78 protein-coding genes, 1 tRNA gene and 1 pseudogene (1 of these 80 only partly in view) are annotated in these 89,100 nt (G+C 49.2%); 35 read left to right on the top strand and 45 right to left on the bottom strand.

What is annotated here, in order from left to right:
- The 9 genes and pseudogenes from BTA51_RS30655 to BTA51_RS12500 form a co-directional block, all read right to left on the bottom strand.
- Positions 1–238: pseudogene (locus tag BTA51_RS30655) on the bottom strand (sugar ABC transporter permease); the annotation flags it as partial.
- A gap of 172 nt (positions 239–410) precedes the next feature.
- A complete protein-coding gene (locus BTA51_RS12535; RefSeq protein ID WP_094707794.1) occupies positions 411–1,727 on the bottom strand; it encodes a sugar ABC transporter substrate-binding protein in 1,317 nt (438 codons plus the stop codon).
- Positions 1,728–1,878: 151 nt separating this feature from the next.
- Positions 1,879–2,919, bottom strand: coding sequence for an NAD(P)-dependent alcohol dehydrogenase (locus BTA51_RS12530; RefSeq protein ID WP_094707793.1), 1,041 nt, complete (start codon positions 2,917–2,919; stop codon positions 1,879–1,881).
- Positions 2,920–3,094: 175 nt separating this feature from the next.
- Entirely contained in the window at positions 3,095–3,991 is an 897-nt protein-coding gene (locus tag BTA51_RS12525; protein WP_094707792.1) for an AraC family transcriptional regulator, read from the bottom strand.
- A 123-nt stretch (positions 3,992–4,114) separates the two neighbouring features.
- Positions 4,115–5,518, bottom strand: coding sequence for a serine/threonine-protein kinase (locus tag BTA51_RS12520; RefSeq protein WP_094707791.1), 1,404 nt, complete (start codon positions 5,516–5,518; stop codon positions 4,115–4,117).
- A gap of 507 nt (positions 5,519–6,025) precedes the next feature.
- Positions 6,026–6,904, bottom strand: coding sequence for a DUF3365 domain-containing protein (locus BTA51_RS12515; RefSeq protein ID WP_094707790.1), 879 nt, complete (start codon positions 6,902–6,904; stop codon positions 6,026–6,028).
- Between the two features lie 24 nt (positions 6,905–6,928).
- Entirely contained in the window at positions 6,929–8,005 is a 1,077-nt protein-coding gene (locus BTA51_RS12510; RefSeq protein ID WP_094707789.1) for a hypothetical protein, read from the bottom strand.
- A gap of 93 nt (positions 8,006–8,098) precedes the next feature.
- A complete protein-coding gene (locus BTA51_RS12505; protein WP_094707788.1) occupies positions 8,099–9,517 on the bottom strand; it encodes an aspartate ammonia-lyase in 1,419 nt (472 codons plus the stop codon).
- Positions 9,518–9,629: 112 nt separating this feature from the next.
- The gene (locus BTA51_RS12500; protein WP_094707787.1) at positions 9,630–10,397 is read right to left on the bottom strand and encodes a glutathione S-transferase N-terminal domain-containing protein; all 768 of its coding nucleotides are present in this window, start codon (positions 10,395–10,397) and stop codon (positions 9,630–9,632) included.
- Between the two features lie 348 nt (positions 10,398–10,745).
- Here BTA51_RS12500 and BTA51_RS12495 point away from each other — a divergent pair, with 348 nt between their 5' ends.
- From BTA51_RS12495 to lpdA, 4 genes are all read left to right on the top strand, one after another.
- Positions 10,746–11,435: an NAD-dependent deacylase gene (locus BTA51_RS12495; protein WP_094707786.1), complete on the top strand. Its 690-nt coding sequence runs from the start codon at positions 10,746–10,748 to the stop codon at positions 11,433–11,435.
- 249 nt (positions 11,436–11,684) lie between these two features.
- The gene (locus BTA51_RS12490; RefSeq protein ID WP_094707785.1) at positions 11,685–13,460 is read left to right on the top strand and encodes a sensor histidine kinase; all 1,776 of its coding nucleotides are present in this window, start codon (positions 11,685–11,687) and stop codon (positions 13,458–13,460) included.
- Between the two features lie 108 nt (positions 13,461–13,568).
- Positions 13,569–13,952, top strand: coding sequence for an MmcQ/YjbR family DNA-binding protein (locus tag BTA51_RS12485; RefSeq protein ID WP_094707784.1), 384 nt, complete (start codon positions 13,569–13,571; stop codon positions 13,950–13,952).
- A 313-nt stretch (positions 13,953–14,265) separates the two neighbouring features.
- A complete protein-coding gene (gene lpdA / locus BTA51_RS12480; RefSeq protein WP_094707783.1) occupies positions 14,266–15,693 on the top strand; it encodes a dihydrolipoyl dehydrogenase in 1,428 nt (475 codons plus the stop codon).
- Between the two features lie 43 nt (positions 15,694–15,736).
- On the opposite strand, the gene BTA51_RS12475 is transcribed toward lpdA, so the two are convergent.
- Positions 15,737–16,729 (bottom strand): glutathione S-transferase family protein, encoded by a 993-nt coding sequence (locus BTA51_RS12475; protein ID WP_094707782.1) that lies wholly within the window; start codon positions 16,727–16,729, stop codon positions 15,737–15,739.
- An 801-nt stretch (positions 16,730–17,530) separates the two neighbouring features.
- Here BTA51_RS12475 and BTA51_RS12470 point away from each other — a divergent pair.
- The 3 genes from BTA51_RS12470 (at position 17,531) to BTA51_RS12460 (ending at position 20,018) form a co-directional block, all read left to right on the top strand.
- A complete protein-coding gene (locus tag BTA51_RS12470) occupies positions 17,531–18,913 on the top strand; it encodes an ATP-binding protein (protein ID WP_094707781.1) in 1,383 nt (460 codons plus the stop codon).
- Positions 18,913–19,602 (top strand): response regulator, encoded by a 690-nt coding sequence (locus BTA51_RS12465; protein ID WP_094707817.1) that lies wholly within the window; start codon positions 18,913–18,915, stop codon positions 19,600–19,602. The genes BTA51_RS12470 and BTA51_RS12465 overlap by 1 nt, the downstream gene beginning before the upstream one ends.
- Before the next feature lie 98 nt (positions 19,603–19,700).
- The gene (locus BTA51_RS12460) at positions 19,701–20,018 is read left to right on the top strand and encodes a periplasmic heavy metal sensor (protein WP_094707780.1); all 318 of its coding nucleotides are present in this window, start codon (positions 19,701–19,703) and stop codon (positions 20,016–20,018) included.
- Positions 20,019–20,021: 3 nt separating this feature from the next.
- Here the strand turns inward: BTA51_RS12460 and BTA51_RS12455 are convergent, their stop codons facing one another.
- Together BTA51_RS12455 and BTA51_RS12450 are read right to left on the bottom strand one after the other, a co-directional pair.
- A complete protein-coding gene (locus tag BTA51_RS12455; RefSeq protein ID WP_094707779.1) occupies positions 20,022–21,572 on the bottom strand; it encodes an FAD-binding domain-containing protein in 1,551 nt (516 codons plus the stop codon).
- Between the two features lie 155 nt (positions 21,573–21,727).
- Positions 21,728–22,858 carry a succinylglutamate desuccinylase/aspartoacylase family protein gene (locus BTA51_RS12450; RefSeq protein WP_094707778.1) on the bottom strand — a complete coding sequence of 377 codons (1,131 nt, stop codon included), beginning with the start codon at positions 22,856–22,858 and terminating at the stop codon, positions 21,728–21,730.
- Between the two features lie 188 nt (positions 22,859–23,046).
- Between BTA51_RS12450 and BTA51_RS12445 the strand changes: the two genes are divergently transcribed.
- Positions 23,047–23,700 carry a hypothetical protein gene (locus BTA51_RS12445; RefSeq protein WP_094707777.1) on the top strand — a complete coding sequence of 218 codons (654 nt, stop codon included), beginning with the start codon at positions 23,047–23,049 and terminating at the stop codon, positions 23,698–23,700.
- A 386-nt stretch (positions 23,701–24,086) separates the two neighbouring features.
- On the opposite strand, the gene BTA51_RS12440 is transcribed toward BTA51_RS12445, so the two are convergent.
- Positions 24,087–25,226, bottom strand: a complete 1,140-nt coding sequence (locus BTA51_RS12440) for a DUF1570 domain-containing protein (protein WP_094707776.1) — start codon at positions 25,224–25,226, stop codon at positions 24,087–24,089.
- A 261-nt stretch (positions 25,227–25,487) separates the two neighbouring features.
- Here BTA51_RS12440 and BTA51_RS12435 point away from each other — a divergent pair, with 261 nt between their 5' ends.
- Both BTA51_RS12435 and BTA51_RS12430 read left to right on the top strand, forming a co-directional pair.
- A complete protein-coding gene (locus BTA51_RS12435; RefSeq protein ID WP_094707775.1) occupies positions 25,488–27,455 on the top strand; it encodes a hypothetical protein in 1,968 nt (655 codons plus the stop codon).
- 42 nt (positions 27,456–27,497) lie between these two features.
- Positions 27,498–28,586, top strand: a complete 1,089-nt coding sequence (locus BTA51_RS12430) for an SMP-30/gluconolactonase/LRE family protein (protein ID WP_246841024.1) — start codon at positions 27,498–27,500, stop codon at positions 28,584–28,586.
- A gap of 5 nt (positions 28,587–28,591) precedes the next feature.
- On the opposite strand, the gene BTA51_RS12425 is transcribed toward BTA51_RS12430, so the two are convergent.
- A complete protein-coding gene (locus BTA51_RS12425; protein WP_094707774.1) occupies positions 28,592–28,819 on the bottom strand; it encodes a hypothetical protein in 228 nt (75 codons plus the stop codon).
- A gap of 407 nt (positions 28,820–29,226) precedes the next feature.
- Between BTA51_RS12425 and BTA51_RS12420 the strand changes: the two genes are divergently transcribed.
- The gene (locus tag BTA51_RS12420) at positions 29,227–29,583 is read left to right on the top strand and encodes a hypothetical protein (RefSeq protein WP_094707773.1); all 357 of its coding nucleotides are present in this window, start codon (positions 29,227–29,229) and stop codon (positions 29,581–29,583) included.
- Between the two features lie 88 nt (positions 29,584–29,671).
- On the opposite strand, the gene BTA51_RS12415 is transcribed toward BTA51_RS12420, so the two are convergent.
- The 5 genes from BTA51_RS12415 to BTA51_RS12395 all read right to left on the bottom strand — a co-directional run bounded on the left by BTA51_RS12415 (position 29,672) and on the right by BTA51_RS12395 (position 34,727).
- Positions 29,672–30,943 carry a serine hydrolase gene (locus tag BTA51_RS12415; protein WP_094707772.1) on the bottom strand — a complete coding sequence of 424 codons (1,272 nt, stop codon included), beginning with the start codon at positions 30,941–30,943 and terminating at the stop codon, positions 29,672–29,674.
- 223 nt (positions 30,944–31,166) lie between these two features.
- Positions 31,167–32,063 carry a heme o synthase gene (gene cyoE, locus BTA51_RS12410; protein ID WP_094707771.1) on the bottom strand — a complete coding sequence of 299 codons (897 nt, stop codon included), beginning with the start codon at positions 32,061–32,063 and terminating at the stop codon, positions 31,167–31,169.
- Positions 32,064–32,081: 18 nt separating this feature from the next.
- Positions 32,082–33,182, bottom strand: a complete 1,101-nt coding sequence (locus BTA51_RS12405) for a heme A synthase (RefSeq protein WP_094707770.1) — start codon at positions 33,180–33,182, stop codon at positions 32,082–32,084.
- Positions 33,183–33,295: 113 nt separating this feature from the next.
- A complete protein-coding gene (locus BTA51_RS12400; RefSeq protein WP_094707769.1) occupies positions 33,296–33,919 on the bottom strand; it encodes a hypothetical protein in 624 nt (207 codons plus the stop codon).
- A gap of 58 nt (positions 33,920–33,977) precedes the next feature.
- Positions 33,978–34,727 carry an SURF1 family protein gene (locus tag BTA51_RS12395; RefSeq protein WP_094707768.1) on the bottom strand — a complete coding sequence of 250 codons (750 nt, stop codon included), beginning with the start codon at positions 34,725–34,727 and terminating at the stop codon, positions 33,978–33,980.
- Positions 34,728–34,853: 126 nt separating this feature from the next.
- Here BTA51_RS12395 and BTA51_RS12390 point away from each other — a divergent pair, with 126 nt between their 5' ends.
- Positions 34,854–35,057, top strand: a complete 204-nt coding sequence (locus tag BTA51_RS12390) for a twin transmembrane helix small protein (protein WP_094707767.1) — start codon at positions 34,854–34,856, stop codon at positions 35,055–35,057.
- A gap of 100 nt (positions 35,058–35,157) precedes the next feature.
- Here the strand turns inward: BTA51_RS12390 and BTA51_RS12385 are convergent, their stop codons facing one another.
- The 4 genes from BTA51_RS12385 to coxB form a co-directional block, all read right to left on the bottom strand.
- Positions 35,158–36,045, bottom strand: coding sequence for a cytochrome c oxidase subunit 3 (locus tag BTA51_RS12385; protein WP_094707766.1), 888 nt, complete (start codon positions 36,043–36,045; stop codon positions 35,158–35,160).
- 17 nt (positions 36,046–36,062) lie between these two features.
- The gene (locus tag BTA51_RS12380; protein WP_094707765.1) at positions 36,063–36,626 is read right to left on the bottom strand and encodes a cytochrome c oxidase assembly protein; all 564 of its coding nucleotides are present in this window, start codon (positions 36,624–36,626) and stop codon (positions 36,063–36,065) included.
- Positions 36,627–36,666: 40 nt separating this feature from the next.
- Positions 36,667–38,250, bottom strand: a complete 1,584-nt coding sequence (gene ctaD / locus BTA51_RS12375; protein WP_094707764.1) for a cytochrome c oxidase subunit I — start codon at positions 38,248–38,250, stop codon at positions 36,667–36,669.
- An 83-nt stretch (positions 38,251–38,333) separates the two neighbouring features.
- Positions 38,334–39,449: a cytochrome c oxidase subunit II gene (coxB, locus tag BTA51_RS12370; RefSeq protein ID WP_210404823.1), complete on the bottom strand. Its 1,116-nt coding sequence runs from the start codon at positions 39,447–39,449 to the stop codon at positions 38,334–38,336.
- A 233-nt stretch (positions 39,450–39,682) separates the two neighbouring features.
- Here coxB and BTA51_RS12365 point away from each other — a divergent pair, with 233 nt between their 5' ends.
- Both BTA51_RS12365 and BTA51_RS12360 read left to right on the top strand, forming a co-directional pair.
- Complete coding sequence (locus BTA51_RS12365; protein ID WP_094707762.1) at positions 39,683–41,002, top strand: MATE family efflux transporter; 1,320 nt, start codon at positions 39,683–39,685, stop codon at positions 41,000–41,002.
- A gap of 309 nt (positions 41,003–41,311) precedes the next feature.
- Positions 41,312–41,962: a hypothetical protein gene (locus tag BTA51_RS12360; protein WP_246841023.1), complete on the top strand. Its 651-nt coding sequence runs from the start codon at positions 41,312–41,314 to the stop codon at positions 41,960–41,962.
- 40 nt (positions 41,963–42,002) lie between these two features.
- Here BTA51_RS12360 and BTA51_RS12355 read toward each other — a convergent pair whose 3' ends face one another.
- Both BTA51_RS12355 and prlC read right to left on the bottom strand, forming a co-directional pair.
- Entirely contained in the window at positions 42,003–42,299 is a 297-nt protein-coding gene (locus BTA51_RS12355; RefSeq protein WP_094707760.1) for a YheV family putative zinc ribbon protein, read from the bottom strand.
- A complete protein-coding gene (gene prlC / locus BTA51_RS12350; RefSeq protein WP_094707759.1) occupies positions 42,296–44,344 on the bottom strand; it encodes an oligopeptidase A in 2,049 nt (682 codons plus the stop codon). Before prlC ends, BTA51_RS12355 begins: the two co-directional genes overlap by 4 nt.
- 160 nt (positions 44,345–44,504) lie before the next feature.
- Between prlC and BTA51_RS12345 the strand changes: the two genes are divergently transcribed.
- Together BTA51_RS12345 and BTA51_RS12340 are read left to right on the top strand one after the other, a co-directional pair.
- Entirely contained in the window at positions 44,505–45,053 is a 549-nt protein-coding gene (locus BTA51_RS12345) for a gamma carbonic anhydrase family protein (protein WP_094707758.1), read from the top strand.
- A gap of 182 nt (positions 45,054–45,235) precedes the next feature.
- Entirely contained in the window at positions 45,236–45,682 is a 447-nt protein-coding gene (locus tag BTA51_RS12340) for an Hsp20/alpha crystallin family protein (protein WP_094707757.1), read from the top strand.
- 125 nt (positions 45,683–45,807) lie between these two features.
- Here BTA51_RS12340 and BTA51_RS12335 read toward each other — a convergent pair whose 3' ends face one another.
- The 8 genes from BTA51_RS12335 to BTA51_RS12300 all read right to left on the bottom strand — a co-directional run bounded on the left by BTA51_RS12335 (position 45,808) and on the right by BTA51_RS12300 (position 52,857).
- Positions 45,808–46,116 (bottom strand): PA4642 family protein, encoded by a 309-nt coding sequence (locus tag BTA51_RS12335; protein ID WP_094707756.1) that lies wholly within the window; start codon positions 46,114–46,116, stop codon positions 45,808–45,810.
- A gap of 165 nt (positions 46,117–46,281) precedes the next feature.
- On the bottom strand, positions 46,282–47,088 hold the full coding sequence (locus BTA51_RS12330) for a flagellar motor protein MotB (RefSeq protein ID WP_246841022.1): 807 nt from the start codon (positions 47,086–47,088) through the stop codon (positions 46,282–46,284).
- Between the two features lie 23 nt (positions 47,089–47,111).
- Positions 47,112–47,906 (bottom strand): motility protein A, encoded by a 795-nt coding sequence (locus BTA51_RS12325; RefSeq protein ID WP_094707754.1) that lies wholly within the window; start codon positions 47,904–47,906, stop codon positions 47,112–47,114.
- Between the two features lie 133 nt (positions 47,907–48,039).
- The gene (aroE, locus tag BTA51_RS12320) at positions 48,040–48,852 is read right to left on the bottom strand and encodes a shikimate dehydrogenase (protein WP_168188152.1); all 813 of its coding nucleotides are present in this window, start codon (positions 48,850–48,852) and stop codon (positions 48,040–48,042) included.
- Positions 48,853–48,867: 15 nt separating this feature from the next.
- Complete coding sequence (gene hemF / locus BTA51_RS12315) at positions 48,868–49,773, bottom strand: oxygen-dependent coproporphyrinogen oxidase (RefSeq protein ID WP_094707753.1); 906 nt, start codon at positions 49,771–49,773, stop codon at positions 48,868–48,870.
- Positions 49,774–49,806: 33 nt separating this feature from the next.
- Positions 49,807–50,361 (bottom strand): L-threonylcarbamoyladenylate synthase, encoded by a 555-nt coding sequence (locus BTA51_RS12310; RefSeq protein ID WP_094707752.1) that lies wholly within the window; start codon positions 50,359–50,361, stop codon positions 49,807–49,809.
- Positions 50,362–50,484: 123 nt separating this feature from the next.
- Positions 50,485–51,720, bottom strand: coding sequence for a DNA-processing protein DprA (gene dprA / locus BTA51_RS12305; RefSeq protein ID WP_094707751.1), 1,236 nt, complete (start codon positions 51,718–51,720; stop codon positions 50,485–50,487).
- A gap of 108 nt (positions 51,721–51,828) precedes the next feature.
- On the bottom strand, positions 51,829–52,857 hold the full coding sequence (locus BTA51_RS12300; protein WP_094707750.1) for a LysM peptidoglycan-binding domain-containing protein: 1,029 nt from the start codon (positions 52,855–52,857) through the stop codon (positions 51,829–51,831).
- 151 nt (positions 52,858–53,008) lie between these two features.
- On the opposite strand from BTA51_RS12300, the gene def reads away from it, so the two are divergent.
- From def to BTA51_RS12275, 5 genes are all read left to right on the top strand, one after another.
- A complete protein-coding gene (def, locus tag BTA51_RS12295; protein ID WP_094707749.1) occupies positions 53,009–53,515 on the top strand; it encodes a peptide deformylase in 507 nt (168 codons plus the stop codon).
- Between the two features lie 92 nt (positions 53,516–53,607).
- Positions 53,608–54,582, top strand: a complete 975-nt coding sequence (gene fmt, locus BTA51_RS12290) for a methionyl-tRNA formyltransferase (RefSeq protein ID WP_094707815.1) — start codon at positions 53,608–53,610, stop codon at positions 54,580–54,582.
- Between the two features lie 5 nt (positions 54,583–54,587).
- Entirely contained in the window at positions 54,588–55,916 is a 1,329-nt protein-coding gene (gene rsmB / locus BTA51_RS12285; RefSeq protein WP_094707748.1) for a 16S rRNA (cytosine(967)-C(5))-methyltransferase RsmB, read from the top strand.
- Between the two features lie 36 nt (positions 55,917–55,952).
- A complete protein-coding gene (gene trkA / locus BTA51_RS12280; protein ID WP_094707747.1) occupies positions 55,953–57,326 on the top strand; it encodes a Trk system potassium transporter TrkA in 1,374 nt (457 codons plus the stop codon).
- A 45-nt stretch (positions 57,327–57,371) separates the two neighbouring features.
- On the top strand, positions 57,372–58,820 hold the full coding sequence (locus BTA51_RS12275; protein ID WP_094707746.1) for a TrkH family potassium uptake protein: 1,449 nt from the start codon (positions 57,372–57,374) through the stop codon (positions 58,818–58,820).
- Here the strand turns inward: BTA51_RS12275 and BTA51_RS12270 are convergent.
- Complete coding sequence (locus BTA51_RS12270; RefSeq protein WP_094707745.1) at positions 58,785–59,741, bottom strand: alpha/beta fold hydrolase; 957 nt, start codon at positions 59,739–59,741, stop codon at positions 58,785–58,787. The genes BTA51_RS12275 and BTA51_RS12270 overlap by 36 nt on opposite strands.
- Positions 59,742–60,132: 391 nt before the next feature.
- Between BTA51_RS12270 and BTA51_RS12265 the strand changes: the two genes are divergently transcribed.
- Positions 60,133–61,812: a hypothetical protein gene (locus BTA51_RS12265; protein WP_094707744.1), complete on the top strand. Its 1,680-nt coding sequence runs from the start codon at positions 60,133–60,135 to the stop codon at positions 61,810–61,812.
- A 51-nt stretch (positions 61,813–61,863) separates the two neighbouring features.
- On the opposite strand, the gene BTA51_RS12260 is transcribed toward BTA51_RS12265, so the two are convergent.
- Entirely contained in the window at positions 61,864–62,760 is an 897-nt protein-coding gene (locus BTA51_RS12260) for a lysophospholipid acyltransferase family protein (protein ID WP_094707743.1), read from the bottom strand.
- Positions 62,761–63,047: 287 nt separating this feature from the next.
- On the opposite strand from BTA51_RS12260, the gene glyQ reads away from it, so the two are divergent.
- The 6 genes from glyQ to BTA51_RS12230 all read left to right on the top strand — a co-directional run bounded on the left by glyQ (position 63,048) and on the right by BTA51_RS12230 (position 71,355).
- Positions 63,048–63,998, top strand: a complete 951-nt coding sequence (glyQ, locus tag BTA51_RS12255) for a glycine--tRNA ligase subunit alpha (protein WP_094707814.1) — start codon at positions 63,048–63,050, stop codon at positions 63,996–63,998.
- Entirely contained in the window at positions 63,998–66,076 is a 2,079-nt protein-coding gene (gene glyS / locus BTA51_RS12250; protein WP_094707742.1) for a glycine--tRNA ligase subunit beta, read from the top strand. Before glyQ ends, glyS begins: the two co-directional genes overlap by 1 nt.
- Before the next feature lie 18 nt (positions 66,077–66,094).
- Positions 66,095–66,643, top strand: a complete 549-nt coding sequence (gene gmhB, locus BTA51_RS12245) for a D-glycero-beta-D-manno-heptose 1,7-bisphosphate 7-phosphatase (protein ID WP_094707741.1) — start codon at positions 66,095–66,097, stop codon at positions 66,641–66,643.
- Between the two features lie 59 nt (positions 66,644–66,702).
- Positions 66,703–66,779: transfer RNA gene (locus tag BTA51_RS12240), tRNA-Pro, on the top strand.
- 645 nt (positions 66,780–67,424) lie between these two features.
- Positions 67,425–70,949, top strand: coding sequence for a mechanosensitive ion channel domain-containing protein (locus BTA51_RS12235; protein ID WP_168188151.1), 3,525 nt, complete (start codon positions 67,425–67,427; stop codon positions 70,947–70,949).
- Positions 70,950–71,037: 88 nt separating this feature from the next.
- Complete coding sequence (locus BTA51_RS12230; RefSeq protein ID WP_094707739.1) at positions 71,038–71,355, top strand: ribbon-helix-helix domain-containing protein; 318 nt, start codon at positions 71,038–71,040, stop codon at positions 71,353–71,355.
- Positions 71,356–71,442: 87 nt separating this feature from the next.
- Here the strand turns inward: BTA51_RS12230 and BTA51_RS12225 are convergent, their stop codons facing one another.
- Positions 71,443–72,006 (bottom strand): DJ-1/PfpI family protein, encoded by a 564-nt coding sequence (locus BTA51_RS12225; protein ID WP_094707738.1) that lies wholly within the window; start codon positions 72,004–72,006, stop codon positions 71,443–71,445.
- Positions 72,007–72,304: 298 nt separating this feature from the next.
- Here BTA51_RS12225 and BTA51_RS12220 point away from each other — a divergent pair, with 298 nt between their 5' ends.
- Positions 72,305–72,706, top strand: coding sequence for a GNAT family N-acetyltransferase (locus BTA51_RS12220; protein WP_246841021.1), 402 nt, complete (start codon positions 72,305–72,307; stop codon positions 72,704–72,706).
- 55 nt (positions 72,707–72,761) lie between these two features.
- Here BTA51_RS12220 and gyrB read toward each other — a convergent pair whose 3' ends face one another.
- The 6 genes from gyrB to dnaA form a co-directional block, all read right to left on the bottom strand.
- Complete coding sequence (gene gyrB / locus BTA51_RS12215; RefSeq protein WP_094707736.1) at positions 72,762–75,179, bottom strand: DNA topoisomerase (ATP-hydrolyzing) subunit B; 2,418 nt, start codon at positions 75,177–75,179, stop codon at positions 72,762–72,764.
- A 16-nt stretch (positions 75,180–75,195) separates the two neighbouring features.
- Complete coding sequence (recF, locus tag BTA51_RS12210; RefSeq protein ID WP_094707735.1) at positions 75,196–76,311, bottom strand: DNA replication/repair protein RecF; 1,116 nt, start codon at positions 76,309–76,311, stop codon at positions 75,196–75,198.
- Positions 76,308–76,910 (bottom strand): MarC family protein, encoded by a 603-nt coding sequence (locus tag BTA51_RS12205; RefSeq protein ID WP_094707734.1) that lies wholly within the window; start codon positions 76,908–76,910, stop codon positions 76,308–76,310. The genes recF and BTA51_RS12205 overlap by 4 nt, the downstream gene beginning before the upstream one ends.
- A gap of 103 nt (positions 76,911–77,013) precedes the next feature.
- The gene (locus BTA51_RS12200) at positions 77,014–78,288 is read right to left on the bottom strand and encodes an AarF/ABC1/UbiB kinase family protein (protein ID WP_094707733.1); all 1,275 of its coding nucleotides are present in this window, start codon (positions 78,286–78,288) and stop codon (positions 77,014–77,016) included.
- 144 nt (positions 78,289–78,432) lie between these two features.
- Positions 78,433–79,536, bottom strand: a complete 1,104-nt coding sequence (gene dnaN / locus BTA51_RS12195) for a DNA polymerase III subunit beta (RefSeq protein ID WP_094707732.1) — start codon at positions 79,534–79,536, stop codon at positions 78,433–78,435.
- Positions 79,537–79,669: 133 nt separating this feature from the next.
- Positions 79,670–81,079, bottom strand: a complete 1,410-nt coding sequence (dnaA, locus tag BTA51_RS12190; RefSeq protein WP_094707731.1) for a chromosomal replication initiator protein DnaA — start codon at positions 81,077–81,079, stop codon at positions 79,670–79,672.
- A gap of 819 nt (positions 81,080–81,898) precedes the next feature.
- Here dnaA and rpmH point away from each other — a divergent pair.
- From rpmH to mnmE, 5 genes are all read left to right on the top strand, one after another.
- On the top strand, positions 81,899–82,033 hold the full coding sequence (rpmH, locus tag BTA51_RS12185) for a 50S ribosomal protein L34 (protein WP_083921155.1): 135 nt from the start codon (positions 81,899–81,901) through the stop codon (positions 82,031–82,033).
- 33 nt (positions 82,034–82,066) lie between these two features.
- Positions 82,067–82,459 (top strand): ribonuclease P protein component, encoded by a 393-nt coding sequence (gene rnpA, locus BTA51_RS12180; RefSeq protein ID WP_094707730.1) that lies wholly within the window; start codon positions 82,067–82,069, stop codon positions 82,457–82,459.
- On the top strand, positions 82,416–82,709 hold the full coding sequence (gene yidD / locus BTA51_RS12175; RefSeq protein WP_094707729.1) for a membrane protein insertion efficiency factor YidD: 294 nt from the start codon (positions 82,416–82,418) through the stop codon (positions 82,707–82,709). Before rnpA ends, yidD begins: the two co-directional genes overlap by 44 nt.
- 11 nt (positions 82,710–82,720) lie before the next feature.
- The gene (yidC, locus tag BTA51_RS12170; RefSeq protein WP_094707728.1) at positions 82,721–84,409 is read left to right on the top strand and encodes a membrane protein insertase YidC; all 1,689 of its coding nucleotides are present in this window, start codon (positions 82,721–82,723) and stop codon (positions 84,407–84,409) included.
- Positions 84,410–84,521: 112 nt separating this feature from the next.
- Positions 84,522–85,880 carry a tRNA uridine-5-carboxymethylaminomethyl(34) synthesis GTPase MnmE gene (gene mnmE / locus BTA51_RS12165; RefSeq protein WP_094707727.1) on the top strand — a complete coding sequence of 453 codons (1,359 nt, stop codon included), beginning with the start codon at positions 84,522–84,524 and terminating at the stop codon, positions 85,878–85,880.
- A gap of 2 nt (positions 85,881–85,882) precedes the next feature.
- On the opposite strand, the gene fetB is transcribed toward mnmE, so the two are convergent.
- From fetB to BTA51_RS12150, 3 genes are all read right to left on the bottom strand, one after another.
- On the bottom strand, positions 85,883–86,692 hold the full coding sequence (gene fetB / locus BTA51_RS12160; RefSeq protein ID WP_246841020.1) for an iron export ABC transporter permease subunit FetB: 810 nt from the start codon (positions 86,690–86,692) through the stop codon (positions 85,883–85,885).
- On the bottom strand, positions 86,689–87,300 hold the full coding sequence (locus BTA51_RS12155; RefSeq protein ID WP_094707726.1) for an ATP-binding cassette domain-containing protein: 612 nt from the start codon (positions 87,298–87,300) through the stop codon (positions 86,689–86,691). The genes fetB and BTA51_RS12155 overlap by 4 nt, the downstream gene beginning before the upstream one ends.
- A gap of 84 nt (positions 87,301–87,384) precedes the next feature.
- A complete protein-coding gene (locus tag BTA51_RS12150; RefSeq protein WP_094707725.1) occupies positions 87,385–87,972 on the bottom strand; it encodes a cytochrome b/b6 domain-containing protein in 588 nt (195 codons plus the stop codon).
- Positions 87,973–88,500: 528 nt separating this feature from the next.
- Between BTA51_RS12150 and mnmG the strand changes: the two genes are divergently transcribed.
- Positions 88,501–89,100, top strand: partial view of a tRNA uridine-5-carboxymethylaminomethyl(34) synthesis enzyme MnmG gene (gene mnmG / locus BTA51_RS12145; RefSeq protein ID WP_094707724.1) — the start only. Its footprint extends 1,290 nt past the window's final position; the window shows 600 of its 1,890 coding nt (coding positions 1–600); its start codon is at positions 88,501–88,503; its stop codon lies off the right edge, out of view.

Genomic DNA, 89,100 nt, shown 5'->3' with positions numbered 1-89,100 from the left:
ACAGCAGGTTGTACCGGATCAGGGAGAAGTAGATGGTCATGGCCAGGGGCACCGCCATCCAGACCAGCAGGACCAGGACGGATGGAGACAGCATGGCCAGACCGATGCGGTTCTTACGGCGATGTTCTGCCTCAACCGGCAGGGAATCCTCATCCGTTGCCTGATAGCTCCCGGTAGAACTATCGGAAGGCACTCTACTGCTGGTTGTACTCAGGTGTTTAGTTTTTTCGCTTTCCATTACCGGAGCTCTGGTCTCAATCACTGTATTCGTCATCCAGGGAACGACACAGGACACTCCCCGTAACGACAGGAAAATCAGATAAGCTTCGCAGACAGGCTAACTTGCGGTCAGTTGCCGGCAATAGATGTTTCGCCGACTATAACCTTTATAGTCGGCATAGAGGACGAACTCAAAAATAGCGGGCACGTTTCATTTCCCGCTCAGTCACAGCCTGAGCATTCTTCAGTGCCTGATCAATCGACATCTGTCCGGTCAATGCTCCGGAGACGAACTTACCCACTTGGGTGGCAATGGACTGAAACTCGGGAATCGCCGCAAATTGGACGCCCACATAGGGAGATGGTTTGAGAGTGGAATCCTGAGGATTGGCATTATCCATGGACTGCAGCGTTTTTTCCGCAAACGGCGCTGCCTTCATGTACTCCTGATTGGCATAGGTAGAGGCACGACTGCCGGGAGGCACATTGGCAATGCCGTATTCTTTCGCAACCAGATCGCTATACTCTTTGGATGTTGCCCAGGTGACAAAGGTCATAGCCGCATCTTTAGCGTCAGAACTCACCGGAATCGCCAGCGCCCACGACCATAGCCAACCGGCACCTTTATCGGTGACCTGTTTCGGAAACAGAGCAAAACCCACTTTGTCTGCCACATGACTCTGGGATTTGTCCGTCACAAAAGAACCCGCCACTGTCGCATCCATCCACATGGCACATTTACCGGAATTGAACAACGCCAGGTTCTCATTGAAACCATTGGAAGAGGCACCTGGAGGTCCATATTTCCTGACCAGATCCACGTAGAAACTAAGGGTGTTATGCCATTCAGGGCCATCAAATTCAGGATGCCATTTTTCATTGAACCAGCGGGCTCCGAACGTATTGGACATGGTGGTCACCAAGGCCATGTTTTCGCCCCAGCCAGCTTTACCTCGCAGACAGATACCATACTGTTCCTGCTCAGGTTTATGCAGAGTCTTGGCAAACTCACGAACCTGGTCCCAGGTGGGACGTTCCGGCATGGACAATCCGGCCGCCTTGAACAGGTCAGTGCGGTAATAGGTCATGGAGCTTTCAGAATAGAAAGGTAACGCGTACAAAGTACCTTTCGCAGAAAGCCCATGGCGCACCGACGGAAAAATATCGTCCACATCGTAACTGGCGGGCAGATTGTCCATCGCGGTCAACCAACCCCGGTCTCCCCATATCGGCGCTTCGTACATACCAATAGTCATCACATCGAACTGACCGCCTTTGGTGGCAATATCAGTGGTCAGGCGTTGGCGAAGAACGTTTTCCTCCAATACCACCCATTCGAGATCAATCTCAGGGTGAGTTTTTTCAAACTGTCTCGACAATTCCTGCATGCGGATCATATCGCCGTTATTGACGGTACCAATGGTGACTTTGGTATCTGCCAGGGCAGGCAGAGAGGCAATGATCAGAGTTGATGACAGTATCGCTGGCAGAATGTTATTTGTGTTCATGAAGACCTCTATTGTTATTTTCCACAGCTGATATTTTTGCCACAGCAATCCCGTTAGGCAGGGAATCAGCGAGTGTTTTAGTCATTCCATATGCATTCAAATTAGATCCTTCTAATTCCGGATTCAAAGCAAAGTTTTTATCCCTTTTGCTTTACTGGGATTCGAAACTGATCTGAATCTTCACATCCCCCGGCTGGCCACTTGCGGCCCGTTCAAATGCCTCAATCCCCTGTTTAAAAGGGAAAACACCTGAAATCAACGGTTTGATATTGAGCTGCCCGGAACCTAAAAGGGCCAGTGCACGGGGAAATTGGTTGGCATAACGGAAGACCGACTCCATTCGTATTTCTTTCGCCTGTATCGCCACAACATCCATCGTTACCGGCTTCGGTGGCATACCGACCAACACAATACAGCCACCCGGGCCGGCCAGTTCACAGATATTTTCAAAGGCTTTTGGACTGCCTGACGCTTCAAATATAATGTGCGCCCCCCAGCTGTCAGTTTGCTGGGCAACGATTTCGACCAGGCTTTCCCGGGCGACATTGACCGGAACAATGGCGTCATAGCCAGCAGCAATATCCAGTTTTTCCTGCACAAGGTCCGCGATGATGACCTTACTACATCCTCCAGCGAGAGCCGCCAGAGCCGTCAGGATGCCAATAGTTCCGGCTCCAATGACAACCGCAACATCACCGGGGCGTATGCGCGCTTTATCAGCAGCTTGCATCCCCGTCGCCAGGGGCTCGATCAGTGCGCCTTCAGCAAAACTCACATTGTCAGGAAGCTTAAATGTAAAGCTGGCAGGGTGGACAACCTCCGGTACCAGACAGCCATGAATCGGTGGAGTCGCCCAGAAGCGGACTGCCGGATCCAGATTATATTTGCCTTCAAGAACCGCCCGCGACGTCATATCCGGAATTCCGGGCTCCATACATACCCGGTCACCCGGTTGGAGATGAGAAACTTTGCTACCACAGGCTACGATAATCCCAGAGGCTTCATGCCCGAGGACCATAGGATCTCGCACCACAAAAGGACCTATAGCGCCATGTTTGTAGTAATGAACATCACTGCCACAAACCCCGACATTCCTAATGGCGATCAGAACATCGTGATCACCCACGGACTGATTCAGTTCAATGTCCCGAATGGCCAGTACACCGGCTTTTTCCAATACGAGTGCTTGCATAAATTTCTGTGCTTCTTGTCTTGTTGTTCAGTAAAAAGAGGGCTTTGAATTCCATCGCCAAGCAGATAATACGTGACGGGAACTGATGGTATTTATTAGAAGCTGTGGGGGAAAAACCGACAAATACCCGATGGACAGGGTTATGTATTTTTTTGTCGTATGACGATCAGAGGATTCAACCGCGCCCGAGGTCGTAGATGAAGGACTTACGATAATCGCTGGGTGTGATGCCTTTTATTTCAAGAAAACGACGATTGAAATTGGCGATGTTGTTATAGCCGACTTCAAAACAGATATCCGTAATCGGCAGATGGCTGTGGGTGAGCAGCTCTGCTGCCTTGTTGACTCTCAAACGATTGACGAAATCCACAAAGCGATGACCTGAGGCGCGTTTGAACTGTTTGGAAAAATAGGTCGGACTGACCTCCATATGGGAGGCAACTTCTTCCAGGGAAATCTCACCCTCATAATGCTCCAGAATATAGTCGACCGCCTTGTTGAGCCAATCCAGGTTGGATTTATCGATCAGCGGCTGGTGCAGTTCACTGGAAAGCGTTCGGTATTCATCGGTGGAAGCCAGCAGTTCCATCAGGGTCATGAAATGCAGCAGACGCTTCAATCCCCGGGTGGAGGAAAGCTGATCGAACAACGTCTGGGCCTGTTTAATGATGCGGGGCCCATAAAATTCAACGCCGAGCCTAGCCCGCTCCAACATGGGCTCCAGGGTTCTCAATTCAGGAAGCTGGGACTGTAACCCCTGCAGGAAGTCGACGGAGAAGTGCACCACCTGATCCCGCATATCAATGGATTCTCCCGGGCCCAGATCACTGATCCAGTTATGGGGCAGGTCAGGGGCCACCAATACCAGATTACCCGGCCTGAAGGTTCCTATATGGTCACCCACAAAGTATTTGCCGGTGGTATGGCGGACCAGGTGCAGTTCATATTCTTTGTGATGATGCCAGCGAATGAGGGGACTGGGGACGCCATGCTCAATGTAATGAATAGATTCGTCGAGAGGTTGTTCTACCCATTCATATTCGGGCTTAAGTAACTGGGGACTGTTTTCCACGACTTTACCTGATAACACAGCATCACATTTTTTTATTCTATGCCCCTGAGGCAGAATTTTCTAATGTGAAGTTCAGAACCCCACTTTGTCCAAAATGGGGAGCAGAATACTTACCCCGGCGCTTTACAACGACTTTCTGGCTTTGACGATAAACTGCGTACGCTCTGATTCATCCGGGATGCTTTTTGCCAAAAGCTGATACAGCTCTTCCAGTGTAGCGGCCTGCCCCAGCGATTTTTTCACAATCCGTGAAGCCAGAGGCCCCACATGGTGGGCCAGTAACTGCGTCAGCTTATGGACGGTTTCACCGCTGAGCGTCATAGAGCTGATCGCTCCCTGACGACGGCTGTCCAGAGATCCAATCGTCGTGATTCTGGAAGCCCCTGAGCCGGTAGTTTCCTGTGGCATGGAACGTATGCCGGACTGATTCAGGGTATTAATGAATGCGCGACGCTCTTTTTCATGTGGAATATGCCGGGACAATCGATCAATCATTTCCTGCAACGAGCCGGAGCTGGAAGCGGCATTGCGAATCATATGATTGGCCACCGGCCCGAGGAAAGGGGCCAGCGTCTGGCTGAGGATCTGTGACACTTCCGGCGAGAGGGCAATCTGCGAGCCACTCTGGGCAGAAGCTGAATGGCTCTCGGTACCAGGATGATGAGCCCGACGGTCGGCAAAGGTGATTTTGCTCTGTATCACCGTGGCGGCCAGATCATTCAACTCCGGCACATAAACCTGATCCGGCGAAATAAGCGCCTTCAGGCGGGCAGCAAACTCCTGGCAGGTGCTGAAGCGGTCCTTTGGCTCGGCGGCGACCACCTTGTTCAACAAGGCGCAGAAATCCTGATCCAGCTGTGGGGGCAGTACATTGCTTTTCGCCACCACCCGGCTGATTTCTTCTGTCGTCCAGTAGCTGCCGGCTTTCTGCGGACGGCTGCCGGAAATCAGCTCCATCAGTACCACACCGGTGGAATATAGATCGCTGCGGCCATCCACAATATCGCCACGCAGGGCCTCAGGCGACATGTAGCTGGGTGTACCGATCACATCGCCCACATTGGTCAAATCGGAAGTATCCAGCTTGGCCACACCGAAATCGGTCACTTTGACATGGCCAGATTCCAACAGAAGCACATTGGCTGGTTTGATATCCCGATGCACCACGCCCTTCATATGAGCGTAATCCAATGCTTCGAGTACCTGGATAATCAGATCGCCAATCTGCTTGATCGTCAGTGGAGACCCTTCTTTCAGGAAGGAACGCAGATCAATACCATCCACATACTCCATGACCATATAGGGAGATTTCTTGATCACCCCATAGTCAAAGACGGTAACGATATTGGTATGCAGACAGCGCGCTGCCGCCTGGGCTTCCTGACGAAAACGCGCCAGCAACCCCCCGTCATCCTGATCCATAATCAGATGAGCATGCAGCATCTTAATCGCAACAGGCCGCTCGATGTCCGGATCAAATCCCTTATATACGACCCCCATGGCTCCCTGACCAATGGTGGACTCCACTTTATATTTTCCTATCGTTTCAAACGGCGGTCGGCTACTCATAATAATCGTTTAGATGTTTTCAGTGCACAAACAGAAGATTATGGGAATTAGTGTAGTCCTTCCCATAGTGTAAGAGTGTAAGAATTCGTAATTGCATGCCTTCAGCAGAAACACACTGGTACCGCATTTGAGTAACACTCCTTCCCATTTCCCTGAATTTTTTACTGCTTTCCGGGCATGGAGCAATGGAATGCCGGAGAACTCATCCTTACTACTTTTCGAATAGTCCTATGATACGGCATGTATAAGCCATCGGCACTACACCTTGCAAAGACTATAAAGTGACACCTTTAGGCCGGTAATAAATTACTGCTGAGAGAAAGATAAGCAGCTGCCGAGAAAAGGATAAATTGTTGGAGGTAAAAGGATAATTTGTTGAAAAGAGAAGGATCGCTGGCTGCCGGTAGGTGCGCAGCAGAAGGAGAGGACAACACCAGAGAACATCTGGTGTTGTCCTGATGCTATTTAGACGGTTTCATCCAACATCTGGACGGCATTCGCCAGACTACGGTGCATACGGTTGAATGACTGGGTCAGGGAAGAGATCTCATCATTGCCCTTCACTGGCATTTCTTCCGCTTCCAGCGCACCCAGGCTGACCTCATTGGCCTTCTCAGAGAGCTTTTTCACTGGTTTGATGACCACAAAGTCCAACATGACGTTGAGCAGAATTGCGATCAATACGAATACGCCAATCAACAACGACATGAATACCTTAAAGGTATTGTCTGCCCGTTCCAGCGGCAGAGACATAGGCACAGAAACGATCTGAGCGCCTACCACTTCATTCAGATTCCATCCAAAGCCGTTGGAAGGACCATACTTATCAATCATAGTCTGCGGGGCGGCCGAAGGCTGGCTATGGCAGGCCAGACAACCCGGATCGGTAATCTTGATCGGGCGACTCATGTACAGGGAGGGGCCGGTTGGCGTATGGCGGGTGCCGATCAGTTCTTTCTCGTCATTGTGGTTACGGAAATAATTGATGACATCGGCTTCCCAGTCAGCCGCACGATCCGAAGGATTGGTTGGATTCAGTGCCGCTTCACGATAACTGTAATCTTCATATTCCTTTTGCAGTTGCTTGATGTACTGGTGAGCAGCATAGGCAGGAACGGTTTGCGGCAGGAACTGACGCTTTTGCTGAAGGGCCAGCAGAGGCTTGATTTCGCCTACGGTGTAACCACGTACGGCCAACGCACTCTGCATCATGATCCGAGCACTGTCGAGCACCTCCTCACGCGCATTCTTTTGCAGCAGTTCGTATACCAGAACCGCTGCCAGCGCAATCCCGGCCAGGGAAGCCAGGCCCAGCACCAGGTTGAATTTTATACGTAACGTCATTCTCTGGGTTTCCTGTGATATTCGTTATAGGTTTTTACAATTAAGCATTGCCGGAATTGCCAGACGCATGTCTTCAAGGGGCAGAACCAACTGCTGGGTTTCGGTTTTCGGCCAGGTGGGCCAGAAACCAAGATTGACGGTCATTTCACCGGCATTGGCCAGCATTTCCGTGAAATCCCCCTGAACAGTCGCATTACTCTCTCCTATGAGCCCGGAATATGGCACCAGCGAAAGCGAATCGATCTGAATACCGGAATTCTCATAAGTAAGATCGATGTTAGATCCAGTATAGATGTTAATTCCGTCCAGAAGCACTTCCGCCCGGATATTCGTCAGCTCATAGCCGTCACTGATCTTGTGCATACTGCTCACCAGCCGACAGGTATCCGGATGTTGATTATCCCAGTTACGTTCGAGGGTCCAGGTGCCAAAATCATAGGGCAGGTCTTCGCCGGTAATGGCGGCCGAAGTGATATCACCGCTCACCGCTTCCTCAACCACCGGCATATTCGATTCAGGTGAAGTGGGTTCCGCCAGGGCTACCTGAACTTCCTGCGGTTGGGTTTCGGCTTTCTTGTCACTTTTCTCGGTGGATATAACCGGCTTTGTTTCAGCCTTGCTCTCCACTGGTTTGACGGTTTTCTTTACCGGAGTTTTGGCGACTTCCTTTTCTTTTTTGACTTCTGTTTTTGCCTTCACCGGCTTTTGCGTCTTGGTCGGCTCTTTCTTCTTGACCGTTGAGGCTTCCACTTTTTTGGTGGTGGAGGACGAGGTTGATGCAGGCTCAACCGGTGTCACAGGTTTCGGAGTAGCTGCGACGGGCGTTTCTTTGGCTGTGGCCTGATTTGAGGAATCCACTGAAGGCTGATCTGCCGAAGTATTCCCGGACGTTCCGGACGGGGTCGAAGCAACCGTATTGGTGGTTGCCACAGACATTCCATAATCCCCATCTGACGTGGTCTTGGTATCTGAACCGCCCTGATTGGTGGCACATCCCTGAACAAACGCCAATAGCGCTATTGCCGGCAAGATAGACAGCTTTCTGAAGCGGTGATTCTCCGGTCTGCCAATGTGTTGAAATGTCGATTGAGTAGTATTCATGACAAAATTTTCCCTGGGTCCCAATGCTGTTTATTGTCAGCAACGCCCTGATTATTCACAAGCTTTTTAGAATATGTTGACATTATAGGTGGTTCAGCCGGGAATTCCCCCCTTGGTTAACGCTCTCGGATCCAACAATTCCTGTAATCGTTCCCTGCTGATATCGGTTTCCTCTTCAGCAACCTCCAGGATAGGACGCTGCTGCTGGTAGGCCTGCTTGGCAATCTCGGCGGCTTTCGCGTAGCCCACCACCGAGTTCAAAGCCGTGACCAGAATGGGGTTCATCGCCAAGGCTCTTTCCAGTACTTCCGGTTTTACTGAAAAGCTGGCAATGGCCTTGTGCGCCAGTGACTTCGCACTGTTAGCCAACAGCTCAATACTTTGTAACAGGTTATAGGCAATCACCGGGAGCATCACATTTAACTGAAAATTGCCCGATTGTCCCGCCAGGGTTACCGTCGCGTCATTACCGATCACCTGAGCACAAGCCATGGCCACCGCTTCGGGAATCACCGGATTCACCTTGCCCGGCATAATCGAGGAGCCCGGCTGCAGCGCACGTAATTCAATTTCGCCCAGACCGGCCAACGGCCCGGAATTCATCCAGCGCAGATCATTACTGATTTTCATCATGGCACACGCCAGCGTCTTCAACTGACCTGACAGGCTCACGGCGGCCTCCTGTCCGGCAATACTGGCAAAGAAATCATCACTGGGACGGAAGGTTATCTGGGCCTGTTCACTGAGGTATCGGGCAAATATCTCTGCAAAATCCGGATGTGCATTGATCCCGGTACCAATCGCTGTACCTCCCTGGGCCAATGCCTCCACCTGCCGCTGTGCATGGTGAATTCCTTCCTTGGCATTTCGCAGTTGCTGCGCCCAGGCTCCCATTTCCTGGGAAAAGGTCAACGGCATGGCGTCCATGAGGTGAGTCCTGCCGGTCTTTACCACCTCGGTGTAGTTCTTGGCCTTTTCCTCAATCGTATCGATAAGTTCATCAATGGCGGGAATCAATTCCTGGTCTAACGCCATTGCCGCACTGACATGGATAGCCGTAGGAATAACATCGTTACTGCTTTGTCCCATATTGACATGATCGTTAGGGTGTATGCGGTCCGGGCACAGCACCTGAGCACGACAGGCGATCACCTCATTCATGTTCATATTGGTACTGGTGCCGGATCCGGTCTGGAAGATATCGACCGGGAATTGTTGCAGCGGCAGACCTTCCACAATGGATTGAGCAGCTTTTTGAATCGCTTCGGCCCGGACGTCATCAAGCAGCTCCAACTCACTGTTAGCCTGCGCGGCTGCCAGCTTGATCATGGCCAATGCCCTGATAAATTGTGCCGGCATGGTCAGGGAACTGATTTTGAAGTTTTCCACAGCACGCTGGGTCTGAGCACCATACTGAGCCCATTCCGGAACGTTTACTTCCCCCATGCTGTCTTTTTCTATTCTGAACTGCTCCGCTTCGGAGCTGGCAGAGTCTGAACTGGAACCTGGCATATTAAACCTCCTGTGGAGCCCTGCCCCGGTCACTCTCGCAGTGAATCCGGGACGGTACTCGCCCTCAAATGTATATCCCTATTCTTTTATATGCACTATGCCTGCATTGAGATCACTTTGCGTAATAGTCATCCAGATAGCGAAGAATTCTGGCAGACTCGAACATAGCTGTCTGATGATTCGGATCCACCAGATAGGGCACCTGCACCTCACCATGCTGCTGCAGAAAGTGCTCACGCTTGGAGCCCGGTAGCGGTCGATATTTCCCCAGGTGAAGCCGATGAACGGCAGGCCCCATATCCGCCCATTGCTGCTTGCTTAGATTAACCAACTGATAGGGAATCTCCAATTCACATAAGCGCTCCCGTACCGGTCGGGAGAACGGACTGGACTCAAAGCTGTACAGCACCAGCGGTTTCTCTGGAGCCACCGAAGCCTTCGCCCGAGTCCCCTTATTACCACGCACCCATGTAGTCAGATGAGAACTCACCAGATTAAAAGCGGTTTCAGAGATCTCCTTGGGAGGCTGGGTACCGCGATATTCCTGAAACAGGTATTCAATAATCTCCTGGGCACCACCCAGTTCGGTGTCGGTATTGGCATCCACCAGATAAGGCACTTGAGTATTTCCGGATACCGCTTCCAGGGGAGTGAAAAAACGGCTACCACCTTCCGGGCAGGGGTAAATCATGACATCCAGATTCAGTTCGGTCAGTGCCTCACGGACCAGACGGCATTTGGGACACCCTTCACGGTCATACAACACGGGCAATTGTGCCGGCTGGCGGGTCTTTCGACTTCCAGAGGTTCCACGCCAGAAGCGGGTAGTGGAGGCCAGGGTGGAATTAATAACGTTACGTATATGGGAATCTGGAAACATAAATTGCTCTGAAATACGGTGGGCACTATCTGGCAGACCAGATTAGCGATTATGGCTATCCGGGAAAAGTGGCTTCCGGTCATTAATTCATAGAAGTTGACCAAGATCACGGCCTTTCGGTGCTAATTTCGGAGAGCCTTTAGCTTCGATTATCGAAAGGTCGCTAACGTCCATTATCGGAGAACCTTTAACGTTTGTTATCGGGAAGTCGTTAACGCTTATTATCGAAGAGCCTTAAGATTTATTAAGAGCCGCTAGCCTTTTCCTGCTGGTCACGAAAAGATTGATCACCCGGAAATGGTCCTGTAAAACAATGCTGAACCATAAGTTTTGGAAATAAACACCTCAATGCAGCATATCGTTATCCTCTCAGGATCAGGAATCAGTGCCGAAAGCGGTTTGCCGACTTTTCGCGATGTCGGCGGTCTCTGGCAGCAATACAGTGTTTACGATCTGGCTTCCCCGGATGGATGGCAAGCCAATCCGGCACTGGTGCTGGACTTCTACAATGCCCGTCGTCAGCAGGCCTGTCAGGCACAACCGAATCTGGCCCACAGGGCTCTGGCAGCTCTGGAACAGAACTTCAAAGTATCTGTCATTACCCAGAATATTGATGACCTGCATGAACGAGCCGGCTCCAACTCTGTGCTTCACCTGCACGGAGAGATAAATAAGGCGCGCAGTACCTCAAACCCTGATTTGATATACCCATTGGAAGGCCGGAATATTCAAATGGGCGATACCTGCGAAGAGGGCAGCCAATTGAGGCCTCACGTGGTGTGGTTTGGTGAAATGGTGCCGGAAATGGAGCGTGCCGCAGAAATCTGCCGACAGGCAGATCATTTTCTGATCGTCGGTACGTCCCTGCAGGTATATCCCGCAGCGGCATTGATTCATGATGTCCCCCCAGGGGTGCCGGTAACCGTCATTGATCCCAGTGAGGACTTGAGTGTCAGCGGGGCTCATATTATCCGCAAGACGGCTTGTGAAGGCGTCCCCATATGGGCTGCGCATTTGCATGATGATACTACGGACTGAATCAACCCATTGTGGAATAAATTAACGTGTGGAATGAATCAACGAAAGGGAAACGAACCGGGGTTACTCCGTTTTCAGAGTCCCGTTATAATCAGGCACAGATCTGATAATGTCAGATTATCAATAACATACCGAATGGAATGCCGGATATAATCATTATAAGGAGCCTGTAAAACGGCGTCCCGGCTTCGGAATTAGAACTACACTGTATGGAAAGTCTGCCCGAATAAAAGGCAATAAGGTACTTTAGTGGATCCTTCAAAAACAAAATCCCGCCGTTTCTCCATTCAGGTTCAGTTGGCGATGGTGTTTGTCGCCCTCCTGCTGATATTTGGTGCCGTTCTGGGTTGGTTCCACCACCAAAAAACCAGTGATATTTTCCTGAGTTCCTCTAAGGAACTGTTCGATCAGATCGCGCGGGAAATCAACAACAGTTTCTATTTCAGTTATAACCCGGTCTCCACCACCGTGCGGTTATTGAGCCAATCCCCCATCATGCGGGACCAGGATATGGAGAACCGGTTAAAGCGGCTGCCCATTCTGGTATCCGTTATGGAGGCCCAACCGGAGGTCACCTCGCTGGAGGTCGGTTACAGCGATACGGAGTTTTTTATTATCCGGCGGCTGGACAGCGACTACATGCTAAAGCGCTTCGGCGCTCCCGAGACGGCAGCTTATGTGGTGGACAATATCGAGCGGGTCGACGGCCAACCGGTATTTTCACGCCTTTACTATGATGCGTCGCTGGCCCTGCTGGGTGAGAAAGATATGGGCTTCACCAGCTACAATCCCACCATCCGCCCCTGGTATCGGCTGGCGGTGTATTCTCAGGATGTCACAACCACTTCACCATACCTGTATTACTTCATCGGTAAAGTGGGGGTTACCGTCGTTAACCAGGATAAGGACACCGGCAATGTTTTTGCCGCGGATATCACATTGGAATCACTGTCCAACACCCTGATTAAAAATAAGGTCAGCCCCTCATCACAAATGCTGATCTACACAAACGATGAGGAAGTCGTTGCCAGCCTGAATCCTGACAATATCGTGGTGGAATCCGGCCCGGACAATCTCAGCATCCTGAAGCTGTCAGATCTCAACAATCAGGTCATCAGTGATTTCTTCCAGCAATCTCCCAAACCCAATAATTCAAACTTCTTTTTTGATTCCGGAGGCCAGCGATGGATCGGAGTCAATCGCCCGATTACGCTGGTTGGTTTTACGGCACATCTGCTGATATTGGCGCCGGAGCACGAACTCCTGCAAACCGCTTACACCATTCGCAACCAGTCCATGCTGATTTCCATTGCCATCGTATTGCTGGCCATCCCTGCGGCTTTGTTTATCGCCAACCAGATGGCGCGTCCGTTACGACAGCTGTCTGAACAGACCCAGCCATTACATAAAATGAATTTCGACCAGAAAGTGAACGTTACTTCGTCCATACGCGATATCCAGACGTTGGCCTCGGTCACAGAATTCATGCGCATGATGATTCAACAACTGGTTCGTCTGATCAAAACGTTATCCCAGGAGGAAAATCATCCGCGGTTGCTGGAGCAAATGACCGGCGAGATCATCTCCATCAGCCAGGCCGACGGTGCATTACTCTATGTCCTGGATGAAAACGCGGATCAGTTGATCCCACACTGTTTCTACACACAGCAGGGTTGTAAGTCCAATCACAGCTTTCCCCGCCTGGGTGTGAATGACCGGGATTTGGAACTGGTGAAGGCCTTCCATGAAGACGAAGATCGAATTCTGGAGATCAACTATGAACGGGTATCGACCACCGGAACCCATGAATCCCTGCTTAATCACCTGGGAGCTGATCGCCTGCAAGCCGCCACATTCCCTCTTGAAAACAGGCAAGGAAAGAAAATTGGTCTGTTCTGTCTGATCTATCAGGTGGACAGCGCTTCTGATATCCCCATCCTGCATGCGGATTATAAGGCTCTGGTCAGGTCACTCACCGGGATTCTGGCCACTGCCATGGATCAGCAGGCAGGCCGTGGAAACTAACCCATGCCCTGACATCCGTGACTGTCGCTGGAACACACAGGTTTTTCGTTAATTTGCCGATTTCATTTAGATGACATTGCTGGCACTCAGAAAAAGGAAATTTCAGGCATGGACTTCAACTCTGCCAGACAATATCTGTTGAATAAGCCATCCGCTATCGAAGATTTTCCCTTTGGCCCCGACGTTTTGGTGTTCAAAGTGGAGGACAAGATGTTCGCCACCTTGAGCCAGAGTGGTGAAACCGCTCAGATGAATCTCAAATGTCACCCGGAACAGGCGCTTGCCTTGCGGGATATATTTCCAGCTGTCATTCCGGGTTACCACATGAATAAAAAACACTGGAACACGATCATCCTGGACGGCACTATCCCCATCGGTGAAATCGAGCGCATGATCGATCACTCCTACTCACTGGTGGTTCGCAGCCTGACGAAAGCCAAACGCAACGCTCTGGAATTACGTTATGGAGCCACAGTTCTTTATCGTGAGTAGCTTGTGAATTGGTAGCTTGAGAACTGTGCGTAAAGTAACTTGTGAACCGTGAATAAAGAAACTTGCGAATCGCGTGTCGTTTCTGAACTGTGAATAGCTTTTGAATCATGAGTAATTTCCGAAAAAATCGGCGATTTGCGTCTAAATGACACCCGTTTACCATCAGCCTCGACCAACATCCTATTGACCCTCAACGATGATAGGATTAGCGTTCTACCCTTTGACACGATTTTGCATGCGACGGATGACCTTCATTTCCGCGCATTTCCCTATGTTTTCCCCAATTTTGACAGCACACAATTAAGGAGTACTTATGGCAGGGCAAACAACACACTCCCAGGTGGTAGTTTTAGGCAGTGGCCCCGGAGGTTATTCCGCCGCTTTCCGCGCAGCCGATATGGGCCTGGAAGTCACTCTGATTGAACGCTACCCGAGCCTCGGAGGCGTTTGTCTGAACGTCGGATGTATCCCTTCAAAAGCCTTGTTGCACGTTGCCGCCGTCATTGAAGAGGCGCACGCCTCCAGTTCTATCGGTGTCACTTATGGCAAACCTTCCATCGATCTGGACAAGGTCCGCGCATTCAAGGACAACACGGTCAAGAAACTGACCCAGGGCGTCGGTGGCATGGCCAAAGGCCGTAAGGTCAACGTTATCCAGGGCTACGGCACCTTTGCAGGCCCCAACAAAATTACTGTGGATAATGACGGCAAGCAAACCGAAGTCACCTTCGATCACTGCATCATCGCCGCAGGTTCACAAAGCGTGAAATTGCCGTTCATTCCTCATGACGACCCTCGGGTTCTGGATTCCACTTCCGCGCTGGAACTCAAGGAAGTCCCCAAACGACTGCTGGTTATCGGTGGCGGCATTATTGGCCTGGAAATGGGTACCGTCTATGAAGCACTGGGCAGTGAAGTGTCTGTCGTGGAATTTGCCGACCAGCTGGTTCCTGCGGCTGACAAAGATCTGATCACGGTATATTCCCGTTTCAATAAAGACCGCTTTAACGTCATGCTGTCCACCAAGGTGACTGCAGTGGAAGCCAAAAAAGCCGGTCTGGAAGTCAGCTTTGAAGGTAAAAACGCACCTGACAGAAAGCAAACTTATGACGCCATCCTGGTCGCCGTAGGACGCTCTCCCAACGGCAAGAAAATCGGTGCAGAAAATGCCGGTATCTATGTGGATGAGCGTGGATTTATTCCGGCTGACAAGCAGATGCGCACCAACGTGCCGCATATCTATTCTATCGGTGATATCGAAGGCAACCCGATGCTGGCCCACAAAGCCACTCACCAGGGTCATGTAGCGGCAGAAGTCATTGCCGGACATAAAGCTTCCTTCGAACCCCGTGTCATTCCTTCTATCGCCTATACCAACCCGGAAATTGCCTGGACAGGTATGACGGAAAAAGAAGCGAAAGAAGCCGGTATTGAATTCAAGACAGCGGTATTCCCCTGGTCAGCGTCAGGACGCGCCATCGGTGCAGATCGCAGCGAAGGGAAAACCAAACTTATCCACAAACCGGACGGAACTCTGTTGGGCGCTGGTATCGTGGGCATCAATGCGGGTGAACTGTTAGGTGAACTGAGTCTGGCAATTGAATTCGGTGCCGATGTGGAAGATCTGGCCCTGACCATTCATGCGCACCCAACGTTGCACGAAACCGTTGGCCTGGCCGGTGAACTGGCAGCCGGTACCATCACCGATCTGCCAAACCCACAAGCCAAAAAGAAAAAATAAATTCTTGTAGGGGCGAACCTATGTGTTCGCCCTTTTTTCCTTTCTATTCTGCACTTGCGATCTTCACAGCCTGCCTCGAATGAGGCGATTCCCAATTCAGTTCAGGCCCTTTCGGTATCACCTGCGTCGGATTAATGATGGTATGACTGAAATAATAATGGGTCTTGATATGTTCCAGGTTCACCGTCTCGGCAATTCCAGGATGCTGATATAGCTGCCGCAGATAGGCACTGATGGCCGGGTAGTCTGCCACTCTCCTCAGGTTACATTTGAAGTGCCCGACATAGACCGGATCAAACCGTATCAACGTGGTGAACAAGCGCCAATCAGCCTCTGTCAGGTAGCCACCGGCCAGGAAGGGTTGCCGCTGCAGAATGGATTCCGCTTTATCCAGGGCATCAAACAGGGTGACAAATGCTTCCTCATAAGCTGTTTGTGTGGTGGCAAAACCACACTTGTACACCCCATTGTTGATATGGTGGTAAACCCATTCGTTCACCCCCTCGATTTCTCTTCGCATGGATTCGGGATAAAAATCGAGATGATTCCCGGTCAGATGGTTAAACGAGCTGTTAAACATGCGGATGATTTCAGATGACTCATTATTCACAATGGTCTTTTCCCGGGTGTCCCACAGAACCGGCACCGTCACTCTTCCGGTATAACCAGACCTGGCCCGGGTATAGATCTGGTGTAGAAAATCAGCATCATGCAGATGATCGGGATACCCCCGATGGCTACTGAATTCCCAGCCGTGGCTCAACATTTCAGGCACGACCACGGTAACGCCAATATGCTCCTCCAGCTGTTTGAGCTTTCGGAATATCAGCGTACGGTGAGCCCAGGGGCACGCCAGACTGACATATAGATGATAACGACCTGATTCAGCGGTATAGCCGACTTGCCCGTCAGGTCCTGAGGAACCGTCAGCAGAAACCCATCCATGGAACTGGGATTGTTCACGCTCAAATTTTCCACCGGATTTTCGGGTGTCATACCATTGATCCTTCCATTTGCCGTCTACCAATAGTCCCATTTTTCCTCCTAATTGCTGTCTGATACGTGTGATCCCGATCAAGTTTCCACAATTTTTAGCCGTCGGCCTTTGGAAAGCAGAATGGCGAGAGAATCACAAAAGCTCTTTCAAAGTTGATTGTGGTTGAAGATATCTGCAAATATATCGAATGAAAATCTCGTATTTGCTGTTCTAGCGTTCGAATTTTTAGGACTCTCCAGGCCCAAAAGGCAGACTTTTCCAACATTCTTGCGAACTGGCAGGATTGATCAGATCCTGTACATTGGGTGTTAACTTGGCTATATATGGACTGGAAGTCCGCATGGGATATTTCAATTCAAGGAAGGCATATCAAATAATAAAAACCAATGATGGAAAACAATAACAGCCAAGAAGGTCGAGTATGTTGCGCAATAAAGCCTTTTATCCACAGGCCGCCACCTGCGGTATATCCACCGCCAGTTGTGCCCCTTTCAGTACCCAGTATATTTCTGCCTTGCGCACCGAATGTGTATGCGATGCCCTACAGTTGAATACCGTTTTAGGAAGCCATCGAAGTGATAGGAGGGGAACTAATACTTCGCAGAAAAGGACGTCTGATTCTGTCTGAAGCCTCTTGCTGTACGCGGTGACAAGGACAGGCGATTAGACCGCCACGGAAACCGGGTGTGTTTCCTTGGCGGTCTTCTTGTTTAGGGCATAAGCACAATAGAATGAGTAAATAATAAGGAAATCCGCCACCCCTGCTTACACAATCGATAAAAAGACGCTATGTTGGAACCTGCCTAAATATAATCTGCTTTCATTGCCCGATTCCTGCTCATGCGCATTCGCACCAAACTGTTCGCCGCTCTGCTTATCACCACCACTCTGGTGCTGGCCACTATTTTGGGCCTGTTGCAATGGCGCTTTGATGAAACATTCCGAGACTATGTTTACAGACGGGAACTGCAGCGACATCAGCTGATCATTCAAGGATTGGAGTCACTCTATACGAGAGCCGGAAACTGGGATCGCCTGAGGCTGGACCCACGCCCCATATATGACATGCTGGAAAACCCCGCTGTTATCCGCTCTATCCTGCCACCAGAGGCGCCGGAACGGCACGAGATGAGAGAACACCCCAATCGCCGCCCCAGGCTGAATGTTCTGGATCTTGAGTTACGCCCGATCATCGGCCGCAAGATTCCTGATCCTACATTGATCCCCATTAGCGTCGATGACAGTGTCGTCGGCTGGCTGGCCATACCTTCACGTCGTGATCTTCTTGAAGCCAATGACCTGACATTCCGGGCCTCGCAGCGCCAGTCTCTTCTATGGGCCAGCCTTACCGGCATCATTGTCAGTCTGTTGATAGCCATTCTGCTGGCCCGACAGTTTGTCCGACCGATCCAGCGTCTGGCCAGCGGTGCCCGGCAGTTAGCCGGGGGAAACTATGCAACCCGCCTGAACCCAAGAGGCCAGGATGAACTGGCGCAACTGGGACATGATTTCAATCAACTGGCCAGAACTCTGGAAGATAATGAGCAAGCCAGGCGACGCTGGATCGCTGACACTTCCCATGAACTCCGCACCCCCCTGGCGATAGTGAAAGGGGAGATCGAAGCCATGCAGGATGACATTCGCCCCCTGAACAAAACCAACCTGAATTCTCTGCACCAGGAGGTGACCCAACTGGAACGCCTGATCAATGACTTATATCAGCTCACTAATGCGGATATCGGTGCAATGCGTTACCAGATGGAGAATATCGATCTATGTGCCGAAGTGCAGGAAATTGCGGAACGCTATCGGGCAATGTTTGCCGAAGAGGGTCTTCTGTTGGTCCTTGATATACCTGACCGGGAAATCTCTATCTATGCTGATGCCAGCCGCCTGCAACAACTGGTGGGTAACCTGCTGACCAACGCGCTGAAATATGTGGAGAAGAAAGGACGTGTTCGATTGTCGGTCAGCTCCAATGGCGAACATGCCGTAGTTTCAGTAGATGATTCAGGCCCTGGAGTTCCTGCTGAGTCTTTGCCTTATCTGTTTGACCATCTATATAGGGTTGAAGGTTCACGCAATCGCAAAACCGGTGGTTCGGGGCTTGGCCTGGCAATTTGCCAGCGAATTGTGACGGCCCATACCGGCCGGATAGAAGCACAGGCCAGTGAACTCGGCGGCCTGCAGATCAAGATTCAACTGCCACGGAAACAGCCATGATGAATGACACTTCCTCCACCATCGACGCCCCTATCTTAATAGTCGAGGATGAACCCAAACTTGCATCGCTGTTAAGGGATTATCTGCAACAAAGCGGTTACAACACTCACAGTATTGATCATGGTGATGAAGTGCTGCCCTGGCTACAGCAACATAAACCCGGATTGATTCTGCTGGACCTGATGCTGCCGGGCACTGATGGACTGACATTGTGCCGCAAAATCCGTCAGTCTTCTGATGTACCCGTGGTGATGATCACCGCCAAGGTGGAAGAAATAGACCGTTTGCTTGGACTGGAGCTCGGTGCTGATGACTATATCTGCAAGCCCTTCAGTCCCCGCGAGGTGGTCGCCAGGGTTAAGGCAATACTACGCCGTGTAAACCGAAATTCTGAACATCAGCCCCTGCCCATCGCCATTGACCAAGAGAAAATGCAGGTCAAAATCAATCACCAGTTGCTCACCCTGACCACCATCGAGTTTCAGTTGTTGAGGGCACTCATGAAAGAGCCGGGTAGGATTTTTTCCCGCGATCATCTGATGAACTTGATCTACTCAGATGGCCGGGTCGTCAGTGATCGCACCGTCGATAGCCATATAAAAAAGCTACGCAAGAAGATGAACGAAGCCTCCCCGGACCAGGATTACATTCACTCAGTGTACGGAGCCGGCTATAAATTTGAGGCCTAAAGAAAATGTAATATAAAGCGCCTCAGCATTCTTTTTTTCTCCACATTGCTTGCACAGTTTCCCATTAATCTGAACCTGTCAAACAAAGGAGAGATCAAATGAAACGTTCAATTATCGCCGCCGTCACCGCCGCAACCATCAGCTTGAGTGCATTTGCCTTCGCCCAGCAGGATGAGCGGCATCCCCCGAGAATGGAGAGAATGTTTGAAGAGTTGCAGTTGACTGAAGAACAACAGCAGCAGGTTCAACAGATCATGGATGCAAGCCGTCAGCAGCACCAGGCCATATTCGAGGATACCAAGGCCCAAATGGCGACAATACTGACCCAGGAACAGTTGGACAAAATGGAATCACGCCATCACGAAGGGCCACGTGGCAAAAAACGCGACCACTGTGATGACGAAGACGAGTCCTGAGGCTCAGCATCTCCCGCTCAGCTGGCACTCCACATAGCCCTGGCCAGATTCCTCGCCGGACAATCTGAGCACCGGCAGATTCTGCTCCAGGGTGGGATGCCGGTGCCGTTTCAGGATCTGCTGAGTCAGTTCTGCATCGTATTGAGAACTCAAATGTTCCCTGTAGCGATGGACGGCATGTTGCACTGAGGCATGGGAATCAACTACCGGCAGGGGGTAATCCCTTCCCAGTTGGCAGCTTGTCATTATTTGCTGGGCTTCGCTCAGCAACCAGGGTTGATATAGTTCCTGTCCTTCCAGCTCAGCCAGTTCCGGACACTCTTCCCTGATATATCTGCCGTCCGGATCCATCTTTTGCGACAAAGCGACCGGATCTTCAAAGTGCCACGGATGAATGCCGGTAACCCCAATCTGCATCTGAACCTCGGGATACAGAACTCCCGGTTCATAGTCGGTCGACATTCGTGCCAGATATAACGCAGGTTCACGCCAGTTAGCCCAGATATTCTGGCAGGCAAAGGATATCAACAGTCCCCGTAGCCGCTGATTTAACCAGCCTTGCCGCCGCAGGGTGCGCATGCTCGCATCGATTAATGGATAACCGGTACGACCCAGCATCCAGGCGGTAAGACGTTCTTTATCGGGTTCCAGGGGAAACAACCCTTCGTAGGAAGGATGCAGGCATCGATGTTCCAGCTCCGGTTCATCTGCAAACAGCTGCATGCAGTGTGAGCGGCGCAGAAGCTGGGAAACGAACATCATCAGAGAAGCAGCCCATCCTTCATCTCCCTTGGACTTGTAGTGCCGATGGGCCTTGCGGGTCTGCTGAAACACTTCCCTTACGCTTACGGTGCCATAGGTCAGGTGAGGTCCCAGACGAGAGCAGGTCGAAGATGCCAGCAGACAGTCCTCATAGTTTTGCTTATAGAATTGACTGTATTGTTTCAGGAACCCACCCAGAGCCTGAATTCCATTGCGACGTCCTCCGCTCTGGCGTTGCGCACAGGCCGTTGAGTCGACACCCAGTTTGTCCGGCCAGATTTCCGGGCGCATGGGGGACATGGTGATAAATGGAATCTTACCCGGCGTCGGATAAACCGCGGATGACATATATTCCTGCCACTGCTGACCCCAACTGCTGCGGGTATCGCTTATCGGGAACACACCGTTGGCAGGTGTCTGAGACCAGTTGATATTGTGCTCCCGACACCAGGACTCAACACGACGATTGCGCTCATTGGTCCATTGATTACCCACTTCCTGATGGGAGTACAGGTTGAAGGTACCATGGTGCTCGTACAACTCGTCCAGCACATGTTCAACCTCACCTTCGACCACCCATAAAGGTTGCCCCAGTTTGTTCAACTGTTCATTCAGGTCGAGTAAGGAGTCGTGAATAAACTGCCATTGACGAAGACTGGTATCCGGCTGCTGCCAAAACTCATCTTCGATGACATAGATAGGTAATACCGGCCCCTTTGACGCAGCGGTATACAGGGGACCATGGTCAGTGATGCGCAAATCACGCTTGAACCAAACTACCGATAACGTCACTGATTTTCCTTATGTATCAGGATCAATTAATCCCTGGGCCTATGTGGAAAAGTGTCAATAAGAGACACCCTATCTCACAACCTGTTATCGGGCAAATAAACCTTATGAGAGGTAACTTACGGATTCACCAAACATATCCGCCTGTTCCAGGGCTGTCAGAGCTGTAACAGATTGCCGCCCATACGGTGTGACAGGGGCTCCTGGCCCGCCACTTTCGCAATCTGGTCGCCAGGGCGCACCAGGCGACGATGGCTCAATCCCATTAGGTATCCGTTAGTTCTGGCCCGACAGGGAACGCGTTGATTCGGTTCCCCGTCCAACAGCACAATCTCTGCAAAAATATCACCCTTGTTCAGCCAGGTATCCAGTTTTTCGGAGAAGACCAGCAGTCCGGTGGTTTCTGCATACATCGTATCAACCGCCTGCAGAGAGCTGATCCATATCTCCTTCAGAACCGGCTCTCCCGCCTCGCCGCTCACAATGCCCCGATCCATCAAAAAGCCGAACAGGTTCCTGGCATCGTCACTGGCCACCTGATCTTCGACGTCGTACTGCCCACGATATTCAATCGTCACTGCCAAAGGGGGCATATGCAGGCCGGCTCTGGGAAAGTCTTTCTGCAACCAGTGCCAGGGCTGTAGATGGGTCCCGTCAAAAGCCACAATCCCGTTGAGATCTTCAGTGAACAGATAGCGAAATCCCAGGCGTTGACATAGCGCGGTGGCTATTTCCAGCTGGTTATCAACACAATAGACATGACCACTGGTGCGGTCATCGCAATGGAGGTCAAACACATAGTCGGCGTCAATAGACAGCCCGAGCAGAATTTTTTTCAGGGCTGCGGACTCAGTATCCGATGGAAGATTAGCCACGGTATTCTTTAAAGCCTGAATAACCAGCTGCTTGTTTTCCTCAGCATTCTCCCCCAGTCGGCCGTCCACCTGCCTGTAGGTGTCCTGGTACAAATCACCGAAGTTTCGGTTGAAGTTACCTGTACCGGTTAAATCGAATCGACCGGCAACATAGCCGAATACATTCTGGCCCATTCCGATGGGATTAGCGTAGGGGACCACAATGATTTCACCCTTGATCTGCTCTCGGGCATCGGCATCGGCAAGCATTGGCAACAAGTGCTGCACCACCAGCAGCCCCGGCCACTCATCCGCATGCAGACCTGCCTGTATGTATACCTTGGGACCTGTACCTGACTTGCCAAATCTATAGACCAACAACTCTCGACGAGTCCCGGGGGAGGGGCTCATCAATGCCAGACGCTCGGAACGCATGGTGTCCTCTTCTCTTTTTTCCTTTGGATTAACCGGGTATTACCGGCGATTTTGTCCTGCCATCACTATAGCACTAAACTGATCATATCCATGTAGTTCTTCAATCTCATTAAAGAGAGTCCCCCGACTCAACATAGCCATATTCATAACGACGGGAGAGACTCCCGGCTTCATGCCGGAGGACATTCATGCAGCCGGTGACCATCGCTATTACCATCTGTCTTCTGCCACTGGTCAGTATTCACGGCTGCTGGCTCTGGAGCAGCAGCCAACATATGATTCCCTGGTGTAATCCCTACTGGGACGGATGCGTATCAATCAGCAAAGCCGTCAGATCATCCGATGCCATCTTCCTGTTTCGTGCCAGCATGATATTCACTGCCGGATATATGGTCATATGCTGGCAAATGTGCCGCACTTTTCTCATCCACCGGCACAACCAAGCCGTAACCGCCTGGTGCATTGCCATCCTCGGAACCCTGGGGGCACTCTTTCTTGTCCTATACGCCAGCTATCTCGGAACCGAAGGGCAAATCTACCAGTTGCTCCGCCGTTACGGTGTCATCGTGTATTTTACTTTCACCGCTCTGGCGCAAATGTTCCTTTATCGGTCGCTGATGCAGAACTCTGAAACCCGCAACCTGACCCCGGTCAGAATCATGATGCTACTACTTTTCGCCATCCTGATTATCGGGCTGGTCAGTCTGGGGGCCACACTGACTCTGGAAAACCCCGCCAAAGATCAGTGGGAAAACACCACGGAATGGTGGTTTGCCCTGATCATGACATTGAATTTCGGACTGTTGGGGTGGGTCTGGAGAAAGGTAGGGTTTCGGCTTTAGGTCGATGACCACCATAAGCCAGAATAACGCCCCACATTGGTGCGCGAGGTTTTCAAATAGGGCACCGGAAATTCTATAGTCAATCCCCGTGGCGACTCTCATAAATCAACAAAGTACATATATATCAATAACATATAATTTTTTATCGGAGTTGGCACGAGCGCTGCTATAGGAAAAGGGAAGAAAGCTTTTGTTGATACTGCAACCGACTTGCACATCAAAATCTTTCTTTACCGATAGTCAGGGTACTTTTCTGTACGATGACTGTTACCTCTACGCTCGTGCCTTATGCCTCGTGCCGGATTTCCGAATCGAGGCCTTTTTTTGCCTCCTGTTTTTCGACTATTCCCCGTTTATTAATGACTGTTTAGGCCAGTTTTATTCGTCTATTTTCGCGCCAGCTGTATCAGCTTCTTGTCCAGCCAACGGTGCCATTCATCTTCGAATCGCACCCAGCCGCCCTCAAAATAGTCATCCACCCATTGCTTTGAAGGAACCGTTGAGCAGGGATTTTCCGATAAGTGATTCATAATCTTCACCATGGCATTCCGGCCCTCAGCCGTCCCCATCATAAACGCCACCACAGACCAGGCTTGGGAATACATGGTTGCCTGGTCTTCACGACGCCACTGTTCAGGCGTCACCTGCAAGAACGTTCCCAACTCCGGAAGCTGATGATTATCCACAACCTGCCGGAGATGCTGAGCTCTCCATTCAGGAATCTCATGGGTTCTGCTCATCGCCTTCGCCTCGTAGTCGGCAAAATATTCCGCCAGTCCCTCGTTAAACCACATGGGAGTGCGCCCATACAGACCAGCCACAATCACATGGGTTGCCTCGTGCCGGGCGACGCGTAACGTATATTCGGGGGTACGTTGCAGGACGACAGCCTCATTCCCCTGAGTGGTATAAAACCCGGCGACGCCTGAAAGCTCGGGGGCATGTTCCTGCTGGTAGGCTTCAAACCGTTCGGGCTGAATGAACACCTTCAGATTCAACGATACCTTTCGCATATGCTGAATCCCCAGGTCCCGCCCCAGATAGCGATAGATCGCTCGTATATCTGTTTCGAGGCGATCCCTGACTTCCGTGGCAATTGAGCCGTCGGGGGAGTCAATCTTCAAGTCGAAATAGGACAACTCTCCACCGTACTGCTGGCTCAGATCTTCCGATTTAGCTTTTGCCGGTGCCTGATCCGAAAAATGCCTGCGCCCTTCCGCATCCACCCATGAGAATATCTGTGTTCTTGGTTGCTCGCTGATTGTCTGGGTTTCAGGACGAACACAATTGAATTGCTGTTGAAACACTTCACCCAGCCGCTGCAGGGAGAAACCTTCTTCTCCAGATCCGTTCATCGACATTTCCGGCACGGATAAAGGAGGTTGAGGACGAGAAGTCTCCAGTTGAGGGAGTTCCAGGCCCAGCTGGATTTTGACCCAACGTTTCTGGGCATCATTCATCAATATCCACCCCAACATAGCCCCCAGAATGGCAACGGCCAGCAACTGCAACATGCCTCTTAACATTGCAGCTCCTTAATCGTCCCGGAAACCCTTCCACACTGAATGGTTAAGTTTGATCTCTCACAGGTTTTGTAATCTTTTGTTAAGCCCTTCAACGAATATGCCCTGAATCTTAGTTAACGTTGCTCACATTACGATTGTATATAACGAACTTTCTGCCACTTGATAAAGCTTTTGAACGATGGCGCTCACTTAGCTGAAGCCACCTGAAAAGTTAGAAAGTTCAGCCGCACGCCCTTATAAGGATAAGTAGAAATCAATCTCATGGCGAAGCACCTTTACAATTCCGCACTTATTGTCACCGTACTCTTTACATTGGCTGCCTGCGGGGGGCAGGAATCCAATATTCCCGAACGGCAGACCCTGACACCTCCGGTCGGCTCTACCGGATCGTCAGCCAACGATCTGTCCGGCCGGGTCATAGACGGTTACCTGCGGTATGCCAGGGTTTGGCTGGACGTGAACGAAAACTACCAGCTCGACGCCGGTGAGCCTCGTGTCATGAGCGGAGAAGGGGGTAAGTTCACGTTTACGACCGAAATGATGGGTGGTCTCGGATCCCCACGGAAGTATCGCATCATGGCCCACATACTGCCGGGTATTTCAGTGGATGAAGACTATATGACGGGTAACAATGAGGCGCCTGGGCTGGTGGATGACGGTTATATCCTGGCAGCTCCTCCTGGAACCACTTCCGTCACCCCACTGACCACATTAGTGGTAGGTCAGTACGATTATCTTAAGAGGCGTGACGGAACAACCACCTACGGTAAAGCTCACAATACTGTTCGCGCGCGTTTGAACTATACCTCACTGGACTTACTGCAGGACTATGTGGCCAAGAATGACTATGACCTCAGAGCACTAGCCAAATCACTGGTTGCCGCACAGAAGGAATTCTACAGCGACCAGAACCATTCCGTGGTAAATAACCTGCTCGACCAGATAGACAGTGATACGGCAGCCATGATGACATCGTATCTACTATCCAGCAGCACCGGGATTCTGCAGCTATCCCAAACCTGGGTCGATAGTCTGGACCTGAGTTCCCCTAGCCAGATTGCGTTACAGGACTTCAGCGATTTCAGATCCATGGTCGCCACCAGCTACGCACAAAAACCTGACCTGAGTAATCCTGAGATTCTGTTTGAACGTCGATGGTACATTTCAGCCAACTCCACCAGCCTTCAGCAGAATGATACGTTCCTGAATGACGCCTATTACTTTCCGATATTCTCGGACACGACTATCGCTTCCGATTTCAGTGCTCCGGACATTTCTGAACTGCTCCAAAATACCAAGATGGTGGGCCGGGCTCAGTTCAGCCGGCTAATGACCGGAAGCGTGAGGACTGTTCGCCTTGACGGCGGCGTGGATTTCCATGGTCTTTACAGGGCAATCGATATCCCTGGTGATAATTTCGGCCAGTACTATGTCAAAGCCAGTGCAACACACGACCTGTATACCACGGAATCTCTTGAGTCTGACGGGCAATGGGACTTGATTACCAGTGCCGTCATTATCGATCTGGATGCTTCAGAAGATACCGTGAATCCTGCAACCGTTGCGGTTCACCGCCTACCTGACGGTGGATCAATGACAGAACTCACTTCACTTTATGTCAATGCTGAAGAAGACTCCTCAACGGTTCTTGGTTTAAATACTGACACTCGTACTTCAGCCACAGTAAATGTCGACTCGACGTCAACGGTGCAATTTCAGCTGGCAGCCGAATTTAATACCGACTATCAACCGATCTTTTTCGGCCAGTCTTCCAGTTACGACAACCGCTACGAATACGGCTGTTACAACAGCGGTGAATTGGAGTCGGTCAGAATATTCTCCACTAATCAGGGCGATGACACGACCGCCTGCGCTGCGACACCAGATCTCGGATTTATCCAGATTTTCCCGCAGGATGATTTACCTTCCGTTGAATGCAGAACCCATATAAAGATTCCAGGACAGCATCTATGCGAGTTTACTCTGCTGGATGGCGAGGGAAGACCCGCGATTATCCTGACTCGAAGACGACAGGGAGCGATCGTCGAAAATCTGGATCCAAATGATGGCGACCTTGTGCTAGTCGAAGAGCGCATTTATGCCCCACTGGCGGATAGTCTTGAAGAGGAATTCATCACAGTGACGACAGATACCGATTCAGATATCAATGCCAATGCACCTCCTTCTGTTGGTAATAACTTCATTAGCTATCCTACAATTCTTCCTTGATGGCCATAGCTAACATCTGAAAATATTTTTTTAAGGGAAATCATGGGAATAATCTCTGAAGAAACTAAAAAAGTCGGCATTCTGATAGCCATCCCCATCGCTATCTTTGTCGTCTATTTCCTGTTTTCTCCATCACCAATTGACCCGGTTGCTTATGAGCCTCCAACCCCTCCTGAAATGTCCGGGCCTTTCGCACCCAACGATCTTCTGACGCAAAGTGATCTGATCGGCCTGGGCGATATTCACGGGCCGGAGGATGTGGATGAAGACCCTCAGGGTCGAATCGTCGCTGGACTCGCTAATGGTGATATCGTCCGATTCGATAAAAGCGGAAAAAAGGAGGTTCTGGTCAACACCGGGGGAAGGCCCCTCGGCCTGGAATTCGACGCAGCAGGTAACCTGTGGATTGCCGATGCCAAAAATGGCCTGCTCAGGCTTTCAGCAGAAAACACCCTACAGGTGATGGCAACAGAGGCCGATGGTATCCCTTTTGGTTTCACTGATGACCTGGACATTGACCAGGCCGGAAATGTCTATTTTAGCGATGCCAGCTCTAAGTGGCCGATTGAACGGTATCGCTGGGATGCTATTGAAGCCAGGCCCTATGGCCGCTTGATGCGTTATAGCCCCACCACGGATAAAGTAACGGTATTACTCGATAATCTGTATTTCGCCAATGGCGTCGCATTGTCTTCTCAGGAAGATTTTGTCCTGGTCAATGAAACCTGGCGTTACCGGATCGTCCGATACTGGATACAGGGACCCAAAGCCGGAACCCACGACATATTTATCGATAATTTACCGGGCATTCCAGACGGAATTTCAGGTAACCGGCGAGGAACTTTCTGGCTCGCGCTGGCAACACCGAGAAATGCTCAACTTGATAGTATCCACCCCTATCCTTTACTGAAAAAGCTGATCATCAAGCTACCGAATTTTATGCAGCCGCAACCCGTGCACTATGGGTTTGTCCTCGGATTAAATGAGCAGGGAGAAGTGGTATCCAATCTGCAGGATCCCAGTGGAGAGCATGTTTATGAAGTGACGTCAGTAGAGGAAGGTCAGGGACATCTACTGCTGGGTACGTTGACAGGTGATAGGATCGGGCGACTGCCGTTGCCCGTAAGATAGACCAGTTAGCCTGATGTGCCGACCAATACGGTGTTGTTGTACTGGCCCTGAGTATTGGAACCCAGATGGCTTTCTATCATTCTGATCATTTCCCGATGTCGGGATAACAAGTCTTCATAGAAATTGACCATGGTAGGCTCAACCACAGGCATAGCCGATAGCTCCTGAAGTTCCCTCTCAGCAATTCTTAACTCTTCCAACAGTCTTATACGCTGTGCCTCTAACGTGGTCATACCAGGTTACCTTTCTACTGCGACGTCAATTTATCGAGTGAAAACACGGCTTTCTAAAGTGATAGAATCTCAGTGTAGTCGCTTATCTTACACGTTGCTTGTGAGGCGGATCACAAAATTGTGTAACATTTTGTATGCAAATTAACCAACTCCAACTCTATTCTCGAATTCCTCTGACCCAAATATCTGTTCGCAGACGCATCTGTAAGTTCCCAAACACAATAGCAAAAAGCGATTTTTCCAGTATTTGCTATGCTTACATTGAAGCATGGTTCGTTCACTGTCGGTGTATGCTCCCGTGGCTGAGCAAACACCCGCGGCTAAATAAGACGCCTGTGGCTGAACAAAGTCCTAAGGCTAACTAAAGCGCCCGTGGCTGAATACTGAATAAAGAGTGAGGAGCCCTTATGACGCCTTCCAAAATATCTGACGCCAGCAGTGTTTTCCTGAGCTTGCTGGAAGTATTAAACGATGCGTATTGGGAAGCATCGACCATAGAAAATAAAGACACGGTGTACGATGTACTGAGTATTTTTAACCAGGAAATTGCCGAGCTCAATAAACTCAGTATTCAGGATCACCACTATCCCTATGAAATGATTACTGACGGCATCCGCTATGTCAGCCCGAAACTTCACCGGCTGCAGAGTACCGTGGATCATGTGGTAGAGCGCACCACTACGCAGGTAAGACTCAAGCAACTACTCAAGAGCGTGATTACCATCATCGACCAGCAAAACAACAAATGGTCCGGTGAAAATTAGAGCGGGCTACGATTCATTTGAACAGGTTAATAGTTGGAACAAGATAAGAGTTGGAACTAGATAAATCATATCCGGCGGTTCCCTGAAATCAGGCCCTCATGACCGTTGGTTCACAGTAATGGCTTATCTGCCTTAACAACACGGCTAACATTGGTAGATGATGGGACATCAGGGATAATCCAGTGGTCAGCAGCGCAACGGAGATTTGACGGTCCGGATCAGCCCAACAGAATTTATTGATCAATCCGATATGTCCAAATGCCCGACCGGTATTTGGACCGTACAGTCCTATAGGATCTCCACCGAGCATTAGACCTGCACTGTATCGCATCGGAATCATCATTGTTCGATCAAAGGTACAGCCACCAAACTCCTGAACCGCCCGTTGAACTGTCAAAGGCTGAAGAACCTGCTTTCCGTTCCAGCGTCCGTGATCCAGCAACATCTGGTAAAAGCGACTGACTTCTTCCGCTGTTGCATACATATTAGCAGCGGGAATAACCGCATCCATCCAGGCAGCATTATTGGATATGTCCGCGGCTTCCGGAAATGTCGCTCCCAGCGCTCGTTTAATCGCCCAGGAAACCGGAAAAGGCACATTAGGTCCAGTCGCATAATTCTTTGCCACCAAATGCCGGTCCTTCTCTGCTATACCGAAGGTAAAGTACTTCATGCCGAGCGGTTTTCGAATATAGGTATCCAGATATTTACCAATGCTCTTCCCGGTGACTTTTTCCAAAACGCGAGCGAGTACGAATCCACCGGTGATCGCGTGGTAAGCCAGCTTGGCACCGTCAACAGCGATGGGTTTCGCATCGCACAACAACCGCCAGACTTCATCATTGTCATACAGGGTATCCACCGGGACACCGGTGGGTAGCCCTGGAATGCCGCCTCGATGGGAGAGAATCTGATGAATGGTGATGTTCTGCTTACCATGTTTACTGAATTCCGGCAGATAGAAACTTACCGGATCCATCAGATTTATCGCACCCTGTTCTGCCAGTTTATGCATCAATATGGCCGTCATTGCCTTGGAACTGGAAAATAGGCAAACAGGAGTGTCGGCCGTTGCGGGAAGGGTAAAGTCATGTTTAAGGTCACCGGGCCCATTCCCTCTGGCGTAGCCTATGCCACGATTCAGAAGTATTTTCCCCTTGCGTCTGATACACAGGGTTATAGCCGGTTGGGTTCCTGTGTTGTAGAGCTGTTCAACCGCTTTCCAGATTTTGGCTTTCCCTTCTCTGGTGACATCGACGCATTCAGGAATCACTTCCTGTTTTTCGTCGACATGGGTGACGGATTCCATCGGCTGGGAAATGTCAGCCAGATTTAACTGCTTACGAACAAGCTCTAACATAAACTGCCTATGCGGATGTCATTATTATGATGCAGGCAAAACTTCGCCTAAAAGTGCCAGAAAATTTTAGAACAATGGAGACTTGGATACCAAGTCGCAAGGAAAGAATTGAACGAATCAATAGAAATATTGTGGAGACCCGCAAGTTTTGCCAGCGGTCTCCACGGTAGATGCAGAAAATGTGTCGACTCTTGTGCTCAATGGACCAATCCTGGCCAGCCCCTTAGAGACTGATTGGGATATAGTGATCCACCAACAGCGCAACAAATAGCAACATCAGGTAGGTGATGCTGTATTTAAATGTCTTAATGGCTGCATGGGGACGTGAATCCCGCCACATGGCAACGGCCCAGTCAAGAAACCTCAACCCCAATACCACTGCGGACACGAAATAAATCCAATGGCACATGCCGGTGATAAAGGGCAATAACGTGACGGCAAACAGAATACAGGTGTACAGCAGTATATGCAGCTTTGTATAACGCTCACCATGAGTGACGGGAAGCATCGGAATACCGGCAGATGCATATTCCTTTTTCCGATGCACGGCCAACGCCCAGAAATGAGGTGGGGTCCAGGCGAAAATGATCAACACCAGCAGCAAGGCATGACCGTCCACTGAATTGGTGACCGCCGTCCAGCCCAACAAAGGAGGAGCTGCACCCGCCAGCCCTCCAAGAACAATATTTTGTGGCGTGGCCCGCTTCAGAAACAGCGTGTATATCACCGCATAACCAATCAGTGAAGCCAGGGTCAGCCAGGCAGTCAGTGGATTAACCCACATCACCAATATCAACATTCCTGCGATGGCCAGAGTAAAAGCGAAAAACAGTGCATGGAGGTTATCAACACGTCCCTGTACGATCGGGCGCTTCTGGGTTCGAGCCATCACCGCATCAATTTTCTGGTCCACGATATGGTTGATCGCCGCAGCAGAAGAGGCCATCAATGCAATCCCCAGATTTCCCCAGAACAGTGCATGCCATGGAATACCATTGTCCAGGGCCAATAACATGCCCACAACGGAAGTCAGAATCATCAGTGCAACGACACGCGGCTTGCACAACTCATAGTAATCGCGCCAGGAGGTATCGGATGTCAGTGTCAGAGTGTGCTTCATAGTCATTTCTCCTTTACCTCAATTTGGAACCGGCGCGCCGGTTTTAGCTGTCCATACGCGATAGGCCAGCCATAAACAGGCTACCAGTAATAATGCCGCGACGGCGTTATGAGCCACAGCCACCGGAAGGGGAATCAGAGCCAGCACATTGGTCAATCCCAGGCAAATCTGAACTCCTAAAAGGCCGCTCGCCAGGATCACAGGTCCCCGCAAGCAGGTGTTGCTTCCCCTGCGCCATGCCAGGAAGAGCGTTATACCAAGTACCACTGTCACCAGCAGCGCTCCCAGCCGATGTGCCATGTGTACAGCCACCCGCGCATCGTGATGAAGAACGCCTCCCAGATAGTTCGGCCCGATTGATTGAGTCACATTGAACCCATCCTGAAAGTCCATGGACGGCCACATTTCACCGTTACAGGCAGGGAAGCCGGTGCACGCCAATGCTGAATAATTAGAACTTACCCAGGCACCAAGGGATATCTGGACAACCAGCAGGACTGTTGCGATCGAAATCAGCGGCTTTAACCGGCGAATGGAGGTCTTCTGCTCTGCGGTCACAGGAGCGGCCTGATCAAATAATCTCATACAAAGTACTGCAAGCAGGCTGAACGTGGTGAACCCACCTAACAGGTGGGCAGTCACCACCTGGGGCCATAGTTTCAGAGTCACCGTCCACATGCCGAATAGTCCCTGAACAACCACCAGTGCAGCCAGTATCAGGGTATGCTTTCTTGGAGGATTTAAAAGAGAGATGCCTTCAGGTAGGGTTTTCGCTTTTTTCCAGGCAAGTGCTGCCATGGAAAATATTAACAGGCCGAGCGTACTGGCGAGATACCGATGAATCATTTCCGGCCAGCCTTTAGCCACTTCCACCGGCGCATGGGGAAATCTGGCTTCCGCTTCAGCAATCTCATGGGCTTCATTAGGGACAGTAATAAAGCCATAACATCCCGGCCAGTCGGGACAGCCCAAACCGGCATCCACCAGACGGGTATAGGCACCCAACATAATGACAATAAAAGCCCAGCATGTGGTGAGTAAAGCCAACCTTCGAAGCCAGACCAGTCGGGTTTGGGTCGCTAAGGGGTAAGCTTGTTTGGGCGGCGCGACATAATCCATCACATAGCCTCTTGTTGTTCTTATCTTGTTCTTATTCTTCCGCAGGCGTTTATTTGTTACCTGCGCAGAAGTCTTCTTTCCCTGGATGACTAACGTCTTTCGACTATTTCACTCTACCCAATCTTGGATACTTTGAGAAGCCGTTTAAGATCCTCAAGAATATCTTTCCCGGTATGGGTACTGGAGTAGTGCATCATGATGTTTCCCAATGGATCCATCAGCAGGATATCGTACCCCTGAAGGCCGATATCGTATTCTTTCAGCGCCTGTTGCAGGCCTTCATATTCGTCCCGTGCAAACTTCAGACGCACCAGTGATTCATGCCCGGTCAAAGCCTGCTCCAGTCCCGGCACATTCTCGGGAACCAGTAGCAATCGGGTCACCCGGTCTATTTCCTTGCCCAATGCAACGTTTACCTGACGAGTTAGGTACAAGGCCTCTTCACATCTTGTGGAACATTCACCTGAACCCACCACCAGCATGACCCACTTGGACTTACCATCGTATTGAATGAAACCTGGATCAGTTTGCTGAATGTCTCTTAATTTCCAATCTTCAGCCTGCAAAGGTGGCAACATCAACGTGCCGTGATTGGTAGTTCCGCTGGGCACACCAATATGGCCAAAATACATGATTGCTGCAATAACCAGTGGGGCCGCAGCAATCACAATCAACACCCATAGTTTCAATCGCCCTCTGGATCGGGGTGCAGGTTGTTCTTCCAACATTTCATTCATAGATTGCTTCCACTTATCTTCGTACTTACGCTTATCTATTCGTATTTGACTCTTACTGTCAGATTACCGGATCAGATGGTTCGGAAGTCTCGCGAACAGAGTGCTCGGGTTTAAACTGTCTCCACAACACCAGACCGGCCAGCACTGTTGCCATGGCAAACCACTGGACAGCATATCCCACATGTTTTTCGGGCCCCATCACTACCGGCTGCCAGGTTTGTTGATATACACCAGGCTGCCCGGGCATTAGGTGGATGATCCAGGGAGACAGGGAAACTCCCGTCATGGTGGTTATCTGTTCCAGCTGAACCTGTTGTACCCGATAGGGAGATTCAGCAAGCGGCTCGTTGTCTCCCAGAACTATCGTTGAAGTTAGCCGGTCAGTTCGACCCGCTATCTCAAGGCTTTCCTCTGGACGTTGCAAAATCGGTAATATCTTACGATCCAGATCACCTGCCACCCATCCCCGGTCGACCAACAAACACGGATTCTGAGAGAGTCTTCCTGCAGTACTCTCCTGTAACTTCATAAAGCAAAAAGGGGTATATATCCGGTACCCAAATTGTCCATTTTCAATCTGGTTGTCCAGTAGCCAATCCTGATCCAGATAATGTCCTTTCGCAAACACTTTGACGTAAGCAGAAGGTTTCTGGGAGAACGCATTCCAGTTCTGTGCCGGTTGATCCATTTGTTCATGGAACAAGTCCAATGCAGCCCGCTTTTCGTCAGCCCGCTGCAGTTGCCATATCCCCAACCCCAACATGAGCGGGAATAATACTGCTGCGACACACCATAGCTTCCAGTTCATTTCGGCACCGCAATGTTGAGTATCTGCCGCATGACTTCCGTGGCGTGTTTAATCGGGTGAAGGATATCTGTAAGGTCACCGACGGGTTTGTTATATTGAGAAAAAAACAATACGAATGGCTGGCTTATGAAACTACTAATTGGACTTTTACTTCTCGGCGCCATCGGCAGCCTGTTCAGCGGACTGTTCTTTCTCGTCAAGGACTCCAGCAGCAGTAATCGCACCGCCAAGGCTTTGACCTTCCGTGTCGGCTTTTCAGTTGCCCTTATACTACTCGTCATTATTCTCCTGGCCACGGGCCACCTGGAACTCAACCCAACACCTCATTGAAATATATCCTTTTCCAATTCGGGCATCTCAGGTTTCAAGTAAAAACGCTGCTGTTCAGCAGCGTTTCACATCTACAACCTACATCACACCTGTCACAAAGCTACAAAATGTAGACGAACACAAACAGACAAACCCAGACCACATCCACGAAATGCCAATACCAGGCGGCAGCTTCAAAACCAAAGTGCTGTTTGGCCGAGAAATGCCCCTTCATATAGCGCATCAAAATGACAAAAATGATGATGGCTCCAAGGGTCACGTGCATGCCGTGAAATCCGGTCAACATGAAGAATGTGGTGCCATAGATTCCAGAGGCCAATGTCAGATTAAGTTCATGATAGGCATGAATGTACTCATAGATCTGGAAACCAAGGAAGGTAGCGCCCAGCAGTACCGTAATGGCCATCCAAAGCTTGACCTTACTGCGCTCATCCGTCTTTATTTTGTGGTGAGCAATAGTAATGGTGACACTGGAAGTCAGCAGCAATAGGGTATTCAGCAAGGGAATATGCCAAGGGTCGATGACCTCCTGGGGACCAGGAAACTTAGTGGGATCGGGATTTTGCAGTAAAGGCCATGTGCCTTCAAAATCAGGCCATAGCAATGTGTTCATGACACCGTCACCTTCACCGGCGAGCCAGGGCACTGCGAGGAAGCGTGCATAAAACAATGCGCCGAAGAAGGCAGAGAAAAACATCACTTCGCTGAAAATAAACCAGCTCATTCCCCAACGAAACGACCTGTCCATCTGAGCGCTGTAAAGACCAGCCATACTTTCTTTGGCCACATTGCCAAACCAGCCAAACAGCATATAGACCATGATGGTAAAACCGATCCCGAACATCCACCATCCGGTGGTCGGATCAGTTCCCTTTGAATTATTCATCAGGACTGTCCCGACACCAACAAGGGTCGTGAATAATCCAATCGTGGCGATAATCGGCCACTTGCTCTGTTCAGGTACGTAGTAACTTTGCTGAGTCGCCATAGGTCCTCCTGTGGCAGTTAGCTCTTTGTTTTTGTTGTTCTTTCGGTTACATCAAACAGGGTATAGGAAAGTGTCAGCGTATGTAGCCCTTCGGGAAGATCTTTATCAACAAGGAAAATCAACGGCATGTTGATATCCTCCCCTGGCTGAAGAATTTGCTGGTTAAAGCAGAAACACTCCGTTTTATGGAAGAATTCTGCACCTTCCGAAGGTGAGATGCTCGGTACTGCCTGAGCCACCATCATCTCACCCGTTGTATTCTTGGCGTAGAATTCCACTTTCATCTGTTCGCCTGGATGCACCTTGATTTCCCGGACCAGGGGTTTGAATTGCCAGGGCATGTTCTCATTGGTGTTCGTCAGAAACTGCACCCGGATCTGGCGGCTTTCATCCACCTGGACCGTTGTAGAAACCTCATAACGGCCACCGGTCTTGCCATTCAGACCTGTGACCTGACAGAAAACCTCATACAACGGTACCAGGGCAAAGCCGAATCCGAACATCCCCACGACAATACCCAACGCCCAGACCACCACCTTACGGTTGCTGCTTTGTCCTGCGGAGGTATTGTCACTTGTCATGGTCGGGCTCCTTTAAATATCCATATTCTCTGGTAATGCCTTATTTCACCTGAGGAGGTTCAGTAAAGCTGTGGTAGGGAGCAGGCGATGGCAATGTCCACTCCAAGCCTTCCGCACCTTCCCATACCTGTGCTGTCGCCTGTTTTCCACCACGAATGCACTTGAGGACAATAAACAGGAATAACAATTGCGTCACTCCGAACAGGAACGCCCCCATACTGGAAATCCTGTTGAAATCCGCAAACTGCATCGCGTAGTCAGGAATACGCCGAGGCATACCGGCAAGGCCGACAAAATGCATTGGGAAAAAGGTCATGTTGAGGCCGATAAAAGAAAGCCAGAAATGCGCTTTCCCCAGAGCTTCGTCATACATATGACCGGTCCACTTCGGCAGCCAATAATAAGCGGCGGCAAAAATGGAGAATATCGCTCCCGGTACCAGCACATAATGGAAATGTGCCACCACGAAATAGGTATCGTGATACTGGAAGTCCACAGGGGCAATCGCCAACATCAGGCCGGAAAAACCACCGATGGTAAACAGAATCACAAAGGCTATAGCGAACAACATCGGGGTTTCGAATGTCAGCGAACCACGGAACATGGTCGATACCCAGTTGAACACCTTCACCCCGGTTGGTACTGCAATCAGCATGGTGGCGTACATGAAGAACAACTCACCCGCCAATGGCAGCCCGACCGCAAACATGTGGTGCGCCCAGACGATGAAAGACAGTACGGCGATTGAAGCGGTGGCGTAAACCATCGATGGATAGCCAAACAACTTCTTACGAGAGAATGTGGGAATGATCTGTGAAGCCACACCGAAGGCCGGCAGAATCATGATGTACACTTCCGGGTGACCAAAGAACCAGAATACATGCTGAAACAGGACTGGATCACCGCCGCCAGCCGCTGAAAAGAAGCTGGTACCAAAGTGGATGTCCATCAACATCATGGTCACAACCCCTGCCAAAACCGGCATTACCGCAATCAGCAGGAACGCTGTAATTAACCAGGTCCACACGAACAGCGGCATCTTCATCAACGTCATTCCCGGTGCCCGCAGGTTAAGAATGGTGGCAATCACGTTGATGGCTCCCATGATGGAGGAAATCCCCATCATATGAACGCCAAAGATGAAAAAGGTCACACTTGGAGGTGCATAGGTGGTGGACAGCGGAGCATAAAAAGTCCAGCCAAAGTTAGGTGCTCCACCCTCCATGAACAGCGAGGACAGTAACAGGGTAAAAGCAAACGGCAGAATCCAGAAACTCCAGTTGTTCATGCGGGGTAGAGCCATATCCGGCGCCCCCACCATCATGGGCACCAGCCAGTTGGCCAGCCCCACGAATGCGGGCATGACAGCCCCAAATACCATAATCAGACCATGCATGGTCGTCATCTGGTTAAAAAATCCCGGTACAACAATCTGCATTCCCGGCTCAAACAACTCTGCCCGAATAACCAGGGCCATTGAACCGCCAATCAGGAACATGATGAAACTGAACCACAAATACATGGAACCGATATCTTTGTGGTTGGTCGTAAATATCCAGCGAGTCAGCCCTTTGGCCGGACCGTGGTGATGGTCGTCGTGGTGTTCGCCAACTACCGCACTCATGGTCACTCTCCTCTATATGTATGTTGTTATCGTGGTTGAGAGACTTACGCTTTGTTTAGCCACAGGCGCTAATCCAAATCCCTTTATTTCTTTTCGGCAATTTCCTGCGGCGTCACCATGTCGCCTTTGTTATTGCCCCAGGCATTACGCTCATAAGTGACCACTGCTGCCAGATCCACTTCACTGAGCTGCGGGCCGAACGCCTGCATTGCCGTACCGGATACACCATGAAGCACAGTATTGATATGATTCTCGATGGGGCCGGTAGCAATAGCACTGCCTTTGAGTGCGGGGAAAGCGGGTGGTAAACCTTCACCGGAAGCCTGATGGCAAGCGGCACAGTTTTTCAGATAGACCTGTTCACCACGATCCACGAGCTCCTGCAATGTCCACTGCTTATTCTTCAGCTCGTATTCCTGCCGCGCCTGTTCCTGCTTGGCGAGCACCCATTCCTGGTATTCCTGATCGGAAACGGCCTTCACCACGATCGGCATGAATCCATGATCCTTGCCACAGAGTTCGGCACATTGGCCCCGGTAGATTCCAGGTTCTTTGACGATAGCCCAGGCTTCATTGACGAAGCCGGGAATGGCATCCCGTTTGACCGCCAGATCCGGCACCCACCAGGAGTGGATAACGTCATTGGCCGTAACCAGGAAACGCACTTTCTTGTTGACGGGAATGACCAAAGGTTCGTCCACTTCCAAAAGGTAGTGATCGCCCTTCTGATCTTTGTTGTAGATTTGATCCTGCGATGTTGCCAGGGTACTGAAAAACCCAAAGTCGTCCTTCAGGTAGTCATATCTCCACTTCCACTGGTAACCCGTGATCTTGATATCCAGTTCAGAATCACTGGTATCGTACATCTTCATCAAGGTCCCCGTGGCGGGAATTGCCATACCGATCAATATAACGAAAGGTATGATGGTCCAGATTATTTCGACGGTAGTACTTTCATGAAACTGCGCAGGCTTGGCACCCTTGCTTTTTCGATAAGCAAAGATCGACCAGAACATGACTCCGAAAACCACGATCCCTATGATCACGCAGATCCAGAAAATTGTCATGTGGAGGTTGAAAACAGACTCACTGATGTCCGTCACCCCCCTGGTCATATTGACCTGCCAATCGGCATGGGTGAATACAGGCACAGCAAGACATGGCAAAGCCAACGCCATCAAGCGTCTTCTTGACAACATAAGGTGTCTCCACAGTGTTATTTGTTATTGTTACTGCCAGACACTTCCCAGTAAAAAACTGCTATGTAGGAAGTCGAATGCATGGTGCAGGCTCAGTATAGACATTTTTTGATCTGGCTGGCAAATGTTCAATGCAGCTTTAAACAAAATCTCTAGTGGGTTGATTTTATGCACAAAATTGTCGCAGTGCTGTCATAATCGTGACGTATTTTCAGGCATAGCAGGGAATTTTTATGTCCTTACACCGTCGTTTATGGGCACTGGCATGGCCCTTGATTTTGAGCAATATCACCGTCCCTCTGCTGGGTCTGGTGGATACTGCCGTATTGGGCCACCTCGATTCTCCGCTCTATCTCGGTGCCGTGGCATTAGGCGCTAATCTGTTCACGTTTATATTTTGGGCATTTGGATTTCTGCGGATGGGCACCACCGGTCTATCTGCACAGGCATGGGGCGCCGGCGATGATGACAGGCTATACCGCACCCTGATCCAGGCTTGTGTTATCGGACTGGGAATCGGCCTGCTGCTGTTTGCCAATCAGTGGTGGATATTGCCTGTGGGCCTGAAATTGATGCAAACCTCCGCAGAATTGTGGCCACAGGCGGAGGTTTACGCAGGTATACGCATATACAGTGCTCCTGCCATCCTGATCCAGTACGCCATCACGGGGTGGCTAATCGGCAACCAGAAAACCCGGGCGGCTCTTTTCCTGGCAGTAAGTACTAACATTGTGAATATTGTTCTGGATCTGTTTCTGGTCATGGGACTCGGCATGAGAGCAGACGGTGTGGCGCTTGCCACAACGGTGGCAGAGTATTATTCGGCCATCGTCGGCCTCTGGCTGTGTTGTGGAAACCGGTATGGCTATGTGATGCAAATAATGACCGCACCGGAGCTGTGGCGGCTGGATGCCTTTATTCGATTGCTGAAATTTAATGCTGACTTGTTTTTGCGTACCATTCTGCTGCTTTTCACCTTCGCTTTTTTTGTTGCCCAGGGGGCTCAGTTAGGTACGGACATACTGGCGGCCAATGCGGTACTCCTCACTTTTCTGATGCTGACCTCTAACGCCCTCGACGGATTTGCCAACGGGGCTGAGGCATTATGTGGCGAAGCAGTTGGCAAAGGGCGTCTTGATCAGTTTAAGGATGCCGTCAGAATCAGCGGTATCTGGTCTTTGATCACTGCCGGAACGGTATCGATTTGCTTCTGGCTTTTCGGTGACTGGATCATCAACCTTCTTACAGATATTGAATCTGTACGTGAGCGTGCGCTTACTTACATCGTATGGATGATTGCACTCCCGTTAGTCGGCGTATGGAGCTACCTCTACGACGGCATTTTCGTTGGCGCCACTAAAGCGAAAGAAATGCGTAATACCATTGTGCTCTCGGTCTTCTTCGTCTTTTTTCCGTGCTGGTGGCTGACACAATCCTTTCAAAATCATGGACTCTGGTTTTCCATGACCACTTTTCTGGGCGCCAGAGGGTTGATTCAATGGTGCTACTACCGTCACATAACCCGCCATCAACGCTGGTTAAAGGCAAATTGAATTACGCAGGTTTGGTGTCCCTTGTCTACACTGAAGGAGTCAATATAAACAAGTTTTCCTATTAAACAATTAGTGCCACACGAAGGTCTGTAGGCGTTTCATACGGCGCTCATGTTGAACACAACTATGCGCCTGCCTCGTAAAGCGGCATTTCAGCGCGAGGGGGAGAAGTTTAGTGCCTCTATATGAACGACGATCGGCAATAAATGGCGTTATCTCAGGGCCTCCCGTGAGGGTTGAGCGCACCTTGAGAGTCCGGCTAAGGCGCCATGCAAAACACCCGCAGCCCCTGTGGAATTTGGATATCGGATGAGCCTCGAAGCAGTATACGGGATCATCAACCAGGCAAAAGCATCGGAACTCAAGACGAAACACTACGCCAACTGGCTTGTGAATCAACTTGAATCGCTACATCGAGTCATCTCGCTCAAAGGATCAGAGCCGGTTGCAGATCTAAGTCAGTTTGTCATCGAATACATCGAGCTAGCGCCTCGCATTATCGAATGCGTAGCCGACTGTGCGGCGACAAGCCGGACTCATAAGCTGTTTAAGCCGTTTATTGATCTGTCGATCAACTACTTCGTGCACCCGTCCGTTCTGGTATTGCGCCACACCGGACTGGATGGATTGCTGATTCGCGCCTATCAGTCTCATCGTTTAATCGAGGAGTTATACGAGAATAATCACAGTCTGCGTAACAGCCCGATTTGTGAGTTACAGGCCACCCAGGCCAATCTTCTTGCCCATCACCTGGTTGGCGAACCTTTTTCCAATGAAATAGACCAGGCAATTCAAGTCACTCTGAGACAGCTGGTCAGCATGCCGGACTATTATCATCTGGATTTGAATAAGTATCTGGAATTGACCAATGATTGCCGTTGGCAACCGGTCAATGACGCCTGGATCCACTTATTGGAAAACCATGGCATCCACCTGAATTTTATGCAGGGAGCCTGTTGATCAGACTCCCTGCACATGACTAGCAGTCTTCATCGGTAGACTATACGTCCTCACCGGAAGAATCATTGCCCGGTTTTGATTTACCCGGCATTCGTGGGAAAAACTTAATGGGCTGTGCTTTCACCTCATTTGCGGGTTCTTTCTTGCGGGTAACCCGTGTTTCCAGTTCCTCTGGCTTTCCAGGTTGAGTATCCACATCCCGCAATCTTTCATTAAATCCGCATTCCACGCATTCGCGCACCTGGCGCTGCTGCTCGTCGCTGTATGACACAATGCGGTCCATCACCCCACACCGGGGACAAACAGCCCCGGCAATAAAGCGCTTGATGACTTTCACGATGCAACCGCCTCAGGGAGAATCCCGCTATGGCGTAACAGCGCATCGACTTTGGGCGGCCGTCCACGAAACTCCACAAACAGGTCCATAGGTTCTCGGCTACCGCCCTTTTCCAGGATACAGTGCAAAAACTCACGACCGGTTTTTGCATCAAAAACGCCATTTTCCTCAAACTTGGAAAAGGCATCAGCCGCCAGCACTTCTGCCCATTTGTAGCTGTAATAGCCGGCCGCATATCCGCCGGCAAATATATGACTGAAGCTATGGGGAAAGCGGTTAAAAGCCGGAGCTTTGATCACCGCCACTTTATCCCGGACTTCATTCATCAGGGCAAGAATGTCAAAGTTTTCCTCACCGGCATACTCATGGTGTAACCGGAAATCAAACAGAGCGAACTCCAGCTGACGCACCATCATCATGGCTGACTGGAAGTTCTTCGCTGCCAACATTTTGTCCAACAGGTCTTTGGGCAAAGGCTCGCCGGTCTCATAGTGACCGGAAATCATGGCCAACGCCTCTTCCTCCCAGCACCAGTTTTCCAGGAACTGGCTCGGCAACTCGACCGCATCCCAGGCCACTCCGTTGATGCCTGAAACCTCGTAACAATCCACCTGGGTCAACATATGATGCAGAGCATGTCCAAATTCATGGAACAATGTGGTGACTTCGTTATGGGTCAACAGGGCAGGGTGTTCATCGGTGGCAGGGGCAAAGTTACAGGTTATGAATGCCACCGGCTTTTGTATATGACCGTTATCGAGGCGGCGACGCACGGCATAATCCGCCATCCAGGCACCACCACGTTTGTTTTCCCGGGCATAGAGATCCATGTAGATACTGGCAATCTCACGACCATCTTCCTTCACTCTGAAATAGCGCACATCAGGATGATAAGTCTCAAAATCACTGACCTCTTCCAGGGTAATCCCGAACAGGCGCTCTACCACGGTAAACATACCATTGATGACTTTAGCCGCTGGAAAATAGGGCTTCAGCTCTTCTTCCGAAATGGCATAGCGCTCTTGCTTCAGTTTTTCCGCGTAATAACTGACATCCCAGGCATCAACGGTATCTGCTCCCTGTTCACGGGCAAAAGCCTCCAGCTCTGCAAACTCCTTTCGGGCATGCATAACGGACTTTTCCGCCAAGTCGTTCAGAAACTCCAGTACTTCTTCCGGGGACTGGGCCATCTTGGTGGCCAGTGAGTAGTGGGCAAATGTTTCAAACCCCAGGAGCAGGGCCTTTTCTCTACGCAGCCTGAGAAGGTCCTGCATAATCCGGGAGTTATCATAGCGCCCGGCATGGGGCCCCTGATCAGAAGCACGCGTGTTGTAGGCTTCATACATTTCCCGGCGCAACTCAGGGTCTTCCGCATAGGTCATGACGGCGTAATAGCTGGGAAAATCCAATGTAAGGACATAACCTTCCAGATTTCGGCTTTTTGCCGCCTGCCGGGCACCTGCGAGCGCAGATTTCGGTAATCCTTTCAGAGCTTCCTCGGATGTCAGGTGCTTACTCCAAGCCTGAGTGGCATCCAATACGTTATCACTGAACTTGCTGCCAAGTTCGGCTAACTGCTGGGATATTTCCTTATATTTCGCTTTCTTCTCATCAGCAAGGTCCACCCCGGCAAGATGGAAATCTCTCAGAATGTTGGTAATCGATTTCTGCTGGGCTTCGTTCAGCCGCTGAAATTCTCCTGATGATTTAATATGAGCGTACGCTTCATACAGGCTTCTGTTCTGACCGATTTCAGTACTGTATTGGGATAACTCCGGTATACAGCCGTTATAGGCCTCACGAAGAGCGTCGCTGTTCAGCACACTGTTTAGGTGGCTGACCGGCGACCACATCTGATTCAATTGATCGGACATATCGTCCATCGGTTGTGCCAGGGTATCCCAGGTGGCTTCAGGATTTTCCACCAGCTTGGCAATCCGCTGACGATTGCTGTTCAACAGTTCAAGCAGTTCGGGCTTGATTCTATCTGGTGAAATTGAGGAAAAGGTGGGTAGTTGAGGGTCTGAAAGCACGGGATCTGTCATCAGCCATATCCTGATCAATTACATGAATTCTTTATGTTGGGTTAACGATAATAATTTTCAAGTGGATCGCCAACAGCCAATGCCTTCAGCATATCAGGAAGAAGGCCTAGAATAGAGTCTGCTTTACTCAATCCCAAAACATTCCAGCTGGAGAAGTTATATGTCCATCCGTCCCTTTCAAGGCCACCACCCCAAGTTTGGTCAACATGTGATGATCGATCCAAGCGCTGTGGTGATTGGTGACGTAGAGCTGGGAGACGATGTGTCCGTATGGCCAATGACCGTTGTCCGTGGCGACATGCATCGCATCAGGGTAGGCGCTCGCACCAGCATACAAGACGGATCAGTGCTACATATCACCCATGCCGGCCCCTACAATCCTGCAGGCTTTCCCTTACATATTGGTGATGATGTCACTATTGGCCATAAGGCACTGTTACATGGGTGTACTGTCGGTAATCGAGTTCTGGTAGGGATGGGGGCCATCATCATGGATGGTGCTGTCGTTGAGGATGATGTGGTGATCGCCGCCGGCTGTCTGGTTCCTCCCGGCAAAGTCCTGGAAAGCGGGTATCTCTATGTTGGAAGTCCCGCTCGACAGGCCCGCCCGCTTTCTGAAAAAGAGATGAGTTATTTTACGTATACCGCTGCCAACTACGTCAAACTCAAAAATCAACATTTGGACGAATGGAGCAACACCAAGGACTGATATCTGCTCCGTTGACCTGGATCAAAAATACTTTCGCTGGTTTAAAAACAGCCCTTGAAAACCTCCAAAGTGGATACTATTTATACCGTACAACGCAGCGTAGCGGGATGTGACGTCACCCCAAAATGTAGTTTAAATGCTTGTTTAAATAGTAATTTATCCACTCATTTGGAGGTATTTTTATGGCTATTACACGTTGGAATCCGTTCCGTGAATTTGAGGACATCCTCGACCGATACAACCGGTCAATTCAAACGGCTCCCAGAAACGGCGAAAGTAATGAGCTAATGCGGAAAGCGGACTGGGCTCCGGCTGTTGATGTCACTGAAAACAAGGAAGAGTACCTTATCAAGGCCGAACTGCCGGGTGTTAACAAAGAGGACGTCAAAGTCTCGGTGGAAGATAATATCCTGCGAATCCAGGGCGAACGCCATCTGGAAAAAGAAGACCAGGATAAAAAGCATCACCGCATTGAACGTTTTTACGGAAGCTTTGCCCGATCTTTCCAACTGCCGGAAAATGTTGATGAAGGCAACATCCGTGCAGAGTACAAAGACGGCATATTAACCTTGAGACTGGTAAAGGTCGAAAAAGCAAAACCCAAGACCATTGAGATCGATCTGCATTGACCAATACTGGCCAAGTCCATCAAAACAGAAAGGCAATATAACGCTTAGAGACTGTGTCCTGCGATGTAGGGCTGACACAGTCTCCCTGTTTTCTGCACTTGATTCTGAAATTAATCAGCAAGCGCCTAAATTTCTGAAGCCGACTTAGCTCCGGCGTCTTTGAGCAGTGCGGCATAATCCTGGCCTTTGGCATGCCCGCTTACGCGATCCAGCATGGTTTCGCCGTCCGGGCCCAGAGCATTGATATTACGTCCGGCTTCCACAAAGAACTTCACCAGTCGAGCATAGTCACCGGCCAGCATATATTCATAGGATTCGCGCAGTACGTGATAGTCAGGATCACGATTGTCGTAAGGCTTCAGGTCCAGAAAACCTTTTACCCTATCATCACTCCAGTCTTCACCAATGACTTTTGGTTGAGATGGGCCACTCATAACTTCACCTGTTCAAATATTCGAATGAAAAAAATGGCGCGGGGGCACCCTGTTAATCTGTCGGCCGCATAGTTTAGCGACTTCTACGGTATGTGCCTACAGCCAAGCCTTAATCGATCATTGGTAGCTGCTTACTCTTGAAATCACAATACCGCTGAAATCACATTACTGCTGAAAATCACAGTGGGCATTTTCAATGATGATTTCCACCCGTCGGTTCCGCGCCCTGTTTTCTTCAGAATCATTATTTACCAGGGGTCGGGTCTCAGCCATACCAACCGCTTCAACCCTCGAAGCATTCAGGCGTCCATCGAGCACCAGTTGATGGACCACGCTTACCGCTCGGGCGGCAGAAAGGTCCCAGTTGGAACGGAACCTTGCTGAATCTATCGGCTCATTGTCGGTATGACCGGTCACAATAATATCGCCCTCACAGCTGGATAACTCATCCACGACCTTCATTAGTACCGGCCGCATATATTGCTTGAGTTCGGCACTTCCAGAAGCAAAAGACGCACGCTCAGTGAACGTCAGGACAACCCCTTTATCGTCAAAGCGTATATCTACTTCGTCGTCAGCCAATTGCTGCTCCAGCCGCCCAATCAGCTTGGTTGCCAGAGCATCATTTTCAGCCAATGCCGCCTTGGCCATTATCTCCGAGCTGGCTTCCAGTGAAGGTGGGGCGACCGGTGGCACCGGGGGTAGATTTTGATCCGTCGGCGGACCATCACTTTCACCCGTCGAAGTACCTTCCGGGGCGACGATGATGATAGGAGGTAGATCCGGATCAACCTGAGAACCCGGAGCCCAGGAAACACCGAAGGCTTTGCTCATTGAGTAAGCAATCGCCCGATACTTTTCTGCGTCCAGATTGGAAAAGCTGAGCAGTAGGATAAAAAAGGTCAGTAACAGGGTCATCAGATCTGCAAAAGTAACGATCCAGGAGGGGGCTCCTGACAGACCTGGGATCATTCCCGTACTCTTGCGTGATCTTTTCATTCTTCGCGGGTAGCCGTCAGAGAAGCATGCGGAGAAGGTTCAGGCATTTCCAACAAACCCGGGATATACGAGGAAACGATGTCCTTCAACACCCTCGGATTCTGTCCGCGCAGCATACTGAGCATGCTGCTGGTTACAATCATTCTGTTGCGGAGTTCGTCCTGGGTTTTCTGCAATAGCTTGTCAGCCAGAGGCAAAGCAACCAACTGAGCGATAAACGCTCCGTAGAACGTCGTCAGCAAAGCGATTGCCATGGCAGGGCCAATGCTCGACGGTTCCTGCATGTTGTTGAGCATCTGCACCAAACCCACCAATGTGCCAAGCATCCCCAATGCCGGCGCCGCTTCACCAATACCGCGGAATACTCTTTCAGCCGTCTGCAGGCGTTCAATGGTTTGCTGGGTATCTTCCAGTAAAACTTCTTCAACGAACTCGAGATGGTGGCCATCTGCACTGAACATGACAGCTTTTCGCAGGAAGTCATGCTCGATTTCCAGATCATCAAGCCCTAGCAAACCTTGCTTCCTCACCACTTCGGCGACTTTTTTCAGTTCCAGGTAAAGAGAGACAGGGTCGTCCAGCTTGTCGGTAAATACCGTGGAAAGCGCCAAACGGATACTGCCCGCGAAGTTTTTCCAGCGAAATTTCACCAACGTAACGGCAAAAGTACCAAAGAGCACAATCATGAGCCCCGGCAGATTAAAGAAGTCCAACAGATTAGAGCCGGACGCTACTGCCCCCAGAACCACACCGATTCCAGTGAGTAATCCAACCCAGGTCATTATATCCATCACCGAACCCCATTCGGATATGACATCAGAGAAGTCGCCGCAGAATATTTATGGTTGTATATCTTCGTGCGGCTTATATAAGCATAGACAAAAGCGACTGGCTTAACGGGTTACTCTAGGGTAATCCCTAGTATTAATTTCCTGCTCTTAACCCAGCCAATACGGTATCAGTGACAGGGCGCACGCCACGCCAAATTGCGAATGCTTCTGCAGCCTGTTCCACCAGCATGCCCAGGCCATCAATACATAGAGCCGCGCCTTGCTGAGCAGCCCAGGCATTGAAAACCGTTGCCTCATTTCCATACATCATGTCATAGGTAACGGTCTCAGAGCTGATAACTTTAGGGGAAATCGGCGGTAGGTCTCCTGCCAGGCTGGCTGAAGTCCCGTTTATCACCAGATCATAACTGGTTTGTAGTCTCTCGAAACCTGAAGACTCAAGGTTCCCATAGGGCGAAAATATCTCGGCCAGAGCCTGGGCTTTTGACAGAGTCCGGTTCGCCAGTGTAATCAACGCAGGCTGTTTCTCCAGAATGGGCATCAATACTCCGCGCACCGCGCCTCCTGCTCCCAGGATTAGGATACGCTTGCCTTTCAGCTCCTGGCCGTTATTTACCACAAGGTCACGGACCAGACCGGCGCCGTCGGTATTATCGCCATGTAGCACGCCATCCTGCTGGTATAACGTATTCACAGCGCCTGCAAGTTCAGCTCTGGGAGTACGAACCTGCGCCATACTCCAGGCCTGCTCTTTGAAAGGAACAGTAACGTTGAGGCCACAACCTCCATTGGCGAAAAACCGGGTCACGGTATCGGTAAAAGCCTCCAGGGGGGATTGAATGGCTGTGTATTCCATATTCTGGGCAGTTTGACTGGCAAACAGGTTATGGATTTTAGGCGACTTGCTATGAGCGACCGGATTTCCCACTACCGCATATATATCCACGAATCAGTTCTCCATTTATACCCAGTTTCGGTCATGCAAAAAGTATTCAGTCAAACGTGCTTCCTCAGAGCCCGGCTCCGGGTTCCAGTCATACTCCCAGCGAACCAGGGGAGGCAACGACATGAGAATGGATTCGGTCCGGCCACCTGATTGCAGACCGAAGAGGGTGCCACGATCGTAGACCAGGTTAAATTCCACATATCGGCCTCGACGATACAATTGGAATTGTCGCTCCCGCTCACCATAAGGCATATCTTTTCGCCTTTCTACGATAGGAGCGTAGGCTGGTACATAACTGTCCCCAACTGACTGCATGAATGCGAAAGACTGATCAAACCCCCAGGCATTGAGATCGTCAAAAAACAGACCTCCAATACCACGGGGCTCATTTCGGTGTTTAAGATAAAAGTAGCGATCACACCATTCCTTGTATTCGGAATATACCCCTTCACCAAAGGGCTCGCAGGCAGATTTGGCCGTCTGGTGCCAGTGACGGCAATCTTCCTCATTTCCATAATAAGGGGTCAAATCGTAACCTCCGCCAAACCACCAGACCGGGTCTTCACCCGCCTTTTCTGCGATAAAGAAACGAACATTCGCATGGGAAGTCGGCACATAGGGGTTATGTGGATGGATCACCAGTGAAACGCCCATTGCCTGAAAGCTTCTTCCAGCCAGCTCAGGCCTGGCAGCTGTTGCGGAAGGGGGCAACTGGGAACCATAGACATGAGAATAGTTAACACCGGCTTTTTCGAATACCTGGCCGTCCGCCAACACTCGGGTTCTGCCACCTCCTCCCTGTTCCCTGGTCCAACTGTCTTCCTGAAATTCAGCCTGTCCGTCCAGCTCGCTGATATTTTGACAGATACTGTCCTGTAACCCCTTCAGATACGCTTCAACTTTGGCGGTGTAATCCTGCATGGGAATAGGGTTCCTCTTTGAAGTTTATGGTAGTCAGCCTCTCAGGACGCGGCCGGTCAAAGCATCCCGAATAGTGGTGGGTTGATTCAGTCCTCCCAGCATCCCGGGTAGATAGTAGTCTACCTTGTCGCCAAAGTAACACCGGCTTTTGAACAGGGTTTTGGCTGGAAACATACCAGCTGGGTTAGCGGAGGTTGAGATAACAGGATACCCCAGCTGTCGGGTCAGTTCACTGACCAAAGGGTGGTTGGTGACCCTGACCGCAATGGATCTATGGGTACCTCGGACCCAATCCGGGTAAACTCCCGGATCCGGTAGCACCCAGGTATTAGGCCCTGGCCAGCTCTGCAGGATCTCCTTCTGGCGATTTTCAGGGATCAGGGACAGCAACGGCCTAAAGACCTCAATATCCCCGGAAACCAATAGCAGGCCCTTTTGCCAAGGACGCTTTTTCAGGGCGAGGATACGCTCAACAGCCTGCTGGTTGAAAGGATCACACCCCAACCCCCAAACCGCTTCGGTAGGGTAGGCAATGACTCCGCCCCGATTGATCAATGTCCGCGCCTGCGCAATATGGATAAAGGACACCCGTCAGCCTCTCAAGTCTGTTAATAGCAGCCCGCTTCCATGTATATCGGAAGCCAAACAACCATGACGATTTCGGGCGCAAGTTAACCTATGCAGAAGGACAAGGCAAGAAAGGGAAAGCGCTCAGGCCACACGGATAAATCCGCCCCGATCACTACGGATAGACCCCTCAAGTTCCAGGACCATCAGCCTGGTTTGTACATCAGCGACGGTCAGGCCTGTTCGTTCAACGATCTGATCCGTGTGGGTCAAGTCATATCCAACAGCTTCCAATACCGGATCTTTGGACTGGGATGAGGGATTACCGGGATGAATCAGTATCAGATCCTGAGCCTCTTGCCGATCCTGATGTGAACCGCTGGTAGACTGCTTCCGGGAATTGATCACATTTTCCACCGGCGACTTCCCTACTTCCTCGGGTTGAAGACCAATCATCGCCATATTCTGTTGTTGCTGGTAAAACCGCATTAATGCGGGCAGCTCCACAAAAATATCATCGGTACTTTCCACCAGCTTTGCCCCCTGTTTAATCAGATGATGACATCCTCTCGCCTGGGGATTATGAATAGAACCGGGGATGGCAAAGACTTCCCGATGCTGTTCAAGAGCGGTTCTGGCAGTAATCAGGGAACCACTGCGCATACTCGCCTCAACGACGATAGTCCCCAATGAGAGTCCGCTGATGATTCGGTTACGACGGGGAAAGTGTTGCGCCATGGGAGGCATGGTTGGGGACAGCTCGCTGACCAGGAGACCGTTTTCTGCAATTCGGTCCGCCAGCTGTCGGTGCCTTGCGGGGTAGACAATATCGATGCCCGACCCCATCACGGCAATGGTGGATCCCAAGGTATCTACCGCTCCCTGATGGGCAGCACCATCTATTCCAGCAGCCAGTCCACTGGTAATTGTAAAGCCTCCTTCACCCAAGGAACGCGCAAATTGGCGGGCCGTATCCATTCCTTGAGCACTGGGACTTCTAGACCCCACCATGGCCAGCTGGGGTTGGTATAACAAATTTCCCTGACCTCTCAGGTAAAGAAGAGGAGGAGGATCATCCAGAAGCTTCAGTAATGCAGGATACTCCGGCTGAATGAGAGTCAATACATGATGGCCCTCCTGTTCCAGCCAACGAAGAATGTCCTCAGCTTCCGGAGAACCGGAAGAGAACCCGGTTTGATAGATAACTTTGGAAATCTGTTGACGTAAGCCACTGGGAAGTTGTGACAGGATACATTCCAACTGAGATTCTTTGACGCGGCCCTGTGCATCAAACACCGGAGCCAACTTTGCGAGACGGGAAGCCCCCAGACCAGGGAGCATGGCCAGATTCAGCCATATACTTAAAGCAGAGTTATTCATTGATCATCCTTGTTCAAATAAATCGGGGCGCTTCATGCGCCCCGTGGATATAGCTTAATGATTTTTAGCAGAAAGGCTAGTTTCCAGATTCTGGATACTATTTGGTTTCTATGGATTTCTAACCTCATCCATAATTGCCAACGGACGCTCTGCCTTCAAAATCAAGCCATAGCTGACCCTATCAAACACCCTGAATATCATCAGGATACCTGCGCGGTCAGAAGGCAGCTGCAGAATTTCCTTGGTGTATGGGTCACGAACCTGTTCACCAACTTTATACACAGCCAGGACATTACCTTCCTTCAAGCCATCTTCGACACCTTTGTTGATCACCACCACATCGTATTGACCGATTTGGCTGACACCATCCAATACCGCAATCATACGACCACGGATCTCACGGTCAGGATTACTGGGATAGTAGGTTGAGCTGATCTCACGATCCTCTTCCTGTAACAGGCGATCTCCCTGGCGAATTTCCTCTGAGGTTCTGCGAATCTGTACAGTAACCACATCTTCAGCGCCTTCAGTCACTCGGCCCAAAGCAATTGACCGGGCTTCAACTCCCAAAAACTCTTCCGTTTCTGGGTCGATGTACACCTGGCCGCGACGATAAATTCCGTAGGATTCATCCACTTTGGCTTCACCACGGGCATAAACCTGGTCACCTGCTCCTACGATCAGGTTCCCTTTTTTCCCAAGCAACACATAGGGCGCTTCCAACAGATCTTCTTCCTGAACCACACGGTTATCGGTCAGAAACGGCTGAATCGCCTCCAACGGAATGGCTGGGATGGCACTCTCAAGCGGAGTGATTCGTTTTTCGGGAGTCAGCTTAATCGTACGGCTGGCTGCACCACGCTCTGCAATCGTAACTCGGGGTTGGCCATCGATATACACCAGTGCCAGGACATCACCAGGAAAAATCAGATGAGGGTTCTCGACCTGTGGATTAACGTGCCATATTTCCGGCCAGTACCACGGGTTCTTCAAAAATCGTGACGATATATCCCAAAGTGTGTCACCCTTAACCACTGTATAACGGTCGGGGTGATCATTTCGAAGCTCGGGTGCCGCCAAAGCCAGCTGGCTAACCAACAGCACGGCACCGAACATCAAGGACAGCATTTTCCTCATGGTCTCATTCCCTTAATCTTTCCGGGCAGTTTGAGATGGGGTCGGGCTATAATGCCCATAAACCGGTTCAATTTGTACTCAGTAATACACTAATAGATAATAGTAGCAGGCCATCCCAAATCTGTAATGGAATTTTTTTCACAAAATTATTATGAGTAAGCTCCAAATTCTTGAATTTCCTGACCCTAGGTTACGAACTGTTGCAAAACCGGTCGAGGAAGTAAATGGCGACATCCGCGCATTGATCGATGATATGTTTGAAACTATGTACGATGCACCGGGCATAGGTTTAGCTGCAACACAGGTCAATGTCCACAAAAGAATCATCGTCATCGACGTGTCTGAAGACAAGTCCGAGCCATTGGTTTTCGTTAACCCGGAAGTCACTGTGCTGGATGGCGATCCAGAGGAAATGCAGGAAGGTTGCCTGTCAGTTCCAGGGTTTTATGAAACCGTTACCCGGATAGAGCATGTGCTGATTAATGCCCTTGACCGTGACGGAAAGCCCTTTGAGCTGGAAGCCAGGGGACTCTTGGCGGTATGCATTCAGCACGAGCTGGACCACTTGAACGGTAAGTTATTTGTGGATTATCTCAGTGCTGTGAAGCGGACACGTATCCGTAAAAAGCTGGAGAAACAGCAACGCATGCGTGCCTGATCTTCGGCCATTAACAACCGTAACCATGAAACCGCCAGGCTCTGGCGGTTTTTGTTTTTATGGCAGCCAGCGCCAAAGGAAATAACAATAGCATGACCTCTCCCCGAATCATATTCGCCGGTACCCCTGAGTTCGCGGCGACTGCTTTACAGGCTCTGATTGATCGGCAATTTGAAATCGTCGCAGTCTACACTCAACCTGACCGGCCCGCCGGCAGGGGACACAAGCTAACCCCCAGCCCGGTCAAGAAGCTTGCACTGACTCACCAGATTCCTGTGGAACAGCCGGTTTCGTTTAAAGACCCGGAAGATATCGCCACCCTGGCAAACTACAACGCAGATATCATGATCGTGGCCGCTTACGGCCTGATACTCCCAAAGGCAGTATTGGATATCCCTGCATTGGGTTGCCTCAATATCCATGCCTCAATTTTGCCACGCTGGCGTGGAGCGGCTCCTATCCAAAGGGCAATCCAGGCAGGTGACAAGGAAACCGGCATCACAATAATGCAAATGGAGGCCGGACTGGACACCGGCCCCATGCTGTTAAAGCTGACAACGGAGATTCAGGACTCGGATACCGGAGGAAGTCTCCACGACCGGCTGGCTGAACTTGGCGGTCAGGCGATCGTCGCCGCCATGGAAAAACTGGAAAGTCTTTCTCCTGAACCACAGGATAACTCACTGGCGACCTATGCCAGCAAATTGCATAAAAGCGAGTCAGCGATCGATTGGTCCCAGCCTGCCGATGATATAGCCCGCAATATCCGCGCGTTCAATCCTTGGCCGGGAACGCATGGTATTTGCGGTAAGGATCAGATCAAGATCTGGGAAGCCGAAGTTATCCACAACGGCCAGACCGATACCACAGGCCGTAGCCCCGGAACTATCATCCATCGGCAATCCACCGGCATTGAAGTCGCCTGTGGAAAAGGCAGCCTGATCATCCGCAAGCTTCAACTTCCCGGCGCTAAAGCACTTTCTGTGACTGATTTTGTCAATGGAAACCAGACCAAGCTGATGCCAGGCGAACAATTTGAAGCGATTGTCCAAGAGCCCAGGGACTGAACAGCGTGAATCAGCAGCATACAGCCAAAAGCAGCCGCGCAGTTGCAGTAGAAATCCTCCTGGGAACGATGGATGAAGGAAAATCCCTGACGGTATTGATGGACCAGTGGCTGGAAGCAATACCTGATAACGAAAAAGCCTTTGTCAGCGCTCTCTGCTACGGCGCCGTACGCTGGTATACACGCCTGAACGGTTGTCTGGGGCAATTGCTGAGCAAACCTCTCAAGCCCAAGGACCGGGATCTGCATATGCTATTGGTCTGTGGCTTGTATCAGCTTGGCTATATGCAGAAACCCACACATGCCGTGATCAACGAAACCGTCAATATCTGCCGCGAGCTCAATAAAGACTGGGCAACCAAGCTGGTCAACGGAGTCCTTCGTAACTATCTGCGCCGAAAACAGGAATTGTCGGACTGGGCGGACCAGCGACTGACCACTAAGTACGGCTTTCCCGGGTGGCTGGTGAAATCATTGACTCAGGCTTATCCGGACAGTGTGGATAAAGTATTGGATAGCCTTAATCAGCAGGCCCCCATGACTTTGCGGGTAAACCAGATGCAGCAAAGCCGGGAAGAGTATGCACAGCAACTTTCAGAAGGCGGTATCGCCAGCACACCCACCCAATTGGCTCCACAGGGTCTGACCCTGGCAACTCCCTGCGATGTTCATCAGCTACCTGGGTTCTTTGATTCCGGCCTCTGCTCGGTACAGGACGAAGCAGCCCAGCTGGCAGCGATCCTGCTCGATCTTAAGCCAGGGCAGCGAGTGCTGGATGCATGTAGCGCACCAGGCGGCAAGACTGCAGCCATTCTGGAACAGTGTCCTGAATTAGCCTCTGTTACTGCCGTTGATCTGGAGGCCGATCGTCAACAGCGCACCCGGGAAACGCTGTCAAGGCTGCATCTGGAAGCGAAAGTGGTCGTCGCCGACACCGGGGATTTATCTGCTTGGTGGGATAACCAGCCGTTTGACCGGATCCTGCTTGATGCACCCTGCAGTGCTACCGGTGTTATCCGGCGTCATCCGGACATCAAACACCTTCGCCGGCAGTCGGATATTGCCCAACTAAGTACCATTCAATTCCGGCTGCTGAGCACCCTGTGGAAAACTTTAGCGCCCGGGGGGCGGATACTTTACGCCACTTGTTCTATTCTTCCCCAGGAGAATACGCATATAATTGAACGATTTATACGTGAGACCCCAGATGCGCGCAGTCTTCCTCTGGTACTGGATGGGTCTCACGACGCACCTGCGGGGCAAATTCAGTTATTACCGGAGCCCCGGGGACACGATGGCTTCTTTTATGCCCTGCTGGAAAAAACGACTGGCTGATTCAAACGTAAAAGATCAGGTTCGATAGGATTTCCTATGAAAATTATTATTCTTGGTGCAGGTCAGGTGGGCGGCACATTGGCGGAAAACCTTGCCAGTGAAGCCAACGATATCACCATTGTGGACTCTGACACCGGACGCCTACGCAGCCTGCAGGACCGGTTGGATATCCGGACCGTACAGGGACAGGCATCTCATCCCAATGTGCTTAAGCAGGCCGGAGCCGACGACGCGGACATGTTGATCGCCGTCACCAACAGTGACGAAGTGAATATGATTGCCTGTCAGATTGCCTATTCACTGTTCAAAACGCCTACAAAAATCAGTCGTGTGCGTACCGCCGCTTATCTTGATCGCAAAGGATTGTTTTGTCCCGAAGCGATTCCTATTGATGTCATCATCAGCCCGGAACAAGTAGTAACTGAGCACATCGGTCGATTGATTGAGAATCCTGGAGCGCTCCAGGTACTCGACTTCTCCAAAGGACTGGTGCGCCTGGTCGGTATCAAAGCCAGCCGGGGTGGTCCGTTGATCGGTCATGAGTTGGCCTATCTCCGTGCCCATCTACCCCACATCGACACTCGCATTGCTGCCATCTATCGAAAAGACAGAGCCATCATTCCCCAGGGCGACACCATCGTCGAAGAAGGGGATGAGGTATTCTTCATTGCCGCCAAAGACCATATCCGTAAGGTAATGAGCGAACTTCAGCCTCTTGAGAAGCCTTACCGTCGTATCATGATCGCCGGCGGAGGCAACATTGGCGCACGCTTGGCAGAAATGCTGGAAAGCAACTATCAGGTCAAACTGATCGAACATAATCAGGACCGTTGTGTTCAATTGTCGGAAGAGCTGGATAAAACCATCGTCCTGCACGGTAACGCAGCCTATAAAGAGCTTCTGCTGGAAGAAAACATCGAGGATACCGATGTCTTCTGTGCTGTGACCAATGATGATGAAGCCAATATCATGGCGTCCATGCTCGCCAAACGCCTGGGTGTCCGCAAAGTAATGACTCTTATCAACAATCCGGATTATGTTGATCTTATCCAGGGTGGCGAAATTGATGTAGCTATTTCACCTCAGCAGACGACCATTGGCAGCCTGCTCACCCATATTCGCCGCGGTGATGTGGTCGCAGCCCATTCCCTGCGCAGAGGGGCGGCGGAAACCATTGAGGCAATTGCCCATGGTGATCATCGTTCCTCAAAAGTGGTGGGTAAACGTCTGGATGAGATCGCGTTACCGAGTGGATCTACCATCGGAGCCGTAGTAAGGCGTGGCGAAGTGCTGATAGCCCATGACCACCTTCGCATTCAGCCGGACGACCATGTCATTCTGTTTGTTATAGATAAGCGCCGGATCGCAGAAATAGAGCGCCTGTTCCAGGTCGGCCTGACCTTCTTCTAATTTCGAGGAACCGTATACTACGGATAAAAGAGGCCTCTCTAATTCATGCATTTTTCAGCCATCACCCGCATCCTCGGCGTATTGATGACACTGTTCAGCTTCACCATGGTTCCGCCCATGGTGGTCTCCCTCATTTATGATGATGGGCACCTGCAACCTTTTGTCACTGCGTTTGCCATTATCCTGAGCGCCGGTCTTCTGACCTGGCTGTCAGTTTTTCGTAAAGCTGCGGACCTCAGAATCAGGGACGGCTTTCTCGTCACGGTGCTGTTCTGGGTCGTTCTCTCCGCCAGCGGTGCGGTTCCCCTGTATCTGAGTCACAACCCCCATCTGGAACTGGTCGATGCGGTGTTTGAGTCCATGTCAGGGCTTACAACGACCGGAGCAACGGTCATTACCGGTATAGACACTCTTCCGAAGTCGATACTCTGGTACCGCCAACAGCTTCAATGGTTGGGAGGTATGGGGATTATCGTACTGGCAGTAGCGATACTGCCCATGCTGGGTATCGGGGGTATGCAGCTTTATCGGGCTGAAACTCCGGGCCCGGTCAAGGACAATAAGCTCACTCCCAGAATCACAGAAACCGCCAAGGCCCTGTGGTATATCTATGTCACTCTGACGGTCCTCTGTGCCTTACTCTATTGGCTGGCCGGCATGGATGCATTTGATGCCATCAGCCACAGCTTTGCCACAGTCGCGATCGGAGGGTTTTCCACCCACGATGCGTCCATTGGCTACTTCAACAACCCCATGATTGAGATCATCTGTATTATCTTCATGGTCATCAGCGGGGTTAACTTCGCCCTGCATTTCTTTGCCTGGCGACAGCGCTCTTTTTGGGTGTATTTCAAGGATTCCGAGTTTCGCTTCTACGCTTTAATTCTTGCGTCAGTGTCCCTTCTGACAGCTTTGGTACTGATGTTCAGTAATACCTACGACCCACTTAATGCCGTATTAAGGGGGGTATTCGAAGTCGTCAGCGTGGCCACAACCACTGGCTTTGCGACAGCCGATTTCGCCAGTTGGCCTCATCTGCTGCCATTTCTGCTATTCGTGATTGCCTTCGTAGGGGGATGTGCCGGCTCAACAGGTGGTGGTATGAAAGTCATCCGAATGCTGCTGATCTATAAACAGGGCATAAGGGAAGTGAAGCGGATTATCCATCCCAGCGCCGTCATTCAGGTAAAGCTCGGCAAGAAACCTGTACCAGACCGGGTACTGGAAGCGGTTTGGGGCTTCTTTTCCGTCTACATGTTCATGTTTGTCTTCATGCTGATGGCATTGCTTGCCACAGGTCTGGATCAGGTGACCGCCTGGTCAGCTGTTGGTGCCTGCATTAACAATCTGGGGCCGGGACTGGGCTCGGTGACCTATCACTACGGTGACTTGAATGATGCCGCCAAGTGGATATTGTCATTCGCCATGTTGATGGGTCGGCTGGAGGTATTTACCTTGCTAATCCTGTTCACTCCCATGTTCTGGAGACGTTAAGCCTTTTACGGCCGACATCAGAGACTCCATAAAACGCTGTTGGAAACTGTGACGTAGCGGAAACATGTGACCTTCCTGTTCCAACAGTTGCAAGTCCACCAGGGGCATTTGTTCCGCGAGATGAGCACCAAACTGCCAGGGGACAAAGCGGTCCTCAAGTCCTTGATAGACATGGACGGGCATGCGGACGTCTTTCAGGCAAAAACCCCAATCCTTGTATTGCAACAACAGATCCTGCACGACGCCGTTCGTCCCCTGAGAGAATGCCGTGTCCTGGCTTGCCAGAAACCGGTCAAGGACATCCGGCTGGCGTAATAAGGCTTTATCCTCTTGAGTGCTGGAACTCTCCACAAATTTCAAATAGATCTTGGGCAAGTGCTGTTCCGCCAGACGGATCATATTCATCAACGAGCGAAAAAGGAGAGGGCTGACGTCTGCTATTCTTGGGCCGCGCTGCTCCAACGACCAGAGCAGGTCCTTTGCGTTGGCCATTTCAGCAAAGTTGGTATAACCGGCCAATGCTCCCACATAGGATAGTTTTTCAGGAAACGTGTATGCACACGCAAGAGTATGAGGGACTCCGCTAGACCAGCCGACCACAGCAAACTGACTTATACACAGCTCCTGAGCCAACCGTGACACATCTCTGGGATAGTCCAGAAGGGAATAGTGAGGAACCATGGACGAATCGCCAATGCCCGGCCTGTCCATGACAATCCAGCGCAGATGGTAGTGTTTAGCGAAATCATGAAACATTGCCCCTTCCATACTGGAACCTGGCGTTCCATGGGCATAGAAAACCGGATAGCCCTTCGTATCGCCCCATTCGCGATAACTCAGCAGACGCTCGGCATCGATTTCGAGATACCGGTTTAGTCCAGCTCCATCAATGGAACGTTCCGTGGATCTTATGACTGCCATAACTTGTCACTCGGCCTGTTTATGTTCCTTTTCGAAGACGTGAGCACTCGCCAACTACTCTATTTTAGTGGAAAACCATAACACCGGAGATTGTGATTTGTTTCACAAAAATATAGCAGTCAAAAGAGGAATGTCTAACAATCCATAAATAGGTACATTAGACGTAAACTGTTCCGGTTCAGACACTTAGGAATATATTTTATTTCCCTGCCCCCAATAATCTTCAGAGAAATTCGCGCTAGTTCAAATACTGGCCAATGGAATTCCTGTAAATTAGTGTGTCAGATTGTATGTTTTGTAATTAACAGCTTTCGGATATCAACCGCTTAATTTCCACATATTCCAATTTGAAATGCTGGGAAATTTGTATTTAAGAACTTGTAGGTCATTTATGGATTTAAACTGGCGTGCTGTGGTGCTGTTACTGATTCTTGCACCTTTGTTCAGCGGATGTGAACAGCTGGGTCTCGAAGACGATGATGAACCCAAGCGTACAAAGACAGACACTGTGGATACTCCTCCTGTGGTAGTTACCGAGCCCCAGGTATCCTTTCCGTTTATACGCTACCTGTATTTCAAGGAAGTGGAGGATACCGGTAGCAGCGATCCGGAAGGGTTTGTTTACAGCTACGACATCAACGCCAACAGTGTCGTACGACAGAGCAGCGGTCAGACTGCCCGGGCTTTCTCCACAGATATTCCGCTTGGAAAAGGACGCTTTACTCAAAGTTATGTGGTGATCGAGGAAAACGGAAATTATTTTCGCGGTGAGCCGGACCAACAAAGCCTGATTCAGATGGGTACGTTATCCAACGGCCTCAAAGAACGTTGTAACTATCAATTCATGGCCAATGGACTGGGCAGCGAGAATTTTATGTTTCTGCTCAGAGCTGCTGGTACTGATAGCGTCTGTAATTCTGTGGATGATGTGAAACAACAGATCAGTCTGGGCTCCGGTGCATCAGACTCTCCGACCAACATCAACTCCACGCTCTTTTCTTCCCTGCCGCTTCAGGATGAAGGTTATGAAATTCTCGGGTATGTTCATCCCTCAGGCTCAGATAGTGTACAGATTGTGGATCCCGAGCTTAATCCGGAACGGACACTGAGCGGACTGACCAGTAATGATTTCAGCGTCAGCCGGTTGACCTCTGAGGGCAGCCTGTTACTGAATGCCAGTGGCGAACTGTATCTAAATACTGCAGAAGAGCTGGTCGACAGCGTTGGTACGCTCTTGACCACATTGACCACAATTGACCAGACATCCCTGACTAGCCGGGACTGGGAAGTGGATGCGGACAATCTGTATCTCAACGATTCTGGAACGCTTCGCAAGATAGACCTGGAGACCGGCGGGAATACTCCCATCAACGTCAGCGGCAGTACCATCGACGGCCGCTTAGCACAAATCACTGATTACCTGGTCGTGCACGCCGACGACAATACTCTCTATCGAGTGGAAAAAGTGGGAGGCACAGCCCTTTCAATTGCTACCAACACTTTGACCGAGATAATAACCAGCGGAAACCTGGTGTATTTCAATACCGATGCAGACAGTGCTTTCATCGCCGACCTGACTCATTCCGCACTGGATTGTGCCACAGCGACAGACTGTAACAGTGGTGATGCAGATAACTGCTCAATAGATGATGCTGCATCTGGCTGCATTCAATTTACCAATGCTCAATGGATTTACATGCGGGAAAACCTGGATCGGGGAGTGGAATATTATCCGATTCTGGTCCAGAGCGATGGCGCCATTAGTGTGACTGGCGATGGCAATTATTTTAATCGGCCGATGTTTCACGGCTACGATGCGACTACCGGTTTGCGCCTTGTCACCCTAGGATCGCTGGGAGGTCTGACAAGAATTTCCGGTATTGGCGTATCCGAGCAGGGATATGGGCTTTTGGCACTGGAGCTGGATCCGACCAATAACGCAGATCCTGACGGCGAGGGAATGAACAGCGACATCTATTTCCTGAATACCCGCCGTTCCAACTCCCTGAAGAATATTTCAACTTCAGGGACCACCAACGAGGTGTTGATTACCACCTCCGAGTTGGACTGAATTTCTCTTCCATCTCTATCCCGCAAAACGGACGCTGGTCATTAACAGAAATCAGTCATAAAAGCCGCGCTGCCCTTCGGGGCGGCGTTTAAAGCGCTTATATTCCCACTGATATTGTTCGGGGAAACGATTCACCATATTTTCCACCGTCCGGTTCAAGGCCGTCACAGAGGTTAACAGTTCTTCCTCGTATATAGCGGGATCCGCTTCCTGGACGACTAGCCGAAATCCCTGGGAATCGGGCAATCGTTCCGCGCACACACATAGAACCCGCGCCTCGGTACGCTCCACGAGTTTTGATACCAGTTTGATCGTGTTGGTCTGGATGCCATAAAAGGGAGCAAACTCACCACCGGATCGATCCGGGTCCTGATCCGGCAGAATTCCGATCACCCCTCCGTCCCGCAAAATATGAAACAGGCGCATGACGCCCCGTTTGTTGGCTGGTACCAACTCAGAACCATTACGTTCTCTCACATGCCGCATATAGCCGTCGAGTTCTTCAATTTTGGGCGGTTGGTACAATGCAGCCATCTTATAGCGTGCAGCAAAAAATAATCCGGCAACTTCCCAATTACCTAAATGAGGTGCCAGAAGAACCAGCCCCTTACCGGCGGCTTCAGCCGATTTAATCAGCTCTTCGCCTTCCACCTCTTTTACCAGAGACAGAACCTTTTCCGCCGGCCACTCCCAGACAGCACCTATTTCAGCAGCTACCATACCGGTATGCAGCAGACTCGACTTTGCCAGTTGATTTTTTTCCCGGGTTTGAAGATGGGGGAAACATAGTTCCAGGTTGGTCAGCGTTACCCGTGCAGGACCACTCTGAGACCACCACAAAAGATAACCAATGCAACGCCCCAGTCGCTGGGCGGCAGGGAGAGAAAGTTTTGATAAAAGCCTGATAGCACGCTGTATCCAGAGAGCCTTACTTGCTGAACTGCTCAATCGATTTCCTTCATTAAATTATAAAAATTTCCGCGTATCACAATGAAAATTGCCCTGTCACTCCCATGATTCTGCAATAAAAAGCGGGAAAATATGGAAGCCGACACACTCGGCTCTGTAATAAGTGGCCGCAAGTTGTATAATTTGGCGCTTTATTCTACAGCCCAGGCTGGAACCTGTTAACCTAAATGGTCCTGTAACCCGTCCAAGGTCTCAGATTCCCAATAAAACAAAAGGGAGTCCTTTTGTTCCAGCCCGGTATATTGATTAACCAAGTGGTGTTTAACGTGACAGAAATAAGTAAACCCGATGTCAAAACCTTTCAGGGATTGATCACTGTTTTGCAAAATTACTGGGCGCAGCAGGGCTGTGTCATTTTGCAACCGCTTGATATGGAAGTGGGGGCGGGGACTTTTCACCCGGCCACTTTTATTCGCTCTATCGGGCCGGAAAACTGGAACGCCGCCTACGTTCAACCCAGCCGCCGTCCAACCGACGGTCGCTATGGGGAAAACCCCAACCGACTGCAGCACTACTACCAGTATCAGGTCGTCATGAAGCCGTCTCCTGCCAATTTCCAGGAACTCTACCTGGGATCATTGCGTGAGATAGGCATAGACACCAATGTACATGACATCCGCTTTGTAGAAGACAACTGGGAGTCCCCCACGTTGGGCGCCTGGGGTCTGGGCTGGGAAATATGGCTGAATGGTATGGAAGTCACCCAGTTCACCTACTTCCAGCAAGCAGGTGGTTTGGAGTGTTATCCCGTCACCGGCGAAATTACCTATGGTCTGGAACGTATCGCCATGTATCTGCAGGAAGTGGACAGTGTCTACGATCTGGTCTGGACAAACGGTCCCCAAGGCCCGGTCCTGTATGGTGACGTATTCCACCAAAACGAAGTGGAGCAATCCACGTATAACTTTGAAGAGGCAGACACCGAGTCCCTGTTCAAGCATTTCGATTATTACGAGAGAGAAAGTGCCCGTCTGGTAGAAAAAGGCCTCCCTCTGCCAGCTTACGAAATGACCTTGAAAGCCTCACACACCTTTAATTTGTTGGACGCTCGTCATGCCATCTCCGTCACGGAGAGACAGCGCTATATCCTGCGTGTACGCACCCTGGCCCGTGAAGTGGCCAAAGCGTATTTCGATAAGCGCAAAGCGCTCGGCTTCCCTTTGGCTGATGCCTCGATCCGGGAAGAAGTATTGGCCAGCGAAGCGGAGAAGAAATAATGAGCACCCAGGATTTTCTTGTAGAACTCGGTACTGAAGAGTTACCACCTAAAGCCCTTAAGCAATTGTCCGACGCTTTCACCCAGGGTATCGTCGATCGCCTTGGCAAAGCCAATCTGGAATTTGGTGAAGTTAAAGGTTATGCCGCACCACGCCGTCTGGCGGTATACATCCAGGCATTGGCAACCCAGCAGCCGGATCAGAGTATCGAGCGTCGCGGACCTGCAATCCAAGCAGCTTATGATGCAGCAGGTAATCCAACCAAAGCGCTGGAAGGCTTTGCCCGTTCCTGCGGTGCAACCGTGGATCAACTGGAAAAGCTCGAAACTGACAAAGGTACCTGGGTTGTATATAAAAGCGTACAACCAGGCACTCCCACCAAAGACCTGCTACCGGAGTTTGTGGAAGAATCCCTGGCGGCACTACCTATTCCCAAGCGCATGCGCTGGGGAGCTTCGCGGGTGGAGTTTGTGCGGCCAGTACACTGGTTGCTGATGTTGCTGGGTGACGAAGTGGTGGATGCTGAGATACTCGGCCTCAAGTCCGGAGATACCACCCAGGGTCACCGTTTTCATTACCCACACAAAATTACAATCCACACTCCGTCTGAGTATCAGTCAAAACTGGAATCGGCCGGTTACGTGTTGGCAGACTACGAACTGCGAAAGGAAAAAATTCGTCAGCAGATCATTGAAGCAGCCTCCAAAACCAATGGTCAGGCAGTGATTGATGAAGACCTGCTGGATGAAGTGGCCAGCTTGAATGAATGGCCGGTAGCATTGACCGGGCGTTTTGAAGAGCGTTTCCTGCAAGTGCCTGCAGAAGCCTTGATATCCACCATGAAAGGGAATCAGAAGTATTTCCACATTGTGGATAACGACGACAAAATGCTGCCTTACTTCATTACCATTGCCAACCTGGAAAGCAAAGAGCCGCAGCAGGTTATAGAAGGCAACGAAAAAGTCATTCGCCCACGTCTGGCCGATGCAGCCTTTTTCTATGAAACAGATCAAAAGCAAAGCCTGGCCGATCGTCTGCCAAGCCTGAAGCCTGTGGTATTCCAGCAACAGCTGGGTAGCCTGTTTGACAAATCCCAACGGGTTTCTCAACTGGCAGCCAAAATTGCAGAAAAGATCGGTGGTAACAGCGAATGGGCCAAACGTGCCGGTGAGCTGTGTAAAACAGACCTAATGACCGAAATGGTCATGGAATTCCCTGAACTGCAGGGCATTATGGGCCGTTACTACGCCAAACTGGATAACGAAGCGGATGAAGTTGCTGTCTCCATGGAGGAGCAGTACTTCCCGCGTTTCGCCGGTGATGTATTGCCTTCAACCCTGACCGGTTGTGCCGTTTCCATTGCTGACAAGCTGGACACTCTTGTAGGTATCTTCGGAATCAACCAACCACCTACAGGTACAAAGGATCCATTTGGTCTGCGTCGTGCTGCTTTAGGTATGCTGCGCATCATGGTTGAGAAGGGGCTCGATCTGGACTTGGCGGAATGCGTTTCCTGGGCTCAGGAGCTGCATGGGGATCTACCTGCGGAAGATTTGCAAAGCACCGTTGTGGACTATGTGCTGGAACGTTTCCGCGCCTGGTACGAAGAAGAAGGGATGGCTGCAGAAGTCTTCCTTAGCGTCATCGCACGCCGTCCAACCAAACCATTGGAGTTCAACCAGCGTGTTCAGGCAGTTGCCGCGTTTGCCCAGCTGGAAGCCGCCCAGGCTTTGGCAGCTGCGAACAAACGGGTTTCAAATATTCTGAGTAAGGAAAGTATTACCGACTCAAATACATTGAATACCGGTTTGTTTCAGGAAGCAGCTGAAAACGCTCTGTATGAGACTCTACAGGCTAAAGCTGAAGCGATCAGACCTTCTCTGGAGGCACGTGATTTCACCTCTGCACTGACTGAATTGGCGCAGCTGAAGGAACCTGTGGATAACTTCTTTGATCAAGTCATGGTCATGGCGGATGATGAAGCGATTCGCAACAATCGGATAGCACTGCTCTCCAATTTGCGCGATACATTCCTGCAGATTGCGGATATTTCATTACTGCAGACTAAAGCATCCTAGTTTGAGGTGACTTGAATCGTGAACAGACTGGTCATTCTTGACCGGGATGGGGTGGTTAACCAGGACTCAGATGCGTATGTGAAGTCCCTGGATGAATGGCACCCCATTCCAGGAAGTATTGAAGCCATTGCCCGCCTGACCCAGGCGGGATTCCTGGTAGCCGTTGCCACCAATCAGAGTGGTATTGCCAGGGGATATTTCACCGAACAGACCCTTCACGAAATGAATAACAGGATGCTGGACCTCGTCACCGCCGCCGGCGGTCGCATCAATGCGATCGCCTATTGTCCCCATGGACCGGAAGACAATTGCAGCTGCCGTAAACCTGCACCCGGCCTTATCTTTCAAATCGAGAAAATGTTGGATCACAAAGCCCAGGGGGCCTACTTTGTTGGGGATAGTCTGCGCGATCTGGAAGCCGCCAGAGACGCCGGATGTCATCCGGTATTGGTAACCTCGGGTAAAGGACAGAAAACCCTGGCAAAGCTTCCAGAGACGGAATTTGCAGATATCCCAGTGTTTGCAGACTTGGCCGCTTTTACTGAAGATCTGTTACGTAACTCCTAGCCTCCAGACAAAGGTTGCAGAGCCGGATCATCCTTGATTATGATTGATGGCTCTTGCATCGGCGTGTAGCGCAGCCTGGTAGCGCACTTCGTTCGGGACGAAGGGGTCGGAGGTTCGAATCCTCTCACGCCGACCAAAAAAATCAATGATAGCCTTGAGCTTCGGGGTCGGAGACCAGGCTGGCCGCGTTCAAATCCTCTCACGCCGACCACCTCATGATCGCTTTACAATCAGGGTCGGATCCGTTGCACGGCGCGTATCGAATCCTCTCACGCCGACCAAAAAAATCAATGATAGCCTTGAGCTTCGGGGTCGGAGACCAGGCTGGCCGCGTTCAAATCCTCTCACGCCGACCACCTCATGATCGCTTTACAATCAGGGTCGGATCCGTTGCACGGCGCGTATCGAATCCTCTCACGCCGACCAGAAAATTCCTTACACTAGCTTTCAACTTCGGGGTCGGAGACCAGGCTGGCCACGTTCAAATCCTCTCACGGTGACCATCATCTGTGTTCCTGCGGTCATCCACATAAAGCTACTATCAAAGTTATCCACATTATCAAAACAGTCACCGCGAACTTGGGCTGTCAGACTCATCGTTACATAGTCTATTTATCCACAGCTGTGAGAGCTGAGCCTGTCTACAACTTATAGAAAGTTTCATCCTCACATTAGTGGTTCATGAAACCGGAGCTTTATTGCTTGCCTCAAAACACAAGCTATACGGACTATATGCGTATACGCATTTCGCTCTACTGCAATTAATATGGATTCGTCTAAGATGACGACAGTAATTCAGTTTAAAGATCTTTCAATTAATTCAGGGTCGGGTTTCATGCCGCAGTGGGCTGCCATTAAAAAGTTCTACTCTCTTCACCGCGATGACAAGGTTCGCTCAGTCAATGGTGCTGAACGAAAGAACACTTCAAAAGTTCTGTTGTCACTACTAGTGCTTTTTATGTTCTCACAGAGCATCCTTGCTACTCCTACAATCGAGCAGGTGGACAGCCAGATTGAACAGGTGGGCCAAAACCCACAGATCAATGCCGACTCTAAAAAGCCGCTGACTGAGCTATTGCAAAATACTCGCAGCTTTCTTATCAAGGCAGAAGAGAACAGGCAAGCAGCTCAAAGGTTTAGCGCTGCCACCAGCACCCAACCCAACCTTACCAGGGAATTACAAAGCCAGATCAAGAAACTGGAGCGAAATCCTGCCAGTCTGGATGGCGGCGCGATCGAGAAGCTTCCACTGGAAACCATCGAACAACAACTGCTGACAGAGGAAGCTAATCAGAACAGTTTGTCATCTGAAGTCAGTGATATAGAACATCAGTTGGCAAATATTCAGGATCGACCTCAGGCGATTCTGAGAACCCTGGGAGAGCTTTCTTCTCGACAGGATAAAATTGAGTCGGCGCTCGTGACTGCAACCGAACCGGATGGTTCCAATATTGATGCCCAGATTCATTATTGGCTTCTACAAGCAGAAAACAAATCTCTTACTGAACAACAAAAAGCGCTGGAACAGGAATTGCTCAGCCATCAATCCCGGCTGGAATATCTGAAGACCAAACTGTCTCTGCTGGAGCTACAGCTTCGCAGATCCACCCAGATGACTCAGATGCTGCAGGAATCAGCCGCTTCCCGTCGACTACAAAGTGCCGAGCAGGTCCAGGAGAATGTGGCAAGGCAAGAGCAGGAACTGAAGGATAAGCATCCTTTGGTCCAGCAACTAGCATCCAGAAACACGGAGCTCAGCCAGTATATTGCTGTCGCCAGTCGCAAGCTGAAACAGGTTCAGTCATCGGTTAACGATGCCAACCGTGATGCTTTGGATCTGGCGGAACAATTTCGAAGTACACAACAAAAAATTGAAATCGCCGGGCTCAGTCAGGCTCTGGGTCAGGTGCTTCTGGAGGAGAAGCGTAAGCTACCCAATACTAACAGCCTTCGGGCAAATAGTTTGGCCACCAGGGATATTATTGCTGAGGCTGGACTTCACCAGATACAACACGAAGACGAGCGGCGCAAGTTACGCAATATGGAAGCCTTTGTGTCAGATCTTCTCAAAAATACACCTGAGGAGGTTGGCAGGACCATCAAACCAGAGCTGTTTGATCTTGCCGAGCAGAGGAGGGAACTTCTGGTCCAGGCCATAGAAATTGATCAAAGCTATGTACGATCCCTGGGCGAGTTGGATTTTACCTTACGTCAGTATATTCAGAAGATTGATAGCTTTAACGAGTTCCTGACTGAACGACTGCTGTGGATAAGAAGTTCTTCACCGGTGAACCTTAACATGTTGAGAGCCAGTGGCTTGCAGTTCGTTGATCTCTTAACAAGTACACAACTGTCTTTGCTGAGCAGCAACCTTCTGCTCGTAGCGCAGAAAAATCCCCTTTCCGGTTTTTTCGTTCTAGCAATATTACCAATTATCTTTAAACGCTCCTTCTTAAAGCGAGAGCTGGCCCGCCTGGGAGAACCTCTAAAAAGACTTACTACCGATAAGTTTCAGTACACCATCAATGCGCTGTTGCTCACGTTGGTCTATGCGGCATCGTGGCCGGTAATTTTGTACGTTATCGGAAGAGCGATTATTCATACACCTGAGATATCAGCTTTAGTGACCTCACTGGGACAAGCATTGATTTCACTCTCAGCAATACTTTTCAGCTTTACGTTTCTCAGAAAGTTCTGCCTGGCCGACGGTCTTGGAATATTGCATTTCAAATGGCCCAAAGACAGTGTTACCAATTTGTACCGTGACCTGGGTCGGTATCAACGTTATTTTATCCCCAGTTTATTTATCAGTTTTCTGTTTAATAGCTACAGTTTCGATAACAAGGCTGGGGCCCTACCTCATCTGGCTTTGGTGTTGACCGTACTATTCTTTAGCTACTGTACATTCAAGTTGGTAAAGAACCCCAACGGTGCATTAAGAATCTACGAGAATCGAGCCTTTAAAGTAGCGACCCCCTTATTCAAAAGAATGCTGGTTACTGTGGCCATTACATTGCCATGTATTCTTTCTATCGTCGCATTGTCAGGCTATCTATACACAGCAGGAACTTTGAGCCTGCATCTTCTCAACTCGATAGTGCTGCTGGTTACCCTGTTTCTGGTACATCAGCTTGTGGTCCGATGGTTAGTTCTAACACAGCGCAAAATAGCCTATCGAAACGCCGTTGAGAGGCGAAATCAGGCCAGACAGAAGAAAGCGGAGGAAAGCCAGGGCCAAACAACTTCCGCCAGTGAGATAGCGTCTGAGGTGGTAATAGAGGAACCCGTCGTAGACCTGGATGCCCTCAGCAAGGGAAGCCGCGAATTATTGAATACGGTGTTGGTGGTTCTGGGTGCGGTGGGTCTGTGGCTGATCTGGACTGAAGTCCTTCCTGCCTTCGGAATTCTGGAGGACATATCCGTTTGGACATACACAGATTCCATTGCCGGCAAAGAGCAACAGGTTCCAGTGACCTTGTTTGATCTTTGTGTGGCCATTACCGTCTTGATACTAACTATACTCGCCGCCAAGCGGGTCCCAGCGCTTTTGGAATTTATTCTTCTACAACGTATTCAACTGGCGGCAGGCAGTCTTTACGCCATGCGAACTCTTTCGGGATACGTCATCGTGGCAACGGGTATTCTCACTTCCTTGAGCACGATAGGCGCTAGCTGGTCTCAGATACAATGGCTGGCAGCTGCACTCGGTGTTGGTATCGGTTTCGGTCTGCAGGAAATCGTTGCGAACTTCATAAGCGGTTTAATCATCTTGTTTGAACGACCCATACGAGTAGGGGACGTTGTTACTGTAGGAGATACCGACGGTGTTGTTACGAAGATTAAGATTCGCGCAACAACCATTAGGAACTGGGACCAAAAAGAGCTGCTTGTACCTAATAAGGAGTTTATTACCAATCGACTCCTTAACTGGACTCTTTCGGATCAAACCACCCGCTTACTTATTCCCATCGGTATCGCGTATGGTTCGGATGCAAGACTGGCGATGCAACTCATAGAAGAATCAGCACGCAATAACCCCAACGTGCTTTCAGATCCAGCACCCATTGTGTCTTTTGAGAGTTTTGGGGATAACGCACTGATCATCTACCTACGGGCATATATAAGCGGCCTTGACGTCCGCTTACCCACATTAACTGACCTTCACCTGGATATTTATGATAAGTTGAATGGCGCAGGAATTGTAATTGCGTTTCCGCAGCGGGATATTCATCTGGATACCCAGTCACCGTTGGAAATACGAGTGGTTGATCAAACCAGACCAAAGCCGGACTCATCGGCAACCTAACTTACGAAGTTAGGGACTTGGACGTTAGTGACATAGATAAAATATTCGGGCTAACATGCTTGTTGTCAGATAAGGGAGGATTCAAGCTATGTGTGATGTCTATGCAGGTGTTGATACCAGCGCCTATACGAAAGCTTCACGCTCACTGCGACTACATGGGCATGTGACAAGTTTGTCTCTTGAAATCCGCTTTTGGGATATTCTGGAATTAATGGCAAATAAAGAGAATGTATCTGTCGCTACTTTTATCACCACACTTCATGATGAGGTCGTTCAACGTTACGGTGAAGCACGCAATTTTACCTCCCTATTGCGCGTGGCCTGCACAACGTATCTGATGAATGAGGCAAATCAATCGGACGTTACAACCTCTGTGGATAATCTAAAACAAACAGAATTTGTTTAAGATTTTCCATTAATACTCATAACGGGATTCATCACCGGTCGCCTTTATGTACGGCACATCCTTGTGCCGTTTATCATTTCCTGCCGATTATCCGAGCAGTTTGGCAAACTGCTTCACCCATTCAGCGTTTGCCGGCCATGCGGGAGCAGTGACAAAATTGCCATCTGTAATAGCCTGATCCACAGCAATATCCTGGTAAACACCACCAGCCTGCCTAACCTCAGGAGCACAAGCAGGATAGGCAGAAATTTTTCTCTCTCTAATGACATCAGCAGCGGTTAGGAGCTGCGCGCCATGGCAGATAGCCGCAATCGGTTTGGCTGCTTCTGCAAATGCCCTGATAATTTCAAGAACCCGGTCATTCAGTCTCAGATATTCCGGAGCTCTTCCGCCAGGAATCACGAGCCCATCATATTTATCCGGTGATACTTCACTGAAGGTAGCATTCAGAGTAAAACGATGTCCCGGTTTTTCTGTGTAGGTCTGATCTCCTTCAAAGTCGTGAATGGCTGTTGCAATAGAATCGCCTTTGGATTTATCAGGACAAACAGCGTCAACCTCATAGCCCATGGCTAACAATGCCTGGAAAGGAACCATCAGTTCATAATCCTCGACAAAGTCCCCGGCAATCACTAAAACTTTTGCAGGCATCTCGTATCTCCTTTTTATTGTCAAAGATAAAAGTGTAGGGCGCCTTTCCTCTCGACAGGTAGTATTCCAGTACTACATTAATACAGAATCGTACTTAAGAATGGCCATCTTATTTTCATTTGATATGACTAAAGGGACTGCTAACATCCGACATTGATCAGCGAATTTCCCCCTAAAATCAAAAAATCGTGAACATATTCTTATGACAGAGATAACCACTTATTATTTGGAGCAAACAAGCCGGGATGCTATTTGCAGAAAACCTCCAGTTGAAGGGTTTGTTGTATTGGAGGCCAAGGTGAAGCAATACCAGTACAACCGTTTTTTTTATGAATCTGTTGGAGCTGATTGGGAGTGGAATGACAAACTGAAGTGGAGTGATACTGAATGGAAACAATACGCTGAAAGAGAATCACTCCATTTATTTGTTGGCTATTTTCAGGGTAGTCCGGCCGGATATTTTGAGCTGGAACGACAAAATGAAGGAGCTATAGAGATTTCTTACTTTGGATTGATGCCCGCTTTTATAGGTAAGGGTCTGGGCGGATTCTTATTAACAAGCGCTCTCGAGAATGCCTGGCAAATGAAAGAAACCAACCGGGTTTGGGTTCACACCTGTAGTCTGGACCATCCGGGCGCACTCCAGAACTATCAGTCCAGGGGAATGAGGATCTATCATCAGGAAACTTCAAAGCAATAAAAAAGGCGACCATAGAGGTCGCCTTTTTCAATATCACTGTTTCTAATAGATCCAGTTACACATCTAGGTTCATAACCTGCAGCGCATTGGTTTGAATAAAATCACGACGAGGTTCTACGTCATCGCCCATTAGAGTAGTGAATATCTGGTCAGCCGCAATCGCGTCCTCAATAGTGACTTTCATCATTCGGCGGCTTTCAGGATCCATGGTGGTTTCCCATAGCTGCTCAGGATTCATTTCACCCAATCCTTTGTATCGCTGGATATTCTGACCTCGTTGCGCTTCTTTCATAAGCCATTCCAATGCATCTTCAAACCCTTGAATAGTCTGCACTTTCTCACCACGTTTCACATACGCACCTTCTTCTATCAGTCCTTCAAGCTTTTCAGCCATTGAAGCAACATTTTGATAGGAAGAAGAAGCAAAGAATTCCTGGTTCATCGTGTATCGATAGTCTACACCGTGCTGAATAAATTCAATCTGAGGTAGGTACAGATTGCGCTCTGCATCTTCGGTTACTTTCAAGGTAAAGCTTTCACCGTTTAGATTTTCTGAATGCAGCACCGCTTCCAGGTTTGAACACCAAGAGGCAATTTTGGCCTGATCTTTAAGATCATCTTCTACTAATCGCGGAACTTCCAGAAGTTTACTCAGAACAGTCCTCGGATAGGCTCTGGACATACGGTCAATCAAACTTACGGCAGTGCGGTAATCGTTGACCAATGTCTCAAGAGCAGTCCCGGAAATTGCAGGGGCATCAGCATTGGTATACAGCTCAGTTCCTTCCAGCGCATTTTGTGTCAGGTACTGCTGCAAAGCTTTTTCGTCTTTGACGTATTGTTCCTGCTTGCCTTTCTTCACTTTATACAACGGCGGCATTGCGATAAAGATATGGCCGTTTTCGATAATATCTCTCATTTGACGGAAGAAGAAGGTCAAGAGAAGGGTACGGATATGCGATCCGTCCACATCCGCATCTGTCATGATGATAATGCTGTGATAGCGAAGTTTGTTGATATCAAATTCTTCACGGCCAATACCACAGCCTAAAGCGGTGATCAGAGTCCCAACTTCAGCTGACGAAAGCATCTTATCAAACCGAGCTTTTTCTACGTTCAGAATTTTTCCTTTGAGCGGTAGAATTGCCTGGGTTCTACGATCACGCCCCTGTTTAGCGGATCCACCTGCAGAATCACCCTCCACTATATATAGTTCAGAAAGGGCAGGGTCTTTCTCCTGGCAGTCAGCCAGTTTCCCAGGTAAGCCAGCGATATCTAACGCCCCTTTGCGACGAGTCATTTCTCGAGCCTTCCGGGCAGCTTCTCTTGCCCTTGCAGCATCGATCATTTTATTCACAACACTTTTTGCGTCATTAGGGTTTTCGACAAGGAAGTCATTAAAGGACGAGTTCATTTCCTGTTCGACCGCTGTCTTCACTTCTGAAGAGACTAGCTTATCTTTTGTCTGTGAGGAAAATTTGGGATCTGGAACTTTTACCGAAATGATGGCAGTCAGTCCTTCTCTTGCGTCATCACCAGATGTATTCACCTTGGTTTTCTTCAGGAGGTTTTCTTTTTCTATATATGTATTAAGGCTCCGGGTAAGGGATGCCCTAAATCCAGCAAGGTGTGTACCACCATCTCTTTGAGGAATGTTGTTGGTAAAGCAGAAGATGTTTTCCTGGAAGCTGTCGTTCCACTGCAAAGCAACCTCAACTGTAATACCGTCTTCGCGTTCTTTAATGAAGTGAAATGCTTTAGCTATAGGATTTTTTGTCTGATTAAGATATCCAACGAACGCTTGTAATCCACCTTCGTATTCGAAAATTTCATTCTTTCCTGATCTCTCATCAGTCAGGTTAATTCGAACACCAGAGTTTAGAAACGCAAGTTCTCTCAGTCTTTTCGCAAGGATATCGTAGTGAAATTCAATATTGTTGAATGTTTCTTCTGAGGCAACAAAGTGGACTTGCGTGCCAGTGTTATCGGTTTCACCAATGGCCGTCAACGGAGCTTGCGGGACCCCATGATGGTATACCTGTTCATAAACTTTACCGGCTCTGCGAATTGTCAGCCTCAGCTCTTTTGAAAGAGCATTAACAACAGAAACACCCACACCATGTAGACCGCCGGAAACCTTGTAGCTGTTATCATCAAACTTTCCGCCAGCATGCAGCATCGTCATAATAACCTCTGCTGCAGAAACGCCCATTTCTTCATGGATGTCTACGGGAATTCCCCGGCCGTCATCGCTGACACTGATAGATTCATCTGGATGGATAGTAACTTTGACTTCTTTACAGTGACCAGCCAATGCTTCGTCGATGGAGTTATCGACAATCTCAAACACCATGTGGTGCAAGCCGGTGCCATCGTCAGTATCACCAATATACATACCAGGACGCTTTCTTACCGCATCCAGTCCTTTCAGGACTTTAATACTAGACGAATCGTAATTTCCGGAATCAGACATATATTTCTCCTACCCATCAATCCCCTGGGTTTAGCGGGGTAACACAACCATGTTCCACGTGAAACATTTTGGCGTGGTATTTTTCATTCAGTCTCAGACTTAAATTCAAAACCTGTTCGGCGTCCACCATCGTACAGAAAACCTGGGCGCCTTTTTCCAATAACGTGTTTAGCAGCTGGTATTGATTTTCCTGATCGAGCTCTGCACCGAGGTCATCTATCAAAACTGTGCAATCTAAGTTTCTCTTTTCTCTGAGTAACTGTAGTTGCGCCAACAATAGATGAGTAATTAAGACCTTCTGTTGACCCCTAGACAGAACTTCCTTCGCTGAGATTCCATGGGCAGAAAACTTTAGATCTGCCTTATGTGGACCCACTGAGGTAAAACCTCTTCGTTGGTCTAACTCGAGCGACCTTTCCAACAACTCTTCCATCGAACTGTTGTTGGACCAACCACGGTCATATTTAACTTCTATCTGGTTAGAAAGGTCGTTGTTGAACTGGCTTCCTTCATTTAAATTGGATTCCAACTTCAACACCAACTCTTTGTAGAACCTCTTCCTGTGTTCATCTATTTTTTTAGATGCAGAGACAAATTGATCAGTCCAGGACGCTAGCTCCAAGCGGGCCATTGTACCATTTTTCAGCAATTTATTCCTTTGTATTAACAATTTCCGCCATCTTTGCCATACATGCTTGTATCCAGGTTCCACGTGGAACACTCCCCAATCAAGGAACCTTCTCCGACCTGATGGCCCTCCATTTAATAGATCGAAGGTGAGGGGAGTGACTAATAATAGAGGAAGCATCTCTGCCAACTCAGAAAGACTTTGGGCACTGTCCCCATTTATCTTTACCTGAGTTTTCTTAAGAATCTTATGACGGCTGACACCTATCCGTTGCTGATCACCAAGTAAGGCATGACAAACAAACTGATCCTTAGAATAATTAATGACGTGATCTAAATCATGACTTCTGAAGGATGAACCGCGACCGGTGAGGTAAAGACCTTCAATAAGACTTGTCTTCCCGCTGCCATTATCACCTTGAATAAAAACTACTGGGGAATCAGTTTCGAGTGTGACGTCATCAAGGTTCCTTATTCCTGAAAAAGAAATCCTCTTTATCGTCATAAGGTGTGGGTTACCTTAATCAGTAGTGGCTGAAGCCCTGAAATAAACATTTCCACAGATACAGCTATTAGTAACATCCCCATCAAACGCTCAATTGCGATCAATCCTCGCTTGCGCAATATTTTATAAAGGCCAGTTGAGCACAACAAAACAAAAGCCGTCAGACTCCAAGCTGCCACTACAACGATCACCCAATCCATCATTCTCTCCGGCTCACGAGTAGAAATAAGAATGAGAGTTGCAAGTGCGGATGGACCGGCGACAAATGGAATTGCCAATGGAACAACAAAAGGTTCTCCGTCTGGAAGATCTTCGAGCCAGTCCCTCTTTGCAGGAAAAATCATCCTGATTGCTATAACAAACAATACTATAGCCCCCGCCATACCAACGGCTTCCTGACTCAAACTGAACAATTTGAGTAGATAGCTCCCCCCAAATAAAAACCCCAAAAGAATAAATAGCGCTATCAACAATTCCCTTAGCAACACCTTGAATCGTTTTGCTTTTTCAACCTTATCCAACACACTCAAGAAAATGGGAATGTTTCCTAAAGGATCCATAACCACTAGTAACAGGATAATTGCGGAAGATATTTCCATTGTTTTGTTCTCAAACTCTTCTGTTCTTCAATTTTAGTTCAGCAATAAAAAAACCCAACAATGCTCACGCACTGTCAGGTTTCCTGGTAACGTTTTTCAATACTTACTGTAGCAGACCCAATCTTTCATCCATGAACATATCCAACTCTGGTGCCAGGATATGAACATAACGGTCAAAATATAAGAATTGTTTCAATAGCAACGCAAATTCGCGGGGGAAGTGTAAGCCGTGTTGCTCTCCAATTCTTACAAGATCCATCAGTATATTATTGATCTCGTCATCTTCCGGTGACTGGTCATAGTAGACGCTTGTATCAGGAACCATGGCATCCATCTTTTTATAGACGTTAGCGATATCTCTCGCCAATGCTTCCACATCTACTTGAACCTTGGTAATTCCAATCCTGGCCATTGCATCAGCCATCCCATGAAAGTTACCCATCATAATAGATGTAATAAAATCTGAAACAGCCTGCCAGGTGCCAGCACCTATTCGACCAACAATTCCAAAATCTATAAAACCTATTCTACCGTCTTCCAGTACCATCAGATTTCCCGCGTGAACATCCGCATGAAAAAACTCGCACTGGGTAAGTGATGCAAACCATGTATTCATGGCAGTGATCAGCGTTTTTTCCGGATCAGCACAATAGGTTCTAATCGTCTCAAGATCGGTCAATGGAACTCCATAAAAACGCTCCATTGTCAGCACTCTCATAGAGCTTGCATGCTCGTATACCTTAGGAACGACGGCCTGGGAGTTTTCTGTTTTATCCAAAAATACCTGGAATTCTTTCAGATTTCTGGCTTCCTGATAAAAGTCACACTCTTCCATCATTGTTCTTTGTATTTCTTCAACAATCCCTGAAAGGGACGTCCAGGATAGCTTAGGTGCTAAATACTCGAGAACACGGGCAGTAACGTAAAGAAAATTGAGGTCGGTTAGCAATATATTGCGTACGCCAGGTTTTTGAACCTTTATTACTACGTCCTCGCCAGAAACAAGTTTGGCCGCATGTACCTGAGCTATCGATGCCGAAGCAAGGGGAGTCGTATCAATATATGCGAATATATCGCTTACCGGCTTCGGCAATTCTTCTTTGATAATTCGTTCAATTTGGGAATAGGGAAGGGGTTTGGTTTTGTCCAGACACAGCTGGAATTCCTCAACGTATTCTTTTGGAAAAAACGTTGGTGAAGAGGCAATAAACTGACCCAGCTTTATATAAGTAGCCCCCAACTCTTCGAATGTCTGCCTTAACAACCTTGGGGGTGGTAATTTTTCTCCCAATAGCCATCCGGCACCTGCCTTAGACACTACAGCAGCGGTTTGACCTATACGGAACGCACTCTTTAAAGCGATTGTTAGTTTGCTCATCTTCTAACCTGCGTATTCAATCCCTGTCTATCATCAAACCCCTAATCCAATCTGGAAAAGATGACACACAACCACCTTTCCCAGTACTCCTTCCGAACTTGTTAATATTTAATTTCCACAGCAATAAGACTGAAAATTCCTAGATTACAGTCTCATCGGCATAACGACGTATAACGCATCACTGGTTTCCATTCCTTCAACCAGAGCACTGCTATTAGCGTTTGAAAGTGTCATTTTGACCAGGTTATCATCCAAAACATTCAAGACATCAATCAAATAACCTACGTTGAATCCGATTTGCATTGGTTCAAAGTCATATTCAACTTCCAGACTGTCTTCTGCTTCTTCCTGATCAGGGTTATTGGCGAATACTTTCAATTCCCCCGGCTCGAATTGAAGGCGCACGCCACGAATACTTTCATGCGACAAAATACTCGCACGTTGTAAGACACCTTTGAGTAACTGCCTGTCAGCTACCATCGTCTTATCGCCACCCCTTGGTATAACCCTTTGATAATCCGGGAATTTTCCATCAATAAGTTTAGAGGTAAACGTATAATGCCCAACCACTGCCCGCACATGATTGTCCCCAAAAATAAGCGTACAGTTTTCTTCGGTATCCGACAGTAAGCGTGCCAGTTCAAGTACACCTTTCCGGGGAACGATAGGCTGCCGTTTATCTTCAACAGCCGTTTTCGTTGCGATTCCAGCTAAAGCAAGTCGATGTCCATCTGTGGATACAGCCTTAAGCCCATCGCCTGTTAGCTCCATGAGCATACCATTCAAATAATAACGGACGTCCTGCTGGGCCATAGCAAAAGCAGTGGCATCGATCATGCGCTTAAGTTCTTTTTGAGGCAGTTCCAACCGAATACTACCTGCTTCTTCCTCTACGTTGGGGAAGTGGTCTGCCGGCAAAGTGGAGAGTACAAAATGACTCTTGCCAAAATGTACGTTCAACCGCGAGTCCTTGACCTCTACATCAATATTGGCCTGATCAGGAAGTGAACGGCAAATATCCGTAAATTTCTTAGCCGGAACTGTAATACGGCCAGGCTGCTGAATATTCACTTCGCTGATTTGTGCAACCAACTCCACTTCCATGTTAGTTCCGGTAATGGTGAGCTTTTCGCTATCTGCATCCAACAATACGTTGGCAAGCACAGGCATGGTTTGTCTTTTTTCAACCACACCTGAAATCATTTGCAAGGAAGTGATGAGAGCCTCTCGCGTAATGGTGAATTTCATGGACTGTCCTGTTTGTATCCTGCTTGATTTACCGGCTTATGACATTCGTATGTTAGCGATGTTAAACCTGTGATGCGACAAAGATTTTTCTTAATACCCGGGAATAGGTTATTCCCACTATCCACAAGCTTCTTCAGCCTGTCAGCATTCTCATAAAGTTCTGATAATCCTCTCGAATCATCGGATCTTTTTGTTGTAGCTCCAAAACCACTTTGCAGGCATGAAGTACAGTTGTATGGTCTCGACCGCCGAATGCTTCCCCAATCTCTGGAAGACTATGGGTGGTCAATTCTTTCGCCAGAGCCATGGCCACTTGCCTTGGGCGGGTTATTGATCGTGTCCGTCTCTTCGACAGCAGGTCGGCCACTCTGATCTTATAGTACTCAGCGACAGTTCTTTGAATGTTATCAATACTGACCTGCTTTTCATGTAAAGCTAACAGATCTTTTAAACATTCCCTGATAAAAGGTGGTGTAATTTCCTGAGCTGTAAAGTGAGCATTGGCAATCACCAATTTTAAAGCCCCTTCCAATTCACGGACGTTAGACCGAATTTTCTGTGCGATAAAAAATGCCGATTCACTACTCAGCTGAACATTTGCTTGCTCGGCTTTCTTCATCAGAATGGCGACCCTCGTTTCCAGCTCAGGTGGCTCGACCATAACAGTCAATCCCCAGCCAAACCGGGACTTGAGACGTTCCTCCATATGATCGATTTCTTTAGGGTATCGATCACAGGTCAATATCATTTGCTGCCCACCTTCCAGCAGAGCATTAAATGTATGGAAGAATTCCTCCTGGGAACGCTCTTTCCTTGCGAAGAACTGAATATCATCGATAAGTAGCGCGTCAACAGAACGATAATAACGCTTGAACTCGTTAATCGCATTTAACTGCAGTGCCTTCACCATGTCTGCGACAAATCGCTCCGAGTGAAGGTAAACGATCTTGGCATTAGGGTTCTTCTTAAGAATCGAGTTACCCACCGCGTGCATCAAGTGAGTTTTCCCTAAACCAACACCGCCGTATAAAAAAAGCGGGTTATATGCGGATCCCGGATTATCGGCCACCTGTGTTGCAGCCGCTCTTGCCAATTGGTTTGACTTACCTTCCACAAAGGTATCAAACGTAAAATTCAGATTAAGAGAACTTTCGTGCTTAATTGCACCATCAACAGACACCTGACGATCAGAAGACTTCGTTTCCATTACTGGAGACTCTTCCTTCCTTGATACAGCGCCACCATTACTTACTGCTGGCTTACTTACTGCCGAGCTTCCACCATTCGCTTTTTTCTGACTAAGACTTCCGATCTTTAGCGATACTCTTGGTGGATGAGAATGAGAGATTTCCTGAAGGATCTCACTGATCCGACTGACATATTTTTCGTTGACCCAATCCAATACAAAGCGGTTAGGTGCGTATAACAGAATTTCCTCTTCAGATGCTCTTGCCTGTAATGGTCGTAACCAGGTATTGAACTGTTGCGAAGGAAGTTCATCCTCCAGGTACCCAAGGCACTGATGCCACAGTTCTAAAGCCACGCCCAAACCTCCAGCTTACTGATATCGTTATAAGTGAATTTAAAAAATTACCAAAAGTCGTTCCATTTCTAACAACCCTGCTAAATGGATACGACATCACCTGCCCCTAATTCAGACATCAATGTTTTTACAAACTTCCCTGGCGGCTCGCCCAATGACAAAAATCAGAGTGACAAAAACCCCTGCAGTAAATATCACCGCATAAAAAATAAACGCTCATTATTTTGGCTGCGCTTCGTCCCCCAAACTGACAAAACGTGCCTTGGTGCTTGGACAGGTAAAGAGGAATTCTAGCGGGAAGTTCCATCTAATTCCACCATCAAAATCATGCTTATTAGATAGCCTGTGGATAACTTTACTTTTTAAATTCATAAAGTTACACACTTGTCAACAAGCTTGTTAACAAAAAAGTACCTAAAAAAAATTTAGAACCATTGCTTATAAGGGAAAACCTTTTGATATCTATGTGGAAAACTTGAGTAAACTCCTGTGGACGAAACCGGCTGTGGAAAACTCGCACCTTTTTCCCCCCTCCATACCCAGGCTATCCCAATGTTTCCAACGGGCTATCCAGCAAATTATCCAGTCCGTATGTTTTTGTATTCATTAATTTTTTCAGACTTATTCACAGTATTCCGCTTCTCTAACAATACATAACATCAATAATCTTTCTTTAAAAAATCATTTTTTTATTATTCTATTCAGTGGATAAAATTCTTTTCGGGATACTGATTGCTATTTGTCCATAAATTCCATAAAATTCGCGTCCCTATTTTCTAATAGTCCATTTTTTTAACGTATTAGCTGTGAGAGTCGGACATGAAACGTACATTCCAACCCAGCGTCCTGAAGCGTAAACGTACTCACGGTTTCCGTGCACGTATGGCCACTGCAAATGGTCGTAAAGTGCTGGCAGCCCGTCGCGCGAAAGGTCGCAAGCGTCTTTCTGCTTAATCAAGTATTCGTTGATCTTTCAACGTTGATTTGATGTCGACTTACGAATTTCCCCGATCACTTCGCTTATTGAAGCCGGGGGATTTTCGTAATGTTTTCGAGCAAGCTGAGTATAAGGCAGGTCACCCTGCATTACTGCTATTGGCTCGCTCCAACCAGTGCAATTGTCCTCGGCTTGGATTAGTTATCGCCAAGCGCAACGTCAAGCTGTCCACTGGTCGAAACCGTGTTAAACGAATCATTCGTGATCGGTTTCGTTTACAACAGCATCAATTACCGCCAATAGATATCGTAGTAATCGCTCGACGTCCTCTGGCAGATATTGATAATGCTGAACTTCATCAGTGTATGGTTAAGTTATTGGCGAAACTGAGTCGACAATATGAAAGCAACCCACCTGATCGCTCAAGTTCGTCAACTGCCTAAGAAGGCCCTTCTTTTAATCATCCAGTTTTATCGCTATGCCATCAGTCCAATGATGGGAAGCCATTGCCGGTTCTATCCTTCCTGTTCCAATTACACTTTTGAGGCAATATCTCGTTACGGTGTAATGAAAGGGAGTTATCTTGGAGTGCGTCGTCTGTTAAGATGCCACCCTTGGTCAAAAGGCGGTATCGATCCCGTGCCTGAGTGTTCTCATTCCAGACACCGCCATTCATCCTTACCTGATTCTTAGTTTGTGATTTTATGGACTATATAAGAACACCTCTTATTATTGGCTTACTTGTTGTCTCCTATCTGCTAGTGCTGGAATGGAACAAAGATTTTCCAACCGATTCAGGACCTGCTGTTACTCAACCAGCTCCTGGTTTTGATGAATCTGTACCTTCGAGCACAGAATCAGGACATACTCTTACCGGTGAGCTTTCAACTCCCGAGTCAATGAGCTCAAAACAAACCTCTGAAGTAAGTGCTTCCTCACTCGAAATGCAAACGGGTGGTGAGGTTACAGTCATGACGGATGTCTTAGCTGTCAAGATCAGTTTGACTGGAGGAAACCTCAACTATTCTGCACTTAGAGAATATCCTGTCTCCCTGAACAACAAAGCACCGTTAGAGATCTTTCAGCAAAATACAGATCGTTACTTTGTTGCTGAGAGCGGATTGATCGGACGGGATGGATTTGATGCCGCAAAGAATGGTCCGCTGCCGGTCTATAGTTCTGCCCAGAGCAGTTATCGCCTGGCTGATGGCAAGGAAGATTTAACTGTCGATCTGACATATTCCCGTAACGGCGTTGATGTTATCAAGCGATACTTTTTCGGTCGCGGTAACTACGAAGTTAAAGTCCAGTACCTTGTATCCAACCATTCTGCAGAGCCCTGGCAGGCGAATTTCTCCGCGAAGTTGGTCAGAGATAAAGCTCCGGACCCAACAAAGTCGGCAAAAATGGGTGCTTCTTCATACTTAGGTGCGGTTATATCCACAGCCGAAGCTCCCTATGAGAAGGTTAAATTTGACGACATGGATGAAGGTGCTGTTCAGGTAGAAGCCAACAGTGGATGGATTGCCTTCGTTCAGCATTATTTTGTTAGTGCCTGGATACCTCGGAATGAGCAAACCCATACTTATCAGACCAGAGTTCGTAATGGTCTGTACCTGATGGGGTTTGTGGATCCTGAAATTACTGTTGCTCCTGGGGCTTCAGAAACCATTGATGCCAGCCTGTATGTAGGACCGAAAAAACTGGAGTCTCTACAAACAATTGCACCAAATCTGGATTTAACCATCGATTTTGGCTGGCTTTGGTTGATCGCCAAGCCGCTTTATCTGTTTCTTGAGTATATTCATGATTTCGTGGGTAACTGGGGGATTGCGATCATCCTTCTCACAGTTCTGATCAAGGCTCTGTTTTTCCATCTTTCTGCTGCAAGCTATCGTTCCATGGCGAATATGCGTCGAGTCACACCTGAGCTGCAAAGAGTTCGTGAGCAGTATGGTGATGATCGTCAGAAAATGTCCCAAGCAATGATGGAGCTTTACAAGAAAGAAAAGATCAATCCTTTGGGAGGGTGTTTGCCTATCCTGGTGCAAATGCCAGTATTTATCTCCCTATATTGGGTATTGCTTGAATCTGTTGAATTGCGTCAAGCGCCTTTCTTCTTCTGGATTCAGGATCTATCCATTAAGGATCCATTTTTTATCCTTCCGTTATTGATGGGAGGAACCATGTTCCTGCAGATGCACTTGAACCCAACACCACCGGATCCTATCCAGGCCCGAGTAATGAAAATGATGCCGCTTATCTTCACAGTATTTTTCCTGTGGTTCCCGGCTGGTCTGGTACTGTACTGGTTGGTTAACAACTGTTTGTCGATTGCTCAGCAGTGGGTGATAACCAAAAAAATAGAGCGGGAAGGTTTGAAGGCTAAATAGCCCTTATATCAACGACTCTGAAAGCCCGTGAATAGCGGGCTTTTTTTTACGTTATACTCGGAAAGAATACTGTTTCATCACCTGACTTCTGTCCTACTGGCGCTGGATATTTATGTATCAGACAACTGAAACCATCGCAGCAATTGCGACTCCTCCTGGAAAAGGAGGTGTGGGAATTATCCGGGTGTCCGGACCAAAAGCTTCTGCAATTGCTCAATCAGTTCTGCACCGGGTACCCCAGCCCCGTTATGCCTACTACGGAAATTTCTTTGAAGGCGATACCGTTATTGATCAAGGAATTGCCTTATTTTTCCCTGGCCCCAATAGTTTTACAGGAGAAGATGTCCTTGAGTTACAAGGGCATGGAGGACCTGTTGTACTGGACTTGCTTTTACGGCAGCTTGTATCACTGGGAGTCCGCATAGCCAGACCAGGAGAATTTTCTGAACGGGCATTTTTGAATGACAAGTTGGATTTGGTGCAAGCTGAAGCCATTGCCGATTTAATTGAAGCGAGCTCTGAACACGCTGCTCGCAGCGCTCTAAAGTCTCTTCAGGGAGATTTCTCTCTTGCGATTGATGAACTTTTGGAAGCTTTGATCCAATTACGTATGTATGTTGAAGCTGCCATCGACTTCCCTGAAGAAGAAATTGATTTTCTATCCGATGGAAAAGTCGCCGCGGATCTTGAAACCATTCTTGAGAAACTGGCGGAGGTGTTTTCCACAGCCAAGCAGGGAACCCTGATGAGGGAAGGCATGACGGTGGTCATCGCGGGACGTCCCAACGCGGGTAAATCAAGTTTGCTGAATGCTCTTGCCGGCAGGGAAAGTGCGATTGTGACCGACATTGCTGGTACCACCCGTGATGTCCTCCGTGAACATATCCACATTGATGGTATGCCATTGCATATTGTCGACACTGCCGGACTCCGGGATTCCTATGATGTGGTGGAACAAATCGGAGTGGAGAGGGCCTGGAATGAAATTGACAATGCAGACCGTATTCTTTTTCTCGTGGATAGTCAGACCACCGATGCTGTGGATCCGGAAAAAATCTGGCCGGATTTTTATCATCGTATACACCATCATGACCACATAACGGTTGTTCGAAATAAAGTGGATCTCAGTAATGAACAAGTAGGTCTTCAGGATGGAAAGGTTCCAGTGGTACGTCTTTCCGCAAAAGATGGCAAAGGGATCGATATTCTCAGGGATCATTTAAAGCAATGCGTCGGATTCGAAGCTACGACAGAAGGTGGTTTTATGGCGCGACGGCGTCATCTTGAAGCTCTGAATCTGGCTCATCAGCATGTGGAAACTGCCAAACAGCAATTACTGCAACAACAGGCTGGTGAGCTTGTTGCGGAAGACCTCAGACTTGCCCAACAGGCACTGGGAGAAATTACCGGTCAGTTTTCTTCAGATGATTTATTGGGGAGGATTTTTTCCTCTTTTTGTATTGGGAAATAGCATCAATCGGGATCGTTCAAGACAAGTCTGTCTATTCTCAATCTTTCCCTTTGGTCAAACAGCCGTCTACTGGCGAGCAGTACACTGATCATTGAGCCGAAACCAGAACCAACAGTAATCATCAGCATGATGAGTATCTGATATTTTACGGCCAGAGCCGGGCTTGTTCCGGCCAGGATTTGACCGGTCATCATTCCAGGTAAACTCACGACACCTGCTGCAGCCATCGCGTTGATAGCGGGTATCATTCCAGCGCGTACGGCATCCCGACGAATTTTTCCAATTGCCTCGTTCCATGGATGTCCCAGCATAAGCCTGTTTTCTATGACCCTTCTTTGTTGCCAGGTAGTTTCATGGAGCCGATCCAGACAGATGGCTACGCCATTCATGGTATTTCCCAGCATCATACCGAGAAGTGGAATGGCATATTGGGGAGTAAACCAGGGATGGGGATTAATAATGACGGTCAGTGTCAGAATGGCAACGGTGAATGAAGACACAAACATAGAAGTTGTGCCAATGGCAAACGACCATCCTTTGGTCAAACGCCTTCTTTGCCTGGCCGTCACCTCTCTTCCTGCAATCAGTAACATTGCCAGTGCCATCATCGATATCCAAAACGGAGATGATGTGGAAAAAAGAGCTTCGAGTACCAAACCGATCAATGACAACTGAACAATGGTGCGGATCGCAGAAATTAACAGTTTCTTTGTTATCCCCAAGCGTGCAGCGAAGGCGCAGAAACTCAGAATGATGACAAGTACAAACGCGAACGAGAGTTGCAGTGGGTTAATGTCAATAACGGTCATCATTGACTACCAATATGGGTTAATTGACTCTGTTCCAGATGCCAGTGCTGGTCCGCGACTCTTTGAATCTGGGCCTGATCGTGGGCAACCCAGAGAACGGGCAATTGTTGTTGTCGGATTAAATGGACCAGCCAGTTTTCCACAGACTCTCTTGAGGAGTCATCAAGGTTGGCAGTTGGTTCATCCAGTAGCAGGACTTTTGGTTCAGGGTATAACGATCTGAGGAGAGCAAGCCGCTGTCTTTCTCCGGAAGATAAGTAACTGACGGGCTTTTGCAGGATTTCCTTGTTCAGTTGGACTTCTGCCAGAAGAGCCGATGAAGGTGGTTGTGGAAAATGGTCTTCAACATCGTCGAGCCACCATTCACTTTCTGCCGGTACCATACGGACAATCTGTCGCCATTGATGTCCGGTGATATCAAGCTGGTTGGTAGTTCCCAGAGATATGCTGCCCTCATGATCTTCAAGATCAGCTATAGCCCTGAGAAAGCGGCTTTTCCCCGATCCTGATTTTCCGGATATACATACAATTTCCCCGGGAGGAATGCTGAGGGAGATATTTTTTAAATCACCAATGCTGAGATTGGTGATCGTCAAGCTGCCTGTACCCACTCGACTTTCCAACTCCTGGGGGTGTCGGTTGATGGATGAATTCAGTGCAGTATGGCAGCTCTTATCAGTTGATTTCCAATGGTTCTATTCTGCCGGGGTGGCTTCAGGTTCTGATCTCTTGCGTCCATTTACCATGGCGACCACCAAATTTTCTTTGTGCTGCCGACTTGCGAGAATAACGCCACCTACATGTAATACGACCAGAATAATCGTGGCATTAGCGAAAAACTCATGCACTTCCTTCAATGGATCTTCCGGCAGGTGAGCGAAGAAAGTTCCGGCAAGGGGCCCTCCTCCGTCAATTGACAAGAGAGCCATTCCACAGATCGTGGTTGCTACAAGTGACAACAACAAGGCAATGATCATTGCGCCGCCGGCAGGGTTATGTCCCAGGTGGCGATCCGGATTACCTTGAAATATCTGTTTGCAGTAGGCAATCACTGTAGAGGGATGTTTAACGAAACTGGTAAATCTTGCATGTCTGCTACCTATCAATCCCCAAACTATACGGAAAGTCACAAGGCCTGCCACAGCGTATCCAGCCCAGATATGCACAGACTGGAATTCGTCCTCAGTGAGATAGGCGGTAAAAAAGAAAATGACTAACGACCAATGGAATATCCTGACCAGGGGATCCCAAACTCTGATCCAGTGAGTTTTTGAATGAGACATATCGTACCCTCCGTTTGTTGAAGGGCAAGAATATCGAGTCATTCTTAAGACAAGCTTAAGTCCCGCGAATATTTTGTGGATAACCTGAAATTTTGCCTAAAAAAAATCCTATGTCTGTGGATAAGTTTTTTTCTTAAAAGTGATGTTTTGTCTTAAAATTTTTATTTTCTTTTTAAAATCAATTGATTGAAAATTTTATTAAGTGTGTTTGAGAAAATCTCTCCTGTGGATAACTGTATTAATAACTTTTCTAAAGAAGATCTTCTAACCTACTGAAAAAACTAGGCTATTTATTCTAAACTTGTCGAAGGTCACATTTTAACCAGATGTCAAGATGAGCCTTTTTATCACTTTGAACAAAAAATAATCATATTTTTTCAAACCAACCTTATTTTTCAGCCCCGGTCATAGTAAAATGCTCGGCCCGTTTTCTGACTGCTACAATCTGACATCTTCAAATAGCCTTTTTGGCGCGTATTTCAGTTAAAGCGGACTTTATATACTTATTTTTTAAGAGGTTATTGGACTGTGGATTATTCCAGGCATTTTGATGTGATCGTCATCGGTGGTGGACATGCCGGCACCGAAGCGGCTTTAGCTGCGGCACGTATGGGCTGTCAAACCCTACTGCTGACCCACAATATCGAAACCCTGGGACAGATGTCCTGTAATCCTGCCATTGGTGGAATCGGTAAAAGTCACCTGGTTAAAGAAGTGGATGCATTGGGTGGCGCCATGGCTCTGGCGACAGACAAAGCAGGTATCCAGTTTCGGATATTGAATGCTCGTAAAGGGCCGGCAGTCCGTGCAACACGAGCACAGGCTGATCGTGCATTGTATAAAGCGGCTATCCGAAGTGTTCTTGAAAATCAGCCTAACCTGAGTATTTTTCAACAGGCGGCAGATGACCTCATCATGGATGGCGATACTGTCACCGGTGTTGTCACCCAGATGGGGCTTAGATTCTTTGCCACATCTGTCGTTTTGACAACCGGGACGTTCCTTGGCGGCATCATCCATATTGGACTACAGAATCATTCCGGCGGTCGGGCCGGAGATCCACCCTCAATCGCGTTGGCCAATCGTCTGCGCGAGATGCCATTTCGGGTTGGACGTTTGAAAACCGGT

Origin of the sequence: Hahella sp. CCB-MM4, assembly GCF_002260525.1 — a bacterium.
In the GTDB taxonomy this organism is placed as follows: Bacteria; Pseudomonadota; Gammaproteobacteria; order Pseudomonadales; family Oleiphilaceae; genus Hahella.
The sequence above is the reverse complement of the archived record's forward strand: the minus strand, read 5'-3'. Positions and strand labels throughout refer to the sequence as shown.

Excerpts from the sequence above, each read along its gene's own strand:
- BTA51_RS12535 (WP_094707794.1), bottom strand. The coding sequence starts at position 1,727 with ATGAACACAAATAACATTCTGCCAGCGATACTGTCATCAACTCTGATC.
- BTA51_RS12530 (WP_094707793.1), bottom strand. The coding sequence starts at position 2,919 with ATGCAAGCACTCGTATTGGAAAAAGCCGGTGTACTGGCCATTCGGGAC.
- BTA51_RS12515 (WP_094707790.1), bottom strand. The coding sequence starts at position 6,904 with ATGACGTTACGTATAAAATTCAACCTGGTGCTGGGCCTGGCTTCCCTG.
- BTA51_RS12510 (WP_094707789.1), bottom strand. The coding sequence starts at position 8,005 with ATGAATACTACTCAATCGACATTTCAACACATTGGCAGACCGGAGAAT.
- BTA51_RS12505 (WP_094707788.1), bottom strand. The coding sequence starts at position 9,517 with ATGCCAGGTTCCAGTTCAGACTCTGCCAGCTCCGAAGCGGAGCAGTTC.
- BTA51_RS12500 (WP_094707787.1), bottom strand. The coding sequence starts at position 10,397 with ATGTTTCCAGATTCCCATATACGTAACGTTATTAATTCCACCCTGGCC.
- BTA51_RS12495 (WP_094707786.1), top strand. The coding sequence starts at position 10,746 with ATGCAGCATATCGTTATCCTCTCAGGATCAGGAATCAGTGCCGAAAGC.
- BTA51_RS12485 (WP_094707784.1), top strand. The coding sequence starts at position 13,569 with ATGGACTTCAACTCTGCCAGACAATATCTGTTGAATAAGCCATCCGCT.
- lpdA (WP_094707783.1), top strand. The coding sequence starts at position 14,266 with ATGGCAGGGCAAACAACACACTCCCAGGTGGTAGTTTTAGGCAGTGGC.
- BTA51_RS12475 (WP_094707782.1), bottom strand. The coding sequence starts at position 16,729 with ATGGGACTATTGGTAGACGGCAAATGGAAGGATCAATGGTATGACACC.
- BTA51_RS12470 (WP_094707781.1), top strand. The coding sequence starts at position 17,531 with ATGCGCATTCGCACCAAACTGTTCGCCGCTCTGCTTATCACCACCACT.
- BTA51_RS12465 (WP_094707817.1), top strand. The coding sequence starts at position 18,913 with ATGAATGACACTTCCTCCACCATCGACGCCCCTATCTTAATAGTCGAG.
- BTA51_RS12460 (WP_094707780.1), top strand. The coding sequence starts at position 19,701 with ATGAAACGTTCAATTATCGCCGCCGTCACCGCCGCAACCATCAGCTTG.
- BTA51_RS12450 (WP_094707778.1), bottom strand. The coding sequence starts at position 22,858 with ATGCGTTCCGAGCGTCTGGCATTGATGAGCCCCTCCCCCGGGACTCGT.
- BTA51_RS12445 (WP_094707777.1), top strand. The coding sequence starts at position 23,047 with ATGCAGCCGGTGACCATCGCTATTACCATCTGTCTTCTGCCACTGGTC.
- BTA51_RS12440 (WP_094707776.1), bottom strand. The coding sequence starts at position 25,226 with ATGTTAAGAGGCATGTTGCAGTTGCTGGCCGTTGCCATTCTGGGGGCT.
- BTA51_RS12435 (WP_094707775.1), top strand. The coding sequence starts at position 25,488 with ATGGCGAAGCACCTTTACAATTCCGCACTTATTGTCACCGTACTCTTT.
- BTA51_RS12430 (WP_246841024.1), top strand. The coding sequence starts at position 27,498 with ATGGGAATAATCTCTGAAGAAACTAAAAAAGTCGGCATTCTGATAGCC.
- BTA51_RS12425 (WP_094707774.1), bottom strand. The coding sequence starts at position 28,819 with ATGACCACGTTAGAGGCACAGCGTATAAGACTGTTGGAAGAGTTAAGA.
- BTA51_RS12420 (WP_094707773.1), top strand. The coding sequence starts at position 29,227 with ATGACGCCTTCCAAAATATCTGACGCCAGCAGTGTTTTCCTGAGCTTG.
- BTA51_RS12415 (WP_094707772.1), bottom strand. The coding sequence starts at position 30,943 with ATGTTAGAGCTTGTTCGTAAGCAGTTAAATCTGGCTGACATTTCCCAG.
- cyoE (WP_094707771.1), bottom strand. The coding sequence starts at position 32,063 with ATGAAGCACACTCTGACACTGACATCCGATACCTCCTGGCGCGATTAC.
- BTA51_RS12405 (WP_094707770.1), bottom strand. The coding sequence starts at position 33,182 with ATGGATTATGTCGCGCCGCCCAAACAAGCTTACCCCTTAGCGACCCAA.
- BTA51_RS12400 (WP_094707769.1), bottom strand. The coding sequence starts at position 33,919 with ATGAATGAAATGTTGGAAGAACAACCTGCACCCCGATCCAGAGGGCGA.
- BTA51_RS12395 (WP_094707768.1), bottom strand. The coding sequence starts at position 34,727 with ATGAACTGGAAGCTATGGTGTGTCGCAGCAGTATTATTCCCGCTCATG.
- BTA51_RS12390 (WP_094707767.1), top strand. The coding sequence starts at position 34,854 with ATGAAACTACTAATTGGACTTTTACTTCTCGGCGCCATCGGCAGCCTG.
- BTA51_RS12385 (WP_094707766.1), bottom strand. The coding sequence starts at position 36,045 with ATGGCGACTCAGCAAAGTTACTACGTACCTGAACAGAGCAAGTGGCCG.
- BTA51_RS12380 (WP_094707765.1), bottom strand. The coding sequence starts at position 36,626 with ATGACAAGTGACAATACCTCCGCAGGACAAAGCAGCAACCGTAAGGTG.
- ctaD (WP_094707764.1), bottom strand. The coding sequence starts at position 38,250 with ATGAGTGCGGTAGTTGGCGAACACCACGACGACCATCACCACGGTCCG.
- coxB (WP_210404823.1), bottom strand. The coding sequence starts at position 39,449 with ATGTTGTCAAGAAGACGCTTGATGGCGTTGGCTTTGCCATGTCTTGCT.
- BTA51_RS12365 (WP_094707762.1), top strand. The coding sequence starts at position 39,683 with ATGTCCTTACACCGTCGTTTATGGGCACTGGCATGGCCCTTGATTTTG.
- BTA51_RS12360 (WP_246841023.1), top strand. The coding sequence starts at position 41,312 with ATGAGCCTCGAAGCAGTATACGGGATCATCAACCAGGCAAAAGCATCG.
- prlC (WP_094707759.1), bottom strand. The coding sequence starts at position 44,344 with ATGACAGATCCCGTGCTTTCAGACCCTCAACTACCCACCTTTTCCTCA.
- BTA51_RS12345 (WP_094707758.1), top strand. The coding sequence starts at position 44,505 with ATGTCCATCCGTCCCTTTCAAGGCCACCACCCCAAGTTTGGTCAACAT.
- BTA51_RS12340 (WP_094707757.1), top strand. The coding sequence starts at position 45,236 with ATGGCTATTACACGTTGGAATCCGTTCCGTGAATTTGAGGACATCCTC.
- BTA51_RS12335 (WP_094707756.1), bottom strand. The coding sequence starts at position 46,116 with ATGAGTGGCCCATCTCAACCAAAAGTCATTGGTGAAGACTGGAGTGAT.
- BTA51_RS12330 (WP_246841022.1), bottom strand. The coding sequence starts at position 47,088 with ATGATCCCAGGTCTGTCAGGAGCCCCCTCCTGGATCGTTACTTTTGCA.
- BTA51_RS12325 (WP_094707754.1), bottom strand. The coding sequence starts at position 47,906 with ATGGATATAATGACCTGGGTTGGATTACTCACTGGAATCGGTGTGGTT.
- hemF (WP_094707753.1), bottom strand. The coding sequence starts at position 49,773 with ATGCAGGATTACACCGCCAAAGTTGAAGCGTATCTGAAGGGGTTACAG.
- dprA (WP_094707751.1), bottom strand. The coding sequence starts at position 51,720 with ATGAATAACTCTGCTTTAAGTATATGGCTGAATCTGGCCATGCTCCCT.
- BTA51_RS12300 (WP_094707750.1), bottom strand. The coding sequence starts at position 52,857 with ATGAGGAAAATGCTGTCCTTGATGTTCGGTGCCGTGCTGTTGGTTAGC.
- def (WP_094707749.1), top strand. The coding sequence starts at position 53,009 with ATGAGTAAGCTCCAAATTCTTGAATTTCCTGACCCTAGGTTACGAACT.
- fmt (WP_094707815.1), top strand. The coding sequence starts at position 53,608 with ATGACCTCTCCCCGAATCATATTCGCCGGTACCCCTGAGTTCGCGGCG.
- trkA (WP_094707747.1), top strand. The coding sequence starts at position 55,953 with ATGAAAATTATTATTCTTGGTGCAGGTCAGGTGGGCGGCACATTGGCG.
- BTA51_RS12275 (WP_094707746.1), top strand. The coding sequence starts at position 57,372 with ATGCATTTTTCAGCCATCACCCGCATCCTCGGCGTATTGATGACACTG.
- BTA51_RS12270 (WP_094707745.1), bottom strand. The coding sequence starts at position 59,741 with ATGGCAGTCATAAGATCCACGGAACGTTCCATTGATGGAGCTGGACTA.
- BTA51_RS12265 (WP_094707744.1), top strand. The coding sequence starts at position 60,133 with ATGGATTTAAACTGGCGTGCTGTGGTGCTGTTACTGATTCTTGCACCT.
- glyS (WP_094707742.1), top strand. The coding sequence starts at position 63,998 with ATGAGCACCCAGGATTTTCTTGTAGAACTCGGTACTGAAGAGTTACCA.
- BTA51_RS12235 (WP_168188151.1), top strand. The coding sequence starts at position 67,425 with ATGACGACAGTAATTCAGTTTAAAGATCTTTCAATTAATTCAGGGTCG.
- BTA51_RS12230 (WP_094707739.1), top strand. The coding sequence starts at position 71,038 with ATGTGTGATGTCTATGCAGGTGTTGATACCAGCGCCTATACGAAAGCT.
- BTA51_RS12225 (WP_094707738.1), bottom strand. The coding sequence starts at position 72,006 with ATGCCTGCAAAAGTTTTAGTGATTGCCGGGGACTTTGTCGAGGATTAT.
- gyrB (WP_094707736.1), bottom strand. The coding sequence starts at position 75,179 with ATGTCTGATTCCGGAAATTACGATTCGTCTAGTATTAAAGTCCTGAAA.
- recF (WP_094707735.1), bottom strand. The coding sequence starts at position 76,311 with ATGACGATAAAGAGGATTTCTTTTTCAGGAATAAGGAACCTTGATGAC.
- BTA51_RS12205 (WP_094707734.1), bottom strand. The coding sequence starts at position 76,910 with ATGGAAATATCTTCCGCAATTATCCTGTTACTAGTGGTTATGGATCCT.
- BTA51_RS12200 (WP_094707733.1), bottom strand. The coding sequence starts at position 78,288 with ATGAGCAAACTAACAATCGCTTTAAAGAGTGCGTTCCGTATAGGTCAA.
- dnaN (WP_094707732.1), bottom strand. The coding sequence starts at position 79,536 with ATGAAATTCACCATTACGCGAGAGGCTCTCATCACTTCCTTGCAAATG.
- rpmH (WP_083921155.1), top strand. The coding sequence starts at position 81,899 with ATGAAACGTACATTCCAACCCAGCGTCCTGAAGCGTAAACGTACTCAC.
- rnpA (WP_094707730.1), top strand. The coding sequence starts at position 82,067 with ATGTCGACTTACGAATTTCCCCGATCACTTCGCTTATTGAAGCCGGGG.
- yidD (WP_094707729.1), top strand. The coding sequence starts at position 82,416 with ATGAAAGCAACCCACCTGATCGCTCAAGTTCGTCAACTGCCTAAGAAG.
- yidC (WP_094707728.1), top strand. The coding sequence starts at position 82,721 with ATGGACTATATAAGAACACCTCTTATTATTGGCTTACTTGTTGTCTCC.
- mnmE (WP_094707727.1), top strand. The coding sequence starts at position 84,522 with ATGTATCAGACAACTGAAACCATCGCAGCAATTGCGACTCCTCCTGGA.
- fetB (WP_246841020.1), bottom strand. The coding sequence starts at position 86,692 with ATGATGACCGTTATTGACATTAACCCACTGCAACTCTCGTTCGCGTTT.
- BTA51_RS12150 (WP_094707725.1), bottom strand. The coding sequence starts at position 87,972 with ATGTCTCATTCAAAAACTCACTGGATCAGAGTTTGGGATCCCCTGGTC.